Source organism: Agromyces protaetiae (genome assembly GCF_030866785.1).
Classification (GTDB): Bacteria; Actinomycetota; Actinomycetes; order Actinomycetales; family Microbacteriaceae; genus Agromyces; species Agromyces silvae.
On record NZ_CP133018.1, the window covers coordinates 964,969 to 1,076,777 of the forward strand.

General features: G+C 71.2%; 107 protein-coding genes and 3 tRNA genes (2 of these 110 only partly in view). 64 read left to right on the forward strand and 46 right to left on the reverse strand.

The genetic code is table 11. The features are described from left to right. Both QU602_RS04500 and QU602_RS04505 read right to left on the reverse strand, forming a co-directional pair. Window positions 1-910: the start of a hypothetical protein gene (locus QU602_RS04500; RefSeq protein ID WP_308799010.1), read on the reverse strand. It extends 1,139 nt beyond the left edge of the window; only the first 910 of its 2,049 coding nucleotides appear in the window; its start codon is at window positions 908-910; the stop codon falls past the left edge of the window. Continuing rightward, window positions 907-3,855, reverse strand: a complete 2,949-nt coding sequence (locus tag QU602_RS04505; protein ID WP_308799011.1) for an MMPL family transporter — start codon at window positions 3,853-3,855, stop codon at window positions 907-909. Before QU602_RS04505 ends, QU602_RS04500 begins: the two co-directional genes overlap by 4 nt. 152 nt (window positions 3,856-4,007) lie before the next feature. On the opposite strand from QU602_RS04505, the gene QU602_RS04510 reads away from it, so the two are divergent. Together QU602_RS04510 and QU602_RS04515 are read left to right on the forward strand one after the other, a co-directional pair. Then, entirely contained in the window at window positions 4,008-4,436 is a 429-nt protein-coding gene (locus tag QU602_RS04510) for a hypothetical protein (RefSeq protein WP_308799012.1), read from the forward strand. Window positions 4,437-4,514: 78 nt separating this feature from the next. Further along, window positions 4,515-5,306 carry a siderophore-interacting protein gene (locus QU602_RS04515; RefSeq protein ID WP_308799013.1) on the forward strand — a complete coding sequence of 264 codons (792 nt, stop codon included), beginning with the start codon at window positions 4,515-4,517 and terminating at the stop codon, window positions 5,304-5,306. A 120-nt stretch (window positions 5,307-5,426) separates the two neighbouring features. Here the strand turns inward: QU602_RS04515 and sigJ are convergent, their stop codons facing one another. Next, window positions 5,427-6,386: an RNA polymerase sigma factor SigJ gene (gene sigJ / locus QU602_RS04520; protein ID WP_308799014.1), complete on the reverse strand. Its 960-nt coding sequence runs from the start codon at window positions 6,384-6,386 to the stop codon at window positions 5,427-5,429. 87 nt (window positions 6,387-6,473) lie between these two features. Between sigJ and QU602_RS04525 the strand changes: the two genes are divergently transcribed. Together QU602_RS04525 and QU602_RS04530 are read left to right on the forward strand one after the other, a co-directional pair. Further along, window positions 6,474-6,929 carry a hypothetical protein gene (locus QU602_RS04525; RefSeq protein ID WP_308799015.1) on the forward strand — a complete coding sequence of 152 codons (456 nt, stop codon included), beginning with the start codon at window positions 6,474-6,476 and terminating at the stop codon, window positions 6,927-6,929. Further along, a complete protein-coding gene (locus tag QU602_RS04530) occupies window positions 6,926-7,684 on the forward strand; it encodes an SDR family oxidoreductase (RefSeq protein WP_308799016.1) in 759 nt (252 codons plus the stop codon). Before QU602_RS04525 ends, QU602_RS04530 begins: the two co-directional genes overlap by 4 nt. Here the strand turns inward: QU602_RS04530 and QU602_RS04535 are convergent. From QU602_RS04535 to QU602_RS04550, 4 genes are read right to left on the reverse strand one after another with little or no spacing between them, the layout of a single operon-like run. After that, entirely contained in the window at window positions 7,668-8,612 is a 945-nt protein-coding gene (locus QU602_RS04535) for a 3-methyladenine DNA glycosylase (RefSeq protein WP_373692968.1), read from the reverse strand. The two genes, QU602_RS04530 and QU602_RS04535, sit on opposite strands and share 17 nt — an antisense overlap. 38 nt (window positions 8,613-8,650) lie before the next feature. Continuing rightward, the gene (locus tag QU602_RS04540) at window positions 8,651-9,070 is read right to left on the reverse strand and encodes a GNAT family N-acetyltransferase (protein ID WP_308799017.1); all 420 of its coding nucleotides are present in this window, start codon (window positions 9,068-9,070) and stop codon (window positions 8,651-8,653) included. Between the two features lie 40 nt (window positions 9,071-9,110). Further along, window positions 9,111-9,401, reverse strand: a complete 291-nt coding sequence (locus QU602_RS04545; protein WP_308799018.1) for a DUF4287 domain-containing protein — start codon at window positions 9,399-9,401, stop codon at window positions 9,111-9,113. Between the two features lie 50 nt (window positions 9,402-9,451). After that, entirely contained in the window at window positions 9,452-9,835 is a 384-nt protein-coding gene (locus tag QU602_RS04550) for a cupin domain-containing protein (RefSeq protein WP_308799020.1), read from the reverse strand. Window positions 9,836-9,880: 45 nt separating this feature from the next. Here QU602_RS04550 and QU602_RS04555 point away from each other — a divergent pair, with 45 nt between their 5' ends. Continuing rightward, window positions 9,881-10,867, forward strand: coding sequence for an ArsR/SmtB family transcription factor (locus tag QU602_RS04555; RefSeq protein WP_308799021.1), 987 nt, complete (start codon window positions 9,881-9,883; stop codon window positions 10,865-10,867). 72 nt (window positions 10,868-10,939) lie between these two features. Here QU602_RS04555 and QU602_RS04560 read toward each other — a convergent pair whose 3' ends face one another. From QU602_RS04560 to QU602_RS04570, 3 genes are all read right to left on the reverse strand, one after another. Next, window positions 10,940-12,556, reverse strand: a complete 1,617-nt coding sequence (locus tag QU602_RS04560) for an HNH endonuclease signature motif containing protein (protein ID WP_308799022.1) — start codon at window positions 12,554-12,556, stop codon at window positions 10,940-10,942. Window positions 12,557-12,735: 179 nt separating this feature from the next. Further along, window positions 12,736-13,758 carry a 1-aminocyclopropane-1-carboxylate deaminase gene (locus tag QU602_RS04565; RefSeq protein WP_308799023.1) on the reverse strand — a complete coding sequence of 341 codons (1,023 nt, stop codon included), beginning with the start codon at window positions 13,756-13,758 and terminating at the stop codon, window positions 12,736-12,738. A 136-nt stretch (window positions 13,759-13,894) separates the two neighbouring features. Then, window positions 13,895-14,566, reverse strand: coding sequence for a GntR family transcriptional regulator (locus QU602_RS04570; RefSeq protein WP_308799024.1), 672 nt, complete (start codon window positions 14,564-14,566; stop codon window positions 13,895-13,897). 141 nt (window positions 14,567-14,707) lie between these two features. Here QU602_RS04570 and QU602_RS04575 point away from each other — a divergent pair, with 141 nt between their 5' ends. After that, window positions 14,708-16,231, forward strand: coding sequence for an ATP-dependent DNA ligase (locus tag QU602_RS04575; protein WP_308799025.1), 1,524 nt, complete (start codon window positions 14,708-14,710; stop codon window positions 16,229-16,231). A gap of 92 nt (window positions 16,232-16,323) precedes the next feature. Here the strand turns inward: QU602_RS04575 and QU602_RS04580 are convergent, their stop codons facing one another. The 5 genes from QU602_RS04580 to QU602_RS04600 form a co-directional block, all read right to left on the reverse strand. Then, on the reverse strand, window positions 16,324-16,755 hold the full coding sequence (locus QU602_RS04580) for a DUF805 domain-containing protein (RefSeq protein ID WP_308799026.1): 432 nt from the start codon (window positions 16,753-16,755) through the stop codon (window positions 16,324-16,326). A 175-nt stretch (window positions 16,756-16,930) separates the two neighbouring features. Beyond that, on the reverse strand, window positions 16,931-17,386 hold the full coding sequence (locus QU602_RS04585; protein ID WP_308799028.1) for a DUF805 domain-containing protein: 456 nt from the start codon (window positions 17,384-17,386) through the stop codon (window positions 16,931-16,933). Between the two features lie 137 nt (window positions 17,387-17,523). Beyond that, complete coding sequence (locus tag QU602_RS04590) at window positions 17,524-19,818, reverse strand: ATP-binding protein (RefSeq protein WP_308799029.1); 2,295 nt, start codon at window positions 19,816-19,818, stop codon at window positions 17,524-17,526. Window positions 19,819-19,880: 62 nt separating this feature from the next. Beyond that, window positions 19,881-20,090: a hypothetical protein gene (locus QU602_RS04595; protein WP_308799030.1), complete on the reverse strand. Its 210-nt coding sequence runs from the start codon at window positions 20,088-20,090 to the stop codon at window positions 19,881-19,883. 82 nt (window positions 20,091-20,172) lie between these two features. After that, window positions 20,173-21,018, reverse strand: coding sequence for a class I SAM-dependent methyltransferase (locus QU602_RS04600; RefSeq protein ID WP_308799032.1), 846 nt, complete (start codon window positions 21,016-21,018; stop codon window positions 20,173-20,175). A 188-nt stretch (window positions 21,019-21,206) separates the two neighbouring features. On the opposite strand from QU602_RS04600, the gene QU602_RS04605 reads away from it, so the two are divergent. Both QU602_RS04605 and QU602_RS04610 read left to right on the forward strand, forming a co-directional pair. Further along, window positions 21,207-21,767, forward strand: a complete 561-nt coding sequence (locus QU602_RS04605; protein WP_308799033.1) for a hypothetical protein — start codon at window positions 21,207-21,209, stop codon at window positions 21,765-21,767. 42 nt (window positions 21,768-21,809) lie between these two features. Beyond that, the gene (locus tag QU602_RS04610) at window positions 21,810-22,430 is read left to right on the forward strand and encodes a histidine phosphatase family protein (RefSeq protein ID WP_308799034.1); all 621 of its coding nucleotides are present in this window, start codon (window positions 21,810-21,812) and stop codon (window positions 22,428-22,430) included. Here the strand turns inward: QU602_RS04610 and QU602_RS04615 are convergent. Beyond that, window positions 22,408-23,166: an EI24 domain-containing protein gene (locus QU602_RS04615; protein WP_308799035.1), complete on the reverse strand. Its 759-nt coding sequence runs from the start codon at window positions 23,164-23,166 to the stop codon at window positions 22,408-22,410. The two genes, QU602_RS04610 and QU602_RS04615, sit on opposite strands and share 23 nt — an antisense overlap. A 78-nt stretch (window positions 23,167-23,244) precedes the next feature. On the opposite strand from QU602_RS04615, the gene QU602_RS04620 reads away from it, so the two are divergent. Continuing rightward, a complete protein-coding gene (locus QU602_RS04620; RefSeq protein ID WP_308799037.1) occupies window positions 23,245-23,838 on the forward strand; it encodes a class I SAM-dependent methyltransferase in 594 nt (197 codons plus the stop codon). Window positions 23,839-23,845: 7 nt separating this feature from the next. Here the strand turns inward: QU602_RS04620 and QU602_RS04625 are convergent, their stop codons facing one another. Continuing rightward, window positions 23,846-24,907 carry a trans-sulfuration enzyme family protein gene (locus QU602_RS04625; protein ID WP_308799038.1) on the reverse strand — a complete coding sequence of 354 codons (1,062 nt, stop codon included), beginning with the start codon at window positions 24,905-24,907 and terminating at the stop codon, window positions 23,846-23,848. Window positions 24,908-25,047: 140 nt separating this feature from the next. Here QU602_RS04625 and QU602_RS04630 point away from each other — a divergent pair, with 140 nt between their 5' ends. Both QU602_RS04630 and QU602_RS04635 read left to right on the forward strand, forming a co-directional pair. Further along, on the forward strand, window positions 25,048-25,737 hold the full coding sequence (locus QU602_RS04630; RefSeq protein ID WP_308799039.1) for an NAD-dependent deacylase: 690 nt from the start codon (window positions 25,048-25,050) through the stop codon (window positions 25,735-25,737). Window positions 25,738-25,772: 35 nt separating this feature from the next. Further along, on the forward strand, window positions 25,773-25,973 hold the full coding sequence (locus QU602_RS04635) for a hypothetical protein (protein ID WP_308799040.1): 201 nt from the start codon (window positions 25,773-25,775) through the stop codon (window positions 25,971-25,973). Window positions 25,974-26,021: 48 nt separating this feature from the next. Here QU602_RS04635 and QU602_RS04640 read toward each other — a convergent pair whose 3' ends face one another. Beyond that, a complete protein-coding gene (locus tag QU602_RS04640) occupies window positions 26,022-27,017 on the reverse strand; it encodes a hypothetical protein (protein WP_308799041.1) in 996 nt (331 codons plus the stop codon). Window positions 27,018-27,260: 243 nt separating this feature from the next. Here QU602_RS04640 and QU602_RS04645 point away from each other — a divergent pair, with 243 nt between their 5' ends. Next, complete coding sequence (locus tag QU602_RS04645) at window positions 27,261-27,617, forward strand: hypothetical protein (RefSeq protein ID WP_308799042.1); 357 nt, start codon at window positions 27,261-27,263, stop codon at window positions 27,615-27,617. Window positions 27,618-27,619: 2 nt separating this feature from the next. Beyond that, on the forward strand, window positions 27,620-28,435 hold the full coding sequence (locus QU602_RS04650; RefSeq protein ID WP_308799043.1) for a nitroreductase family protein: 816 nt from the start codon (window positions 27,620-27,622) through the stop codon (window positions 28,433-28,435). A 144-nt stretch (window positions 28,436-28,579) separates the two neighbouring features. Here QU602_RS04650 and QU602_RS04655 read toward each other — a convergent pair whose 3' ends face one another. Then, on the reverse strand, window positions 28,580-29,071 hold the full coding sequence (locus QU602_RS04655; protein ID WP_308799044.1) for an NUDIX domain-containing protein: 492 nt from the start codon (window positions 29,069-29,071) through the stop codon (window positions 28,580-28,582). Between the two features lie 229 nt (window positions 29,072-29,300). On the opposite strand from QU602_RS04655, the gene QU602_RS04660 reads away from it, so the two are divergent. The 3 genes from QU602_RS04660 (at window position 29,301) to QU602_RS04670 (ending at window position 31,300) form a co-directional block, all read left to right on the forward strand. Beyond that, complete coding sequence (locus QU602_RS04660) at window positions 29,301-29,945, forward strand: SDR family oxidoreductase (RefSeq protein WP_308799045.1); 645 nt, start codon at window positions 29,301-29,303, stop codon at window positions 29,943-29,945. Window positions 29,946-30,047: 102 nt separating this feature from the next. Then, on the forward strand, window positions 30,048-30,950 hold the full coding sequence (locus tag QU602_RS04665; RefSeq protein ID WP_308799047.1) for a TerC family protein: 903 nt from the start codon (window positions 30,048-30,050) through the stop codon (window positions 30,948-30,950). A 131-nt stretch (window positions 30,951-31,081) separates the two neighbouring features. After that, the gene (locus tag QU602_RS04670; RefSeq protein ID WP_308799048.1) at window positions 31,082-31,300 is read left to right on the forward strand and encodes a hypothetical protein; all 219 of its coding nucleotides are present in this window, start codon (window positions 31,082-31,084) and stop codon (window positions 31,298-31,300) included. 2 nt (window positions 31,301-31,302) lie between these two features. Here the strand turns inward: QU602_RS04670 and QU602_RS04675 are convergent, their stop codons facing one another. Further along, complete coding sequence (locus tag QU602_RS04675) at window positions 31,303-32,316, reverse strand: PHP domain-containing protein (protein WP_308799049.1); 1,014 nt, start codon at window positions 32,314-32,316, stop codon at window positions 31,303-31,305. A gap of 176 nt (window positions 32,317-32,492) precedes the next feature. Between QU602_RS04675 and QU602_RS04680 the strand changes: the two genes are divergently transcribed. After that, complete coding sequence (locus QU602_RS04680; protein ID WP_308799050.1) at window positions 32,493-32,801, forward strand: DUF1540 domain-containing protein; 309 nt, start codon at window positions 32,493-32,495, stop codon at window positions 32,799-32,801. Between the two features lie 16 nt (window positions 32,802-32,817). Here the strand turns inward: QU602_RS04680 and QU602_RS04685 are convergent, their stop codons facing one another. Beyond that, entirely contained in the window at window positions 32,818-33,336 is a 519-nt protein-coding gene (locus QU602_RS04685; protein WP_308799051.1) for a MarR family winged helix-turn-helix transcriptional regulator, read from the reverse strand. 103 nt (window positions 33,337-33,439) lie between these two features. On the opposite strand from QU602_RS04685, the gene QU602_RS04690 reads away from it, so the two are divergent. Further along, window positions 33,440-34,015 (forward strand): NADPH-dependent F420 reductase, encoded by a 576-nt coding sequence (locus QU602_RS04690; protein WP_308799052.1) that lies wholly within the window; start codon window positions 33,440-33,442, stop codon window positions 34,013-34,015. Between the two features lie 18 nt (window positions 34,016-34,033). Here QU602_RS04690 and QU602_RS04695 read toward each other — a convergent pair whose 3' ends face one another. Next, the gene (locus QU602_RS04695; RefSeq protein ID WP_308799053.1) at window positions 34,034-34,840 is read right to left on the reverse strand and encodes an MBL fold metallo-hydrolase; all 807 of its coding nucleotides are present in this window, start codon (window positions 34,838-34,840) and stop codon (window positions 34,034-34,036) included. Between the two features lie 99 nt (window positions 34,841-34,939). Here QU602_RS04695 and QU602_RS04700 point away from each other — a divergent pair, with 99 nt between their 5' ends. The 4 genes from QU602_RS04700 (at window position 34,940) to QU602_RS04715 (ending at window position 39,639) form a co-directional block, all read left to right on the forward strand. After that, a complete protein-coding gene (locus QU602_RS04700; RefSeq protein WP_308799054.1) occupies window positions 34,940-35,635 on the forward strand; it encodes an NUDIX hydrolase in 696 nt (231 codons plus the stop codon). Window positions 35,636-35,684: 49 nt separating this feature from the next. After that, a complete protein-coding gene (locus QU602_RS04705; RefSeq protein ID WP_308799055.1) occupies window positions 35,685-37,154 on the forward strand; it encodes a lipase maturation factor family protein in 1,470 nt (489 codons plus the stop codon). A gap of 346 nt (window positions 37,155-37,500) precedes the next feature. Continuing rightward, entirely contained in the window at window positions 37,501-38,499 is a 999-nt protein-coding gene (locus tag QU602_RS04710) for a serine/threonine-protein kinase (protein ID WP_308799057.1), read from the forward strand. A 9-nt stretch (window positions 38,500-38,508) separates the two neighbouring features. Continuing rightward, window positions 38,509-39,639 carry an AI-2E family transporter gene (locus QU602_RS04715; protein WP_308799059.1) on the forward strand — a complete coding sequence of 377 codons (1,131 nt, stop codon included), beginning with the start codon at window positions 38,509-38,511 and terminating at the stop codon, window positions 39,637-39,639. Between the two features lie 35 nt (window positions 39,640-39,674). Here the strand turns inward: QU602_RS04715 and QU602_RS04720 are convergent. Beyond that, a tRNA-Thr gene (locus tag QU602_RS04720) sits at window positions 39,675-39,747 on the reverse strand. 174 nt (window positions 39,748-39,921) lie between these two features. Here QU602_RS04720 and QU602_RS04725 point away from each other — a divergent pair. Further along, the gene (locus QU602_RS04725; RefSeq protein ID WP_308799061.1) at window positions 39,922-41,094 is read left to right on the forward strand and encodes a DMT family transporter; all 1,173 of its coding nucleotides are present in this window, start codon (window positions 39,922-39,924) and stop codon (window positions 41,092-41,094) included. A gap of 6 nt (window positions 41,095-41,100) precedes the next feature. Here the strand turns inward: QU602_RS04725 and QU602_RS04730 are convergent, their stop codons facing one another. Both QU602_RS04730 and msrB read right to left on the reverse strand, forming a co-directional pair. Beyond that, window positions 41,101-41,646, reverse strand: coding sequence for a nitroreductase family protein (locus QU602_RS04730; RefSeq protein ID WP_308799062.1), 546 nt, complete (start codon window positions 41,644-41,646; stop codon window positions 41,101-41,103). Between the two features lie 3 nt (window positions 41,647-41,649). After that, a complete protein-coding gene (gene msrB, locus QU602_RS04735; RefSeq protein ID WP_308799063.1) occupies window positions 41,650-42,111 on the reverse strand; it encodes a peptide-methionine (R)-S-oxide reductase MsrB in 462 nt (153 codons plus the stop codon). Between the two features lie 249 nt (window positions 42,112-42,360). On the opposite strand from msrB, the gene QU602_RS04740 reads away from it, so the two are divergent. The 6 genes from QU602_RS04740 (at window position 42,361) to QU602_RS04765 (ending at window position 48,208) form a co-directional block, all read left to right on the forward strand. After that, window positions 42,361-42,723: a DUF3263 domain-containing protein gene (locus QU602_RS04740; RefSeq protein ID WP_308799064.1), complete on the forward strand. Its 363-nt coding sequence runs from the start codon at window positions 42,361-42,363 to the stop codon at window positions 42,721-42,723. Window positions 42,724-42,752: 29 nt separating this feature from the next. Next, window positions 42,753-43,298: a LytR C-terminal domain-containing protein gene (locus QU602_RS04745; RefSeq protein ID WP_308799065.1), complete on the forward strand. Its 546-nt coding sequence runs from the start codon at window positions 42,753-42,755 to the stop codon at window positions 43,296-43,298. Window positions 43,299-43,534: 236 nt separating this feature from the next. Then, window positions 43,535-43,738 carry a cold-shock protein gene (locus tag QU602_RS04750; protein WP_244853075.1) on the forward strand — a complete coding sequence of 68 codons (204 nt, stop codon included), beginning with the start codon at window positions 43,535-43,537 and terminating at the stop codon, window positions 43,736-43,738. 156 nt (window positions 43,739-43,894) lie between these two features. After that, window positions 43,895-44,941, forward strand: a complete 1,047-nt coding sequence (locus tag QU602_RS04755) for a DUF3048 domain-containing protein (RefSeq protein WP_308799066.1) — start codon at window positions 43,895-43,897, stop codon at window positions 44,939-44,941. A gap of 180 nt (window positions 44,942-45,121) precedes the next feature. Beyond that, window positions 45,122-46,741 (forward strand): chaperonin GroEL, encoded by a 1,620-nt coding sequence (gene groL, locus QU602_RS04760; RefSeq protein ID WP_308799067.1) that lies wholly within the window; start codon window positions 45,122-45,124, stop codon window positions 46,739-46,741. Between the two features lie 249 nt (window positions 46,742-46,990). After that, complete coding sequence (locus QU602_RS04765) at window positions 46,991-48,208, forward strand: hypothetical protein (protein ID WP_308799068.1); 1,218 nt, start codon at window positions 46,991-46,993, stop codon at window positions 48,206-48,208. Between the two features lie 26 nt (window positions 48,209-48,234). Here QU602_RS04765 and QU602_RS04770 read toward each other — a convergent pair whose 3' ends face one another. From QU602_RS04770 to QU602_RS04780, 3 genes are all read right to left on the reverse strand, one after another. Continuing rightward, entirely contained in the window at window positions 48,235-48,525 is a 291-nt protein-coding gene (locus QU602_RS04770) for a WXG100 family type VII secretion target (protein ID WP_308799069.1), read from the reverse strand. A 221-nt stretch (window positions 48,526-48,746) separates the two neighbouring features. After that, window positions 48,747-50,525, reverse strand: a complete 1,779-nt coding sequence (locus QU602_RS04775; RefSeq protein WP_308799070.1) for a sensor histidine kinase — start codon at window positions 50,523-50,525, stop codon at window positions 48,747-48,749. A 58-nt stretch (window positions 50,526-50,583) separates the two neighbouring features. Then, window positions 50,584-51,276 (reverse strand): response regulator transcription factor, encoded by a 693-nt coding sequence (locus QU602_RS04780; RefSeq protein ID WP_308799071.1) that lies wholly within the window; start codon window positions 51,274-51,276, stop codon window positions 50,584-50,586. A gap of 111 nt (window positions 51,277-51,387) precedes the next feature. Between QU602_RS04780 and folP the strand changes: the two genes are divergently transcribed. Together folP and QU602_RS04790 are read left to right on the forward strand one after the other, a co-directional pair. Continuing rightward, a complete protein-coding gene (folP, locus tag QU602_RS04785; RefSeq protein WP_308799072.1) occupies window positions 51,388-52,272 on the forward strand; it encodes a dihydropteroate synthase in 885 nt (294 codons plus the stop codon). 14 nt (window positions 52,273-52,286) lie between these two features. Beyond that, window positions 52,287-53,003 (forward strand): pyrimidine reductase family protein, encoded by a 717-nt coding sequence (locus QU602_RS04790; RefSeq protein WP_308799073.1) that lies wholly within the window; start codon window positions 52,287-52,289, stop codon window positions 53,001-53,003. Between the two features lie 191 nt (window positions 53,004-53,194). Here QU602_RS04790 and QU602_RS04795 read toward each other — a convergent pair whose 3' ends face one another. The 3 genes from QU602_RS04795 to QU602_RS04805 form a co-directional block, all read right to left on the reverse strand. After that, window positions 53,195-54,841: a DNA repair helicase XPB gene (locus QU602_RS04795; protein WP_308799074.1), complete on the reverse strand. Its 1,647-nt coding sequence runs from the start codon at window positions 54,839-54,841 to the stop codon at window positions 53,195-53,197. Between the two features lie 92 nt (window positions 54,842-54,933). Further along, window positions 54,934-56,766, reverse strand: coding sequence for a helicase-associated domain-containing protein (locus tag QU602_RS04800; protein ID WP_308799076.1), 1,833 nt, complete (start codon window positions 56,764-56,766; stop codon window positions 54,934-54,936). Between the two features lie 39 nt (window positions 56,767-56,805). Then, entirely contained in the window at window positions 56,806-57,081 is a 276-nt protein-coding gene (locus QU602_RS04805; protein WP_308799077.1) for a hypothetical protein, read from the reverse strand. A gap of 105 nt (window positions 57,082-57,186) precedes the next feature. On the opposite strand from QU602_RS04805, the gene QU602_RS04810 reads away from it, so the two are divergent. From QU602_RS04810 to QU602_RS04825, 4 genes are all read left to right on the forward strand, one after another. Then, window positions 57,187-57,567 carry a cold-shock protein gene (locus QU602_RS04810; protein ID WP_308799078.1) on the forward strand — a complete coding sequence of 127 codons (381 nt, stop codon included), beginning with the start codon at window positions 57,187-57,189 and terminating at the stop codon, window positions 57,565-57,567. After that, a complete protein-coding gene (locus QU602_RS04815; RefSeq protein WP_308799080.1) occupies window positions 57,560-58,432 on the forward strand; it encodes a DUF3027 domain-containing protein in 873 nt (290 codons plus the stop codon). Before QU602_RS04810 ends, QU602_RS04815 begins: the two co-directional genes overlap by 8 nt. A 361-nt stretch (window positions 58,433-58,793) precedes the next feature. Beyond that, window positions 58,794-62,057 carry an RHS repeat domain-containing protein gene (locus tag QU602_RS04820; protein WP_308799081.1) on the forward strand — a complete coding sequence of 1,088 codons (3,264 nt, stop codon included), beginning with the start codon at window positions 58,794-58,796 and terminating at the stop codon, window positions 62,055-62,057. A 579-nt stretch (window positions 62,058-62,636) separates the two neighbouring features. Then, entirely contained in the window at window positions 62,637-67,430 is a 4,794-nt protein-coding gene (locus tag QU602_RS04825; RefSeq protein WP_308799083.1) for an RHS repeat-associated core domain-containing protein, read from the forward strand. Here QU602_RS04825 and QU602_RS04830 read toward each other — a convergent pair. After that, window positions 67,427-67,699 (reverse strand): DUF2530 domain-containing protein, encoded by a 273-nt coding sequence (locus QU602_RS04830; RefSeq protein WP_308799084.1) that lies wholly within the window; start codon window positions 67,697-67,699, stop codon window positions 67,427-67,429. The two genes, QU602_RS04825 and QU602_RS04830, sit on opposite strands and share 4 nt — an antisense overlap. Before the next feature lie 5 nt (window positions 67,700-67,704). Next, window positions 67,705-68,820, reverse strand: a complete 1,116-nt coding sequence (serC, locus tag QU602_RS04835) for a phosphoserine transaminase (protein ID WP_308799086.1) — start codon at window positions 68,818-68,820, stop codon at window positions 67,705-67,707. A gap of 91 nt (window positions 68,821-68,911) precedes the next feature. Between serC and QU602_RS04840 the strand changes: the two genes are divergently transcribed. The 4 genes from QU602_RS04840 to QU602_RS04855 all read left to right on the forward strand — a co-directional run bounded on the left by QU602_RS04840 (window position 68,912) and on the right by QU602_RS04855 (window position 72,630). Continuing rightward, on the forward strand, window positions 68,912-69,604 hold the full coding sequence (locus QU602_RS04840) for a metal-dependent transcriptional regulator (protein WP_308799087.1): 693 nt from the start codon (window positions 68,912-68,914) through the stop codon (window positions 69,602-69,604). A gap of 270 nt (window positions 69,605-69,874) precedes the next feature. Then, window positions 69,875-70,699, forward strand: coding sequence for a C40 family peptidase (locus QU602_RS04845; protein WP_308799088.1), 825 nt, complete (start codon window positions 69,875-69,877; stop codon window positions 70,697-70,699). A 362-nt stretch (window positions 70,700-71,061) separates the two neighbouring features. Further along, window positions 71,062-71,556, forward strand: a complete 495-nt coding sequence (locus QU602_RS04850) for an HNH endonuclease (RefSeq protein ID WP_308799089.1) — start codon at window positions 71,062-71,064, stop codon at window positions 71,554-71,556. Window positions 71,557-71,682: 126 nt separating this feature from the next. Further along, entirely contained in the window at window positions 71,683-72,630 is a 948-nt protein-coding gene (locus tag QU602_RS04855; protein WP_308799091.1) for a CHAP domain-containing protein, read from the forward strand. 16 nt (window positions 72,631-72,646) lie between these two features. Here the strand turns inward: QU602_RS04855 and QU602_RS04860 are convergent, their stop codons facing one another. Further along, complete coding sequence (locus QU602_RS04860; RefSeq protein WP_308799092.1) at window positions 72,647-73,666, reverse strand: lactonase family protein; 1,020 nt, start codon at window positions 73,664-73,666, stop codon at window positions 72,647-72,649. Window positions 73,667-73,759: 93 nt separating this feature from the next. Here QU602_RS04860 and QU602_RS04865 point away from each other — a divergent pair. The 6 genes from QU602_RS04865 to QU602_RS04890 all read left to right on the forward strand — a co-directional run bounded on the left by QU602_RS04865 (window position 73,760) and on the right by QU602_RS04890 (window position 79,809). After that, window positions 73,760-73,831: transfer RNA gene (locus QU602_RS04865), tRNA-Arg, on the forward strand. A gap of 264 nt (window positions 73,832-74,095) precedes the next feature. Then, complete coding sequence (locus QU602_RS04870; RefSeq protein ID WP_308799093.1) at window positions 74,096-75,355, forward strand: ABC transporter substrate-binding protein; 1,260 nt, start codon at window positions 74,096-74,098, stop codon at window positions 75,353-75,355. After that, a complete protein-coding gene (locus QU602_RS04875) occupies window positions 75,352-76,305 on the forward strand; it encodes a carbohydrate ABC transporter permease (protein WP_308799094.1) in 954 nt (317 codons plus the stop codon). Before QU602_RS04870 ends, QU602_RS04875 begins: the two co-directional genes overlap by 4 nt. After that, complete coding sequence (locus QU602_RS04880; protein WP_308799095.1) at window positions 76,302-77,129, forward strand: carbohydrate ABC transporter permease; 828 nt, start codon at window positions 76,302-76,304, stop codon at window positions 77,127-77,129. The genes QU602_RS04875 and QU602_RS04880 overlap by 4 nt, the downstream gene beginning before the upstream one ends. Window positions 77,130-77,179: 50 nt before the next feature. After that, window positions 77,180-78,409: an acyl-CoA dehydrogenase family protein gene (locus tag QU602_RS04885; protein WP_308799096.1), complete on the forward strand. Its 1,230-nt coding sequence runs from the start codon at window positions 77,180-77,182 to the stop codon at window positions 78,407-78,409. Continuing rightward, window positions 78,406-79,809 carry an LLM class flavin-dependent oxidoreductase gene (locus tag QU602_RS04890; RefSeq protein ID WP_308799098.1) on the forward strand — a complete coding sequence of 468 codons (1,404 nt, stop codon included), beginning with the start codon at window positions 78,406-78,408 and terminating at the stop codon, window positions 79,807-79,809. Before QU602_RS04885 ends, QU602_RS04890 begins: the two co-directional genes overlap by 4 nt. Window positions 79,810-80,704: 895 nt before the next feature. Here the strand turns inward: QU602_RS04890 and QU602_RS04895 are convergent. The 6 genes from QU602_RS04895 to QU602_RS04920 all read right to left on the reverse strand — a co-directional run bounded on the left by QU602_RS04895 (window position 80,705) and on the right by QU602_RS04920 (window position 84,532). After that, complete coding sequence (locus tag QU602_RS04895) at window positions 80,705-81,052, reverse strand: HepT-like ribonuclease domain-containing protein (protein WP_308799099.1); 348 nt, start codon at window positions 81,050-81,052, stop codon at window positions 80,705-80,707. Continuing rightward, window positions 81,049-81,534, reverse strand: a complete 486-nt coding sequence (locus QU602_RS04900) for a nucleotidyltransferase domain-containing protein (protein WP_308799100.1) — start codon at window positions 81,532-81,534, stop codon at window positions 81,049-81,051. The genes QU602_RS04895 and QU602_RS04900 overlap by 4 nt, the downstream gene beginning before the upstream one ends. A gap of 52 nt (window positions 81,535-81,586) precedes the next feature. Beyond that, the gene (locus QU602_RS04905) at window positions 81,587-83,194 is read right to left on the reverse strand and encodes a molybdopterin-dependent oxidoreductase (protein WP_308799101.1); all 1,608 of its coding nucleotides are present in this window, start codon (window positions 83,192-83,194) and stop codon (window positions 81,587-81,589) included. Between the two features lie 94 nt (window positions 83,195-83,288). Next, on the reverse strand, window positions 83,289-83,972 hold the full coding sequence (locus tag QU602_RS04910) for a TMEM175 family protein (protein ID WP_308799102.1): 684 nt from the start codon (window positions 83,970-83,972) through the stop codon (window positions 83,289-83,291). Window positions 83,973-84,104: 132 nt separating this feature from the next. Beyond that, the gene (locus QU602_RS04915; RefSeq protein WP_308799103.1) at window positions 84,105-84,371 is read right to left on the reverse strand and encodes a hypothetical protein; all 267 of its coding nucleotides are present in this window, start codon (window positions 84,369-84,371) and stop codon (window positions 84,105-84,107) included. Then, on the reverse strand, window positions 84,368-84,532 hold the full coding sequence (locus tag QU602_RS04920; protein ID WP_308799104.1) for a hypothetical protein: 165 nt from the start codon (window positions 84,530-84,532) through the stop codon (window positions 84,368-84,370). Before QU602_RS04920 ends, QU602_RS04915 begins: the two co-directional genes overlap by 4 nt. A gap of 122 nt (window positions 84,533-84,654) precedes the next feature. Between QU602_RS04920 and QU602_RS04925 the strand changes: the two genes are divergently transcribed. Next, the gene (locus QU602_RS04925; RefSeq protein ID WP_308799105.1) at window positions 84,655-85,725 is read left to right on the forward strand and encodes an ATP-dependent DNA ligase; all 1,071 of its coding nucleotides are present in this window, start codon (window positions 84,655-84,657) and stop codon (window positions 85,723-85,725) included. Between the two features lie 41 nt (window positions 85,726-85,766). Here QU602_RS04925 and QU602_RS04930 read toward each other — a convergent pair whose 3' ends face one another. Further along, entirely contained in the window at window positions 85,767-86,312 is a 546-nt protein-coding gene (locus QU602_RS04930) for an Lrp/AsnC family transcriptional regulator (RefSeq protein ID WP_308799106.1), read from the reverse strand. Window positions 86,313-86,442: 130 nt separating this feature from the next. Here QU602_RS04930 and ald point away from each other — a divergent pair, with 130 nt between their 5' ends. Continuing rightward, on the forward strand, window positions 86,443-87,540 hold the full coding sequence (ald, locus tag QU602_RS04935) for an alanine dehydrogenase (protein ID WP_308799107.1): 1,098 nt from the start codon (window positions 86,443-86,445) through the stop codon (window positions 87,538-87,540). A 60-nt stretch (window positions 87,541-87,600) separates the two neighbouring features. Here ald and QU602_RS04940 read toward each other — a convergent pair whose 3' ends face one another. After that, on the reverse strand, window positions 87,601-87,924 hold the full coding sequence (locus QU602_RS04940; RefSeq protein WP_308799108.1) for a rhodanese-like domain-containing protein: 324 nt from the start codon (window positions 87,922-87,924) through the stop codon (window positions 87,601-87,603). A gap of 96 nt (window positions 87,925-88,020) precedes the next feature. Here QU602_RS04940 and QU602_RS04945 point away from each other — a divergent pair, with 96 nt between their 5' ends. Together QU602_RS04945 and QU602_RS04950 are read left to right on the forward strand one after the other, a co-directional pair. Beyond that, complete coding sequence (locus tag QU602_RS04945) at window positions 88,021-91,767, forward strand: AAA family ATPase (protein ID WP_373692886.1); 3,747 nt, start codon at window positions 88,021-88,023, stop codon at window positions 91,765-91,767. Continuing rightward, window positions 91,764-92,054: a hypothetical protein gene (locus QU602_RS04950; RefSeq protein WP_308799109.1), complete on the forward strand. Its 291-nt coding sequence runs from the start codon at window positions 91,764-91,766 to the stop codon at window positions 92,052-92,054. The genes QU602_RS04945 and QU602_RS04950 overlap by 4 nt, the downstream gene beginning before the upstream one ends. Window positions 92,055-92,177: 123 nt before the next feature. On the opposite strand, the gene mscL is transcribed toward QU602_RS04950, so the two are convergent. From mscL to QU602_RS04965, 3 genes are read right to left on the reverse strand one after another with little or no spacing between them, the layout of a single operon-like run. Next, entirely contained in the window at window positions 92,178-92,684 is a 507-nt protein-coding gene (gene mscL / locus QU602_RS04955) for a large-conductance mechanosensitive channel protein MscL (protein ID WP_308799110.1), read from the reverse strand. Between the two features lie 49 nt (window positions 92,685-92,733). Then, complete coding sequence (locus tag QU602_RS04960) at window positions 92,734-93,072, reverse strand: FmdB family zinc ribbon protein (protein ID WP_308799111.1); 339 nt, start codon at window positions 93,070-93,072, stop codon at window positions 92,734-92,736. A 37-nt stretch (window positions 93,073-93,109) separates the two neighbouring features. Next, window positions 93,110-93,691 (reverse strand): 5-formyltetrahydrofolate cyclo-ligase, encoded by a 582-nt coding sequence (locus QU602_RS04965; RefSeq protein WP_308799112.1) that lies wholly within the window; start codon window positions 93,689-93,691, stop codon window positions 93,110-93,112. A 55-nt stretch (window positions 93,692-93,746) separates the two neighbouring features. Between QU602_RS04965 and galU the strand changes: the two genes are divergently transcribed. From galU to QU602_RS05030, 13 genes are all read left to right on the forward strand, one after another. After that, on the forward strand, window positions 93,747-94,649 hold the full coding sequence (gene galU / locus QU602_RS04970; RefSeq protein WP_308799113.1) for a UTP--glucose-1-phosphate uridylyltransferase GalU: 903 nt from the start codon (window positions 93,747-93,749) through the stop codon (window positions 94,647-94,649). A 2-nt stretch (window positions 94,650-94,651) separates the two neighbouring features. Beyond that, a complete protein-coding gene (locus tag QU602_RS04975; RefSeq protein WP_308799114.1) occupies window positions 94,652-95,317 on the forward strand; it encodes a GNAT family N-acetyltransferase in 666 nt (221 codons plus the stop codon). Window positions 95,318-95,429: 112 nt separating this feature from the next. Beyond that, window positions 95,430-96,437 carry a hypothetical protein gene (locus QU602_RS04980; RefSeq protein ID WP_308799115.1) on the forward strand — a complete coding sequence of 336 codons (1,008 nt, stop codon included), beginning with the start codon at window positions 95,430-95,432 and terminating at the stop codon, window positions 96,435-96,437. Between the two features lie 63 nt (window positions 96,438-96,500). Next, a tRNA-Ala gene (locus QU602_RS04985) sits at window positions 96,501-96,573 on the forward strand. A 404-nt stretch (window positions 96,574-96,977) separates the two neighbouring features. After that, complete coding sequence (locus tag QU602_RS04990; protein WP_308799116.1) at window positions 96,978-98,588, forward strand: ABC transporter substrate-binding protein; 1,611 nt, start codon at window positions 96,978-96,980, stop codon at window positions 98,586-98,588. 88 nt (window positions 98,589-98,676) lie between these two features. Continuing rightward, complete coding sequence (locus QU602_RS04995) at window positions 98,677-99,699, forward strand: ABC transporter permease (RefSeq protein ID WP_308799117.1); 1,023 nt, start codon at window positions 98,677-98,679, stop codon at window positions 99,697-99,699. Further along, complete coding sequence (locus QU602_RS05000; protein ID WP_308799118.1) at window positions 99,696-100,580, forward strand: ABC transporter permease; 885 nt, start codon at window positions 99,696-99,698, stop codon at window positions 100,578-100,580. The genes QU602_RS04995 and QU602_RS05000 overlap by 4 nt, the downstream gene beginning before the upstream one ends. Continuing rightward, complete coding sequence (locus QU602_RS05005) at window positions 100,577-101,362, forward strand: ABC transporter ATP-binding protein (RefSeq protein WP_308799119.1); 786 nt, start codon at window positions 100,577-100,579, stop codon at window positions 101,360-101,362. The genes QU602_RS05000 and QU602_RS05005 overlap by 4 nt, the downstream gene beginning before the upstream one ends. Further along, the gene (locus QU602_RS05010; protein WP_308799120.1) at window positions 101,349-102,230 is read left to right on the forward strand and encodes an ABC transporter ATP-binding protein; all 882 of its coding nucleotides are present in this window, start codon (window positions 101,349-101,351) and stop codon (window positions 102,228-102,230) included. The genes QU602_RS05005 and QU602_RS05010 overlap by 14 nt, the downstream gene beginning before the upstream one ends. 2 nt (window positions 102,231-102,232) lie before the next feature. Beyond that, complete coding sequence (locus QU602_RS05015; protein WP_308799121.1) at window positions 102,233-103,267, forward strand: TIGR03619 family F420-dependent LLM class oxidoreductase; 1,035 nt, start codon at window positions 102,233-102,235, stop codon at window positions 103,265-103,267. Continuing rightward, window positions 103,264-104,454, forward strand: a complete 1,191-nt coding sequence (locus tag QU602_RS05020; protein ID WP_308799122.1) for a Xaa-Pro peptidase family protein — start codon at window positions 103,264-103,266, stop codon at window positions 104,452-104,454. Before QU602_RS05015 ends, QU602_RS05020 begins: the two co-directional genes overlap by 4 nt. After that, window positions 104,451-105,710: a pyridoxal-phosphate dependent enzyme gene (locus QU602_RS05025; RefSeq protein WP_308799123.1), complete on the forward strand. Its 1,260-nt coding sequence runs from the start codon at window positions 104,451-104,453 to the stop codon at window positions 105,708-105,710. The genes QU602_RS05020 and QU602_RS05025 overlap by 4 nt, the downstream gene beginning before the upstream one ends. Further along, entirely contained in the window at window positions 105,707-106,666 is a 960-nt protein-coding gene (locus tag QU602_RS05030; RefSeq protein ID WP_308799125.1) for an LLM class flavin-dependent oxidoreductase, read from the forward strand. The genes QU602_RS05025 and QU602_RS05030 overlap by 4 nt, the downstream gene beginning before the upstream one ends. Before the next feature lie 23 nt (window positions 106,667-106,689). Here QU602_RS05030 and QU602_RS05035 read toward each other — a convergent pair whose 3' ends face one another. Beyond that, window positions 106,690-108,000 (reverse strand): PucR family transcriptional regulator, encoded by a 1,311-nt coding sequence (locus tag QU602_RS05035; RefSeq protein ID WP_308799126.1) that lies wholly within the window; start codon window positions 107,998-108,000, stop codon window positions 106,690-106,692. A gap of 67 nt (window positions 108,001-108,067) precedes the next feature. On the opposite strand from QU602_RS05035, the gene fgd reads away from it, so the two are divergent. Both fgd and QU602_RS05045 read left to right on the forward strand, forming a co-directional pair. Further along, the gene (gene fgd, locus QU602_RS05040) at window positions 108,068-109,099 is read left to right on the forward strand and encodes a glucose-6-phosphate dehydrogenase (coenzyme-F420) (protein ID WP_308799127.1); all 1,032 of its coding nucleotides are present in this window, start codon (window positions 108,068-108,070) and stop codon (window positions 109,097-109,099) included. Between the two features lie 183 nt (window positions 109,100-109,282). Beyond that, window positions 109,283-111,809, forward strand: partial view of an RHS repeat domain-containing protein gene (locus QU602_RS05045; RefSeq protein WP_308799128.1) — the 5' portion only. Its footprint extends 572 nt past the window's final position; the window shows 2,527 of its 3,099 coding nt (coding positions 1-2,527); it begins with the start codon at window positions 109,283-109,285; the stop codon falls past the right edge of the window.

Sequence of the window (111,809 nt, forward strand, 5' to 3'; positions counted from 1 at the left end):
CGGCGGCATCGAGTTGCGCGAGCCCTGTCGCGAGCTCGGCCGCGCCCGCGTCGAGCGACGCGAGCCCGGCGCTCAGCTGGTCGGCACCGCCGACGAGCTGCGCGGCGCCGGTCGACAGCTGGTCGGCTCCCGACGCGAGCGAGGATGCCCCGGCGCTCGCCTGCCCGATCTGCTCGTTGATCGTCGTGAACCCGTCGTAGACCTGCACGAGGTACTGCGCGATGAGCTGCCGGTTCAGCGCCGCCGTCGCAGCGGTCGTGACGGCCTGGGTGAGCGCCGGATCGAGGAACGCCGACGACGGCGTCGTCGCCACCTCGATCGTCGCGGGGCGCGCGTCGGCGGCGGGCCCGGCGATCGAGGTCGCGGCCGCGGAGAACGACGCCGGGATCGTCACGACCGCGGCGTACCGGCCCGAGGAGAGGCCGGCGTCGGCCTCGTCGGCGTTCGTGAGGATCCACGTGAAATCGGCGCTGTCGGTGGTGTCAGCGCTGTCGGCGCTGCCGTCGCTGCCGTCCGGCGACGGCACGGGGGTCGCGGTGGCGGGCGCGCTCGTCGCCGGCGCATCGCCCGCCGGCTGGCCGCCGACGCCCGCGGCTGCGGTGTCGCTGCCTGTACCGGCGCTCGCGCCCGACCCGGACGCCGGTGTCGCCGCGGATGTCTCGCCGCTCGCCCCTGCGATCAACGCGGCCGCGAACTGGCGCCCCAGCGGGATCGTCTGATCGTTCACGGTCACCGGCTCATCCTCGTTCACGATCGCCGCGGTGACCCGGTCCAGCTGCTGGGTCGGCGCCCCGAGCGACGCGATGAGCAGACCACCGATGAGCAGCGGCAGCGCCGCGAGCCCGACGACCGACGCCGGCCCGAACCGTTCCGCGCCGGCGCTCGCCGAGAACCCGCCCGCCCGCGTCATGTGCCCATCCCCGACGCCGATCCACCCGGCCGCTGCGCAGCACCCGACCGACGATCCGAGCCATCGGGTCGTGCGCGCTCCTCATCGGGCTCCCGCGTGCCGTGCAGGCCTGACGGCGTTCCGAGGTCGCCATCCGGCTCGGCCTCGGCCGCGAACACGCCATCCGACCGCGCCGCGAGGCCGGGCGTGCGCGCATCCTCCGCGTCAGCCGCTCCGAGCGCGACCCGGTGCACCCGCATGCCCTCCGGAGTGAGTCCCGCGGCCCCGCCGCCGCTCGCCACGACGACGGTGAGCGGCGCGCGTCCATCGTGGCGGCTCCGGCGCGAGGCATCCGTCAGCACCGCTCGCAGGTCGTCACGCGACGCGGCGTCGGCGAGGCGGTCGACGCCGTCGAGCATGACGAGCTCGGGCCGATGCGCGAGTGCGTCGCGCAGCCGGTCGACGGCCTCGCCGTCGCCGTCGGTGCCGAGGTCGACGTAGGCGGACCGCCGCCGCAGGGTCCCGCCGCGCGGCGGCACGGCGAGCCCGGCGAGCTTCGCGCGGCCCTCGCTCACCGGCGCGCGGCCGCCGAGGGCGAGCAGCACCGCGCTGCGTTCGGCGGCTGAACCGCCGGACACGACAAGGGCCTCGCCGGCGGCCACCATCGCGTCGATCGGGGCGATGCCAGGCGTCGCAGCCACGCGCACGCGCTCCACGGCGATCGCGCTCCCTGCCGCGCCCGCCGGCCACCCCTCGAGCGCGAGCTCGGCCGCGAGTCCCTCGCCCTCGACATCGAACCGCGGCAGCACCCGGTCGAGCGCGCGCGGCATCCACCACGCACGCTCGCCGAACATGACGAGCACCGCGGGGATCAGCGACATCCGAACCAGGAACGCGTCGATCGCGACGCCCACCGCGAGCCCGAACGCGATGGGCTGAATCGAGGCGTCGCCCTCGGGCACGAATGCGACGAACACGGCGAACATGATGATCGCGGCCGCGGTGACGACGCGCGCCGAGGCGACGAAGCCGTGCCGCACGGCGCCTGCGGCGCCCACCTCGTCGCCGTGGTGCACGAACTCCTCGCGCATGCGCGTGACGAGGAACACCTCGTAGTCCATCGCGAGCCCGAAGAGCACGCCCATGAGGATGATCGGCATGAAGCTGATCACGGTGCCGACGTCGGCGACGTTCAGCGCGTCCGCGAAGACGCCGTCGACGAACACGAGGCTCGTCAGCCCGAACGCCGCGGCGATCGACAGTGCGTAGCCGAGCGCGGCGGTCACGGGCACGACGATCGACCGGAACACCATGGCGAGCAGCACCAGCGAGAGCCCGACGACGAGGACGCCGAACGGCAGCAGCGCGCCGGCGAGCCGGTCGGAGATGTCGATGCCCGCGGCCGTGTACCCGGTCACCGAGAGATCCACAGCGTACTCGGCCTCGAGCGCGTCGTGCATCGACCGGATCTCGCCGACGAGATCCTTGGTCGCCTCCGAGTCGGGCCCGCCCTCGGGGATGACCTGGACGACGCCGGTGTCGCCGGTCTCGTTGGGCGTCGCGAGGGGCACGGATGCCACGCCGGGCACCGCAGCGAGCTCGGTGGCGAGGTCGTCCATGAGTCCGACGGGATCCGTGCTCTGGATGATCTGCCCGGTGACGAGCAGCGGCCCGTTGAACCCGGGCCCGAAGTGCTCGGAGACGAGGTCATAGGTCACGCGACCCGGCGCGTCCTCCTCGAGCGAGCCCGCATCTGGCAGCGCGAGCCGCAGACCCGCGGCCGGCACGGCCGCGAGCGCGAGCAGGCCGACGATGCCGATGACGGTCACGATCGGCCAGCGCGTCACGCCGCGCACCCACCCGGTGAAGAACCGGGACGGGGGAGGTGCGGCCGGTTCCGGCGCCTCGTCAGAGACATCCGCGCGCGCCGCCGGCCGGAACCGCTTCGCCACGACCCGCCACCTCGCGAACCCCAGCAGCGCGGGCGTGAGCGTGATCGACACCGCGACCGCGACGGCCACCGCGAACGCGGCCGCGACGCCCATGGTCGTGAGGAACGGGATGCCCGCGACGGTGAGCCCGACGAGCGCGATGATCACGGTCGTCGCGGCGAACACCACGGCCGACCCCGACGTGGCGACGGCGCGCGCGGCGGATTCCTCGGGCGGCACGCCGGCCTTCAGCTGATCCTGATGCCTCGAGATGATGAACAGGGCGTAGTCGATGCCGACCGCGAGGCCGAGCATGAGCGCGAGCAGCGGGGTCGTCGAGGTCACGGTCACGAAGCGCGTGGCGATCAGCACGACGCCGAGCGAGACACCCACGCCGAGGAGCGCCGTGATGAGCGGCATGCCCGCGGCGACCAGCGACCGGAAGGTGAGGAGGAGCACCACGAGCGCGACGGCGATGCCGATGAGCTCGGTCACGCTGATGCCGGTCGCGGTCTGCGAGAAGAGCTGCCCGCCGACCGCGACCTGCGAGCCCGCGGGCAGCGTGTCCGCGAGGTCGGCTCCGGCCTGCTGCAGGGCGTCGGCCGTCTCGGGTGTGACCGACGATGTGCCGACGGTGAGCTGGATGGGCACGAGCGCGGCGAGTCCGTCGGGGCTGAGGTTGGCGCTCCCGGGCTCGGCGTACGGCGACGAGACCTGCGCAACCTGGGGGAGGGTCGAGATGTCGTCGATCGCCTGTTCGATCGCGGCCTCGAAGGCCGGATCGGTCGCATCGCCGCCCGTCGGTGCGACCGCGACGAGCTGGGCGGATGCCCCGCTGAGCTGCGGGAACGTGCGCGCGAGTGCGTCGAGCGCGTCCTGCGATTCGGTGCCCGGGATGCGATACGTGTTGTCGGTGCCCGTACCGATCGCGGCGGCGCCGGCGACGAGCACGGCGAGCACAGCGACCCAGAGCCCCATCACGAGCCAGCGGGCCCGGAAGGCCCAACGGCCCAGCGAGTAGAGCACCGAGGACATGCTCGACCCCCTTCGGGTCGCCGTCGTCCCTCAGCCTCCGCACTCGAGCCCGGGACTGCCCCTCAGGCTAGGACCGCGGCGGAGCGGTACGCAAGTAATCCTCGGATTCATGGATCCTTCCCGCGCCGGTGGGATACTGATACTCTACCCGCATGCGAAAGATCATCATGGCAACTGCACTGTCATTCGCGCTCCTGACCGTGGGGGTGCCGACCGCCGCGAGTGCGAGCGATGCAGCGCCGTCACCGTCGGCCGGCTCGTACGACGCCTATTCCGAGGTGGTGTTCGACGACACCATCGAGTGGGCCGACGGTCAGGCGTGGTCGGGCACGTGCAAAGACGGGTACTGGCTCGACAAGCGGGCGGGGACTCCCGGCAAGTCGATGGGTCAGGGGTTCACGGCCACCGGCCAGCTCTATGCCCTGACGCTCGTCGAGTATCCATGGCGGCGAGTCAAAGATGGGTCGAGCGTCAAGGGGTCCGGGGGAGATGTGACGAACATCAGTCCCCTTTTCGACGAGCACTACCTCAAGATCACGATGTCGTGCACGAACGACCCCGCGTACGCCTGGGTGCCGTGATCCGGCGCGCCATTGCCGTGGCGCGGGTGGGTGGATAAGGTAAGGCTCACCTAATATCCTCTGCCCCAGGAGCTTGCCGTGGCCTCGAGCAACATCACCGTCACGCACGCCGAGACCGGCGTGATCACCGCCGAGGTGGTCGAGGCGCGGCGCATCTCACCGCATTTCGTCCGGCTCACGATCGAGGGCGCCGACCTCGCGAATTGGCGCGACCTCGGCTTCGACCAGTGGTTCCGCCTCGCGGTGCCGACGTCGGACGCCACGCGGTTCGACAACCTCGCCGACACGTTCGACACCGCCGGGTACCTCAGGTACCTGACCTTGCCGCGGTCGACGCGGCCGGTGATCCGCAACTACACCGTGCGCGCGTTCCGCGCCGAGTCGCGCGAACTCGACATCGACTTCGTCGTGCACGGCGACGAGGGCGTCGCGGGGCCGTGGGCGGGCGGGCTTCCGCTCGGGGCATCCGTCGGGCTCATCGACCAGGGGTGCGGCTACACGCACACCGACGCCGACCACACGCTGCTCGTGGGCGACGAGAGCGCGTTGCCCGCGGTCGTCGGCATCCTTCGCGACCTGCCACGCGATACGCGCGGCGACGCGATCGTCGAGATCGCGGACCTCGACGACCGCCAGACGGTCGAAGCTCCCGCCGGCGTCGAGGTGCACTGGGTCGTGCGCGAGCCGGGCCGGCGCGTCGGCGAGGCCGCGCTCCAGCACCTCACCGACCTGCCGCCCATCGACGGCACGGTCTCGGCGTTCGCCGCAGGGGAGTCGAAGCTCGCGACCGGCGCACGCCGTCACCTCGTGAACGAGCGCGGCGTGCCGAAGCCGAACATCACCTTCTGCGGGTACTGGCGCGCCCGCTGACAATCACGGCGATCTGCGCGACACGGTCTGGTGGTGTGGCGCGAATGGCCCGTTGGGCTGTGCCGTGGCAGCGTTTTGCGCGACAGGGTCTGGTGGTGTGGCGCGAATCGTCCGGTCGGCTCACGCGAACGCGCGGAGTTTGTCCGGGTTGAGCACGATCCAGATGCGGCCGATGCGGGCTGTGTCGGGTGCCGCGGCGCCGGTCGCGCCGGTCGCCCCGGTCGTCACCGCCCCGCTCACGCCGAACTGCATGACCGCTTCGACGCCGCCGTCGCGGTTCACCACCACGAACCCGAGGCGTCCGTTGACCGCACGCTCCTCGATCGAGACATCCGGTCGCTTGGCGAGGATGCCGAGCAGGAACCGAGCGACGCCCTCGGCGCCCTCGACCGGTCGCCGCGCGGCGCGCACCTTGCCGCCGCCGTCGCTCGTCGACACGACGGCCGGGTCGAGCACCGCGATGAGCGCGGCGAGATCGCCCGCCTCGCAGGCGAGCCGGAACGCGGTGACGAGCCGATCGTGATCGACGGCGGACGCCGGCCGGCTGCGCGCGTCGCGCAGATGCCGCCGCGCCGAGGTCGCCAGCTGCCGGGTCGCCGCGGGCGAACGTTCCACGATCTCCGCGATCTCGGGGAACGGCAGCGCGAACACCTCGTGCAGCACGAACACGACCCGCTCCGCGGGCGTGAGCGCCTCGAGCACGACGAGCAGCGCCATGCTCACCGAGTCGTCGAGCGCGACGCGGTCGAGCGGATCGACCGCGATCGTCGCGCCCGGCCCGACGTCCGTGGGCACGGGCTCGGGCAGCCACGGACCGACGTACCGCTCTTTGCGCACGCGCGCCGAGTCGAGCACATTGAGGCACAGCCGCGACGCGGTGGTCGTGAACCAGGCCGCGGGCCGTTCGACGGCGGCCCGCTGGTCGCCGCTGAGCTGATACCAGCGCACGAACGTCTGCTGCACGATGTCCTCGGCGTCGTTCCAGGAGCCCAGCATGCGGAACGCGAGGTTCATGAGACGCCGGCGCTCGCCGAGGAGCTCGGGCAGCGCCGCGTCGGGCGGCGCGGTGTCGGTCGGCATGGGGCCATCCTCACATCGCCGGCCGCGCGCCGCATCGATCTCGCGCCGCCGCATCACATTTCGGAGCGTTGCGCGGTCGTAGCTGGTGTGAACACACTGTGGAGACGACTGTTCCTCTGGCTGCTCGCCGCGCTGGGCGTGTTCGTGGGCGGCTGGGCGCTCGTCGCACCCCGCGAGTTCTACGACTCGTTCCCGTTCCCGCCGGTCTTCGGCCCGTGGGTGTCGGGCGACGGCCCGTTCAACGAGCACCTGATCCGCGACGTCGGATCGCTCTACCTCGCGCTGGCGGCCGCGAGCGCGGTCGCGGCGCTCATGCGCCGGGCGGATGCCTCGGTCGCGGTCGGCGTCGCCTGGCTGGTGTTCTCCGTGCCCCACCTGGTCTACCACCTCGGGCACCTCGATCATCTCGCGCCGATCGACGCGATCGGGCAGCCGATCTCGCTCGCGGCGTCGCTCGTGCTCGCGATCCCGCTGTGCATCCCGCCGCGGCGCGAGCGCGCGAACCCCGCCACGACCACCGAACGAGAGGAAGCCGCACGATGAAGATCGCCGTCGCAGGAGGGACGGGCGCCGTCGGGCGCCAGGTCGTCGCCAGGGTCGAGGAGCTCGGCCACGAATCCGCCGTGCTGACCCGCTCGTCGGGTGTCGACCTGGTCGCCGGCACCGGGATCGCCGGCGCGCTCGCGGGGGTCGACGTGGTCATCGACGTCGCCTCGGTGCAGACGCAGTCGGCCGAGAAGTCGCGCGAGTTCTTCGGTGCGGTCACCCGCAACCTGCTCGCCGCCGAGGCGACGGCGGGCGTGGGACACCACGTCGCACTCTCGATCGTGGGCACCGATCGTGCGCCCGAGGGCTACTACGCGGGCAAGCAGCTGCAGGAGCAGCTCGTCGGAGCGGGTGCGGTGCCGTGGACGCTGCTCCGCGCGACGCAGTTCTTCGAGTTCGCCCCGCAGATCCTCGGCCAGACGACGTTCGGGCCGCTCGCGCTCGTGCCCAAGATGCGCTCGCAGCCGGTTGCGGCCCGCGAGGTCGCGGTGCGGCTGGTCGAGCTCGCGACGGGGGCACCGGCCGGACGTGTGCGCGACCTGGCGGGTCCGCGCGAGGAGCGCATGGCCGACCTCGCACGCCGCTGGCTCAGGGCGAACGGGCGGAAGACGCGCGTGCTCGAGTTCCCGCTGCCAGGGGCGTTCGGGCGCGCGATGCGAGCGGGGATCCTGCTGCCTGCGCCCGGGAGCGCCGATCTCGGCACGCAGTCGTTCGACGAGTGGCTCGCAGCGGAGGTCACGCCGCAGACGTAGCCTGCGCACCTTCGGACGCCGCAGACGTAACCTGCGCACCGGTGGGCGTCCGCGCGCCGAACGCCGCCGCGAGCACCTGCCGTCGCAGCTCGTTCGCCCGCTCGGCGAACCCGCGCTGCCGCCTGACGTACTCGGCCTTGCCGTCGGCGGTCTCGATGCGCACCGGCTCGCCGCCCCACGGCTCCATGTCGTAGGGCGAGGCCTGCATGTCGAGGTACCGGATGTCGCGCGCGAGCTCGAACGCGTCGAGCAGGAGCTCGCCGGGCACGAGCGGGCCGAGCTTCACCGCCCATTTGTAGACGTCCATGTTCGCGTGCAGGCAGCCGGGTTGCTCGAGCTCGGGCTGTGACTCGCGCGTGGGCGCGAAGCGGTTGCGGGGTGTCGCCTCGGGCGTGAAGAACCGGAACGCGTCGATGTGAGTGCAGCGGAGGTCGTGCGCGTCGACGACCTCGTCGGTCGCGCCCTGGCCGAGCCGCAGCGGCACGGGGTGCCGGTGCGCACGCTGCCGGTACACCATCGCCCACTCGTGCAGTCCGAAGCATCCGAACGATCCGGGCCGCGACACCGTGGACCGCAGGATGCGCTCGACCGCCGTGAGCAGCGGCGCCTTCTCGCGCCGCATCGCGGCCGCGTCGACGGTGAGCGAGCCGGCGGTCGCCCCGGGCGCGTACCAGCGCCAGCCGGCGCGGGGTTCGGTGCCGCCTGGTCCGCCCGTGGCATCCGCCAGCTCGACGCCCGTGCCCGGGTGCCAGCGACGCAGCAGGCTCGGTGAGTACGCGTAGTAGGTGAACAGGAAGTCCTCGATCGGATGCGTCTCGCGGCGCGCGGTGCGCGCGCGATGCCCGGCGGTGAGCGCGTCGGCGCGTGCCGCGTGCGCACGTTCGCGTTCGCGCCATTCGGCGGCGGGCAGGATCGTCACGCGCTCGATCGTAGGCGACGTTCTGATGGCGCGCGCATGGATGGCGCTCAGGAGGCGCCGAGCATCATCCACCGCTCAGGGGCGTCGATGGCCGCGAACCCGAACCGCTCGTAGAGTCCATGCGCGTCGCCCGTCGCGAGCACGATGCGACCCACGCCGAGCGCCCGGATCTCGGTCACCACGTGCCCGACCAGCGCGACGCCCACGCCCTCGCCGCGCACCGACCGGTCGACGTACACGTCGCACAGCCACGCGAACGTGACGCCGTCGGTCACGACGCGCGCGTAGGCGACCTGGTCACCGGATGCCTCGTCGTACGCGCCGTAGTTCCGCGAGCCGTCGATCGCCGCGTCCTGGACCTCGCGGGGCCGGCCGATCGCCCAGTACGCGTCGGTGCTCAGCCAGCGGTGGACGCGTTCGCGATCCAGGTCGGCGGGGTCGGATGAGATGCGGAAGGCGAGGACCATGCGACTATCCTGCCAATCCGTGCGGGGTGTGGGCGCCGGGTCAGGCGGCCGGGTTGGTGGCCTGCCCGTCGAGCCAGAGCCGGTCGGACGCGTCGCTGTGGGTGCCGCCGGTGCCGACGTGCTTCGCCGAGATCCGGTCACCCTTGGTGATGACGTGGACCAGCGCCATCGCATGGCCGTGGCCGAGACCGTAGTCCTCCTTGAGCCAGGCGACGATCGGCGTGGCCTTGGTCGACGAATCGAATCCGCGCTCGCGAGCGAGCTCGATGAACTGGCGCGGGGTGAGGCCGGTCTTGGTCTCGATGTTGTCGAGGTAGGACTGGAAGGACATGACTGCGTGCTCCTGTCGGGGTCTGGGTCGGGGTCGGTGGGTGTCGTGGCTCAGAGCTCGTCGGCGAACTCTTGGATGATCATGTCGGATGCGTGGATGCACAGGATGCGAAGTCGCTGCGTGCCGCCGGCCGTGAAGGCGTGCCAGACGCCTGCGCCGACGGTCGCGGTGTCGCCGGCGACGGCCGTGACCTGCTCATCGCCGATCGTGATGACGGCTTCGCCGTCGAGCACGACCCAGGTCTCGGCGTACGGGTGCCGGTGCAGATCGGGCCCGTCGTCCGGTGCTGCGTCGACGTAGAAGTAGGAGATGCCGGCGCCGTGCTCACGGCCGACGAAGCGGCGGCTGCGGCCGGTTCCGATGCGGATGGATTCCGGCGAGACGATCGCGGTGGTGGCGCTGGTGGTGGTGGCGCTGGAGGTGGCGGTGGACATGCGTTCAGCCTCGGCCACGAGGCATCCGCTCGATAGCATTTCGATGTGGATCGAAACGTCGTCGACTTCCGGCTGGCGCCGGACGACATCTCGGCGATTCGATTCGGCGTCTCGCCGGGCCATGAGCTGTGCCATGCGGTGCGCGTGGTGCTGCGTCCGCCGGAGCATCCGTTGCAGTGGGGCTGGCTGCGTGCGGTACGCGACCGCGTGCCGCGTGACTCGTTCGACCTGCTCGCGCTCGTGATCGGGGCTGAGGGCTACTTCCCGGACTTCTTCACGACCACGCCGACCTGGGACGTGACGCCCGACGATGAGGCCGAGCGGCTGCGCCGCGTGCCACCCGAGCTCATGCGGGCGGACCTCGGCAAGATGATCGATCGCTCGACCGGCGCTCGCCGGGCCGCGATCGTGCGCATGCGCGAGCAGCCAGAGCTGACGCGCGAGCTCATCGCCGACGCCTGGCTCGAGGTGTGGGCGGCGCTGCTCGCGCCGGTCTGGGAGCAGCTGGAACGGATCCTCCGCGCCGACATCGCGGTGCGTTCACGACGGATCGCCGCGCACGGCGTCGCGCAGATGGTGGGCGCGCTGAACCAGGCGGTCGAGTGGCACGGCGACGCGGTGCGGGTCGCGATGCGCACGCACCGGGAGGTGCTCGACTGCCGGGGGAGCGGGCTCGTCCTCGTACCGTCGGTCATGGCCGCTCGCTGCGCGGTGCTGACCGAGCCGCCCGCGCAGCCCACGCTGTTCTACCCCGCCCAAGGCGTGACGGAGACGTGGGCACGCGACTCGGCCGAGGCGGCGCGCGCACTCGCCGCGCTGGTCGGTCCGGCACGGGCCGCGATCCTGCTCGCGGGGCACGAGCCACGCACGACCTCGGAGGTCGCGGCCGACGGCGGCCTCGCGGTGTCGACCGCATCGCACCACCTCACCGTGCTGCGCAACGCCGGGCTGATGCAGAGCACGCGAGACGGGGCCCGCGTGCGGCACGTGCGCACGCCGCTCGGCGAGGCGATGGTGGGCGGCGGGGTGTAGGCGGCGGGGTGTAGGCGGTGGGGTGTAGCTGTAGTGCACAGGGGGAGTGACGGAACGCATGGCGATCGGCGGTCAGAATGGGGGCGGCTCGTGCTCTGACGCTGATGCCGGTGGGGGCGGCGCGGTGCGGATGCCCTCGGGAAGGGTGCGGTACCGCGCACCGGTCAGGGAGGTCCACTCGAGCACGCCGTGCTCGAGGTGCCGAACCGACCAGGCGGTGTCGTGTTTCAGGTGGTGATGGGCCGCACAGAGGTGCGCGAGGTTGTCGTGCGCTGTGCGCCCCTGCTGGCCGGCCCAGTCCTCGGAGTGGTCGAGGTCGCAGCCGATCGCGGGGCGGCCGCACCCCGGGAACCGGCACGTCTGGTCGCGGACCTGGAGCCATTTCCGGAGATCGGCGGGGACGCGGTAGCTGGTGCGGTCTACGTCGAGCACTGCGGATGTGACGGGGTGGGTCAGCAAGCGAGTGAATGATGGGGCCTGGCTCGCGAGCTTCCGAGATGTGTCGGCGTCGATGGGACCGTACCCGTCGAGTGTGCCGGGGTCGTCGGTGCGGCCGATGAGCGTCATCACGGGTACCGTCACGTGCACCGTCGGCCGGATGCCCGTCAGCACTTCGCGAGCGCGCGAGTAGTTGGCTGGGGTGGTGCCGGGTTGTGCGGTGCCGGGTTGTGCGGTGCCGGCTGGCGCAGCGTTGGGTGGCGCAGCGTTGCGTGGCGCAGCGTTGGGTGGCGCGGAGGTGGGTATCGGGTCGTCGGGGTGCGCGGGGTCGGGGTGCGCGGGTTGAGGGAGCGCAGGGTCGGGCGGAAGCCCGTACAACAGGAGATCGCGCGCGAGGTCGGCTCGGAGCTGGTCGAGCCCTCTTTCGGACCCGGGGTCGCGCGGCGACCGATCGGCGCGGTCATGCAGGTGGTCGGAACGGCGCCGCCGGTCGGGAGCAGGCCGCCGGTCGGAATCGGGCCGGCCGTTGGGACCGGTTCGTTGGTCGGAATCGGGCAGGCGGTTGGCGGCCTGACACAGTCGATTCTTGATCAGCAGCGCATCGGCCGCCGGCAGCAAGAGGTGCAACCACGCCATGCCATCCCGTGCAGGGTGTACCTCGACCCGGCGCTCGGCGCGTGCCTTCGCGTGCCTCGCGGCGATCGAGTCGGCCTGCACACGTTCGACGAGCTGCCGAGTGGCCCGCCGCAGTTGGGCCGGGTTCACGGTACGCGCGAGTTCTGCGAGCTGCCCATCGAGTGCCGCGACGAGCTCGGGTTGGCCGGTGAGCGGCTCGATCGCGTCGATGGCCGCTTTCGCCTGCTCGTAGTCCACGTCGCCGCGGCGCATTGCGTCGAGGACAGCCGGCAACTGCCGGCAGAGCACCGCGGCATCCGACGCGAGGCGATCGACCCGTCGCTCGGTCATCTTCAACGCGACGGCGAGCTCGGCGATCGCCGCTCGTCGCGCGAGGTCCCGCGCCGGCGCGCCGTCGAATCGGGCGGACACGAAGGACTCCGTGTGCGCGGCGGCAAACTCGAGTACCCGGAACACATGGGACAGCCGCTGCGCGTCGTGCCTCGCGGCCGTGCGTCGCTGGGCGACCGCCGCCTCGACCAGCAGAGCCAATCCATCATGCGGGGCCGGCGACACCGTCGGGCGCCCGTCGTCGGCGCCAGAGGCGGGTGCGGCTGACGGCGGAGGTTCGGACATACGAAGAGCATAGCAATATGCTCGAACACATGTTCGAACTCGGCCAACCTGTGGAGAACTGCTGACGCGTCTTCGCGGTATCTCGCCCCTCAGGCAAGGCACCAGTCCGGTCACGCCGCAGCGCCGATCTCCGTCGAGCGCCGGATGTGCGAGGTGTCCCGACCGCTGGGCTCCAGCGGTCAGTGATACCGGCCGCTGTACGCGTTGATCGCGGGCTGCCCGCCGAGGTGGGCGTAGAGCACGTTCGAGTCCTTCCCGATCTCGCCGCTCGACACGAGATCGATGAGTCCCGCCATCGACTTGCCCTCGTACACCGGGTCGAGGATCACGCCCTCGAGACGCCCGGTCAGGCGCATCGCCTCGTCCGTCGACTCCACCGGGATGCCGTACTCGTCGCCGGCCCAGCCCTCGAGCACCGTCACCTCGTCGTCGCGGAGGGAGCGCCCGACGCCGATCAGCTCGGCCGTGTTGCGCGCGATGCGCCCGACCTGCTCGCGGGTCTCGTCGAGCTTGGCGGACGCGTCGATGCCGATCACGCGACGCGGGCGTCCGCCGAAGTTCGCCTCCAGGTCGGCGAACCCGGCGATCATGCCGCCGAGCGTCGAGCCGGTGACGGCGCACACCACGATCGTGTCGAAGAACACGCCGAGCTCGCGCTCCTGCGCGGCGACCTCGTGCGCCCAGTTCGCGAAGCCGAGCCCGCCGAGCCGGTGATCCGAGGCGCCCGCCGGGATCGCGTACGGCGTGCCGCCGGCCGCCTCGACGTCGGTGATCGCCTGCCGCCACGATTCCTTGAACCCGATGCCGAACCCGGCGGGCGAGAGGCGCACGTCGGCACCCATGAGCCGTGACAGCAGGATGTTGCCGACCCGGTCGTTGACCGCGTCGGGCCAGTTCACCCAGTGCTCCTGCACGAGCACGGCCTTCATGCCGAGGTGCGCGGCGACCGCGGCCACCTGCCGGGTGTGGTTGGACTGCACGCCGCCGATCGAGACGAGCGTGTCCGCGCCCTGCGCGAGGGCGTCCGGCACGAGGTATTCGAGCTTCCGGACCTTGTTGCCGCCGTAGGCGAGCCCGCTCGCGACATCCTCTCGCTTCATCCAGATGCGCGCCCCACCGAGGTGCGCGCTCAGACGGTCGACCGGATGCACCGGGCTCGGCCCGAACGTCAGTGGGTGGCGTGGGAAATCAGAGATGGGCATGGGCTGGCTCCTGATGCTGGTCGGCAGATTCGGCGGTACGGATGGCTGGGAGGGCGGATGGCTGGGGTCGCGGTGGTCAGGATGGCGGATGTCTCGACGCGGATGCCTCGGACTGCGGATGTCTCGACGCGGATGGTCACGGCGTGGCCGGCGTCTCCTCGAGCTCGAGCAGTCGGCCGAGCGTCGACCAGTTCTCACGCGCGGCGAGCGCGGCCTCGTCGGCGAGGCCGGCCGCGCACAGTTCGACGATGCGCTCATGGTCGGTGACCGACCCGCGGCCCGCGAGCGAGCCGAAGCGGGCGCGTTCGAGGCGGCGCAGTTGCGGGGTGACCTGTTCGAGGAGGGCTGGCAGCAACGGGTTGGCGCTGGCGCGGACGGCCACACCGTGGAAGTCGTCGTCCGCGGCGATCGCGGCGTCCACGTCGCCGGCGTGGAGCGCGGACGAGAACGCGTCGTTGGCCGTGCGCATGGCGTCGAGATCGGCCTGGGTGAGCTGCGGCACGGCCTCACGAACCGCGAGCTCGTGCAGGGAGGCGGCGATCCGCTGGGCCGCGAGCGCGGCTCGCGTGTCGAGCGGGGAGACGATGGTCTGCTTCGCGCGCTGGGTGCGGACGAGCCCGGCGAGCTCGAGGCGCGCGATCGCGTCCCGGATCGGCGTGCGGCTCACGCCGAGCCACTGCTCGAGCTCGGGGTCGCGGAGGCGTTCGCCCGGGGCGAGCTCGCCGCTGACGATCGCGTCCCGGAGCTCGGTGTACGCGTAGTCGCGCAGCGAGGCCGGACGCGCGACTCGGGGGCTGGTCAGCGGCATGTGAAATATTGCACGTTACTGGCGGGCAAAAGTCAAACCCGACGTCGGTGATCCTCGGCCGTGGAGCGGGCCGCATCGCCCGTGCGCACGCCTCGTTCGCAAGCCCTCGGCGGTGTCGGTGGCGGGTGCCAGACTGACCCCGTGCTACTCGATGAGCTCGTAGGGGTCGCAGAGGCCGTCGCGTCGACGAGATCGCGTCTCGCGAAGGTCGATGCGCTCGCCGGCGTGCTCCGGGCGCTCGCGCCCGACGAGCTGGCTCCGGCCATCGGCTTCCTCCTCGGCAAGCCGCGACAGGGTCGGGTGGGCGTCGGCTGGCGAGGGCTGTCGAAGGCATCGGCCGATCCTGCGGGCGAGCCGAGCCTCACGATCGCCGACGTCGACGAGTTCCTCGCGCGTCTCACGACGCTGTCCGGCGCGGGCTCGGCCGAGCGCCGCACGACGGCCGTCCGCGACCTGACCGCGCGAGCGACGCAGCGCGAGCAGGACTTCCTCGGCCGCATGCTGCTCGGCGAGATGCGCACCGGTGCGCTCGAGGGCGTCGTGATCGACGCGATCGCACGCGCGGCCGACCGGCCCGGCGAGGCCGTGCGGCGCGCGGCCATGCTCTCGGGCGACCTCGGCGAGACCGCGCGCGTCGCACTGACCGGCGAGCCCGGCGACCTCGAGGCGGTCGGTCTCGTCGTGGGCCGGCCGGTGCTGCCGATGCTCGCGGCGACGGCGGCCACCGCCGCCGAGGCGGTCGCGACCACCGGCGAGGCATCCGTGGAGTACAAGCTCGACGGAGCGCGCATCCAGGTGCACCGCGACGGTGACGACGTCCGGGTGTACACGCGCAACCTCGCCGACATCACCCGTCGCCTGCCCGAGGTGGTCGAGGTGGTCAGCGCGATGCCGGTACGCGAGGTCATCCTCGACGGTGAGACGCTCGCCCTCGACGAGAACGACGCCCCGAGACCGTTCCAAGACACCATGTCCCGGTTCGGGGCCGAGGCCGCGCGCGAAGCGGTGCTGCATCCGTGGTTCTTCGACGTGCTGCACGTCGACGGCCGCGACCTCATCGACGAGCCGCTCGCGGTGCGGCGCGCGGAACTCGAACGCATCGCGCCGGCGCACCGCATCCCCGGGGTCATCACCGCAGACCCCGGCGAGGCCGAGCGCGTCTCACGCGAGGCGCTCGACGCCGGGCACGAGGGCGTCGTGGTGAAGGCCGTCGATTCGAGCTACGCCGCGGGCCGGCGCGGGTCGAGCTGGGTGAAGGTGAAGCCCGTGCACACCTACGACCTCGTCGTGCTCGCCGCCGAGTGGGGGTACGGGCGGCGCACGGGCTGGCTGTCGAACCTGCATCTCGGAGCGTACGACCCCACGGGCGAGTTCGGCGACGCCGGCGGGTTCGTCATGGTCGGCAAGACGTTCAAGGGCCTCACCGACGCGCTGCTGACCTGGCAGACGACGTACTTCCAAGAGATCGAGACCGCGCGCACCGCCTCGACGGTGCAGGTTGCTCCGACCACGGTCGTCGAGATCGCGATCGACGGTGTGCAGCGCTCCAGTCGGTATCCCGGTGGCATCGCGCTGCGATTCGCTCGCGTCAAGCGCTATCGAGACGACAAGGAGCCGGCCGAGGCCGACACGATCCAATCGCTCAGATCACTGCTGCGCGGCTGAGCCCGGGCACGCAGATGGGGCCGACTCCGAGGAGCCGGCCCCATCTGACGATGCGCGATGTGCGATGTGCGATGTGCGATGTGCGATGTGCGTCAGCGGTCGAACCGCGCGCCCTCCGGGTTCGACTCGAGTGCGAGCAGGATGAGCACGATGATGCCGCCCACGATCGGGATGAACACCAGGAAGTAGAACGGCCCGCCCTTGTTCGTGTCGTGCAAGCGGCGCCACACGATCGCGAGCCACGGCACGATCGTGGCGAGGAACCACGCGATGCTGAGCACGAGGCCGATCGCGTAGGTCGGTCCGTAGACGCCGTTCTCGTCGGGGATGATCCCGGTCGACATGATGCCCGAGATGACCGCGTTCACGAGGAACACGACGAGCGCGGTCCACCAGAACTCGCTGCGGCTCGCGCGGCCGGAGAACGTGGCGTACTTCTTGAAGAACCGCGAGATGGCCTGGCCGAAGCTCGCGCCGTAGAGCGGCTGCGACAGCGGGGCGGACTGCGTGTAGGTGTCGGTCATTGAGGCTCCTTCGTAGGGTGGTGATTCGAGCCAGGCGGGCATGAGGGAGACCGCGCAGCGCGAGAGATCACGCCCACGACGTCCCCCCGGACGTCGACCAGCGATGCACAGCGTATCGGTAGCCGAGTATCCGCTTTGAGTTCCGCGATTGCCGGCGTGTCGGCTCGACGCCGGGTCAGCGGTCGAAGCGCGCGCCGGCGGGGTCCGAGGGCAGGAGGAAGAACACGAGCAGGATGATCGGACCGACGATGGGGATGAGTCCGAGGAACCAGAACGGCCCGGGCTTGTTGGAGTCGTGCAGCCGTCGCCAGGCGAGCGCGAGCCACGGCACGACGGTCGCGAGGAACCACAGACCGCTCAGGCTGGTGCTGATCCAGTTGTCCGAGTTGAACGCGAAGCTGCCGGTCGCGGGATTGATCGAGACGGCGCCGCCGCCGAACGCGGAGATGATCGAGATCGCGACGCTCACGATCACGTTCATCAGGAACCACCACCAGAACTCGCTGCGGCTCGCTCGGCCGGAGAACGTCGCGTACTTCTTGAAGAATCGGCCGATCGCCTGCCCGAACGTCGCGCCGTACAGGGGCTGCGACAGGTCGTCGGACTGGGCGTAGGTGTTCTGCGCGGTCATGGGACTCCTTCAGTGGGATGTGTACTCGCAGCGCCGGCCCCCCGGACCCCGCTGCACTGCGGTGCAGGGCGCTGCACAGCGTAGCGGTCAGGGGTGTCCGCTTTCACCCTTTGTGACGGAAACCACTCTCGATGACGTCACCGCCCTGCCCCGTCGCGAATCGCGAGATCGACCGGGGCGCCGGCCGCCGTCGCGGCCGTCGATGCGGTTTCCGGTCCGGCGAGCAGCTCGAGCCGTCCGAGGGCGGTCCGTACCCGCATCCGGTCGCCTGCGGTCCAGTAGGCCCCGACGAGGCGCTCGAGCGCGGCGATCTGGTAGTGTTCGTCGCCCGTCGTGTCGGCCAGATGCAGGGCCTCTTCCAGGGGAGGGAGCGCATCAGCAGGTGCCGCGCGGTCCGCGGCCATGAGGAGGCAGCGTGTGAGGCACCGGGCGTCGCCGAGGCGACGGAACGTCTCCGTCAGCTCGCCGAGCTTCGCCGCGGCATCCGGAACCCGCAGCATCTGCTGCACGAGGGTCGCGTGCGCGAGCTCGTGCGTATTGCCGACGCGGCTCGCGTAGTCGACGCATTCGGCGGCCCAGCCGGCGGCCTCACCGACATGCAGGCCGTGCTCGGCGGCCGTGATGGCCATCATGTACCGCGCATTGTTGACGTGCATCGCGTCGCCCGCGAGCGCGTAGCCGTGCATCGCTGAGGCGAACTCCGCGATCGCGGCGGCCGGTTCGCCGATCGATCCGTCGCGCAGCGCGATCCCGCGCATCTGCCGCACCGCCGCGAGCTCCCACTGGTCGTCGAGCGCGATCGCGAGCCGCTCGGCCTCGTCGAGGTGGGCGATGGCGGCGGCTCCGCGGTCCCGGTATGCGTCGGACATGCCGGCGAGGTGATGCGCCGAGAGCCGTGAGCGATCGTCGGCGTCGCGCGCGGCATCCAGCGCGCGCCCGGCGAGTTCGTCGACGAGGGGGAGATCCAGGTAGCAGAGCCCGATGCCGAACGCGAGCAGGTCCTCGGTCGTCGCGTCGCGCAGCACGCGCGCATCGCGCGCGGCGATCGCGATCGAGTGCACGCTGTCGGCGTCGGACCCGTACTGCTCGATGCCCACCGCGAGCGAGGCGGCGAGCGACAGGGCCGTCGGATGCTCCGCCGCAAGCGCCCAGCGCAGTGCCGCGTTCACCTCGGGACAGAGCAGGGCCGAACGCCCCATCGCGGCGGGGCTGTCGTCGATGCGGGCGAGTGTGACGAAATGCCGTGCGATCTCGGCGTAGTACTCGGCGTGCCGCGCGAGCACGTCTCGGATGACCACAGGGTCGGTGCGTGCCTGCACGAACTCGCGCATGACGGCGAGCATGCGGAACCGCGAGCCGGTCGCCGGCACGAGCATGGAGTGGTCGAGGAGCCGGAGTACGACGCCCTCGGCGCCGGGGTGGGTCACGGCGGTCGCGAGGTCCACGTCGAAGGTGCGGGGGAGCGCGGCGAGGCGGCACAGCACGTCGCGCTCGTCGCCGGTGAGCAGATCCCACGTCCATGCGAACGCCGTCTCCAGCGTGCGATGGCGCCCGGCGGGCGCCGCGCGATCGAGCGTCGCGAAGTCGCGATCGAGGCGCGCGGCGAGCTCCGCGAGGGAGAGGTGTCTGGCGACGCCCGCGGCCAGTTCGATGGCGAGCGGGAGGCCGTCGACGCGGCGGCAGACCTCTTCGGCGAGCTCGCGGTCGCCCGGCGCGGGCGGCCGCCCCGACCGGTCGAGCCGGTCGAGGAACATCCGGACGCCCGGCGCGGCCGGGCCGTCGGTGGCGAGCGGGTCGACGTGCAGCACCGACTCCGAGCCGAGCGGGGTGCGCGAGGTCGTGATGACGCGCAGTCCGGGCGCGCTCGCCGACAGCGCATCGACGACACGGTGCACCTCGACGCCCACACGGTCGACGTTGTCGAGCACGAGGAGGTAGGGGTGCGCCGCGAGCGCGAGGCCGACCGCGGCGAGCAGGTCGGTGTTGCGCGCGGACTCCAGCTCGACGGCCCGCGCGATCCGGGCGACGACGTCGTCAGGTCCCGCGTGCTCGAGTTCGACGACGAGCGGCACCAGGTCGCCGTCGTGGGCCCGCGCGTACTCCAGCGCGAGCCGGGTCTTGCCGACGCCGCCGGGGCCGGCGATGGTCGCCCATCGGTGCCGCGTCAGTCGGTCGTGCAGGTCGGCGAGCTCTGTGTCGCGGCCGAGGAACGCCGTCGCGGGAACTCGCACCGGTGCGCCGCGTCGCATGCCGGCTGCGGCGACCAGGTCGGCGCGGGTGTCGACGCCGAGCTTCCGTCGCAGCGCCGCGATGTGGCTCTCGACCGTGCGCACCGAGATGAACAGCTCCGCGGCGATCTCGGAGTTGTTCAGGCGCCGCCCGACGGCGGCGAGCACCGCCCGTTCACGCGGGGTCAGCGACTGCCCCGACACGCCGCCCATTGTAGGACGGGCGGGCCGGGGCGTCACGGGGTGGGTGCTGGATGGTGCGCCGGTCACATCGCGGGTCGCGCGTGGTGGTGCAGCAGGCGGGTCGGCAGGAGCTGGCGGATGCCTCGTCGGCCTGCCGTTTCCGTCCAGCCTGCGGCGGCCTCGCGGTCCTCGGCGAGTCGCTCGGCGATCACCCTGCGCTGCTCGAGCTGCTGCTCCATGCGCGCGTCCCCCGCGCGCTGCAGCCACGGGAAGTGGGATTCGGAGACGTACATGGTGGGGTGTTCCTCTCAAATGCTGAACTGTGCTCACGATGTCGCCATCTCACAATGAGACGCCGACACTGTGAGCACTGGTTCATCGGCGTCGGGCGGTGACGAGCAGGTACTCCCACCGCATGGTGCCGCCATGGCCGTCGAGGCCCGCCTCGCGCGCGTGCTCGACGAGCGCCCGGTCGAGTGCCTCGACCTGGTCGGGCTCGCCGGCGATGCGCGCGTAGACGGCGATCGTCGGGCCGTAGTTGGTCTTGAAGTAGTCCCGGAACTCTTCCGGGTCGGTGAACCGGTCGACCTCGACGGTCTCCCGGCGCACGACGACGTCGTCGACGGCGTCGTCGAGCAGTTCGCGGACGTGGGACTCGTCGCCCCAGCGCGGGGCGGGCGTGGCGCCGGGCGGGAGCGGGGCCGCATACGGCTTCATGACGCCGAACATGCGGCCGATGAAGCCCTCGGGCGTCCAGCTCAGGAGTCCGATCCGTCCGCCTGGCCGCACCACGCGCAGCAGCTCGGCGGCCGCCCGCTCGTGGTGCGGGGCGAACATGATGCCGACGCTCGACACCGCCACGTCGAACGCGCCGTCGTCGAACGGCAGCGCCTCGGCGTCGGCCGCCCGCCACTCGAGCTCGGCGCCGGCCTCGGTCGCGAGCCGTCGGCCCTCGTCGAACAGCTCGGGTGCGAGATCGGTCGCGACGACCGTCGCCCCGCGCAGTGCGGCGCGGATCGCGACATTGCCGGATCCAGCGGCGATGTCGAGCACTCGGTCTCCTGGTCGCACGTCGACCGCGTCGACGACGCGGGATCCGAGCTCCCAGATCAGGTCGGAGGCGAGCCTCGGGTAGTCGCCCGACGCCCACATGGCGCGATGCTTGGCTTTGAGGGCGGCGTCTTCGGCGTCGGGGGTGGTGGTGGTCGTGGTTTCGGACATCATGCGGCTCCTTCACAGCTGCCGGGGAACGGGATGCTGTCAGCGTGCTCGCGTCGCACGCGCGCGTCATCCGTGCTGAGCACGGAGATTTCCTCAGTATGCGTCCGGAGATCCGCCCGAGCGCGCGGATGGTCTCGGTCGCGCGTCGGTCCACCGGGTCCCGTCCCCGGCGGGCGTACACTTCGGAAATGGAGGCCTCGACGAGCACCACCCTCGTCGTCGTCGGCGACGAGGCACCCGCCGCGATCCGATCGCTCACGCGGCTCGCCAACGTGCGGGCCACGACCTTCCACGACCTGCCGGATGCCTCGGACGCCGACGTCGCGCGCTGGTCCGCCCACTCGACCGAGCCCTACATCGTGCACGATCACGACCCCCTCGGCCATGTCGCGAGCGCCTGGGTGGAGTTCTTCGAGGAGCAGGTCACGCTCGGCGTGCTCGAGCTCGAGATCGACCGTGCCGTCGAGGCGGCCGGACGCCACCTCATCGCCGTGCCCGACTACTACGTGGTCATCCACCCCGAGTCGTTGCCCGCGACCTGGCGGCACTGGTGGCTCGGCGTCATCGCGGCCGCGTCGCCCAGCCGGGTGATCCCGTGGCCCGCGCCCGACCCCGATCGTGCCGACGACTCACTCGTGCCCCTGCTGCGGAAGCTGCCGACCGGGCGTGCCTGGCCCGAGGTGGAATCGTGGCTCCCGAGCGTCGTGCGCCAGGTGCCGGATCGCGTCGGGCTCGACGGCGTGGCATAGCGGTCACCCGAGCCGTCCAGGTCCGACCGGTACGCTGGCCCGATGGTCATCGCCCTCATCCGTCACGGTCAGACCGACTGGAACCACGCCGCGCTCATGCAGGGGCGCACCGACATTCCGCTCAACGAGACCGGCCGCGCGCAGGCGCGAGCGGTCGTCGAGCAGCTCGCCGAGTCGGATTGGGACCTGATCGTGAGCTCGCCGCTCGGGCGTGCGCGAGAGACGGCCGCGATCATCGCCGATGGCCTCGGCCTCGAGCTCGGCCCTCCGGTCGAGGGGCTCACCGAACAGGACTTCGGCGACGCCGAGGGTGTGCGTGTCGTCGACGTGCACGAGCGCTGGCCCGACCGGAACATTCCGGGCGCCGAGCCTGATGCCGCCGTGGGCGAGCGCGGGCTCGCGGCGCTCGTGCAGCTCGCCGCCGACCATCCCGGCCGCAACGTCCTCGCCGTCGCGCACGGCACGCTCATCCGCCGGACGCTCGCGGTCATCTCGGGCCATGATGCGCACGACTACCCGCGGCTCGACAACCTCGCGACCTCGCACGTGCAGCTCGACGGCGACACCTGGGCGGTGCTGACGGTCGGCGGCGCGCCGTTCGACGAGGTCCGCATCGACCTCGACGCGCGCGCCGCGCAGCTCACCGCCGAGCTCGCGAGCTGACCTGCGCGCCATCGTCGAGCAGCTGACGCGCGAGGATCGTCGCACCCGCGACCGCGGCCGGCATGGTGGCGATCGCGCCCAGCGGCACGAGGAAGCACAGCTGCGTCGCGACCCCGAACCCGAGCGTGCGCCAACGGTGCTCGCGGCGCAGCGCGCGGCGCTGCACGAGGGTGAGCCCCCGCGCCTCGAACGCGCGACCCGTGAGCTCGCGCACGAGCAGCCGCCCCGTCAGCACGACGCCGAGCACCGCGCCCAGCACGGTGCCGACGACGGGGATCAGCCCGGCGAGACCCGCCACGACGGCGACGACGAGCCCGAGCCCGACGAGCTGCAGTGCGTCGACCACCGCTCGCCAGAATCCACCGCCCGCATCGGGGACCGGCCCGCCGAGCTCCTGCTCCACCGCGCGCCAGATGCGCTCATAGAACGGATCGCCGATCACTAGCGTGAGCGCGGTGAACGTCACCACCGCGAGCACCGCGGCCCCCGCGAACACGATGAGGGCGAGCGTGAGTCGAAGCGCCCCCTGCCAGAACCCGTGCCACGTGTCGGCGAACGGCGTCGCCCAGTCCACGAGCGCCGGAAGCTGCACGCCGAGCGTGATCAGCGCCGCCGCGAGCAGCACGAACGCGATCGCGGCCGGCACCAGCCCGAGCAGCATGAGCCGCGGCCGGCGGCGCCAGAACCCGAAGCCACGGCCGAGCAGCGCGAATCCCGCGGCGAACTCTCTGAACACCGCCTCAGCCTATGGGGGCCGTGAGCTGAATCGGGACCCGGCCTCGACCCGGGCGGCGCCAGCGACTTGAATGGGGGCATGGCCGCCCCCGCCACGCCGCTCATCGACGACGACGCGCTCGACGACCTCGAACGCGAGCTGCTCGGCCGCGTGCGGGGCCGGGTCCTCGAGATCGGCGCGGGCGAGGGCGAGAACTTCGGCGCGTGGCATCCGGATGTCTCATGGACCGGCCTCGAACCCGACGCGACCCGGCGCGCCGAACTCGCCACGCGGGCGCGCGAGTGGCGGCACGAGACGGCACCGCTCGCCGCGGTCGCCGAGGACATCCCGCTGCCCGAGGCATCCGTCGACGCCGTGGTGGGCACCTACGTGCTGTGCTCGGTCACCGATCTCACCGAGGCGCTCGCCGAGGTGCGGCGCGTGCTCGTGCCCGGCGGGCGCGTCGTGTTCGTCGACCACGTCATCGCTCCGCCTCGCACCCTCAAGCGCGCGGTGCAGCGCCTCGCCTCGCCGATCTCCAGACGCGTGTGCCACGGCTGCCACTGGGACCGCGACCCGGAGACAGCCCTCGCGGAGGCCGGGTTCGTGGCCGACGACGTGCGGCGGCTGCGCGTGCGGTCGGCGCCGTTCGGCCCGGTGCCCATGCTGCTGTTCGACGGGCACGCGCCGTAGGCGGGGGTTACGCGACCGCGTCGAGGGCCCGGACGAGGTCGGCGGCGAGATCGTCGGGGTGCTCGAGCCCCACCGACAGGCGCACGAGTCCGTCGGGGATGGTGTCGGCCTCGGCCGGCCACCGGCGACGGCGCTCGAACGTCGACTCGACACCGCCGAGGCTGGTTGCGTGGATCCAGAGGTGCGTGCGGCCCACGAGCGCATCGGCGGGCGCCGCACCGCCCGCGAGCACGATCGAGACGATCGATCCGTAGCCGGGGTACCGCACCTCGCTGAGCGCGGCGTGCCCCGTCAGACGCGCCACGAGCGCGCGTGCGGACGCCTCGGCGCGGTCGAGGCGCACGGGCAGCGTGCGCAGACCCCGAAGTGCGAGGAACGCCTCGAACGCCGACGGGATCGCGCCGCCGAGCGAGCGGCGCGCGACGAGCGCGTCGGCCCGAGCGTCGTCCGCCGTGACGACCGCGCCCATGATGAGGTCGCTGTGCCCCGAGATGCCCTTGGTCGCCGAGTGCACGACCAGGTCGACCCCGTGTTCGAGCGGACGCTGCCTGAGCGGCGTCGCGAACGTGTTGTCCACCGCGACCAGGGCGCCGTGCGCGTGCGCCCCGGCCGTGACCGCCGCGATGTCGGCGACCTCCAGCGCCGGGTTCGTGGGGGACTCGAACCAGAGCATCGCGGCGCCCTCGCAGGCGGCGACGACCGCGTCGGTGTCGGTGACGTCGACCCAGCGCACGGCGATGCGACCGGATGCCTCGCGGTCGGCGAGCTGGCCGACGGTGCCCGTGTACGAATGGCGGGGTGCGACCACGACGGCGCCGTGCTCGAGCAGGTCGAGCACCGCGGCGATCGCGGCGATGCCCGAGGCGAACGACACGCACCGGCCGCCTTCGAGGGCGCCGAGGGTCTCCTCGAACGCCGTCCACGACGGGTTGCCGTAGCGGCCGTACTCGAGGTCGCCGCCCGCGACGTACGTCGAGGCGAGGTGCACCGGGATGTTCAAGGGCTGGTCGGAGTCGTGCGCGGGACGCCCTGAGGTGACGGCGAGGGTCTCGGGGTGGAGCTGAGGCATCCCGTCAGCGTAACCCGAGCGGGCGCCTGCCCCCGACCCGGACGATCCGGTCGTGCGGTGCGAGGCGGGCGCGAGCGAGGCCGGCGGCGAGGCCGGCGCAGGCGGCGCGGCCGGCGCGGCCGGCGAGGGAGAATGTCCGCATGCGGATCGTGGTGCTCACCGGGGCCGGCATCTCCGCCGAGAGCGGTGTGCCGACCTTCCGCGACGCCGGCGGCCTCTGGGAGGGGCACCGTGTCGAAGACGTCGCGACACCCGAGGCGTTCGCGCGGGACCCGCGCACCGTCCAGCGCTTCTACGATGCGCGCCGTCACGCCGCTTCTCTCGCCGAGCCCAACCCCGCCCACGACGCGCTCGCCCGCCTCGAGGACGCGCTCGGCGACGACCTGCTCATCGTCACCCAGAACGTCGACGAGCTGCACGAGCGCGCGGGATCCTCGCGGGTCGTGCACATGCACGGGCGGCTCGCCTCGGCGCTGTGCCAAGCCTGCGGCGCACGGGTGCCGGTGCCCGCCGACCTCGCCGGCGACCCCGCGTGCCCGGTCTGCGGGGAGCGCGCACTGCGGCCCGACATCGTGTGGTTCGGCGAGATGCCGTACGAGCTCGACCGCATCGACCTCGCGCTCGCCTCGTGCGACCTGTTCGTCGCGATCGGCACGTCGGGCGCGGTGTACCCCGCCGCCGGGTTCGTGCGCACCGCGACCGAGTTCGGCGCCTCGACGCTCGAGCTGAATCTCGCGGGCAGCGAGGTGTCGCCGCTGTTCGACGAGGTGCGGGTGGGTCCGGCGAGCGTCGTCGTGCCCGCGTGGGTCGACGAGGTGCTCGGGCGGTAGCCGCGCGCGGCTGGCCGCCCGCGTAGGCTCGAGTCATGAGCCGCACCGTCTGGACCGTCCTCGGCGTGATCGCCGCCGTCGTCATCGCCTGGATCCTGGTGGACGTGCTGTTCAGCCTGCTCTGGTTCATCGGCAAGTTGGCGATCGTGGCCGTGGTCGCCGTGATCGTGTTCTTCGTCCTGCGGGGAGTGTTCGGCGGCTCGCGCCGCGAACGCGGGAGCGAGCTGGACCGGTAACCGGCGGGCCCGGCCCGTCCGGCCTCGCCCCGGCCCAGCCGGCCGCGCTCAGTCCAGTTCCGTGCGGAGCTCGTCGGCCGCGGCGCGGGCCTCCTCGGCGGCGCGGGCGGCGCGGTCGTGCTCGCGTTCGAGTGGGCGCACGGCGCGTTCGGCCTCCGCGAGGTCGCGCTCGGCGGCGGTCAGCCGCGATTCGAGCTCGCGCAGCTGCGCCTCGAGATCGTCGCGGGTCGCGGCGGCGCGGTCGGCGGCCTCATGCGCCGCGTCGAGCCGGTCGGATGCCTCGGCGGCGGCCTGCTCGGCGGTGACCGCGCGGGCCTCGGCCTCGTCGGCACGGCGTTCGGCGCGCGCTCGCTCGGCGCGCTCGCGTTCGGCCGCCTCACGTTCACTCCGTTCGCGCGCCTCGCGTTCGCGCTCGGACTCGTGCTCCTCCTGGCGCTTCCTGGCTCGGCGCTCGCCCACCTCGTCGGGCGGTGCGGGCTCCGTGCGCCGCGATGTCGCACGGCTCGCGCCACCGCGCGGTGCGATGCCGCCGGCCACGGCGCCGTCGAGGTCGACCTCGGTGCCGATCGCTTCGAGTCCCCGGACCAGACGTCCGCTGCGGACGGCGGTCGCGGCCGAGGCATCCGTCATGCCGGCCTGCAGCGTCTCGGCGACCTCGTCGAGCACCGGGCCGCGCACCGCGTTGCCGAGCTCGTCGGCGAGGCGCCCCGCGTCGCGCGCGAGCGCGCCGACCACCTTGCGCCGCTCGCGCGCGAGCGCGGTGAGCGAGGCGGCGTCGAGGTCGGCCTGCGCGGCCTGGAGCTGCTCGCCGAGCCGCAGCAGTTCGTCGAGCTGATCGGCGCGGTGGCGCACGAGCTGGTTCACGAGCCAGGCCGCGGGCGAGGGCCGGCGCAGCTCGGCGACGGCGTTCGCCAGCGCGCGATCATCGAGCCGCACCTGCTTCGCGCGCGCATTGCGGGCCGCCGTGAACTCGTCGGGCAGCAGCCCGTAGAGCTCGTCCGCGAGGTCGGTGAGCGCGCCGGAACTCCTGGTGGCGTCCGCCATGCCAGCCATCCTGCCCGATCGGCGCCGGTCGTGGTGTCGCGCGAATACAGGTCTGGGACCCGCCGCGACCTCGATTCGGGCCATGTCCGGTCGTGGTGTCGCGCGAATGCAGGTCTGGCACCCGCCGCGACGTCGTGTCGTGTGCGACCTCAGCGCACGGGGTCCGGTGCGGGGGAATAGCGTATGGCCGGCGCGGTCCGCCAGGCCTTGTGCGGCGGGGGCGCGGGCGACAGGCTGAGCCCTGTGCGAACGACGCCCATCTTCGCCGCTGCAGCGGCGGCCTACGCCGCGAACTGCGCGCTCGGAGCATCCGTCGCTCTGCGGCTCGTCGACACACGCGACGTCCGCTGGGTGCATCACGCGATGTACATCGCGACCGCGACGCTGACCGCGGTGGCCGTGAGCTCCGCGCTCTGGGGCAGGCCCCGGCACGCGAGCCGTCGCGCGGCGGCGGCGCTCCTGCCCGCCGCCCTACCGCTCGCGGCGATCCCGTACGCGGGCACGCACACCAGACGACATCCGGCGGTCGCGCTGAGCGCTGCCCCCTTCTTCGTCGCGGGCGTCGTCGCCTCGCGCGCCCGACGCCATCAGGAGGCCTGACCGTGGAGCTGCTCGACGCCATCCGCCGCCGTAAGACGACCAACGGACCGTTCCTGCCCGACCCCGTCTCCGAGGAACACCAGCGCCTGCTGATCGAGGCCGCGGGGCGCGCACCCAGTCAGCTGAACAGCCAGCCGTGGCGGTTCGTCGTGATCGAGTCGCGCGACACGATCGAGCGGATCGCGAAGATCAGCGGCGAGAGCATGACCGAGGCCATGGGCAACGGCACCTTCTTCGAGCGGTACAAGCCGTACTTCCGGTTCAGCCAGGCCGAGATGGAGGAGAAGCGCTCGGGCATGCTCTTCGACAAGATGCCCGCCGCGCTCCGCCCGTTCACCAGTCAGGTGTTCACGCCGCGCGGGCAGAAGCTCATGAACACGTTCGGTGTGCCCAAGACGCTCGGCGAGGAGAACCGCAAGCTCGTCTCGGGGTCGCCGCTGCTGCTCGGGGTCATGCTCGACCGGTCCGAGTACCGGCCGGGGCAGCTGAGCTCGTTCTACTCGGTGTTCAGCATGGGCGCCGCCATGGAGAACATCTGGTTGACGACCGTCGAACTCGGGATGGGCATCCAGTTCATCTCGTTCCCCATGGAGGTTCCGGGGCGCTGGCAGGAGATCGTGCAGCTGCTCCAGGTGCCCGACGAGCTCGAGCTCATGGCGGTGTACCGGCTCGGGTATGTGCCGGAGGAGCAGCGGCGGCCCGCCATCGACTGGACGAGTCACCAGCGCAAGCTGCCGTCGCAGGTGGTCTTCCGCGAGACCTGCGCGACGCCCGAGACCCGGTGGGATGCTCCGCCGGAGCCCGGCCCGGAGCGCTGACGCCGTACGCGATCAGGAGGGGGTCATGGGGTCTGCGCCATTTCGGTGCGCTCCGCGCCACGTCAGGTGGCGCGGAGGTGCACGCAGTGGCGCGGAGCGGCGACCCGAGCGGTGGCGGAGGTCAGGGGAAGGCGCGGAGCGCGCTCAGGTGACGGCGCGAAGCGCCGCGTCGAGCACGGGGCGCTGGCCGGCGACGAGCAGCGGTCGGGCCTCCTCGAGGCCGGCCCAACGGGCGTCGTCGATCTCGGGGAACGACTGACGTCGGCCCGAGCGCGGCGGCCACTCGAGCTCGAAGGTGTTGCTGACGACCTCGGCCAGCTCGAACGTGGGCGTCTCGAGCACGAACACGCGCAGCCGCTTGCCCGAGCTGTAGCGGAACTCGCCGAGATCGATCGGCTCGCCCTCGGGGGCGGGCACGCCGAGCTCTTCGGCGAACTCCCGGCGAGCCGCGGCGAGCGGATCCTCGGTCGCGGGGTCGAACTCGCCCTTGGGGATCGACCAGGCGCCCTCGCGCTTGCGCGCCCAGAACGGCCCGCCCATGTGCGCGATGAACACCTCGAGCGCGGTCGCGGTCGTGCGCGAGGCATCCGTCCGCGCCCACCGGACCAGCAGCAGGCCCGCGCTCACGACCGGCATGACGCGCCCCCCCGGGGCACCTACTCCTTGGGTGCCTTCACGAGCGACCACACCGCGGCGACGCCGGTCAGTCCGCCCACGGCGGCGATCAGTGCGACCACGCCCCACAGCACCAGTTCGATCGACATGAAGCTCCTCCCGAGCGAGTTCCCAGCTTCCTATTCTGCCCGGTCGGCGGGCCGCGCGAAACCGCCCGCGGCGATGGCGGCCACCGGGCTAGCGTGGACGGATGGCAGACATCGTGATCATCGGCGGCCACGGCAAGGTCGCACTCAAGCTCGAACGACTGCTCGCCGAACGGGGTGATCGGGTCGACGCGATCATCCGCAACCCCGAGCACGCGGGCGACATCGAGGCGGCCGGCGCGAACCCCGTCGTCGCTGACATCGAGCTGCTCGACGTCGACGGGCTCGCCGAACTCTTCGCGGGGCACGACGCCGTCGTGTGGTCGGCCGGGGCCGGCGGGGGGAACCCGGCGCGCACGATCGCCGTCGACCGCGACGCCGCGATCCGCACCATGGCCGCGGCCGAGCGCGCGGGCGTGCCACGGTACGTGATGGTCTCGTACTTCGACTCACCCGACCGCTCGGTGCCCGACGACAACCCGTTCCGCCACTACGCCGAGGCGAAAGCCGACGCCGACGAGCATCTCGCGACGTCGAGCCTCGATTGGACGATCCTGGGGCCCGGTCGGCTGACCGACGATCCGGGCACGGGCACGATCGACGCCGAGGCTGCCGAGAGCGGCGCGGTCTCGCGCGACGACGTCGCGGCCGTGGCTGCCGCCGTGCTCGGCGACGACCGCAGCATCGGCCGGACCATTCGCTTCACCGCGGGCGACACGCCCATCGCCGAGGCCGTCGCGGGCGCCTGACCGTCCGCGCGGGCAGGAGGCGCCTCCCACTCGCCCACGACACGCCGCGGCGTGCCCGCGCAACCCGCGCTGCGGGCCACCGCGATGGGCTAGAACCATTCCATGGACTTCTCCCTGGAATTCACACCCGACCTCATCGCGGTGTTCCTCACGCTGTTCGTGCTGGAGGTCGTGCTCGGCGTCGACAACGTCATCTTCATCTCGATCCTCGCGGCCAAGCTCCCGGTCGAACAGCAGGCGAAGGCCCGGAACCTCGGTCTCACGCTCGCGATGCTCATGCGCGTCGTCCTCGTGATCTTCGCGGGCTGGATCATCACGCTCAAGACCGACCTGTTCGAGATCTTCGGGCTCGGGTTCTCGGGGAGAGATCTGATCCTCATCGCCGGTGGGTTGTTCCTCGTCTACAAGGCCGTGCACGAGATCCATCAGAAGCTGGAGGGCGTCGAAGAACACGGCGCCGGCAAGGCCGCGGTCGCGAGCTTCGGCTCGGTCATCGCGCAGATCCTCGTCCTCGACCTCGTCTTCTCGCTGGACTCGGTGATCACGGCGGTCGGCATGACCGAGAACCTGGTCGTGATCATCACGGTCGTGGTGCTCTCGTTCGGCATCATGCTCTTCGCGGCGCGGTACATCTTCGCGTTCGTGAACGCGCACCCGACGGTCAAGATGCTCGCGCTCGCGTTCCTCCTGCTCATCGGCGTGTTCCTCATCGCCGACGGGTTCGGGGTGAAGATCGACAAGGCCCTCATCTACGGGCCGATGGCGTTCGCGATCTTCGTCGAGGCGCTGAACCTGATCGCGGCGAAGCGCAAGGCGAAGCGGCTGCAGCAGGAACGCGAACCGGTACGCCTGCACACCGCGTATCCGGTCGACGCCGAAGTCGAGGCCGTGCACGCCGCGACCTCGCGCGACCCCGAGTCGGGCGCAGTCGGCCTGTCGCGGAGGCCCGTCACGGGTGTGACCCGCGACGGTGACGGCCACCAGGAGCCGCGCGGGCTCGGCTGAGCGAGCCGGCTCTCGAGGTGCGGGCGGCTTCCGCGGGCGCGCGGATGACACGTGCGGGCGCCGTCCGTCAAGGCGGTGCGCGAACGTGCCGAACGCGGGAGGCTGGAGGCATCCGAAGACTGGAGGACCCCATGAGCGACCCGCTCAACCCGTGGGAGGAGAAGGACCGGCTGCAGCCGACCGGCGACCTGTCGGTTCACCCTGAGACCGGCGCGATGACCGTGCAGGACGGCGGCGACGCCGCCCTCGACGACACGAACCCCGGCCCCGACGCGAACGACCTCGAGGCCGACAACGCCGTCGAGGCCGACACGATCGAGACGCTCGACCCGGAGAACCCGCCGGCCTGACTTCAGCGCTTGCGGTGGCTCCACTCGAGCAGGCGATCCACGTCCCAGGTCGTCACGATGCGGTCGGCCGGGATGCCTGCGCGCTCCGCGCGGGCGGCGCCGAGCTCGAGGAAGGCGAAGTGCCCGGGCGCATGCGCGTCCGAGTCGATGCTGAACCGGCAGCCCGCCGCGAACGCCTGAGCGATCAGCTCGTCCGGCGGGTCCTCGCGCTCGGGTCGCGAGTTGATCTCGACGGCGACGTCGTGCTCGGCGCACGCCGCGAACACGGCGGCCGCGTCGAACGACGACTGCGGCCGCGTGCCTCGTGAGCCCTTCACGAGCCGGCCCGTGCAGTGCCCGAGCACGTTCGTGTGCGGGTCGGCGATCGCCCGGAGCATCCGTCGGGTCATGTCCCGCTCGGGTGCGCGGAGCTTGGAGTGCACGCTCGCGACGACCACGTCGAGGCGTTCGAGCATCTCGGGCGTCTGGTCGAGGGAACCGTCTTCGAGGATGTCGACCTCGATGCCGGGCAGGATCCGGATGCCGAGGTCGGCGTCGGCGTTCAGCGCCTCGACGATCTCGAGCTGTTCGGCGAGCCGCTCGGCCGAGAGCCCGTTCGCGACCCTGAGGCTGGGGGAGTGGTCGGAGAGCACGACCCACTCGAGCCCGACCGCGGCTGCGCCGCGCGCCATGGCCTGGATGCTCGTCGTGCCGTCGGACCATTCCGAGTGCGAATGCAGGTCGCCCCTCAGCGTGGCCGCGAGTCCGGTGCGATGGCCGCCGCCGGCCTCCTCGCGGAGGGTCGCGAGCTTGTCGGGCACGCGCCCCGCGGCGGCGTCGACGATGACCGTGTAGGTGGAGTCGCCGATGCCCGGCGTGCGTCGCAGCCGTCCGTCGGCGATGCGGGCGGCGAGCTCGTCCGAGGGGATGCCGCGCACGATCTCGGCGGCGCGCCGGTAGGCCTTCGATTTGTAGGAGGACGCGAGCTCGCGCTCCAGCAGGCTCGCGATCTCGTCGAGGGCTTCGGCGGCGTCCATGGCACCATCTTGGCACGACGGAAGCTGTCAACGTGAGGCTTGCCTAACCTAAAAACAGCCTCTGACCGGGAAAAACGCGGGCGTGTTGGGGTTTCATTGCGCGCTCGGCGCGCGTAGCATCGACGCCAACGCACGTCAGAGATCGACGCCAACGCACGTCAGGGACGGAGTCCATCATGACCATGACGCTCGACGAACTGCCCGCCGTTGCCGAGTGTTCGGTGAGTGGCTGCTCCTACAACGACCACTCGCACTGCCACGCTGCCGCGGTCACGATCGCCGGCGTGCCCGGCGACGCGGAGTGTGCGACGTTCATCCCGCTCGGCGCCAAAGGCGGGCTCGACAAGGTCGTCGCGCACGTCGGTGCCTGCCAGCGCGCCGAATGCGTGCACAACGCGAGCCTCGAGTGCACGGCGCCGGCCGTGCGGATCGGCCCCGGAGCCGAAGAGGCCGACTGTCTCACCTACGAGCAGCGCGCGAGCTGACCCCTTCGTCGAGCGGCTAGGGTGTGTCCCGTGCCGGGCGCTGGCTGAACCGGCAGCTCGTCGCATCGAGGCGAGCCTCGGGGTCGAGTCGACCGAGCACGGCGCCGGCGATGTCGTAGAGCTGTCGCTGCTGCTCGGGCGTGAGGGCGTCGAGCACGTTCCGCCGGACGGTCTCGACATGCCCCGGCGCGGCCTGCTCGATGAGGTCGATGCCGGCCTCGGTGATCGTGGCGTTCGTCGCGCGCCGGTCCTCGGGGCACGGGAATCGGTGCACGAGGCCGCGGTCTTCGAGGCGCCGCACCACGTGCGAGAGGCGGGGCAGCGTCGCGTTGGTGCCGGCCGCGAGTGTCGTCATGCGCATGGTCCGCGCGGGCGCCTCGCCGAGCGCCATCAGGACCTGGTACTCGAAGTGCGTGAGTCCCGCATCGGTGCCGAGCTGTGCGTCGAGCGCGGTCGGCAGGAGCTCGGCGACGGCGACGAGCCGGACCCAGGCCGCTGACTCCTCCTGGGTCAGCCAGTCGGTCGTGTCGCTCATGCGCACGAGTCTACTGCAATAGTTGACACGACAACTGAATGCATCTAGCGTCTTAGTTGTTCCAACAACTAACGCGTCGGTTCGGCGCACGGAAGGACTCGGCATGACCACCATCAGCATCGTCGGCAACGGCAACATGGGGCGCGCGATCGGCGCCATCGTCACGGCGGGCGGCAACGACGTCGAGTTCATCGGCCGCGACAGCGCCACGCCCGTCACCGGCGACATCGTCGTGCTCGCCGTGCCGCACCCCTCGGTCGCCGAGATCGTCGCCGAGCGGGGAGCTCAGCTCGCCGGCCGCATCGTCGTCGACATCACGAACCCGGTCGACTTCTCGACCTTCGATTCGCTCGTCGTGCCCGCGGGCTCCTCGTTCGCCGCCGAGCTGGCAGCTCAGCTGCCGGACTCGCGGGTGCTGAAAGCCTTCAACACCAACTTCGCCGGCACGATCGCGTCCAAGCAGATCGGCGACGTGACGACCACCGTGCTCATCGCCGGAGACGACGAGGACGCCAAGCAGGCCCTCGCCGCGGTGGTGCGCGCCGGCGGCCTCGAGGCGGTCGACGCCGGCTCGCTCGCGCGTGCGCACGAGCTCGAGGCGCTCGGGTTCCTGCAGCTCGGCCTCGCCGTGCAGGAGAAGGTCGGTTGGGGCGCGGGCTTCGCGCTCGTCGCCGCCTGAGCTCGCGCCCGCGGGGGATCAGGCCCGGTCGCGCAGGTAGGTGAGCTGAGCGCGAACGGATGCCTCGGCGGCGCCCCGGAGCGCCGGATCCACGTCGGAGTACACGGCCGAGGTGACCGCTTCCGCCGAGGCGTCCGGCCCGAGCTGCGCGAGCGCGGCGCGTACCTGGTCGAGCCGGTCGGCGCGATGCGCGAGATACTCGCCGCAGATCGCGGCGAGATCCGGCAGCACGGGGCCGTGGCCTGGGAGCACCGTGACCGGGCCGTGTGAACCCAGCGCGCGCAGCCGCTCGAGCGAGTCGAGGTACGGGCCGAGCGCACCGTCGGGATCGACGATGATGGTCGACCCGCGACCGAGCACCGTGTCCCCGGTGAGCACAGAGCCGTGCTCGCCGTCGGATGGCAGCCGGACGCACATGGAGTCCGCCGTGTGGCCGGGCGTCGCGAGGATCTCCAGCTCGAGTCCGGCGGCCTCGATGCGCTCGCCATCGATCAGCGGCGTGCCGCCGCCACGGCACAGCGCCGCGTCGATCGCGCGAACCGGGGCATCCGTCATCGCCGCGAACTCGGCCGCACCAGCCGTGTGATCGAGGTGGTGATGCGTGAGCAGGATGAGCTCGACCGGGCCGGCGTCGGCGAGACGCGTGAGATGCTCGTCGATCGCCGGACCCGGATCCACGACGATCGCGCCGCGCGCGTCCGGCGCGCGAAGCACGTAGGCATTCGTGCCGTCGAGCGTCATCGGCCCCGGATTCGGGGCGAGCAGGAGGCTCGCGAACTCCGAGACGGGCGTGAGCGGGCGCGGGTCGGAGGCGTTGGCGTCCATGCGCGGCAGCCTAGCCGCCATCGGCGTCGACGCTCGCTCGCCGGCCACGCCGCTGGCCGGCACTCGCGGCGTGAGCGGGTCGGTCGTTAGGGTGAGGAGATGGATCGTGATGGGGCGGTCGCGCCTCCGGCACTCGAGCCGGCCTATGCTGCGACGGTCGTCATGCTGCGGGACGGCGAGCGCGGGGTCGAGGTGCTGCTCGCGCAGCGGCCGGAGAGCTCACGATCGTTCGCAGGCGCGTGGGTCTTCCCGGGTGGGGTGGTCGAGACCGACGATCTCGTGGACGGGGCGTCGGGCGAGCTCACCGCGCGGCGCACCGCGGTCCGCGAGACCCGTGAGGAGATCGGGCTCGTCGTCGACCCTGAAGAGCTCGTGCCGTTCTCGCGGTGGACGCCGCCCACGGGGTCGCCGAAGACGCTCATCACCACGTTCTTCGCGGTGCGCGTCCCAGACGGCGACCTGCGTCCCGAGCCCGACGAGGTGGCCGACCTCGCCTGGATGCGCCCGAGCGACGCCCTCGCACGACATGCCCGGGGCGGCATGACGCTCTGGCCGCCGACGTGGGTGACCCTGCACGGCCTCGACGCGGCCGTGTCGGTCGAAGCGGTGCTGGCCGCGTTCCGCACGGGGGTCGTCCGCGCGTACGTCTCACGGTTCTCGGACGACCGGCGCACCGTGGTCTGGCAGGAGGACGGGGAGTACGCGCCCGCCGACGCCGTGATGGACGCCGCGACCGCGGCACGCCACCGGCTCGTCATGGAGCGGCTGCCCTGGGTGTACCTCAGCGACTTCTGACCGCGCAACGCCCTTCTGTGGCTGGACCGCTCGTGGGTACCGTTGGCCCGTGGAGCTCGACTGGCTTGGCCGGCTGGACGACTGGGTGGACTGGTTGGATGCCTGGGACTACGAGATCGCCCGCGAGATCCTGCAGCGCGGCGTCGCCCTGCTCGCCGTGGTGGCGTTCTGGTCGACGCTGAACCAGTTCCGGCCGTTGCTCGGCGAGCGCGGCCTGCTGCCGGTTCCCGAGCTCCTGCGCGCCGTGCGGCGGCTGCGCGGGCCGAGCGTGTTCCGGTGGGGATACACCGATCGCGGGCTCGTCGGGGTCGCGACGGCCGGACTCGTGCTCGGGGCATCCGTCGTCGTCGGCCTGCCGCAGCTCGGCCCGCCCTGGGTGCCCATGCTGGTGTTCCTGGGGATGTGGATCCTGTACCTGTCCATCGTCGTGGTCGGGCAGACGTTCTACGGGTTCGGCTGGGAGATGCTGCTCTGCGAGGCGCTGTTCGTCGTCGCGTTCCTCGGATCGGCGGACCAGCCGCCGCCCCTGGTGATCCTCGTCGCGGTGTGGTGGCTGGTGTTCCGGCTCGAGTTCGGCGCCGGCATGATCAAGATCCGCGGCGGCCGTGAGTGGCGGGATCTGACCGCGCTCATGTACCACCACGAGACGCAGCCGATGCCCGGTCCGCTCAGCCGCCAGGCGCATCTGCTGCCGCCGTGGTTCCACCGGCTCGAGGTCGTCGGCAACCACATCGCGCAGCTCGGCGTGCCGTTCCTGCTCTTCATACCCGGGCCGGTCGGGTCCGCCGCGGCGGGTGTGATCATCGCCACGCAGCTCTGGCTCATCCTCACCGGGAACTTCGCCTGGCTGAACTGGATCACGGTGGTGCTCGCGGCCGGCGCGATCACGGACTCGGCATGGCACTGGCTGATTCCGGCGATCCCCACCGAGCTCCGGGCGGACGCGTCATCGATCCCGCTCTGGTGGGCCGTCGTCGTGCTCGCGGTCGCGGCGCTGCTGCTCGTGCTGAGCCGGCAGCCGCTGCTGAACCTGCTCAACCGGCGTCAGCTCATGAACGCGAGCTTCAACCGGTTCATGCTCGTGAACGCGTACGGCGCATTCGGCACGGTTACGAAGCGACGGGTCGAATATGTCATCGAGGGAACGCTCGACGCGGACCCCGACGGCCCGGCGACCGAGTGGCGCGAGTACGAGTTCGCAGGCAAACCCGGCGACGTCCGCCGCATTCCGCGCCAGTGGGCGCCGTACCACCTCAGGCTCGACTGGCTCATGTGGTTCCTGCCGCTGGGCCGCATGTGGGAGCCCTGGTTCGAGCGCCTGCTGGTGCGCCTCCTCGAAGCGGATGCCCCGACGCTGCGGCTGCTCGCGACCGATCCGTTCGCGGGCGAGCCGCCGCGTTGGGTGCGCGTGCGCGCGTACCACTACCGGTTCGCGACGCACGGCGAGTACCGGGCCCAGCGGGTGCGGTGGGTGCGCACGCTCGAGGGCGAGGTCGTGCGGCCTGCGTCGCTGCGCTGAGCGGCACCGGCGGGGCCGGATCGCCTCGCGAGGCGGACAGTGTGAGGCTTTCGGGCCGTGAACGCAAGCCCGCGTGCCGGCGGACGCCCTTCAATAGGCTGTCAAGCACGCATGGGCCACCCTTGCGGGCCGCCGGGGGGCACCCGGAGATCCAGGAGGCACCGTGTCACACATCGCGACGGAGGGGCAGCAGCCCGAGCCCCCACCCTATCGATCCGGGACCGGCCCGCAGCATCTCCGTTCCGAGCCGCGGCATTCGGGCCCGCAGCACCTCGCCGGGGAGCGGGCATCGGGCGATCTCAGGCGCATGCCCCTGGGCGCCGTACCCGCCAGTCGGATCAGCGGCATGCCCACCGGGAGTGGCAGCGAGCCGTACGCCACGCCCGTGACCGGGCTGCCGGCACCGACCCCTGCGTTCGTCGGCCGGTACGCCGTGCGCGAGCTCATCGGCTCGGGCGGCATGGCCGACGTCTACCTCGCCACCGACACCCAGCTCGGGCGCGACGTCGCCGTGAAGGTGTTCCGCGCCGAACACGACACGCCTGCCGACCGCCTGCGCCGAGAGCGCGAGATCCAACTGCTCGGCGAGCTCAACCACCTCGGCCTCGTCGCCATCTACGACGCGGGATTCCTGCCGCCCGAACAGGCGAGCCGGCGGTTCATCGTGATGGAGCTCGTGCGCGGGCGCGCCATGTCGCACCGGCTCGGCGCCGGCGCAATGCCCGAGCGGCAGGTCGCCGACATCGGCGCGCAGGTGGCCGATGCGCTCGCCTATGTGCACGGCCGTCAGGTGGTGCACCGCGACATCAAGCCCGAGAACATCCTGCTGAGCGACGACCCTGCCTACGGCTACTCGCTCACCGTCAAGCTCGCCGACTTCGGCGTGGCCCAGTTCATGGACGGCACCCGGCTCACGGGCGACGGTTCGATCATGGGCACCGCGGCTTACATCGCGCCCGAGCAGGCGCGCGGTGCCGAGGCCGAGCCGGCCAGCGACGTGTACGCGCTCGGCCTGGTCCTGCTCGAGGCGCTGCGCGGGGAGCGCGAGTACACGGGGACGCCCATCGAGGCCGCGCTCGCCAGGCTGCACCGCGCACCGACGATCCCCGATGAGCTGTCCGACGAGTGGCGGGAGCTGCTCGAGGCGATGACCTCGGACGAGCCGTCGGCACGTCCGACGGCGCACGATGTGGCCGCGACGCTGCGCGACCTCATCCGGTCGCGGATCACCGAGGGCCGGGGCAAGCGCTCGCGCGGAGAACGTGCCGCGCGCCGCAGGTCCGCGCGCGAGGCATCCGGCCGTCGCGGCGGGTCGTTCTGGACCTTCCGCGGACGACGGGACTAGCTTCGACCCATGTGGACTCGTGCCAAGCGGCGACGCCGCACTGACTCGCCGGAGCGCGCAGCCGCCGAACTGACCGCCGCCGTCGATGCGCGCGCGCCCGAGGTGAAGATCCGCGCGTTCCGTATCGGCTTCGTGGGCGCGATCGGTGTGCTCTTCGCCCTGCTGCTCGGCGGGATCGTCGGCCAGCTCGGCACCGTGATCCTCTACGTGGCGCTCGCGCTGTTCCTCGCGCTCGGCCTCGACCCGCTGGTCAGCTGGCTGCAGAAGCGCATGCCGCGCTGGCTCGCGATCCTGCTCGTCGTGATCGCGGTCGTCGGCCTCTTCGTGGGCCTGATCGCGACCATCGTGCCGATCGTGATCGAGCAGACGCGGATCATCGTCGAAGACTGGCCGACGATCGTGGACAATGTCGAGCACTCCGACTTCGTGGTCTGGCTCAACGGCATCATCGGTGGCGACGCGATCGCGCAGGGCGTGACCGCGATCGGCGACTGGCTCGGCGACCCGAACAACTTCGGCTCGCTGACCGGCGGCATCCTCGCGGTGGGGGCGGGCATCGCCGGCGGGTTCACGGGCGCCACGATCGTGCTGATCCTCACGCTGTACTTCCTCGCATCGCTGCACTCGATGAAGCGCTACGCGACCCGGTTCGTGCCGCAGAGCTCGCGCGGCAAGTTCAGCGAGGTGTCCGAGGAGATCACGGGCTCGGTCGGGCGGTACGTCATCGGTCAGGGCTCGCTCGGGCTCATCAACGGCGTGCTCAGCTTCATCTACCTGTCGATCATCGGCGCGCCCGCGCCGATCCTGCTCGCCTTCGTCGCGTTCCTCTGCTCGCTCGTGCCGCTCATCGGTACGCTCACGGGCGCGATCATCATCTCGCTCGTCTCGTTCGCGGCGTCGCCCGAGACCGCGCTCGCCGCGGCGATCTACTACCTCATCTACATGCAGATCGAGGCGTACGTGCTGAGCCCGCGCATCATGAACCGCGCCGTCGCGGTGCCCGGCGCGCTCGTGGTCATCGCGGCCGTCGCGGGCGGCACGCTCGGCGGCGTGCTCGGTGCGCTCGTCGCGATCCCGGTCGCCGCGTCGCTGATCACCATCGTCGAGAAGGTCGTGTTCCCGAGGCAGGACTCGATCTAGCGCGGATGGGATCCGGCCAGGACCCGTTCGAAGAGAGCCGGCTGCGGGACTCGAACCCGCAACCACCGCTTTACAAGAGCGGTGCGCTACCAATTGCGCCAAGCCGGCGGAGTGTCGCGACCAGTCTAGCGGCGTCGGTGGCCGGGTGATGGGAGCCGACGGATGGGGCGCTCCGCACGCCGGGCCGACGCGTGCCGCCCGGCCGCACCGACGCGCGTATGCTGTTCGAGGCTCGGCGCGGATCCCGTCTCCCGACGGGCACCGAGTCTCGAACGGGGTGCGATGCGAAAGCCGGAGAGCGCGACGGCGACCGGGGCGGACGCAGCGGCGAACGCGACGTCGGATTCAGCAGCAGACGCAGCGGCGGGCGCGACGTCGGGCGCGACGCCGGGCGCGGGACGCACGGAACATCGCCATGCCGACCGCCTGCACCTGCCCGTGTGGCTCGCCGTCGCGATCGCGGTGCTGTGCGGCGCCGGAACCGCCGTGCAATCGCGCATCAACGGCGAGCTCGCACGCGAGCTCGGAGACCCGTACACGACCGCGGCGATCTCGTTCGGCTCGGGCCTCGTCATCCTGCTCATCACGCTCGCGGTGTGGCGGCCGGGTCGTGTGGGCTTCGGCAAGCTCAGGGTTCAGTTGCGTGAGCGCAGAATTCTGTGGTGGATGCTCTTCGGCGGGCTCGCGGGCGCCTACTTCGTCACGACACAGGGCCTCTCTGCGGGCGTGCTGGGCGTCGCGGTGTTCACGGTCGCGATCGTGGCCGGACAGACGATCGGCGGGCTCGTGTTCGACCTCATCGGGCTCGGCCCCGGCGGCAGACGCCCGGTCACCGCGACCCGCCTCACCGGCGCGCTGCTCGCACTCGCGGCGATCGGGTGGGCGGTGTCGGGCCAGCTCGCGCACGAGGTGCCGCTGCTGCTCATGCTGCTGCCCTTCGCCGCGGGTGTCGGCGCCGCGTGGCAGCAAGCGGTCAACGGCCGGGTGCGCGCCGCCGCCGACAGCGCGCTCACCTCGACCGCGTTGAACTTCATCGTCGGTACGACGGCGCTCGTGATCGTGATGTTCGTGCACGCGGGCATCGAGGGCTTCCCGGCCGAGTTCCCCACCGAGCCCTGGCTCTACCTCGGCGGCCTCATGGGCTGCCTGTTCATCGCCGGTCAGGCGATCGTCGTGCGCATCATCGGTGTCCTGGTGCTCGCGCTCGCGGGCGTCGCCGGTCAGCTCACCGCGGCGCTCGCGCTCGACCTGCTGGCGCCGACGCACGGCCGGGTCGTCGACGCCGCGACCATCGGCGGCACCGCGCTCGCGCTCATCGCGGTCGGCGTCGCGAGCATCTCGCGGCGCAGGCACCGCCACCGCGCAGCTTCGGTCGGGGAAGGTGGATCGCCCGGCGCATCCACGCAGCCCGACGCATCCGCGCAGCTCGAGACGCCGGCGCGTCCCGGCTCCTGACCGCGTTCAGTCGAGCGTGGTGAGACGGTCCGCGACGGCGCGCTCGCGCGGCGGCTTCGCCTCGGGCGGGCGGCCGCCGACGTACAGCCAGCCGAGCAGGCGCTCATTCGGGGCCAGGCCGTGCATGGCGGCGACCGCCGGACGCCTCGTGTGCGGGCCTGTGCGCCACATGACGCCCCACCCCGCGTCGTCCAGGAGCAGACTCAGCAGGTGCGCGACGCCCGCGGCGACCGCCTCCTGCTCCCACTCGGGCACCTTCGGGTGCGGTGCGACCGTCGCGACGATCGCGAGCAGCAGCGGGGCGCGCAGCGGCTTGGCGGCGAGCTTCTCCGCGTGCTCGCCCTCGAGACCGGATGCCTCGGCGAGCGCCCGGCCGAGACGCGCCCGCGCATCGCCGCGCAGCGCGATCACGCGCCACGGCGTGAGCGACGCGTGATCGGCGACGCGGCCGGCGGCGTCGAGCAGCTCGCGCAGTTCGGCGTCGGCCGGCGAGGCATCCGTCACCTTGGGCGATGAGCGCCTCGCGAGCGCCGCCTCGCGGAGCGACGCCACCGATCAGGCCTGCGCGTCGGACGTGGCCGGCTCGGCCGGCGAGTCGTCGGTGGCGGGCGCGCTCTGATCCGCGGCGGCGAAGTTCAGGGCGATGGAGTTCATGCAGTACCGGTCGCCCGTGGGGGTGCCGAAGCCGTCGGGGAAGACATGGCCCAGGTGCGAGCCGCAGCTCGCGCACCGCACCTCGGTGCGGACCATGCCGAGCGACGTGTCCTCGATGAGCTCGACCGCCTCGGGGCGGACCGACTCGTAGAAGCTCGGCCAGCCGCAGCCCGAGTCGAACTTCGTGCCGCTCTTGAACAGCTCGGCGTTGCAGGCCGCGCACGTGTAGATGCCCGCGCGTTCCTCATCGAGGAGCTCGCCGGTCCACGGGCGCTCGGTCGCGGCTTCGCGGAGCACGGAGTACTGTTCGGCGCCGAGCTCGGCACGCCACTGGTCGTCGCTCTTCTGGACGCGGTATTCCATGGTTCTCCTTCCGATCCGACCGGGAGGGCCGGAGCTCGCGGGCGCCGTTCAGCCTAATCCCCGCACGAGGTGCAACGCCGGTGTGTGTCATCCTGTTCCGCGCCCGGCGCGCGCGGATGCGGATGCCGGGTGGAACCGGACGCGGGCACGCGGACGCGGGCACGCCGCGCGGCTCGGCGGGTTCCCAGGCCGGCACTGCCTAGGATGTGGGCAAGCGCGGCACCGGGCCGGGCACGACGGGAGGCGAGTATGACGGGTGCGCCCGCCCCCAGGCGTCCCGGCGTAGCCGGCGTCGACCGCGGTGCCGGCACGGGCGCCGTCCAGGGCGACCCCGGTGACGCAGACGGTGAGGCAGTGCTCGACGACCGGGCCCGTCGGATCCTCGCCTTCGAGACCCGCTCGTTCGGTCACCCCGGTGCGAAGGCCGAGGCCGTCCGTGCCGAGTTCGGACTGTCCGCCGCGCGGTACTACCGGCTGCTCGCCGAGCTCATCGACGCCCCGGCGGCACTGCGATACGACCCCATGCTCGTGAAGCGCCTGCAGCGCATGCGTGACGCGCGCGCCGTCGCCCGAGACCGCCGTACCCTCAGCCTCGGCCGGGCGCTCGACTGAGCTCCGGCCCCGACCCACGACTGGACCCCATGGCGCAGAAGTTCCCCCGCGACCGGTTCGACCGCATTCCCGACGGCATCGAGCGGATCGGCGCGCATCGCGCGCCGCGTCGCCGCGGCCAGGGCTGGATCGCGTTTGCCTGGGCCGCGCTCGCGACCGTCGTGCTGGCGACCGCGGGCATCATCGGGATCATGGTGTTCAACGACCGCCTCAACTTCGGTGACGAGCCGCAGCCGGCGGCGACCGAGGCGCCGGTCGAGACCGCACCGCCGACCGTCGCTCCTGACCTGCCGGTGACCGTGCTCAACGGCACGCAGACGAGCGGGCTCGCGGCGCGTGCCGCCGAAGCGCTCACCGCGGCAGGGGTGCCGGTGGGTACGACCGCGAACGCGAGTGAGAACGACCTCACCGTCACCTACGTCTATTACGCCACGGCCGACCTCGAGGGCGCCGCGCGGGGCGTGGCGCAGGCGCTGCCCGAGGCGGAGGTCCGGCTCGACGCGAAGTTCGGCGAGATCGGCACGCCGTTGGTGGTCGTGCTCGGATCCGACTACGCCGCGGCGACCGGAGGCTGACACCGGCCACGGTCTCGGCCCCCGCGGTTCCGGAAGGCGCTGTCCGAATCGTTGTCATTCTGCGACCTTTCGTAACGAAACGAGTCTTGTGCGCACACATCTCTCCCACCAATGTGGAGATTGGCTGTCCGAACCCGTGTAGTACGCCTCGCATCACCCGGTGCACGTCAGCACGTGGACGGCCCGGTACCTGCCTCGGGCACGTGCTGACGACACACGGCAATTGGGAGCAACGCATGGCGAACGGGACCGTGAAGTGGTTCAACGCTGAAAAGGGATACGGGTTCATCACCGTCGATGACGGCGGCCAGGACGTGTTCGTCCATTACTCCGCCATCGACATGGCGGGCTACAAGGTGCTCGAGGAGGGCCAGCAGGTCGTCTTCGAGGTCGGCACCGGTTCGAAGGGCCCGCAGGCCGAGGCGGTTCGCCCCGCCTGATCCCCGGCTTACGACACGCGCCGCCCGCCTCGACGGGCGGCGCGTTCGTACCCGCGGCGCCGCGGACCGCGTGGAGTCGCCGCGGGTCGCAGCGCCTCGCGACGCGCCGCAGCGCGTCGCCGCGGGCGGCGGCATCACGATCGTTACGATGGCGGAATGTCTGAGGATCCCGCGCGGAGTCGGAGGCCACTCGCACGCGCGGTCGTGAGCGCGGCGCTGCTCCTCGCGCTGGCCGGATGCGCGGCGGGCGAACCCGAGGCGACGGAGCCGCCGGTCATCACCCGCGCCGCTCCCGCGGCCATGGGGGTGGCGTCGTCGATCGTGTTCGCGCCGCTCCGCGGGACCCTCGCGGATGCGGCAGCACTCGCACACCCCGCGCTCGCCGTGAAGGTCGACAACCACGTCGAGGCCAGGCCGCACATCGCGCTCAACCGGGCCGACATCGTCTTCGAGGAGCTCGTCGAGGGCGGCATCACAAGGTATGCGGCCGTCTGGCATTCGGATGTCCCGGACGAGCTCGGCCCGGTTCGGTCCATCCGACCGATGGACCCCGACATCATCGCGCCGTTCGGCGGCCTCGTCGCGTACTCGGGCGGCCAGGAGCAGTTCGTGGCCATGATGCAGGACACGCCCGTCGTGAACCTCGTCTTCGACTACGACGACACCGGCCTGTTCTGGCGCGCCGACGACCGGCCGGGACCGCACGACGTCATCCTCGCCGCCGGAGAGGCGGTGCGCCGCCACGCCGACCTCCCGGCGCCGGCCGTGCAGTTCGCCTACGGCACCCAGGATCCACTCGCCCACGTGCCCGGCGCGACGCCGACGAGCCGGATCGACGCGGTGTTCTCGGATGCCAGATATCCGAGTTGGGAGTGGGACGCGGCGAGCTCGACCTGGCTCCGCTCGCAGGAGGGGGCTCCCGACGTCGAAGCGTCCGGCGACCGGGTGCGCGCCACGAACGTGGTGACCATGCGCGTCGACATCGACTGGAGTCTCGGGGAGGTGCCGCGCACCGTCCTCGTCGGCGAGGGCGAGGTCTGGGTCTCCGCAGCCGGGCGAACCGCGCACGGCCGGTGGGCGAAGCCCGCTCGCGAGTCGCCGATCGCACTCACCGCCGACGATGGCGCGCCGCTCCGGCTCGCGCCGGGAACCACCTGGGTCGAGCTCGTCCCGCTCGACGGATCGGTCACCTTCACCCCCTGAGCGGTACGCCCCCGGCAGGTCCTTCGATCGGTGGCCCGCGCCGACGTCGAGCAGCGTCCCCGCGAGGCGTCCGCTCGCTTGCACTCTCGATTCGAGAGTGCCAGAATCGGTGTTAGCACTCGCACGATTCGAGTGCTAACCACCATTCTTCGGACGTCCGGGAAGGGACGAGAGAAACACATGGCAAAGATCATCGCTTTCGACGAGGAGGCCCGTCGCGGTCTCGAGCGTGGACTCAACACGCTCGCCGACGCGGTCAAGGTGACCCTCGGCCCGCGCGGCCGCAACGTCGTGCTCGAGAAGAAGTGGGGCGCCCCCACCATCACGAACGACGGCGTTTCGATCGCCAAGGAGATCGAGCTCGACGACCCGTACGAGAAGATCGGTGCCGAGCTCGTCAAGGAGGTCGCCAAGAAGACCGACGACGTCGCGGGTGACGGCACCACCACGTCCGTCGTGCTCGCTCAGGCGCTTGTGCGCGAGGGCCTCCGCAACGTCGCCGCCGGCGCCGACCCGATCAGCCTCAAGAAGGGCATCGAGAAGGCCGTCGAGGCCGTCTCGGCGCAGCTGCTCGAGAGCGCCAAGGAGATCGAGACCAAGGCCGAGATCGCGGCCACCGCGTCCATCTCGGCCGCCGACCCGCAGATCGGCGAGATCATCGCCGAGGCGATCGACAAGGTCGGCAAGGAAGGCGTCGTCACGGTCGAGGAGTCGAACACGTTCGGCACCGAGCTCGAGCTGACCGAGGGCATGCGCTTCGACAAGGGCTACCTGTCGGCGTACTTCGTGACCGACCCCGAGCGCCAGGAGGTCGTGTTCGAGGACGCGTACATTCTCATCGCGAACTCGAAGGTCTCGAACATCAAGGACCTGCTCCCCATCGTCGACAAGGTGATCCAGACGGGCAAGCAGCTCGTCATCATCGCCGAAGACGTCGACGGCGAGGCGCTCGCGACCCTGATCGTCAACAAGGTCCGCGGCATCTTCAAGTCGGTGGCCGTCAAGGCCCCGGGCTTCGGCGACCGCCGCAAGGCTCAGCTCCAGGACATCGCGATCCTCACGGGCGGCCAGGTCATTTCGGAAGAGCTCGGCCTCAAGCTCGAGAACGTCACGCTCGACCTGCTCGGCCAGGCACGCAAGGTCGTCATCACCAAGGACGAGACGACCATCGTCGAGGGTGCGGGCGACAGCGAGCAGATCGCCGGCCGTGTCGCGCAGATCCGCCAGGAGATCGAGAACACCGACTCCGACTACGACCGCGAGAAGCTGCAGGAGCGCCTCGCCAAGCTCGCCGGCGGCGTCGCCGTCATCAAGGCGGGTGCGGCCACCGAGGTCGAGCTCAAGGAGCGCAAGCACCGCATCGAAGACGCCGTGCGCAACGCGAAGGCCGCCGTCGAGGAGGGCATCGTCGCCGGTGGTGGCGTCGCCCTCATCCAGGCCGGTGCCGCGGTGCTCGGCTCGCTCGAGCTGAGCGGTGACGAGGCGACCGGTGCGAACATCGTCCGCGTCGCCATCGAGGCCCCGCTCAAGCAGATCGCGCTGAACGCCGGTCTCGAGCCGGGCGTGGTCGCGAACAAGGTGGCCGAGCTGCCCGCGGGTCACGGCCTCAACGCCGCGACCGGCGAGTACGGCGACCTGCTCGCGCAGGGCATCATCGACCCCGCCAAGGTGACGCGTTCGGCGCTGCAGAACGCTGCGTCGATCGCCGGCCTCTTCCTCACGACCGAGGCCGTCGTCGCCGACAAGCCCGAGAAGACCCCGGCTCCGGTCGGCGACCCCACGGGTGGCATGGACTTCTGAGTCCACACGCGTCGCACTGCGCCGCACACGAACACGAACGAAGGGCGTCCCCGCGAGGGGGCGCCCTTCGGCGTGTCGCCGGGCTCCGCAGCGAGCGAGTGGCGTGCTCGGCCACGGGTGCGGCCCGGCGGCGACGCGGCGGTCCGGCGGGCGGCGGTCCGGCGGGCGGCGGTAGATCGCGCGCCCGCGTGATGCGATCGTTGCGAGCCGTGCGTCGGGCTGGCTGCCGGCGGCGCGTATTCTGACCGCATGACGCGCTCACGCCCCCGCGCAACCACCCTCACCGTGAGTGCGATTGCGATTGCGGTCGCGTTCGGCGTCACGCTCACAGGATGCACGCCGACCGATGCGCCTCCCTCGGCCAGCCCGGCGGTGCCGTCGGCGTCGCCCACACCGGAGCCCGTGCTGGATCCGGGCCCGGTGCCCCGCATCGACGCCGACTGTGAACAGCTCGTCGCACTGCCGGCACTCCAGTCCTTCGTCGGCGATGCGGGAGCGCCGCTCGTGATGCTGCATGAGCCGGAACGACTGACGCCGGATGAGGCCGCAGTGCTCCAGCTCGGCGGACTCGTCTGCGACTGGGCCAGTCACACCGACCCGGTCTCGTCCGTGCCATCGGAGGGTGCGCAGCGGGTCCGGCTTCGGGTGATGCCGGAAGGGCTCGAGCACGCCGCGGAGTACGTGGCGACCTATCAGATCGCCGATCCGACGTATGGCGAGCACGTGCAAGGTCCTCGGTGCATCGCGCCGGACGCAGGCCGGTCGAGCGGCTATTGCGAACTGATCGGCGCGATCGGGCCGACCTGGGTGGAGCTGCAGGTCTCTGGTATCGCTGCGGCCTCGGGATCGACTGATGCGTCGCTCCGCGACGCGTTTCGAGCGAGCATCGCGGACCGTCTCGTCGCCGAGTTGCAGGCGATGACGGCCCCACGTCCGCGATGGTCGCCCACCGCGGTCGGCCGGGCGGACTCGTGCGAGAACGCGCTGTCGACAGAGCAGGTCGCGGCACTCACGGGCTTTCCGGACGTATGGTTCGGAGTGTCGTGGGACGGCCCGCGTCTCGGGCAGTACAGCTACGCGACGGACGAGACCGGCGCCAAACGGTGTTCTATCCATCCGATCGCTCAGGCAGATGCGACCTTCGGCGCCGTGTTTCTGCTGCCGGGCGGCAGCTGGGCGTTCGATCGGTACCGCGACACCTGGCTCGCATCGGGCGGGATGCCTCAGCCGGTGACCGGCTTGACGCCGGACGAAGCGGTACTGCGATGCGCTGACGAGGCCGCCGAGTGCCGCCTCGACCTCAGCCTCGAGGGCGACTGGGTGGCCATCGTCTTCCCGCCCGTCCCCGACGAGTCCGTGTCAGACGAGTCCGTGTCGTCGGTGTCGGAGCTCGACCTCGCCGCCGCGCGAGCCTCGATCGTGCCGCTCGCGGAGGCGCTGGTCGCGAATCTCGGAGCGCCTGCGTAGCGCACCAGCTCACGCTCGCCCGGTCGCTAGTGGGCGAAGAGCCGAGCATTGGCGTGCTCGACCTCGAGATACTGCGCCGCCGAGACGCTGAGCGCCTGGTTCAGACTCTCGAGTGACTGTTCGACCTGGAGCTGGGTCGCCCGCCACTGCGCAGCGGCCGTTTGGAATGCGGTCGAGGCCTGGCCCGACCACGACGATTGCAGCCCGGTGAGCTGGGCCATGAGACCGCCGACGTCGGCGCGGATACGCTCCATCGTGGCGCGGGCGCCCTGCGTGGCGGACTGCAGCTGCTCGCTGTCGACCTGATAGCTCGTCATCACGGATCCTTTCGATTGGTGCCTCGACCGTAGGCCGCGACGCGGCCCTGCGCGGCGGCTCACCGCCGGATCTGGAAAGGTGTGACCGACCAGCACCTGTGCAGGACCCGTCGCGTCGCACCGCGCCACCGCTTCTCTCCGAGGCCGCGAGAGCGCGACAACGGCTGCGAGCCAGGCCGAGCCGGCACTCGCCGGCGGTCGCCGACGCCGATCAGGCCGGCTCAGGCCTCGGTGACGCGTTGCGGTGCGGCCGCCGACCCGGCAAGGGGAAGCGACACGCGGAAGGTCGCGCCGCCCCCGGGCGTCTCGACGACGTCGACCGAGCCGTTGTGCGCGGCGACGATCGAGGAGACGATCGCCAGCCCGAGGCCGGAACCGCCCGTCTCGCGCGTGCGCGACGTGTCCGCGCGCCAGAAACGTTGGAAGATCTTCTCGCGGATCTGCGGGGGGATGCCCTCGCCATGGTCGACGACCTCGATCCGCGCCCGCTCGGCCTCGTCGTCGACCGACACCCGGATCTCGATCGGGCTGTCGACCGCGGTGAACCGCACGGCGTTGCCCATGAGGTTGGTGATGATCTGCCGGATCTTGTTCTCTTCGGCGAGCACGATCGCGCGGCGCACCGGTTTGGGCGCCGTGATCGGTCCCGTCTCCGTCTCGGGCCCGCGCGCCGAATCCGCGGACGCCGCGACGCCGGCCGCGGTCGCGGAGCCTGCGGCGGGCCCCGCCGCCGCGGTCTCATCGGCGACCTTCTGCGCCCGCACGCGGCGGCCGCGCAGCCGGGCCAGCGTCGCGCCGGCGAACGACGATTTCGGCACGGCGCTGCGAGCGCCCTTCGCCGGGCCCGGCTCGAGCTCGACCTGAAGGATCGGCGCCGTGCCCGTGGCATCCGCCGCGCGCTCCTCGGGCGCGATGACCGTGACGACCCGGCCCGGGTTCGCCGCCATCGTGTCGAGTGCGGCATCGCGGGCGAGCGGGACGAGGTCGACCTCGGCGAGCACGAGCGGCTTCGCTTCGTCGAGGCGGGCGAGCGCCAGCAGATCCTCGACCAGGCCGCCCATGCGGATGGCCTCTTTCTCGATGCGATCCATCGCCTGCCCGACCTCTTCGGGGCTCTGCAGCGCGCCCATGCGGTACAGCTCGGCGTACCCGCGCACGGACACGAGCGGCGTGCGCAGCTCGTGCGACGCATCGCCGACGAAGCGGCGCATCTGCTCGATGGTGCGCGCCCGGTCGCGGAACGCGCGGTCGATGCGGTTCAGCATCGTGTTGAGCGAACGGTTCAGGCGGCCGACCTCGGTGTTCGGCGTCGCGCCGCCGAGGCGCTGGCTGAAGTCGCCGTCGGCGATGGCGGCGGCGGTTCGCTCGACCTCGCGCAACGGTGCGAACGTCGTCGTGACCAGCATGCGGGTGAGCAGCGCCCCGACGACGATCACGCCGAACCCGAAGCCGAGGAAGATCGTGAGGTAGGCGGCGAGCAGCTGCTCGGTGTCCTTGGTCGAGATGGCGACGAGGATCGGCACGAACGTACCGTGCACGTCGGCGGTCTCCAGCACCGCGATGCCGCGGTACGTCTTCTGGCCGTGCGTGTCCTCGAGCTCGAGGATCGCGTAATGGCCGTCATTGATCGCGGCGACGTAGGTCGGTGGCAGCGTCGACGGGATCTTCGGCAGCTCGTCCTTGGACCGATCCTCCCAGTTGTTCCGCTGGTACTCGCCGTCGGCGTCGTACTGCGCGACGAACACCTCGGTCTGTTCCGAGAAGTCGAGCCGGTCCAGGTTCATGGCACCGCGGCTGGGCGAGTCGAAGTACTGGCTGACCCCGCTCGCCGCGATCGACTGCAGCTTGTCCTTCATCTGCTGGTCGACGTAGCCGCGCAGCATGGCGGCGGTGCCGATGCCCGACACCAGCAGCCCGAGCGTGAGCATGAGCACCGTGACCCCGGTGATCTTGGTGCGCAGGGAGACCCGGCTCCACCGCTCGAAGACTGTCTGATGCATGGCGCGGCGAGTCTACGGAGCGAGCCTGGGGCGCCGCTGTGCCAGACACCCCATGCGTTCAGGCCTTGGACGACTTCAGCATGTACCCGAAGCCGCGCTTGGTCTGGATGAGCGGCTCGGCTGAGTGCTGGTCGAGCTTCCGGCGCAGGTACGAGATGTAGCTCTCGACGATGCCGGCGTCGCCGTTGAAGTCGTACTCCCACACGTGGTCGAGGATCTGCGCCTTCGACAGCACCCGGTTCGGGTTCAGCATCAGGTAGCGCAGCAGCTTGAACTCGGTGGGGGAGAGCTCGACGGGGATGTCGCCGACGAGCACCTCGTGCGTGTCCTGGTCCATCGTCAGCTCGCCGGTGCGGATCACGGCATCCTCTTCGGCGTGCATCGTCCGGCGCAGGATCGCCTTGATGCGGGCGACGATCTCGTCGAGGCTGAACGGCTTGGTCACGTAGTCGTCGCCGCCGACGGTGAGGCCGGTGATCTTGTCCTCGGTGTCGTCTTTCGCGGTGAGGAAGAGGATCGGCGCGGTGTACCCGGCCGAGCGCAGGCGCTTGGTGACGCTGAACCCGTTCATGTCGGGCAGCATGACGTCGAGGATGATGAGGTCGGGCTCCTCCTCGAGCACGGCCGAGATCGTCTGCGCGCCGTTGCCGACCGCGCGGACGGCGAAGCCGGCGAATCGCAGGCTCGTCGTGAGCAGGTCGCGGATGTTGGGTTCGTCGTCGACGATGAGAATGCGAGGTCCGTCGCTCATGTTGCCATTCTCCTGCGGGTGAGCTGAATCTTTCCTGAACGTTCTTCGAGTGCGGTCCATGCGGCGCGCCGCGAGGTGGGCGTTGCGGATGCCTCGTGCAAGACTCGGCACATGCGCGCACACGATCCGACGGGCCGGAACGGCGTGCGCATCGGTCCACGCGAGTTCGACTTCGCCCGGCAGATCGCCGTGATGGCGATCGTCAATCGCACGCCCGACTCGTTCTACGATCAGGGCCGCACCGACGCGCTCGACCTTGCGGTCGCGGCCGCCGAGGAGGCGATCGTCGAGGGCGCCGACTGGATCGACATCGGCGGTGCGAAGTTCGCGCCGGGGCCGGCCGTGCCGGTCCAGGACGAGATCGACCGGGTCGTGCCGGTCGTCGAAGCGCTCAGGGGTGCCGGCGTCGTGCTCTCGGTCGACACCTTCCAGCCCGGGGTCGCCCGGGCCGCGCTCGCTGCGGGCGCGCACGTGATCAACGACACGACCGGCATCCACGACCCGGCGATGGCCGACGTCGTCGCCGAAGCCGGCGCGGCGATCGTCATCACGCACAGCAAAGCCGCGCCACGGACCGCCTATCCGTCGCCGACGTATGACGACGTGGTCGACGAGGTCGTCGCATTCCTCCGCGATCGGATCGCGCTCGCCGAGGCGAGGGGCGTGGCATCCGACCGCATCATCGTCGATCCGGGACACGACCTGAACAAGCACACCCTCGACTCGCTCGAGCTCACGCGTCGCCTCGACGAGGTCGTCGCCCTCGGACACCCCACGCTCGTGGCGCTCTCGAACAAGGACTTCGTGGGGGAGAGTCTGGGTCGCCGTGACCGGCACCAGCGCGTCGAAGGGTCGATCGCGGCCGCGGTGTACGCGGTCACGCGAGGTGCGCGCATCGTGCGCGTGCACAATGTCCGCGAGACGGTCGACGCCATGCGCATGATCGAGGCGATCGAGGGTTGGCGCGAGCCGGCGTACCTCGAGCACAACCGATGATGGAAGGGCGCAGCATGACCGTAATCCCGGACCGTGAGACGCTGCTCGACGCGTACGCACTCCCCGATCGGGGCACGCCCCGCGTGCGCATGAACTTCATCATGAGCCTGGACGGGGCCGTCACGGTCGATGGGACGAGCGGCGGGCTCGGCGATGCGAGCGACCGCGCCGCCATGCAGGCGATCCGCACGCTCGCCGACGTCATCGTCGTCGGCGCGGGCACGATTCGCGTCGAGGGGTACGGCGGCGTGCGAGTGAGCGAGACGGATGCCTCGTGGCGCGAGTCGCGCGGATGGCCGGCGCAGCCCCGACTGGCGATCGTGTCGAACCGGCTCGAGCTCGACCCGGGGCATCCGGTGTTCGCGGAGGCCGTGACGCGCCCGATCGTGGTGACCCATGCCGGCGCCCCTGAGCGGGAGCGCACCGCGCTCGCCGACGTCGCCGACGTGCTCGTCAGCGGCGAGACGGCCGTCGATGTCGACGCCATGCTCGACCGGCTCGCGCGCGAGGGCCTGCGGCAGGTGCTCTGTGAGGGCGGTCCGTCGCTCTTCGGCGCGCTGCTCGAGGCGGGGCTGGTCGACGAGCTCTGCCTGAGTCTCAGTCCGACGCTCGTCGGCGGCGACGCCGGTCGCATCGTGCGTGGCGCGAGTGAGGCGGCGCGCCGGATGCGGCTTGTGCACGCGATGCCCACAGGTGATCTCGTGCTGCTGCGCTATGCGCGCGCGAGCTGAACGCCCGACGTTGTGTACCCCCCCGGAACCCGATCGGTGCGGCGGCTTCCGCCGCGTCCGCAGCCGCCGGTTCCGAGGGCGGTGGGTCGTTGCCCACCCGCCCGTACGACCCCGATAGCGGCGGGAGCTTTCCGGACTGCGGCACTATGCCTATCCCGGAGTACGGGCCGTGGTGCTGATGCGGTGAGACGTCAGGCGGCGGCGGCGAGCGTGTGGGCGTCGAGGATCGTGTACGAGTAGCCCTGCTCGGCGAGGAAGCGCTGCCGGTTCTGCGCGAAGTCCTGGTCGACGGTGTCGCGGGCGACGAGGGTGTAGAAGTTCGCCGACAGGCCCGACTCCTTCGGGCGGAGCAGCCGCCCCAGGCGCTGCGCCTCCTCCTGGCGTGAGCCGAACGAACCAGAGACCTGGATCGCGACCGTCGCCTCCGGCAGGTCGACCGAGAAGTTCGCGACCTTCGACACCACGAGCACGGGCGTCGTGCCGTCGCGGAACTCCTGATACAGCCGCTCGCGCTCGTCGACCGGGGTCGACCCGGTGAGCTGCGGTGCACCGAGGGCCTCGGCCAGCTCGTCGATCTGGTCGAGGTACTGGCCGATGACGAGGATGCGCTCGCCGGCGTGGCGGGCCACGAGTTGGCGCACGACGTCGAGCTTCGCGGGCGCCGTCGCAGCAAGGCGGTAGCGCTCGTCGTCGGCCGCAGCCGCGTACTGGAGCCGCTCGCCCTGCGGCAGGTCGACCCGGACCTCGAAGCATGCGGCGGGCGAGATGAAGCCCTGGGCTTCGATCTCCTTCCAGGGCGCGTCGAAGCGCTTCGGGCCGATCAGGCTGAACACGTCGCCTTCGCGCCCGTCTTCGCGCACGAGCGTCGCGGTGAGGCCGAGGCGACGGCGTGCTTGCAGCTCCGCGGTGAGCTTGAACACCGGAGCCGGAAGCAGATGCACCTCGTCGTAGACGATGAGGCCCCAGTCGAGCGCGTCGAGGAGGGACAGATGGGCGTACTCGCCCTTCCGCTTCGCGGTGAGGATCTGGTACGTCGCGATCGTGACGGGCTTGACCTCTTTGACCTGCCCCGAGTACTCGCCGATCTCTTCGGCGGTGAGGCTCGTGCGGCGCAGCAGCTCGTCGCGCCACTGCCGTGCCGAGACGGTGTTGGTCACGAGGATGAGCGTCGTGGTCTTCGCGGTCGCCATTGCGCCGGCGCCGACGAGCGTCTTGCCGGCGCCGCAGGGCAGCACGACGACGCCCGAGCCGCCCTCGAAGAAGTTGTCGACGGCCTGCTGCTGGTAGCCGCGTAGGTGCCAGCCGTTCTGCTGCAGTCCGATGTCGTGCGGTGTGCCTGGCGTGTAGCCCGCGAGGTCTTCGGCCGGCCAGCCCAGTTTCACGAGTTCCTGCTTCAAGGCACCCCGAGCCCAGGGGGCGACGAGGAAGCTCGCGTCGTCGATGCGTTCGGTCAGGAGCGGCGCGATGCGCTTGCCGTTGGCGACCTCGGTGAGCACAGGGGCATCGGAGCTGCGCAACCGCAGGGCGCCGTCGTCGGTGCGGTCGATGACGAGTCGCCCGTAGCGGGCGACCGTCTCGCGCATGTCGACCGAGACGGTCTGCGGCACTGGAAACTTCGCGTACCGCTCGAGCGTGCCCAGCATGTCCTCAGCGGTGTGGCCGGCCGCGCGCGCATTCCATAGCCCGAGGCGAGTGATGCGGTAGGTGTGCACATGCTCGGGGGCGCGTTCGAGTTCGGCGAACACGGCGAGGTCGTGGCGTGCATCCTCAGCGAGCGGGTTCGCGACCTCGAGCAGCACGGTGCGGTCGCTCTGGACGATCAGGGGGCCGTCTGACATAGCGCGCAAGTCTACGCCGTCTCGCCGGGAATGAGGTTGTGATGCGGGGACGGCCCGCCCGAGCGGCGCATCCGGCCCGAACCGGGACCGCCCTACTCCGCGGGCGCCGGCCCGACCGCGGCGATCGCCGACAGCGGCAGGGTGCGCTCGATGTCGGCCTTGCGGTCGCGTGCACGGAGTCGACCGTTTGCGACGCTCGCGGGCGCAAGCAGGTAGTCGGCGGTCTGCCCGCCGGGCATGTGCACGGTCACGGTCAGCGTCTCTTTCGCGCGCGCCGCCGCCTCGAGCTGACGGGCGAGCCAGGCCTGCTCGGTCGCCGGCCCGTCGCCATGTTCGAGGACGCGATCGAGCAGTTCGTCGACCGGGTCGGACTTCTCGACGGGCGCGGGAGTCGCCGCGAGGTGATGGCGTTGCAGTCGAACGATGCGGCCGTCGGCGTCTTCGGCGGCGACCGGATAGCGTGCATCCGACAGGGCCCAGAAGACCACATCGGGCGCGAACCGCGACAGCAGACGGTGCTCGCCCACCCGACGCAGCGCCACCGGGGTGAGCGCTTGGTCGACTTCGAGCGTGGTGATCAGCTGGGCGTCGTCGCTGCGGATCGAGGCTCTGGCCGGAGCATCCGTCTCGGAAGCGGCCGTGACCCGCACGCTGCCGAACCGGCGCGCCGCCTCGTGTACGAGATAGTCGAGCGGCTGCGGCACGCCCGTCAGCGAGATCGACTCGAGGAAGGCGAGGAGCGACTCCGCCGACTCGCCCGCGGCGAGGGCGCGGTTGACGGATGCCGCGCTCACGCGATAGGTCGCGGCGAGGTCGCGGGCCTCCAGATCGGCGAAGCCACGAAGTCGGGCATCGATCGCGGGGGCGAGCGGGCCGGGGGCGACCACGGTGAGGTCGTGCTGCAGGTACACGCGTTCCACCTGCGGCGGGAAGCGGGCCGCGAGCTGCGCGGCCGCTCCGTCGAGCTCACCCGCGACCACCAGCCGGGCCGCGTCGACGGGTTCGCCACCGACAGCCAGCCCGAGGGCCTCCGCGTCGTCCGCGAGCCGCTCGAGCCCCTCGTCGAGCCAGCGGCCACCCGCCGGGTAGAGCCAGCGCACGTCGTCGCGGAACGCGGTCGCCGACAGGGTGTCGCTGCGGCGGGCCACGAGTTCGCGGAGCGTCGGCGGGATGCGGTCGAGCCAGCATTCGGCGAGACGCCGCCAGCGCCCGGCCGCGGACTCCATGACCCAGCTGCCGCCGCGGTCGGATTCGAGCCAGTAGGCGCCGTCGCGTGCGACGAGCCCGGCCTCGACGGCGCGCTGGAACACGCGCGGGAGCCGCTCCAGCTCGACCCCGGTCGCCTCGGCGAGTCGTTTCGCATCGGGCAACGAGAGCCCGCCTTTGGCGAGCTCTCGTGCGGGCTGAAGGCCGAGCGCCGAGATGAGCTCGGCGGTGGCCGCGACGGTCGAGTAGGCCGCCTCGGCGCCGAGCCGGTCGAGGAGGCGCCGGTCGACGGGGTCGACGGGTTCGAGGACGCGCGGGGCGGGGGCGGCGAGGTCCGCGGGGTCGGGCAGGTCGGCGCCGAGCCGCGGGATCAGCCGGCCCGCGATGGGCGCGGGCACGTGCCGGCGGTGCTCGCCGGCGACGATCAGCAGTCGCCCCTCGAGATCGGCGACGAGCTCGTCGAGCGTCCGCCTGATCGAGTCGTCGGCGTCGAGTCGCTCGAGCTCGGCGAGGAGCGCGGCGTCCTCGAAGCCGCCGTCGGCGGAGGCGATGGTGGCCGCGGCCGCGAGTACGGCGAGGTGCGGCCGGTCGAGACGGCTGATCGCGGTGTCGAGGCTGTCGGCCGCGAGCAGCGCTTCGGCGAGATCGAACAGGTCACGGCTGCCGTTCGCATCGAACTCGCGCCCACGGAGCGCGACCGCGAGCTCATCTCGCGACATTGCGCGGAGCCGTGCGGCGAGCTCAAGCATGGGCGGCCGTCAGTCCGAGCCCTGCCGGGCGGCGCGAGAACGTCGCACGCCGTTGACGATGAGCAACGCCACCAGGAGGATGAAGCCGACGGGAAGCCCGATCAGCGGGAACACGAGCACGAAGGGCCAGATGCCCTGGTCGGCCCACTCGGCCTGGCCCTGGTTGGCGAACGACCCGATCATTACGGCGAAGAACGCGATGATGGAGGCCCCGACGGTGCCCGCCACCATGTAGGCGAGGACGCGCTCGGCTCGGTGGTCGATCACGGGGCGCTGGCTGGTCACCGTCCAAGCTTAGGACTCGCTCCGCCCGCTCGCGACTCTAGACTGGGAGATGGAAGGCCCGCCGCGAATCCGGCGCGGCTGCACGATACGAGCGAGGTTTCAGCGATGCCCACCGGCAGGGTCAAGTTCTACGACGAGGAAAAGGGCTTCGGCTTCATCAGCAGCGATGACGGCCAGGAGGTCTTCCTCCACGCGTCCGCGCTGCCCGCGGGGGCCACCGTCCGTGCCGGAACCAAGCTGGAGTTCGGCATCGCCGACGGCAAGCGCGGTGCGCAGGCGCTGTCGGTGCGGGTCATCGACGCACCTCCGAGCATGGTGAAGATGCATCGCAAGCCCGCCGATGACATGGCGGTCATCGTCGAGGATCTCGTGAAGGTGCTCGACGCGGTCGGCGCCGACCTGCGACGTGGCCGCTACCCCGACAAGAGCAAGGCCCGCACGGTCGCGGCCGTGCTCCGTCGAGTCGCGGACGACCTGGATGCCTGACGAGCGGCCCGCCGTCGATGGCGGGCGGGAATCGGCTGAGCCGGCGCAGGCTGAGCACGCGTCGCCGGTCGAGCAGGTCGAGCCGGACTCGGTGACGGATGCCTCGCGCGAGTCAGGTGTCGTGACGGATGCCTCGGGCGAGTCGGGTGTCGTGACGGATGCGCAGCCCGAGGTCGAGGCCGTCGCCGACGAGGTGCTGCTCGGCTCCACATCGCTCGCCCAGCGCGCGCTGCTTGAGATGACCGCGCCCGAGACGGTCGGCTCGGTCATCGGGCATGTCGTCGAGGGCGAGCACGTGCTCACCCTGCTCTTCGCGGCCGACGTGCCCGGCTACCGCGGCTGGCACTGGGCGGTCACCATCGCCCGTGTCGAGGGGGCTGAACCGACGGTGCTCGAGACCGAGCTCATGCCGGGCGACGGTGCCCTCCTCGCGCCCGAGTGGCTGCCCTGGTCTGACCGGCTGGCGGAATACCGGGCCGCGCAGGCGGCCGCGGCCGCCGAGGCGGCGGTGAATGGTGCGGATGCCTCGGGCGAGTCCGGCGACGACGAGACGGATGCCCCGGACGGCGAGCTCGACGACGACGAGTTCGACGACAACGTGGACGAACTCGACGACGACGTCGAGGTCGATGACGACGAACTCGGCGATGACCTCGACGACGACGAACTCGGCGATGACGATGACCTCGACGACGACGACGACGACGACGATGACGACGACGACGATGATGACGACGACGACTCGGACGAGGACCAGGACGATGACGACGAGTTCGACGACGACATCGACGTAGAAGGTTCGGACGAGGACGGCGACACGGGCGGCGACCAGGGCGCTGGCGAGCGCGCCGACGAGGCGCGATAGCGGTCTCGGTTCGTCGTTCCCGGCTGCCGCGATGCGCTTCACGGGGAAGCCTGGCTCCGCGTGTGGAGTGCGCTGAGCTGCACACCATGGCGCGCGTTCTCGATGAACACCCGCAGCGCTGCGCCTGCGTCGGCGTTGATTACTTCGGTGGCGACGCCGTCGGCGCGGCGCCGTCGTATCCCGGTATTTGCCGGGCACATCCGCCGCGTGTGGTCATGGACTGGCTGAAGCGAGCGCACTGACCCGACCGGCTGTCACTGGATATTGATACGCTCACGTCCAATCCGTCGATCGCTTGGAGCGTCTGGTGCGAGTTCTTGGTCTTGGGCGTGCGGGTCTGGCCTGCGCGGTGGTGTGTGGGGTGCTGGTCACGGGTACGGTGTCGCCGGTCTGGGCCGGCGAGGCGGCGGAGCCTGGGGCGCCGCCCGTCGTGGAGCTGGGGTCGTTCGCGGTCGGCGATGGCGTCGAGGCACTGGTGAACGAGGCAGACGGGTCGTTCGGCGTACAGATCCCGGTGGCCGGGCTGTCCGTGTCGTGGGATTCTCGGGTGCCGGTCGACCGGTACGCGTTCGGCGTCGGCTGGGGGTACGGGTTCGCGGTGGTCGAGGTGGCGGGCGGCGTCCGGGTGTCGCCGTCGTCGGGCGGCACATTCGCCGCTGACACGACGGTACCGTCGGGTCTCGCGGGGTACCAGGGCACGGATGTCGTCTTCCGGCAGGTCCCGGGCGGGGTGCTCGAGGCTCGCGGAGACGGCGTGGCCGGCGCGCGGGAGTATGCGTTCGAGCTGCACGAGCTCGGGGGTATGGTGACCTACTTCAACGCCGCCGGCGATCCGGTCGCGAGTGTGACCGCGACGGGCGGTCGCACGGACTGGCGCTGGGCGACCGGGGCCGGCCACCACTTGGCGTCGGTGGTGAGCGTCGACGGCGTGGTCACCGAGCTGGACTGGTCGGACCCGGGTGAGGTGCTCGTGCGGCCGGGCGTGAACGTGCCCGCCGACGGCGGTGGGGCCGGCACGTGGCGACTCGGATTGGACGGCGGTCGGCTGACCGAGGTGACGGATCCGGTCGGCGGCTGGAGCCGGGTCGGGTACGACGACGCGGGTCGGATCGACCGCCTGGTGTCGGGCTCGGGGGCGGCCACGCGCGTGCAGTGGCGTTCGGATGCAGATGGGGTGTCCCGCGTGGACCGCGTCGGTGTGACCGACGTGGAGGGCACCGAGCTGAGCGCACGGCAATGGCGGCAGCTCGACGGGGCGCTGCCGACGGGGTGGCCGGCGGTCGACGCCGCCGGCGTCACCGGACCCCGTCGCGCGAGCGAGGGCCGTTCGGTCGAGCTGTCGGATGGCAGCACCCGCGTGGTGTCCGAGTTCGACGCGTGGGGCCGCTTGACGGGCAAGCAGCTGCTGGCGTCGACCGCGGCAGGCGAGCAGGTCGTCCAGGAACAGGAGTTGACCTACCCCGACGGCGATCCGATCGGGGTGGGCGGCCTGACCGGCAAGCCGGCCGGCATGGAGGTCCGGTTCCTGGACGCGGCCGGCGGGGTGCGGGCCGGCACCGAGTCGTATGCGTATGACGAGTCGGGGCGGATGCTCCGTCGACAGTCCGCCGACGGCACCGTCCTCGAGTTCGGGTACGACTCCGAGATGCCGGCAGGCCGTGTGCTGCCGGTCGGGGCGACGGTGCTGCAACGCTCGACCGCGGAAGACGGTTCGGTGACCACGACAGAGTCCGAGTTGGACGCGACCCGCACGGTCCCCGTGCTGGTGGAGCAGTGGATGCAGGCGCCCGGCGCCGAACCGGTGGTCACGGGTCGCACCGAGTACACCGCGCGGGACGGTGTCGTCGTCGAGCAGCGCGAGTACCCCGGTGGTGATGGAAACGCTCGGCCGGTGCTGACCCGGTGGGACGAGCACGTGGATCTGGGGCGCGGGGTCCGAGAGGTGACAGAGACGGTCGCGGCCGACACAGACCTGGAGTCGACCACGTCATCGGTGTCGTCTGTGCTGCACGGCGGCGCCCTCAGTTCGACGGACGTGCTCGGGCGCACCTCAACGGCGTCCTACGACGAGGTCGGGCGACCGGTCCGCGGCGCTGACGGTTCACGCTTCGAGTGGGACGCCGCCAACCGCCAGAACGCGCAGACCACGCCGGAGGGCGTGCGGATCGAATCGAGTCACTGGGCCGACGGCACCCGGAAGGCGCGGACCACGGAAGTCGGGTCCACGACGTACTACTGGGACGACTCCGTCCTCGTCAACGAGCGCTACTCCACGGAACCGACTGAGTCCGACGCGGGGGCCGGGGGAATCGCGTCGTACCTGATCGGCACGTCACGGCATGCCAGGATCACCAGCGCGGGAGCCGAATCGCCCGCGCCGGCCGAGACGACGTACTACGCCACTGACCGGCACGGCAACGTGACAGCGCTCACCGACGAGTCCGGAGCGATCGCGGGCACCTATTCGTACTCCGACTACGGCGTCGCGACCAGCGGGCCCGGGGTCACCCGCCCCGCGGCCGGACTCCCGGGCGCGGTCGGGCAGCTGAGCTACAACCCGTTCCAGTACTCGCTCGAGTACACGCACGCCGACGGGACCCAGTTCCTCAGCGAACGCACGTACGACCCGACGCAGATGTCGTTCACGCGGAAGGACGTGGCGTCCCTGCACGATCTCTACGGCTACGTCAACGCGAACCCGATCATGCTCGTCGACCCGACCGGCCGGTTCTCGTTCTGGGACTTCGCCACGATCGGGGTGACCACGGTCGGCGCTGCCGCGGGGCTGTACGGCGTCTTCGGCGCGCTCGCCGCCGTGTTCACCACCGCTGCGAGCGGCGGTACGCTCCTCGCGATCGGGCTCATCGCCGGGTCGATCAGTGTCGCGAACGCCGCGTTCGCAGGCATGGAGCTCTACAGCGCGGTCTCCGGCATCAGGTTCATGAGTGAGCGTGACGCGTTCTTCACGGGGCTCGCCCTCGGAGCGGCGGGCGGCTTCGCCGCGGTCGGCGGTCGAGGGGCCCTCAAGCTCGGACGCCCCGGGGCCAGGAGCGCGGTGGCAGAAGAGGGAACGCCCCTCAGAGACTTCAAGGACGTGACGTCCGCCACCCTCGCCGAACGGGACCCGTACCCGTCCGCCCCGTTGTCGGAGTGGAAGGCGCTTCGCGCGACTGAGAATCTACAGGATGCGGATCCCCGCGCGACGAAGCGAGGCATCGACGCCATGCGCACACACGTGAGGGAACTTGACGAGCTGTTCATGAAGGTCGACCACGAAGATGGGAACCTCATGGACTCACTCACCGGCCAGCTGCACACCCTCGAGCGCACCGTCAAGAGCGCGGATCTCGACGATGCATACCAGGCGCTCGTGAAGTGGGAGGCGTCGATCCAGGCTCTCGTGAAGGGCACAGGTTCGAGGGTGCTCCCCGACGCTGATCTGCGCACGATTTGGCGGGCAGACGACCAGATCTTGGCCGTCCGTAGCGCGATGAGCGAACTGGATGCGACCGCCAAGGGACTGACCACCGACGGGGGGAAGGCCTTCAGCCAGGCGGTTTCCCGCGTGCGGGCATACGCGGACCAGGACTTCGTGACCTTCGATGTAGCGAGAGACAAGTTCTAGGCCGCGTGCGCGTGCGCGTGCGACGTGCCGGGCAGTGCCGTTGCTGTCGCCGGGGAAGGCCCCGCACACGCCCGTGCTGGCCGCCGCACCCGCCGTATCCGTGTCATGGAGCGAGTGCCCGACTGGCTGCACGCGCGGTGATCCACGCCACGTTCGCGTCGCGTCAGGTCGATCAGTTGACCTGACGATGCACGCACGAGCGAACGAACTCGGTCTGGGGCCACAACGTCATTCTCCACAGTGGTGCACCGCACACTGTCCATGTATTGATATATTGAAGTGATTTGTCGGTTGTGGTTGGAGCGCGTCGTGCGGGTTCGTGGTGTGGGTCGGGTGGATCGGGTCGGGCGTGTGGGTCTGGGTGTGGTGGGTGCTGCGGTGTGTGGGGTGTTGCTGGTGGGGGTGGTGTCGCCGGTGTGGGCGGGTGAGGCCGGGGAGCCGGGGGTGCCGCCGGTGGTGGAGCTGGGGTCGTTCGGGGTGGGGGATGGGCTTGAGGGTGTGGTGAATGAGGTCGATGGGTCGTTCGGGGTGGTGGTGCCGGTTGCGGGGGTGTCGTTGGGGTGGGATTCGCGGGTTGGGGTGGATCGGTATGGGTTCGGGGTCGGGTGGGGGCTCGGGTTCGCGGTGGTGGAGGTCGAGGGTGGGGTGCGGGTGTCGCCGGCGTCGGGCGGGGTGTTCGAGGCCGCCGACTCGGTGCCGTCAGGGCTGCTGGGGTATGCGGGCTCGGATGTGGTGTTCCGGCAGGTTCCGGGTGGGGTGTTGCCGGGGCGTGCGGATGGGGTGGTGGGGGCGCAGTCGTATGCGTTCGAGTTGCATGAGTTGGGTGGGGTGATCACGTACTTCAACGCGGCCGGGGATCCGGTGGCGAAGGTGGCCGCGGGTGGGGACCGGTCGGACTGGGGGTGGGTGGCCGGCAACCCGCACCGGTTGGGGTCGGTGGTGAGTGTGGACGGGGTGGTGACCGAGCTGGACTGGTCCGACCCCGGCGAAGTGCTGGTGCGGCCGGGCGTGAATGTGCCGGCCGAGGGCGGTGGCGCCGGGGTGTGGCGGGTGCAGCTGGTCGACGGTCGGGTGGGTGAGGTGGCCGACCCGGTCGGTGGTCGCAGTCTGGTCGGGTATGACCGTGCGGGTCGGGTGGAGCGGGTGGTGTCCGGGTCTGGTGCGGTGACGACGGTGTCGTGGCGGTCGGATACGGACGCGGTGTCGCGGGTGGACCGGGTCGCGGTCACCGATTCGGATGGTACGGAGTTGAGTGCGAGGCGGTGGCGGCAGGTCGACGGGGTGCTGCCATCGGGCTGGCCGGCCGTGGATCCGGCGAGCGTGTCCGGCGCGGTGGCCGGTGCGGTGGGTGGTGCGCGTTCGGTCGAGGTGTCGGATGGGAAGACGCGGGTGGTGTCCTCGTTCGACGAGTGGGGCCGGCTGGCGGGTAAGCGGGTCGTGGTGTCGTCTTCGGCGGGTGAGCAGACCGTTCAGGAGCAGGAGCTGACCTATCCCGACGGTGACCCGGTGGGTGTGGGCGATCTGGCCCGGAAGCCGGTCGCGGCCGAGGTCAGGTCGCTGGACGTGTCCGGTGGGGTGCGGGCCGGCACCGAGTCGTATGAGTACGACGATCTGGGCCGGATGGTCCGCCGGGAGTCCGCGGATGGAACGGTGTTGGAGCGGGGGTATGACCGGGAGATTTCCAAGGGCCGGCTGCTGCCGGTCGGGTCGCCGGTGTCGGAGCGGTCGACCGCTCCGGATGGGTCGGTGACCACGACCGAGACGACGCTGGATGACACCCGGACCGTCCCGGTGCTTGTGGAGCAGACCATGCAGGCGCCCGGTGGCGCCGCTGTGGTGACCGGACGGACCGAGTACACGGTCGAGGACGGTGTGGTCGTGGAGCAGCGGGAGTATCCGGGCGGCGATGCCGGTGCTGCTGGTGCGGCGCCGGTGGCGACCCGGTGGGACGAGACCATCGACCTGGAGCGTGGGGTGCGTGAGGTGGTCGAGACGGTCGCGGCCGGCACCGAGCTGGCAGCGTCCACGTCATCGACGACCTCACTGCTGCACGGCGGCGCGTTGGAGTCGACCGACGTGCTCGGCCACATGTCGTCGGCGGACTATGACGAGCTGGGCCGGCCGGTGTCTGCGCGTGATGCCGCGGATCGGGTCACGACCACCGCGTATGCGCCGGCGGATGGTGGGTTCGGCGGGTTCGGCGGGGATCAGGTCACGGTCACCGGCCCGGACGGGGTCGCGGTGACGGAGGTGCGGGATGTGCTGGGCCGGGTGGTGCAGAAGCACGACAACCTGAACCCCGACGGCGACCCGGTGGCCGGTGAGGTGCGGGTGTTTGAGCGGCACGGGTTCCCGGCGCCCGGGGTCGAGGAGATCACTGATGCGTGGGGTGCGACGACCCGGGTCGAGCAGGATGTGCACGGCCGGGCGGCCCGGGCGACGCTCGCGAACGGGCTGGTCCAGGTCACCGAGCACGACGACGTGCACGGGACGGTGACTTCCGGGTCGACGCCGACGGGCCGGTTGGCGGATGCGGCGCAGATCACGACGTCGCGGATGGACGTGTCAGGCCGGGAGACCGGCACGGACGGGACCAGGGCGGACGGCGTGCCGGTGCCGGAGACCTCGACGGTGTACGACGGGTTCGGTCGCGAGCTTCAGACGAGCAACGGTGCGACCCGCACGAGTGTCGAGTTCGACGCCCACGGGAATCCGGCGACCACGACCATCAGCCCGGAGGATCCTGCTGCTGCGGCTGACGCGCTGGTCGCGGAGCGACGCTTCGACGGGTTCGGCACCAGCCTGGAGAAGACCATGTCCGCGGGCGGGCAGGAACGTTCAGGCGGGTCACGTGAGCTCGATGTGCTAGGCCGGACGGTGACCGAGACCGACCAGGTCGGTGCCATCACCGGGTATGAGTACACGGTCGACGGGTTGCCCGAACGGGTGACTACCAGTGCCGGCCAGGTGACGACGTATGCGTACGACGACACCTCCCGTGCGGTGATCGAGGTCCGGGTGGAGGCGCCGGGGCAGCAGGCGGTGGTGACCGGGTACGCCTATGACGAGGTCACCGGGCGGGTGACGGCGGTGTTCGATCCGGCTGAACGGGTCGGCACGGAGATCACCTACAGCTATGACGGGTTCGGCAATATCCGCACTGTGCAGTACCCGGCCGAACAGGCCGGCGCGGCCCGACCTGCGATCGCGCACGAGTACGACCGGCACGGCCGCAAGACCGCGACCACCGATGTGGCCGGCAACCGCACCGCGTTCTCATACGCCGATGACGGGTTCCTGACCGGTGTGGTGCAGACCGACGCGGACGGTGACGAGCTGGCCCGCGTCGGCTACAGCCCGGACGAGTATGGCCGGATTCAGCAGGTCGCGCGCGGCAACGGTGTGGTGACGGAGTATGCGTTCACGAGTGCGGGTGAGATCGAATCTGAGACCACGACCGGGCCCGATGGTGCGGTGCAGGCGGAGCGGGAGTACGAGTACGACCCGGCGACCGGTAACCTCCTCGTCCGTATCGATCGGGTGCGTGACGAGGCATCCGGTGACCTGGATGTGGAGCGCCGCGAGTACGCCTACGACCATCTCGGCCGGCTCACCGCGTCCACCATCCGCGACGGTGACGCCGCCGACGCGCCCGCGACCCAGAGCGTCGCGTATGAGATCGGTGTGTCCGGGCAGGTCGCCGCCGAGACCATTACCGACGAGACATCCGGAACCATCACGACCCGTGACTTCGCGTACTCGCCGGTCGGTGCGCTCGTGGCCATCGCCACGACCGGTCCGGAAGGCGTGCCGCAGACCGCGCCGCAGGAACACGACGCGGCCGGGAACCTCATGTCGGCCGCTGACGGGTCGCGGTACGAGTGGGATGCGGCGAACCGGCAGATCGCGCAGATCCTCGCCGACGGTACCCGCATCGAGCAGACCTATTGGGCCGACGGCACGCGGAAGGGCCGCGCCACGGATGCCGGATCCACGACGTACTACTGGGATGACACGGCGCTCATCAATGACGCCCACGCCGCCGACGACGAGACAGAGGCCGACGGGGTCGCGTCGTACCTGATCGGGGCGTTCCGGCACGCCCGCACCACACACGCGGACGCGGCGGAGACGCAGTACTACAGCACCGACCGGCACGGGAACGTGACCGGACTCACCGATGATTCCGGCGCCGCGGCCGGAACGTATGCATATTCGGACTACGGGGTCGCGACCGCCGGCACCGGGGTCATCGCTCAGGCAGCGGGCCTGCCCGGCGCGGTCGGGCAGCTGGGCTACAACCCGTTCCAGTACGCCCTGGAGTACACCCACACGGACGGCACGCAGTTCCTCCGCGAGCGCACCTACGATCCGGGGCAGCTGTCGTTCACCAGCAAGGACCGTGAGGCGTTGCACGACCTGTACGGCTACGCGAACGCGAATCCGATCATGATGGTCGATCCCAGTGGGCGGGCGTCGATGTGGGATGTGATCACGGTCACATTGAACAACTTCGGGTCACTCGCGGGCGCGGTCGGCGCATTCTGGGCGCTCAGCCCCGCGAACGGCGGGCTCGGACTGGTCGTGCTCGGCTTCGCCGCGATCGCGTTCGCCGTGGCCGACATGGCGTTCACCGCGGTCGAGACGCACGCCATCCTCACCGACACCAAGTTCATGTCCGACGACGAAGCCCTCGCGACCGGCATCGGGCTCGCCGGCGCCGGCGCCGTATTCGGCATCGCCGGCGGGCTCGGAAAGCTCACGAGCCGGACCACGACCAAGGTCGTCGATCCGAAGGCGGGCCCGAAGCCCGGCTCGACGACCCCGGATCAGACGGTTGCCGCCAAGACGAAGGTCGAGCCGGTCATTCCCGAGACCAAGGTCGAGTCGGTCACCCCTGAGTCCAGAATCGAAGCGGCACACCGCAATGCACAGCGCTTGGGGATGGGCTGGACGATCGGGAAAAGGGCCGCTGACTTCCTCGGGAGCCCTGACCATCACGCCACGTCATATCCGCTCGACGTGCTCGCCCAGGTACTGAAGAAAACCACAGGTCACTGGGACGAGGCGGCCAAGGCCGGAAATTTCTCACCGGAGATCGGCACGGCGGTCCGGGGATCGATCGGCGCGGTGACCGCTCAGCTCGAGCAAGGCGGGATCGTCGCGGCCCAACGCGCCCTCATGATGAGGTCGACGGGTCAGGATGAGCTGCTCCAATTCATCGACGACGCGAACCGCGAGGTCGACGTGATCCATACGGAGCTGACGAAGATTTCCGAGCTCACGAAGGACCTGAGCTCGATACCGGCCGAGTTCACGGAGGGCCTGGCACTGGCGCACATCATGGCGAAGTCCTTCCTCAAGAAGTTCTAATCGCGACCGCCGCGCGCCTCAGGTTCGCGGCGGTGCCGCGCGCGGTGCACCTGCACGACGATGACGCCCGCGACGCCGAACACCACACCGACGATCGCCGTCGGCAGGAGCCACGCGAACCCGGCGTCGTCGAGCGGCTCCAAGAACCACCAGCAGACGATCAGCGCGACGAGCCAGACCGCGGTGCCCGCGACGAGCGCCTTCCTGGCGTCGGCGCGGGCGGGCGCCGGCTCGGGCCGGCGCTCGTCCTCGCTCACCCAGAGGCGCATGCGGCTCAGTCCAGGTGCTCGAGCACGTAGTCGATCGACGCGGTGAGGGCGCGCACGTCGTCGGGTTCGATCGCGGTGAACGTCGCGACGCGGAGCTGGTTGCGGCCGAGCTTGCGGTACGGCTCGGTGTCGACCACGCCGTTCTCGCGCAGCACCTTCGCGATGCGGGCCGCGTCGGTCTGCTCGTCGAAGTCGATCGTGACGACGACCTGCGACCGGTGCGTCGGGTCGGCGACGAACGGCGTCGCGACGGCGGACGCCTCGGCCCAGTTGTAGAGCACGCCCGACGACTCGCGCGTGCGCGCGTCGGCCCACGCGAGGCCACCCGACGCGTTCATCCACTCGATCTGGTTCTCCATGAGCAGCAGCGTCGCGAGCGCGGGCGTGTTCAGGGTCTGGTCGAGGCGCGAGTTGTCGACGGCCTGCTTGAGCGACAGGAAGTCGGGGATGTACCGGTCGCTCGCCGCAATGCGCTCGATGCGCTCGATCGCGGCGGGGGAGAGCAGCGCGAACCAGAGCCCGCCGTCGGACGCGAAGTTCTTCTGCGGCGCGAAGTAGTAGGCGTCGAACTCGGCCGGGTCGACCATGATGCCGCCGGCGGCGCTCGTCGCGTCGATCACGGTGAGCGCGCCCGCGTCGCCCTGGACCCGGCGCACCGGCGCTGCCACACCGGTCGAGGTCTCGTTCTGCGGCGACCCGTAGACGTCGATGCCCGCGACGGCCGCAGGCTCGCTCCGGGTGCCGGGCTCGGCCTTGCGCACGTCGGGCGCGTCGAGCCACGGTGCGCCGGCGGCCTTGGCGAACTTCGCCCCGAACTCACCGAACGAGCACAGCTGCGCTCGGCGGTCGATGAGGCCGAAGGCCGCCATGTCCCAGAACGCGGTCGACCCGCCGTTGCCGAGCACGACCTCGTAGCCGTCGGGCAGTGAGAACAGGTCGGCGAGCCCGGCGCGTACACGGCCCACGAGCTGCTTCACGGGCGCCTGACGGTGGGAGGTGCCGAGCAGCCGCGGCCCCTCGGCCGCGAGGTGCGCCAGCTGCTCGGACCGGACCTTCGACGGTCCGCAGCCGAAGCGTCCGTCGGCGGGCAGGAGGTCGCTGGGGATCACGAGGCTGGGCATGCCGACGAGTCTAGCGACGAGCGGCCTCACGCTAGGCTGGGAGGCGGCCGCGCACAGCTCTGGCGCGCCGTGCCGACAGGGAGGGACGCTGGTGACGGATCTCATCGACACGACGGAGATGTACCTGCGCACGATCCTCGATCTCGAGGAGGAGCACATCGTGCCGCTGCGCGCGCGCATCTCCGAGCGGCTCGGCCACTCCGGCCCCACCGTGTCGCAGACCGTCGCCCGCATGGAGCGCGACGGTCTCGTCGTGGTCTCGGGTGACCGTCACCTCGAGCTCACCCCGGAGGGCCGCAGCAAGGCCGTGCACGTCATGCGCAAGCACCGGCTCGCCGAGCGACTGCTCGCCGACGTGATCGGGCTCGACTGGGAGTTCGTGCACGACGAGGCCTGCCGCTGGGAGCACGTCATGAGCGAGCAGGTCGAGCGACGGCTCATCGAGATCCTCGGCGGCCCGACCGAGTCCCCGTACGGCAACCCCATCCCCGGCCTCGAAGAGCTCGGGCTCCCGCCCGCGCAGCCCTTCATGAGCGGCGTCCGCAACCTGCTCGTCGCGCTCGACGAGAGCGGCGGGGCCGTCCAGGGCGTCGTCCGCCGGCTCGCCGAGCCGGTGCAGTTCGACCCCGAGCTGCTCGGCCAGTTCAAGCAGGCCGGCATCGTGCCGGGCGCGGCGGCGAGCTTCACCGCCGACGGCGGATATGTGCTCGTGCGGGTCGACGGCGTCGACGGCGGGCTCGAGCTGCCGACCGAGGTCGCCGGGCACCTGTTCATCAGCGCGTAGTGCCCGTCCAGCGTGGGGTCCACACCCGCGCAGAACGCAAATGCACGCGCATACATGGCAGTTTCCTGAGGAAACCGTTATCAGAGTGTGACAATCGCGTGATCCTCGCGTAGGGTCGGTCGAGTCCCGCGGCAGCAGCCAGCCGTTGGGAACCTCAGATCGAGTCGCCTCCCTTTCGGCTCACCGCTCGATCGAGGTATCCGTAAGCGCCCCCCGCGCGCGTAACCCAGGTGAGACGGCCTCGTGTCGTGGGCGACGGAGGTACCCGATTTGGCTCGATCCATCCGGCGTCGCTCGAACGCCGCTCAGCCCCCCGCTGCCCAGCCCCACGCACCCCAGACCACCGAGACCCCCGAGCGTCCGCTCGCGTCGACCCGCCGCCTTCGCCGCGGCGGCCTCGCGAACCTCACCGTGATGGCGGTCTCCGCCGGCATCGTCGGCACGCTCGCCATCCCCGCGTACGCGATGGCTCCCGGCTCCGTCGGCCCGCAGTTCGGCGCGACCGACCAGGCGAAGCTCACCGAGGCCGGCGCCCAGTCGGTCGAGGTCGCCGACGATGTCATCGCGGCGCCCAAGTCCTCCGACGCCTACGCGGCGGTCACCGGCGAAGAGATCCGCGCGCAGCAGGAGGCCGAGGCGGCCGCCGCTGCTGCGGAAGCCGCGCGTCAGGCTGCACAGGCGCAGCTCGCGTCCTACGCCGCATCGTCGAGCGGGCCGTCCGTGTCCTCGCTGCTCGCCAACCCGCCGTACCCCAGCTACGACCTGGCCTCGGTCTACAACGTGGCGACGCAGTACATCGGCACGCCCTACGTCTACGGCGGCGCGACGCCCGCCGGCTTCGACTGCTCGGGCTTCGTCATGTACGTCTTCGCGCAGTTCGGCATCTCGATGCCGCACTCGTCGGCCGGTCAGGGCGCGATGGGCACGCCCATCGCCGAGTCCGCCGCGGTGCCGGGCGACCTCGTCATCATGTCCGGGCACGACGGGTTCTACGCGGGCAACGGCATGATCCTGCACGCGCCCTACGAAGGGGCATCCGTTCGCATCCAGCCCATCTGGACCAGCGACTACCGAATCGTGCGCATCGGCATCTGAGGCGCGTCCGACGCGTGAACACCGCGTGACGAGGGACGAGAACGGCGCGGCGGGGGGTCCCGGCGCGCCGTTCGTCGCGTACCCTGGTCTCCTGACGATCCGCGAGCCGGAACGGAGAGTGGCGATGGCCGAGGCGCGAGGCATCCTTCCCAGGGGTGCGCGCGCGCAATTCGACCAGCGCCGCAGCAGTCAACCGCGCGGGCACCGTGAGCTCCGCGCGCCGCATGCCGACGGGCACTGTCTTCTCGACAGTGCCCGTTCTTCGTTTCCGGAACCTTTCCGCGTCACCCCGGCGCAGGCCGGCGGGCCGTCGATCCGTGCACGCGGCTGGAAGCCATCCAGCCCCGATCGAAAGGCGCCCTATGCGCACGCTCGTGCTCAATGCCGGCTATGAGCCACTCGCCGTCGTCTCGTTCAAACGCGCCCTGCTGCTCGTGATGCATCAGAAGGCCACCGTGATCCTGTGCGATGAGGCGCATCCGGTCATCGGCACGAGCGGGGCGTGGGACCGGCCGAGCGTCATCATCCTGACCAGATACGTGCGGCCACCGCGCCTGCAGCACGTTCCGGTGAGTCGCCGCGGCGTGCTGCGCCGCGACGAACACCGCTGCGCGTACTGCGCCGCCTCGGCGGCCACCGTCGACCATGTGCTGCCGCGCTCGCGCGGCGGCCGCGACACGTGGGAGAACCTGGTCGCCTGCTGCCTGCGCTGCAACAACGTCAAGGGCGACCACACTCCGGCCGAGATGGGCTGGCAGTTGCGGTTCACGCCCGGGATGCCGCGTGGTCGCGACTGGGTCATGCGCGGCGTCGAGCGCCCGCTGCCGCAGTGGAGCGAGTTCCTGCAGGCCGCGTGATCTGATCGTGACATCCGGCGGCGCCTGCCCTATTGTGGTGGAAGCTCGCCGCCACCCCCGCGCCGAGCGAGACGACTCGTACCGGCGGTTCACCCCAGAGCACGACGGTCCCGGAGGTTTCGATACGTGAGTGGTGACGTGACGCGCGGCGAGCTGCCGCCCACCCGAGCAGCCCGCCGAGCCGCCGACAAGGCCGCGTCCAGGCGCCCGCGCCGCTCCGTGAAGCTCCCGTCCGTGCTGCGGCGCCTTCGCCCCGCCGCCGCACCCGCCACACCCGCCGTCCCCGCCGCGGTCGGCCCGGTGACGGCCCCGGTCGCCGCCGCCACGACGCCGATCGTCGGTTCGTCCCGACGACACGCGCGGGTCGTCGCCACCGTGCTCGTCGTGCCCGCCATCGTCGGCACCGTCGCGCTGCCGGCCTACGCGTCGGTGCACGGCGCCGCCGGATTCGGCACCTCCCACGAGTTCAGCCTGACGCAGGCCGAGGCGCAGAACGTGGACGTGTCGGCGCTCGCCGGCGGCGCACTGCGTTCGAACGACGCCTACGCCGTGCAGACCAAGGCCGAGATCGACGCCGAGGCGGCGCGCGTCGCCGCCGCCGAGCGCTCGGCCGCGCTCGGCAGTGTCGGCAACCGTGCCGGAGCGTACTCGACACCCACGCAGCAGGCCGAGGGCGACGACTACCCCTGGTGGGATCAGGCCTCAGACAATCAGGGCGGTGGCCTGTCGCCGCTCCGCTACTACTACCGCGAGTGCGTCGACTTCGTCGCCTGGCGCCTGAACCGCGACGCCGGCGTGACCAGCGGTCCCTGGAAGTGGGACTGGTCGAACCTCGCGTCGGGGAGTGCGCACCGGTGGGCCGCCGAGTGGGCCGACCGCGGCCGTCAGACGAGCGACGTCCCGATCGTCGGCGCCGTCGCCTGGTTTACGGGTAACCACGTCGCGTACGTGCAGGCCGTGCACGACGACGGCACGGTCACGCTCGAGGAGTACAACTGGGGCAACGATCACGCGTATCACACGCGCACGATCCCGGCGAGCAGCGTCAATCTGTTCCTGTACCCGCCGGCCTGAGCCGCACCGACCCGCGTCAGCCGCGCGCGACGCACGCCGGAGCCGGTGTGGCGACCGTCGTGACGACGTGCGTCGGCACGCCCAGCTCATCGAGCGCGACCACCGCGATCGAATCCGATGCCTGATCGGCCACCACGAGGTGCCGCTCGTCGTCCGTCAGCTCGAGATCGCGGGGATGCGCCCCGCCCGTCACGAGCGACGCGACGTGGGAGAGCGTCCGCGCCGAGGCATCCAGTCGCAGCGCCTGCACGCCGTCGAGATCACGGTCGCCGATCAGGACCGTGCCCGCCCGCGTGAGCGCGATCGCGGAAGCGCCCAACCCGCGGGGCGTGACGTCAGGCCCGATCGGCACCACCTGAAGCTCGGCGCCCGAGATCAGGTCGACGAGGCTCGCCGTGCGATCGAGCTCGTTCGCGACGACCGCGAGATCGCCTGAGACGACGAGGTGGCGCGGGCCGGCGCCGCCGTGCAGCACGAGATCGTCGGCTGGGTCGTAGGTGGGCTCGCCGGTCGGCGCGAACCGGATGACCCGGATGCGGTCCGCTCCGAGGTCGCAGACGAGCAGCCGCGACCGCGCGCGGTCGAGCACCGCCTGGTGCGCATGCGGCGATGCCTGCCGGTCGGACCTCGGGCCGTCGCCCTCGAAGTCGAACGCCGCGAGCAATGCGCCGGTCGAGGCGTCGTGCACCGCGAGCCGGCCGCCGAGGTAGTCCGCGGCGAAGACGCGGCTGCCGTCGGCGTCGAACGCGACGTGGCAGGTCAGCGCCGATCCCGTCGCCGACCGCGGGGCGACGGCGTGCAGCGCATCGCCGTCGACCTGCCAGGTCGAGACCTGCCCATCGTCGAGCTCGTGCGCGACGGCGAGCCGGTCGCGCGCGTCGCGCGCGAGGAACATGGGGTTCGGGCCGACATCCACGGGCTCCCCGAGGACGGCCGCGCCGGACGCGTCCACATCGAGGGGGCGGATGCCTCGGGCTGCCGAGCCCAGCTCGCCGAGCGTCGATGCGCCGATCCAGAACCTCGTCGTCTCCGTCATGCCCTCGCTCCTCATCGATGGTGCACCGGTTCTCCACACGGAGTCCGGGCCGACGGCCAGGCTATCGCGAGCCGGTAGACTCGTCCCCGGCCAGCCTCTGTAGCTCAATGGAAGAGCAGCTCCGTCCTAAGGAGAGGGTTGGGGGTTCGAGTCCCTCCAGGGGCACCTTGGGAGTCGTGCGCGAGACGCGGCACCGATCGTGGGCACGTGCGTGCGGTCCGGCGATCGCCGGGACCGGGGCAGGTCATGTGCGGCCGTGCGTGTCACGGATCGTCACGAAACGGCCCCTCAGGTGGGATGCCGGCACCCCATGTTGCGTCGTGTGACCGATGTGTCGGGGTGTTGCGGCGGCGCGAACGACGGCCCCACGACCTCTCGTAGTCTCCTCGGACGAACCGACCCCAGGCTCGTCATCGAGAGGACTCCCACATGCCCGCGTCCCGCACGATCCGCACCCTGGCCGCAGGCGCGGCCGCCACGCTCCTGCTCAGCGGCTGCGCGATCAGCTCGCAGGGCGGCGACGACGGCGAGGGCACGCGACTGACCTTCTGGAGCTATTACAACGGGACCCAGGCCGACTGGCTGGCCGCGCAGGTCGATCAGTTCGAGGCGGACAACCCGGGCGTGACGATCGACATCGTCCAGACGGTCGGCGACCAGCAGGACCAGAAGCTGCTCGCCTCGGTCGCGACGGGGTCGACCCCCGACCTGTTCATCAACAACATCGTCGTCGACTACCCGACGCTCGTGGCCGGCGAGGTCACCGCGGACCTCACCGAGTACTGGGACGCGTACGCCGACTCGGCGCAGTACCCCGAGGCGGCGGCGTGGCGCACCGACGACAAGGTCTACAACCTGCTGCCGTTCACCAACCTGATCGGGCTGTACTACAACGCCGACATCCTGGCCGAGGTCGGCATCGACGCCCCGCCCGCGACGCTCGACGAGCTGACCGAGGACCTCGCGACGATTGCGGCCGACGGCCGGTACAAGGGACTCGCGCTTTCAGGCGCCCCGTCGGTCGAGGGGGCCTGGCTCTTCGCCCCGCAGCTGCTCGGGCTCGGCGTCGACTACTGCACCTTCGAGGGCCCGGAGGTCGAGGCGGCGTTCGCGCGTGCCGAGTCCTGGGCCAAGGCGGGCTCGACGCCGCAGGCGACGGCCACGTGGGATCAGACCGATGCGTGGCAGCAGTTCGCGACCGGCGAGTTCGCGTTCGGCATCAACGGCAACTGGAACCTCGGCAACGCCGCGGACGTCGACTTCGCCTGGGGCACCGCGCAGTACCCGGCGCCGGCGGGCGGCGAGAGCATCGTCTACCCGGGTGGCGAGGGCTTCGCCATCGGCTCGAAGTCGGAGCACAAGGATCTCGCGTGGAAGTTCCTGGAGCAGGCGGTGCTCAGCTCAGATGCGGGCGAGGCGATCTTCGAGGCGGCCGGCTCGATCCCGGTGCGAGCGGATGTCTCGGAGCTGCCGATCATCGAGGAGAACACCGAGGTGCAGCCCTTCGTCGCCGCCGCCCAGACCGCGGCGTCGTGGCCCAACAATGAGAACACGGCGAGCATCCAGACCGCGCTCGGCAAGGCGATCAGCAGCGTCTGGTCAGGGCAGACGTCCGCGGCCGAGGCGAGCGCCACGGCCACCGCGGACATCGCGGCCGCGATCGAGGACGGCGGCGGGACCTGCTCGTGACCCTCGCACTCACGAAGGACGACACGGCGGGGGGCGCTACCGCGCCCCCGCCGGTGCGTCCGAGGCCCGGTGCGGTGCGCCGGCTGGTCACGAGGACGCCGATCTGGTTCCTCGTCCCGGCCGCCGGCCTGCTCGCCGGGCTCGCGATCTATCCGCTCATCGTGCTGGTGCGGATGTCGCTGAGCGATGTCGGACCGTCGAACATCATCGGCGACTGGCCGGCGGTCGGTCCCCAGAACTTCGCCGCCGCGCTGGCCGACGCGGAACTCTGGGCGGCGGTGTGGCGCACGCTCGTGGTCGCCGTCGTGCTGCTCGCCTCGAACTTCGTCATCGGGTTCTTCGCGGCCTCCGTGCTCTCGGCGGGCGGCCGGATCACCGAGGCGGTGCTCGCGCTCCTCGTCTTCGTCTGGGCGCTGCCGCCCATCGTGTCGGGCAGCACCTGGAAGTTCCTGCTCGACGACTCGGGCCCGATCAACACCGCGATCGCCGCGCTCGGCCTGCCCACGGTCTCCTGGCTCAGCTCGCCCGACCTCGCCCTGTTCTCGGTCGCGGCGATCATCGCGTGGGCGGCGCTGCCCTTCTCGATCCTCGTCATCCGCGGCGGTCTGCTCGCCGTCTCGCCCGAGCTGCTCGAGGCCGCCGCGCTCGACGGTGCCGGCTTCTGGCGCACGCAGGTCAAGATCGTGCTGCCGCTGCTGCGGCCGACGCTCGGCATCCTCGCCATCCTGACGGTGCTGTACGCGTTCAAGAGCTTCGACTTCTTCTACGTCACGACGCAGGGCGGCCCCGGCACGACGACGACGACGCTGCCCGTGCTGTCGTACCAGCTCGCGTTCAACGACTTCCAGATGAGCGAGGGCGCCACGGTCGCGCTCATCGCGATGCTCGCGGTCGCGCTGTTCGCCGTGCCGTACGTCCGCGCGGTCCGCCGAGAGGAGGCGGCGTCGTGATCTCGCGCCGCACGCGCCGCTGGTTCCGGGTCATCGCGATCGCCCTCGGTCTGATCTACCTGGTGCCGCTGCTCTGGGTCGTCCTCACCTCGCTGAAGACGCAGCAGCAGGTGCTCAAGGACCCGAACGGCATCGTCTTCGCGCCGACCCTCGACACGTATGCCGACGTCGTCGGCGACGGCGTCGGGGCGATCCTGACCTCACTGCAGATCGCGGTCGTCGTGACGGCGGTCGTGCTGCTGCTCGCCGTGCCCGCCGCGTTCGCGCTCGCGCGTCGCATCAACCGGCGGTGGAGCATCGTGATCGCCGTCGTGCTCGCGGCGCTGCTGGTGCTGCAGATGGTGCCGCAGCCCATGACCGTCATCCCGCTCTACAGCGTGCTCGCGTCGTGGGGACTGCTCGGATCGCTCGGCGGGCTGATCCTCGCCGACATCGCGCTGCTGCTGCCGTTCGCGATCATGCTGCTGCGCCCGTTCGTGCTCGCCATCCCGCCCGAGGTCTACGAGGCTGCGGAGCTCGACGGTGCGGGGCGCTGGCAGACCTTCCGCAGCGTCGCCGTCCCGATGCTCGGGAACGGCATCGTGACGGTGCTCGCGATCGTGTTCATCTCGGTCTGGGGTGAGTTCGTGTACGCCATCAACTTCCTGCCGCAGGGCGTCGTGCTGCCGGTCAGCGGACTGCTCGCGCAGCAGAGCTCGGTCTACTCGACCGAGTGGAACAGCCTCATGGCGCTCGCGGTCATCACCTCCCTGCCGCTCCTCCTCGTCTTCCTCATCTCCCAGAAACGCCTCATCAGCGGGCTGGCGCTCGGCGCCGTCAAATGACCGCTCACGGTGGCCGGAGGCCGCCGGTGCCCATCGAACCAGGAGTCCTCATGTCACTCTCGCCCGAGCTGCTCGAACGGATCCGTGCCGGCGCCGCGGAACGCGACCGGTCGCGTGAGCTGCCGCGCGAACTCGTCGCCGAAGTGCTCGCGTCTGGGCTTCCGGCCGCCCGGGTGCCGGCTTCGGCCGGCGGCGCCGGCGCGTCGCTCGCCGACCTCACCGATCAGCTGATCACGCTCGCGGCGGCCGACTCGAACATCGCGCACGTCTTCCGGGGGCACCTCGCGGTGATCGAGCAGCAGTTCTTCGAGCCGGACGAGGAGCGGCGCGCGATCTGGTACCGCCGGGTGCTCTCGGGGTCGCTCGTGGGCAACGCCCAATCTGAGCTGACCGCCACCTCGGACCTCGCGACCACGCTCTCCGACGACGGCGACGGCCTGCGCCTGAACGGCCGCAAGTACTACACGACGGGCAGCATCTACGCGGACTGGATCGACCTCTCCGCACGGCACGGCGACGAGGACGTGCAGGTGCTCGTCGCGACCCGCGACCGCGGCGTCGAGTCCATCGACGACTGGCGGGGGTTCGGCCAGCGGCTCACCGGCAGCGGCACGACGACGTTCTCCGAGGTCGCCGTGGACCCGTCGGACGTACGGCCCTACTCGGCGGACCACGACGGCTTCCGGCATCCGTATCTCATGGGGTTCTTCCAACTGGTGCTCCTCGCCGTCGTCGCGGGCATCGGCCGTGCCGTCGTCGACGACGCGGTCGCTTATGTGCAGCCGCGTCGCCGCATCTTCGGCTATGCGGGCGAGGCGCTGCCGCGGGAGCATCCGCTCGTCCAGTCCATCGTCGGGGAGCTCTCGGCCGATGCCTTCGCAGTCCGCGCCGTCACGCTCGAGGCAGCCCGGTCGCTCGACCGGGCCCTCGACGCGTACCTCGACGGGCGCGGCGACCCGGACGCCTTCACGCGGGCCCAGCTCGACGTGTACCGCGCGCAGCAGACCGTGCTCCCGACCGTGGTGAACGCGGCGTCCCGGCTCTTCGAGGTGGGCGGCGCCTCAGCGGTCGACTCCGAGCTCGCACTCGACCGGCACTGGCGGAACGCGCGCACCGTCGCGACGCACAATCCTGCCGTCCACCGGCAGCGTGCGGTCGGCGACTGGGAACTGAATGGTACGCCGCCCGGCTGGGCGGTGACCGCCGGCACCGCCGCCGGGAAGACGGCGAACGCCGAGACCCCGAACGCCGAGACCCCGAAGGCCGAGGCCCGCGCATGACCAAGCGACTCATCGTCAACGTGTTCGAGATGAACACGCCCGGTCACATCACACACGGCCTGTGGCGCCTTCCCGGGAACCAGCGCGACCGGTACTCGAGCATCGAGTACTGGACCGAACTGGCGAGGATCGCGGAGGCCGGCGGCTTCGACGCGGTGTTCCTCGCCGATGTCGTCGGTGCGTACGACGTGTACGACGACGACTTCGCGCCCGCGGTGCAGCGCGGCCTGCAGATCCCGAACAACGATCCGATGCTCGTCATCCCGGCGATGGCGGCCGTGACCGAGCACCTCGGGTTCGGCGTGACGTTCTCGACGACCTACGAGCCGCCGTTCGCGTTCGCGCGCCGCATGTCGACGCTCGACCACCTCACCGACGGCCGGGTCGGCTGGAACATCGTCACGAGCTACCTGCCGAACGCGGCCCGGAACTTCGGGCTCGCGGAGCAGATCCCGCACGACGAGCGCTACCGGATCGCGGAGGAGTACCTCGACGTGCTCTACAAGCTCTGGGAAGGCTCGTGGGACGATGACGCGATCGAGGTCGACCGCGAGGGCGATCGCTACGCCGACCCCGCCAAGGTGCGCCGCATCGATCACGAAGGTGAGTTCTTCCGGGTGGCCGGCCCGCATCTGTCGGAGCCGTCGCGGCAACGTACTCCCGTGCTGTTCCAGGCGTCCGCGTCGAAGGCCGGCACCGCGTTCGCGGCCAAGCACGCCGAGGTGCTGTTCACGGCCGACCGGCCCGCCGGCGCGCTCGAACGGAACATCGCGGCGATCCGCGAGGCCGCTGTCGAGGCCGGCCGGCGTGCGGACGACACCCGCTATCTCGTCATGGCGACCGTGATCGTCGGCCGCACCGAGGCCGAGGCGCGCGAGAAGTACGAGCACTATCGCGCGTTCCGCGACGCCGAGGGGTCGTTCGTGCACATGAGCGTGCCGTTCCACCCGCTCGAGCACGACCCGTCGATCACCATCCGCGAGGCGCTCGTCGCGGAAGGGCGTCACGACGTGATCGCGGAGGGCGGGCTGCCGCTCGAGCTCACGGTCGGCGCGTTCCGCGCGGGAGTCGACGAAGCCTGGGATGCTCGCTTCCTCGCGGTCGGCACGCCCGAGCAGGTGGCCGACACGATCGAGCGCTGGCTCGATGAGGACGGCATCGACGGCATCAACCTGCGGCAGTACCACTCGTACGACACGATCCGCGACTTCGGCGAGCTCGTCACGCCCGAGCTGCGGCGACGCGGGCGCATGCGCGAGGCGTACGTGCCGGGCGAGACCCTCCGTGAACGCATCTTCGGCGAAGGCGCGCGGCTTCCCGAGCGGCATCCGGCAGCCCGCTACCGCGGCGGCGCCAACCTGCGCGAACCGGCGGCCGCGGCCGCCGGGCGCGGGGAATAGGGTACCCGCCGGATACGCAGATCTGAATGAGTTCCTCGCGGCGCTCGAGCACGAACGTCAACGACCGTTCCCGGCGCCAACAAGAAACCAGGTGATTATGAAAGCGATTGCCACCCCGTTGATGGCAAGAAGGATGACTGCAGCCACACTCAGTCCGTGACGTGCTATTCCGTCGACTTGGCGGAGCACATTGAAGACACAAAAAGCAAGCGCCACGAAAAGCCAAGCGGGAGCCAGTAGCCCAGCAAGCACGATGGCCACGACCAGACCCGCGAGACTCGCGAGAAGAGCAGTGCCCCACGGGTTAGATCGTCTTGACGAGGTTTCCATGTACGCGCCGACTTCTCAACTAACTACATGCCACATACACCATCACCATACGTCGTCGCACTCGTATGGATGGTCCGCGCGCAGTACGTAGGCCTCTGAACTTCCACGCCACCGATGACCAGCTTGAAGGTATATGCCCCATATAGTTCCGCCTGGCTCGATGATCTCGACATCGTTCCCCTTCGGAGGAGCAAAGCCGATTACTGACAATGCCTCAATATATATAGCAATGTTTGGCTGCGAGGGATTGTCCCAGTATACTGAAAGGTTGGCCTGATCGGCGATCTCGTCACGCCCGAGCTGCGGCGACGCGGGCGCATCCGTGAGGCGTACGTGCCGGGGGAGACCCTCCGTGAACGCATCTTCGGCGAAGGTGCGCGGCTTCCCGAGCGGCATCCGGCAGCCCGCTGCCGCAGCGGCGCCAACCTGCGCGAACCGGCGGCCGCGGCCGTCGGGTGACTCGGGGAGATCAGCCCTCGTATCGCTCGGACGCGTCGTATCCGATGCTCAGGCGTGTGACGACCGCCGGTAGCCGACGCGTGTTCAAGCGTGGCCCAACCGCAGGTCAGCTGCGCGGTCGATCCGGCAGCGCTTGCTGGACCTCTCGCCGAAGCGCGGCCTCGAGCGCCGGAAGGTCGCGCTCGACGGTGGCCCGGATGATTGCGTGGTCGATGCCGGCGTAGCCGTGCGCGATGCGGTTTCGAGTCGCCCAGATGACGTGCCACCGGCCGCCGCTGACACGTGCTCGTACCTCATCAGAGGTCGCAGCGAGCGCCTCGATCGCGGAGGCCAGCCGAAGGCTCACGGCATCCGCGACGGTTGCGTCGTCGAGGTCGGCGCGTTCGAGGTGGCGGTGCAGGGTGGCGAGGTGCTCGAGCGCATCGCTGAGCAGCTCGGCGTCGCTGCGGCTCACAGCGGAACCGCTTCGGCGAGCACGCGTGGCGCGAGGTTGGCTCGGAGATCGTGTGCGGCGACGACGTCGACCTTTGCGCCGATGAGGTCGCTCAGGTCGGCCTCGAGCTCGGCGAGCTCGAACAGGCTCGGCGGGGTGCTGAAATCGACGAGCAGGTCGATGTCGGACGTGGGTCCGTCCTCACCCCTGCTGACGCTGCCGAAGACGCGCACATGGTGCGCACCCGAACGTGCGAGGCGGCTGAGCACGGCAGAGCGATATCGTTCGAGCGATCGAGCCAGAGGCGAACGGCCATGGAAGCGGAGCAGTCGCGAGACCTCGGGCTGGCTGCGCCCCATCGCAGCGGCGATCTGACGTTGCGAGAGCCCGGCGCTCGCACCGGCGCGAGCGGACTCGACCAGGATTCGGCGGGATTCCGCGTGCAGCGCGTCGGCGCGCTGCGTGGCTTCCCGCAGCACCTGTTCGAGCGGGCTTTCGTGCATATAGCACATGCTATCAGGCCTGCACGCCGGCGTTGCGGGGCCGAGGCGGCCGTCAGGTGACGGTGATGAGCGTGCGCTGCCAGCCGGATGAGCCGTCGGGGGCGATCGGCGCCCGCTCCTGGATCTGCGTCTCGCCGGCCCGGTTCACCGCGCGCACCGCGACGTAGTGGGTGCCGGGCTCGGCATCCCACTCGAGCACCCACTGCACCCAGGTGTCGTCGTTGATCGGCGTCGACAGCGTCGCCGGTTGCCACTCGCCGTCGTCGATGCTCACCTCGACGCGGTCGATGCCGACCGTCTGCGCCCACGCGACCCCGGCGATCGGCACGGTTCCGGCCTGAACGGGTCGGCCGCTCTTCGGGGTGTCGACGCGCGAGGAGAACTTGATGGGCGCCTTCGCGCTGTAGCCGCGCGGCGTCCAGTACGCCTCGTCGGCGTCGAAGGTGGTCACCTTCAACTCGGTCAGCCACTTCGTCGCCGAGACGTACCCGTAGAGACCCGGGACGACCATCCGCACGGGGAAGCCGTGCTCGAACGGCAGCGGCTCGCCGTTCATCGCGACCGCGAGGATGGCGTCGGTGCCCTCGTCGGTCAGCGATTCGAGCGGCGTGCTCGCCGTGAATCCGTCGACGCTGCGCGACAGCACCATGTCGGCGCCCGGCTGCGGCCGGGCGAGGCTCAGCACGTCCCTGACCGGCACGCCGAGCCACGTCGCGTTGCCCACGAGGCCGCCGCCGACCTCGTTCGAGACGCAGGTCAGGGTGATGACGAACTCGTCGAGTCCCATGCCGACGAGCTCGTCGAAGTCGAGTTCGACCCGCTCGTCGACCATGCCGTCGATCACGAGCCGCCACGTGCCGGGATCGACCGACGGGACGGTCAGCGCGGTGTCGACGCGGTAGAAGTCCGCGTTGGGCGTGAACAGTGGCGAGATGCCGGGCACCTGCAGCTCGGCTCCGGTGGGGATCGGCACGGTCGTGCGGGCCGCCGGCAGCCGCAGGGCGTTGCGTACCGCCTCGATCGACGAGGTCGCCACATTGACGGCGCGGGCGCCGATCCCGACGACGAGCGCGGATGCCCCGGCGATCGCGGCGACGAGGAAGAAGCCGCGGCGGTCCAGGCCGGCGGATTCGACGGGGCCGGCGGATTCGACGGGTTCGGCCGGGCGGCCCGGGTCGGCCATGCGGGCCGGGTCGGCCGCGGCCCAGCGGCGGAGCCGCGTGACGAGGAGCGTGAGCACGAGGCATCCGGCGATCGTCCCGACGACGGGCGGCGCCCACGCCAGGCCCGTCGCACCCGCCCGCGTCACGATCGCGGCCGTCGAGGCGACGCCCGCGACCCCGAGGAGCACGAGCCCCGACGGCGGCTTCATGAACTGCAGCACGCCCGTGATCGCGGCGGCGATGAACGCCCCGAGTCCCAACCCGGCGAGGAGCGCGATCTTGTCGTACTCGCCGAACGTCGCGATCGCGAACTCCTTGAACGGCTGCGGCACGATGTCGATCACGAACGCACCGACCGCGAGGATCGGGCTGCCCTCACGCGCGACGACGAGGGCGACGAGTTCCGCCATCGCGAGGAACACGGCCGCGCCGATCACCCCGGCCAGAGCGGCCCACCCCAGGAATCTCCGCCTCCGGCGGACCTCCGGTCGCGCCATGCTCCTCCTCCGCACCCGCGACCCGCGCCGCGCTCATCCGGTATTCGGTGCGGAGACGGTGACGGATTGGTCGTGTGCCGGCGGGGCGCCGGGTCTACCGGTTCCGGGCGGCCGCGTCCTCGGCGACGATGCGCGCGATCGCGCGATCGGCGATGCGTCCGCTGATCGGGCCGACGACGAGCAGCAGCCCCCAGGTGATCCGTGCCCAGTCCGCGCCCAAGGTGTACGCGACGACGATGGACAGCAGGAAGATGAGCGGTGTGGTGGCGGTGTCGAGCAGGCGGATGGTGTCGGCGCGGCGGGGGAGCGGATCGGCGATCACCCGGTCGCGGCGTGCGACGAGGAAGATCGCGGACTGCGCGCAGACCGCCGCGGCGATGTTCACGGCGTAGACCGCGACGGCGAGCGGCTGGTCGCCCGTCTCGGGGTCACTGATGCCCTGGGTCGAGAACGGGATGAAGACGATGAAGGCGAGCGCGACGACGTTGGCGGTGATCGTCCCGGGGGTCATCGCGATGAACCCCGAGCTCAGCCGGTGATTGGTCCGCCAGAACACCGCGATCACGACGAAGCTCACGAGGAAGCCGAACAGTTGCCAGCCCAGTCCGCTGGCGAGCCACGTCCACGGGTCGCTCCAGTCGGATGCCTCGGGCGGATCGATGTTCACGATCAGCAGCGTGAGCGCGAACGCGTAGACCGCATCGAAGAACGTGAACGCGCGCGCGAACTCGACGCTGTCGCGGTCGTAGGGCGAACGGGGCGTCTTCGTATCGCTCACGATCCCGAGTGTGCCCGGGTCCGCCGCTCGAGCACCGGTGACGCGCCGAAGCGCCGGTGTCCCGGACGATTCCGGGGTGCCGGCGCTTCGAGGCGGGGGTCGCTGCCGACCCGCGGACGGTCTGGTCGACCGTCAGTCCCAATCGACGGAATGGGTCCAGCCGGCGAGGTACGCGCGCTCGTTCTCGGTGAGCCGGAACGTGCCGCGCGGCATCGGACGGTCGTCCAGCTCGCACAGCTCCATGATGCGACGCACGACGAACGCGCGCAGCGGGGCGTTCGGGTTCTCGAGCACCTCGCGCTGCAGCGGGCGTTCGAGCATCGGCCACCACACGCCGATGGGCGGGAGGGCCCGCAGGGTGTGGCGTTCGGGGGCCGGGGGCTCCAGGATCGTGGTCATTGCGCCCGCTCCTCGTGCAGTGCGCCCGACTCGGGGTCGCGCACCACGACGTCTTCGTCCGGGTCGGCGTCCTCTTCAGCGAGTCGATGCTGTTCGGATGCGCGGACCGCCTCGTCGAGTTCGTCGGCCGCCGCCGGATCCTGGGGGTCAGGTGAGGTCATCGTCGCTCCTTCTGTTCATGGGCTCGCACAGCGTCTGACGTGCCCAACATCGACAGTACGCATGGCCCCCGCAAGGGGGCATGGGATTGACCCAACCGTCCCGCGCTGCTACCGATGGACGCATGGACCTGCCGGTGATGCCCCCCGTCGCGCCGATGCTCTCGAAGTCGGTCAAGACGATCCCCGACGTGGGCCACATCGAGCCGAAATGGGACGGCTTCCGGACCATCGTGTTCAAGGACGGCGACGAGGTCGAGCTCGGCAGCCGCAACGAGCGTCCGATGACGAGGTACTTCCCCGAGCTCGTCGAGTCGTTGCGGGCGAACCTGCCGGATCGGTGCGTCGTCGACGGCGAGATCATCCTCGTCCGCGAGGGGCGTCTCGACTTCGACGCGCTGCAGCAGCGCATCCACCCGGCGGCGAGCCGGGTGAAGCTCCTCGCCGGCGAGACCCCCGCCTCCTTCGTCGCCTTCGACCTGCTCGCGCTCGGCGACGACGATCTGACAGGGCATCCCTTCTCCGAACGGCGGCGCCTCCTCGAGCAGGCGCTCGCCGAAGCATCCGACCCGGTGTTCGTGACGCCCGCGACCAGCGACCTCGACGAAGCGGCCGACTGGTTCACGCGGTTCGAGGGCGCAGGACTCGACGGGGTCGTGGCCAAGCCGCTCGACGGCACGTATCAGCCCGACAAGCGGACCATGTTCAAGATCAAGCACGAGCGCACCGCGGATTGCGTGCTCGCCGGGTTCCGCTGGCACAAGTCGGGCGACGTCGTCGGCTCGCTGCTGCTCGGGCTCTACGGCGACGACGGTCGACTGCACCACGTGGGCGTCGCCGCGTCGTTCCCGATGGCGAAGCGGAAGGCGCTCGTCGACGAACTCGAGCCGCTGATCGCGACCGACCTGTCGTCGCACCCGTGGGGCGAATGGGCCGACCAGGAGGCGCACGCGTCGACGCGCATGCCCGGTGCGGTCAGCCGGTGGAGCGCCGGCAAGAACCTCTCCTTCGTGCCGCTCCGGCCCGAGCGCGTGCTCGAGGTCGCGTACGACCACATGGAGGGCGACCGATTCCGGCATACGGCGCAGTTCCGCCGGTGGCGGACCGACCGCGACCCCGAGACCTGCACCTACGAGCAGCTCGAGCAGCCCACCGACGTCGACCTCGGCGCGATCCTGCCGCTCGGCGGGCGTTAGGCGTTCGGGCGTTAGGCGTTCGGGCGTCGGGCGTTCGGGCGTCAGAGCACGGCGCGGAGCCCGGCCGACCCGGCCGAGTGATGCTCGAACACCAGGTTGGTCTCGGTGAGCGCGACCGCCGGGTTCGCCGACAGGTTCTTGAGCACGAACTGCCGCACGTGCTCGCTGTCGCGCACGCGCACATGGATCAGGAAGTCCTCGGTGCCGCCGAGGAAGAACAGCTGCGCGACCTCGGGCTCACGGCGCAGCTCGTCGGAGATCTGCTCCATCAGGTGCCGTGCGCCCGGCCTGATGCGCACGCTCACCAGCGCCTGCAGCGTGAAGCCGAGGGCGACCGGATTGATCTCGGCGGTGTAGCGCACGATCACGCCGCGCTCGCGCAGCGAACGCACGCGGGCGAGACACGTCGACGGCGAGATGCCCACCGAGCGTGCGAGCTCGACGTTGGGGAGGCGGGCGTTCTCGTGGAGCAGGGCGATGATGCGCCGGTCAACCTCGTCGAGGAGCGCGGGCGCCGCGCTGGGCTCGGGCGGGCTGGGCTCGGGTGCGCTGAGCTGGGGTGCGCTGATCTTCGGTCCGTCGGTCACGAGCGCCTCCCATGGCGAACATTCGGCTGAGCGAAACCTACTCTACCGAACGATGTGCGGTAGCCCTTCCCTCCGATCGAACAAGCAGTCACCATAGAGGCATCCGCACCACAGAGCATTCGGAGTAACCATGCGCATCGGCGTGCCAGCTGAGATCAAGAACAACGAGTTCCGCGTCGCGATGACGCCCGCGGGCGCGCACGCGCTGGCCCAGCGCGGTCACGCCGTCGAGATCCAGGCGGGTGCGGGCACCGGCGCCGGGTACACCGACGCCGAGTACCGCGAGGCGGGCGCGACCATCGTCGCGACCGCGGACGAGGCCTGGGCGAACGAGCTCGTCCTGAAGGTCAAGGAGCCGATCGAGGCCGAGTACGGCTTCCTCCGCGAAGACCTCACCCTCTTCACCTACCTCCACCTCGCGGCCGACCTGCCGCTCACGCGTGCGATCCTCGAGTCGGGTGTCACCGCGATCGCCTACGAGACCGTGCAGCTCGCCGACCGGTCGCTGCCCCTGCTCACCCCCATGAGCGAGGTCGCAGGCCGGCTCGCACCGCAGGTCGGCGCCGCGTCGTTGCTCGCCTCCAAGGGTGGCCGCGGCGTGCTGCTCGCGGGCGTGCCCGGCACCTCACCCGCGAAGGTCGTCGTCATCGGCGGCGGCGTCGCGGGCGAGCAGGCCGCCGCGACCGCCCTCGGCCTCGGCGCCGACGTCACGGTCTTCGACATCTCGCTGCCCAAGCTCCGCGAGCTCGACGCCCGCTACGACCACCGCATCAAGACGCTCGCATCGAGCCCGTACGAGATCGCGCGCCAGGTCAAGGACGCCGACCTCGTCGTCGGCGCGGTGCTCGTGCCGGGCGCCGCCGCGCCCAAGGTCGTCACCGACGAGATGGTCGCCTCCATGAAGCCGGGCGCGGTGCTCGTCGACATCGCGATCGACCAGGGCGGATGCTTCGAGGGCTCACGTCCGACCACGCATGCCGAGCCGACCTACCCGGTGCACGATGCCATCTTCTACTGCGTGGCCAACATGCCCGGTGCGGTGCCCGCCACCTCGACACCGGCGCTCACCAACGCCACGCTGCCGTATGCGACGAAGATCGCCGACCTCGGCTGGCAGGCCGCGCTCGCCGAAGACGCCGCGCTCGCGAAGGGCCTGAACGCGACGGGCGGACGCCTCACGAACGAGGGCGTGGCCAAGGCACACGGCCTCGAGCTCGCGAGCGCGTAGTCACGCCACCCGTCGGTCGAGTGGCGAGCGCCGGCGCGCGCATCGACACCGACCGACGGGCTACTCGCCCGTGGTGACGGGCAGCCCGGCCCGGTACCACGCGACGATGCCGCCGTCGATGTTGCGGGCGTCGACACCCTGCTGCGTGAGGAAGCGCGTGGCCTGCGCGCTGCGTCCGCCGACGTGGCAGAGCACATAGACCGCACGGTCGCGCGGCACCTCGGCCACCCGGTCGGCGAGCTCGCCGAGCGGGATGTGGTGTGCGTCGTCGAGGCGGGCCTGCTCGAGTTCTGAGGCCTCGCGCACGTCGAGCACATACGCGTCATCGAGCGCATTCACCTCTCCAGGCGTCGCGGTCGGCAGCTCCGGCTCGGTTGCTTGCATGTCCCGAGGCTACGCCGCCGGCAGCCTCGAGGCGAAACCCACGCATCGCCGCCGCAATTGCGCGGATCCGGCCGACTTCCCACATATCCTCTCCGTGTGCCGTGGCTCAATCGGAATCCAGATGGGGAGGAACTCCTCCCGCGCGAAGCCGACGTCGCCGCCGACCGCCTCACCCCGGGACCTCGCGCTGCGCATCACACCAGCCCCGAAGGCCTCAGCCTCGGGGACCCGGCTCTGGTCGCCGGCAACGTCGCCGATCCCGCGCGCCGTCGCTGGCTCGCCGAGCTCGGCGCCCTCGGCGGGCGCTCGCCGCTCGTGCGGTTCGTCGACACCCCGCGCACCCGCATCGAGCTGTCCACGACACACCCGGGCGGGCTGCCCCAGTTCATCACCGGCAAGTCGACGCTGCTGTCGAGCCTGATCCGCGACGAGCTCGCGCTCCGCAACGCGAAGACGGCCGCGGCCGAGATCACGCAGAAGGGCATCGAGCTGCGCTCGGTCCGCGGCATCGAATCGGTGCACCTCGCGATCGGGCTCGCGTCGTGGCGCAACGAGGGGCAGGAGTTCCTCGCACCCGTGCTGCTGCGCCCGCTGGCGATCCGCCGCTACGGTCGTGACTTCGAGCTCAAGCTCAAGGGCCAACCGTTCCTCAACCCCGCGCTCGCGCGCGAGCTGCAACGCCAGTTCCAGATCACGCTCGACGCCGAGGCCTTCGTCGCGCTCGCGATCACGAACGGCGTGTTCAAGCCGCAGCCGGTCATCGATCGCCTGCGCGGGCTCACCACGCACCTGCCGTGGTTCCGGGTCGCGCCGCGCCTCGTCGTCTCGAGCTTCGCCGAGGTCGGCCCGGCGATGGCGCTCGACGCGGCCGACCTCAGCCACCCGCTCATCGACGCGGTCGCCGGGCATCCCGCGGCGAAGGCCGCGCTCGCCAATCGCGGCGAACCCGCGACGATCGTGCCGCAGGACCAGCGTCCGCCGCAGGGTGATCGCCTGCTGCTCGACGCCGACCCCGAGCAGGAGCGCGTCATCGCCGAGGTCGAGGCCGGGGCATCCGTCGTCGTGAAGACGCTGCCGGGCACCGGCGGCACCCAGACCATCGTGAACGCCGTGGGCGCGCTCGTCGCGCGCGACCGGCGGGTCCTCGTCGTCGGTTCGCGACGCGCGAGCCTCGACGGCATCGCGCACCGCCTCGGCCAGGTCGGTCTCCCGGGCGCCGCGGTCACCACCGCCGGCATCCGACGGGAGCTCATCCAGTCCATCTCGCGCAACGAGAAAGCCGAGCGGCCGCGCGTCGCCGACGTCGACGACGCGCTCGTGCGCCTGCGCAAGGTGCTCCTCGACTACCGGGGCGGGCTCACCCGCCCCGATCCCGAACTCGGCGTCTCGGTGCTCGACGCGCTCGGCGAGCTCTCGCGGCTCGCACTGAAGCGCCCGGCGCCGCAGACGACCGCCCGGCTGGATCACAGCTGCCTCGTGGCGATCGCCGGTCGGCGGCCCGAGGTCGCCCATGACCTCGTGCGCGCCGCCGCGCTCGGCGAGTTCAAGTACGGGCCGGGCGACTCGCCCTGGTACGGCGCGACGTTCGAGTCGGCCGGCGAATCCGAAGCGGCGCACGCGCTCGCGAAGCGGCTGCATCAGACCGGCGTGCCCCGGCTGCTCGAGCGCGGCCGCTCGCTCATCGCGCAGACGCGTCTGCGCCAGTTCGAGTCGATCGCCGAGCTCGGCGTCTTCCTGCGGCTGCTGCTCGACGTGCGCGACACGCTCGACCGATTCCGCCCGACGGTCTTCGATCGCCCGCTCGGCGAGCTCATCGCGGCGACCAGCTCGCGCCGCGACGAGCCCGGCATGACCGGCGCGAATCGGCGACGGCTTCGCCGGCTCGCGCTCGAATACGTCCGGCCGGGCGTGCACGTGTCCGATCTCAACGCCGCGCTCCGGGGCATCCAGCAGCAGCGCACGCTGTGGCAGCGCTACTCCGACGCCGGCGCGACCCCCGGTGTGCCGGTGGGCATCGACGACGTGCACGTCGCCTACCAGACCGTCGCGACCGATCTGCAGTCTCTCGACGCGCCGCTCGGCCTGCTCGGCACCGCCCGCCAGCTCGGCGCGCGCCCGATCCGCGAGCTCACGAGCATGCTCGCCGGGCTCGCCGCCGACTCCGAGGTGCTGCAGAACCTGCAGGAGCGCACCGCGCTGCTCGGCAAGCTCCGCGACCTCGGCCTCGACCCGCTGCTCGTCGATCTCACGGTGCGGCACGTCCCCGAGCATCAGGTCGCCGACGAGCTCGAGCTCGCGTGGTGGCAGTCGATGCTCGAGAGCGTGCTCGCGCACGACAAGGCGCTGCTCGGCGCCAACACGCAGGTGCTCGACCGGCTCGAGGCGGACTTCCGGCTCGTCGACGAGGCGCACGCCTCCGCCGGAGGCCCGATGCTCGCGTGGAAGCTCGCGGAGAACTGGAAGGTCGCGCTCGTCGACCACCCCGATGAGGCCGACCGGCTGAAGCGCATGCTGCGTGCTGACCGCGTGCCGCCCGCCGCCCTCCAAGCGGGGGCGCCGCACCTGTTCCGGCTGCTCGCGCCCGTGTGGCTCGCATCGCCCTACGAGGTGTCCGCGATCGACGACGCCATCACGTTCGACGCGGTGATCCTCGTCGACGCCGGCGCGACGACCATCGCCGAGAACCTGGGCGCCATCCGCCGGGCCAAGCAGGTCGTCGCCTTCGGCGACCCCGTGACGCAGACGCCGACCGACTTCGAGACCGGCATCGACGACGGCGACGCCGGCTCGGCCCACGACGCCGAGCACGGGGTCGACGCGATGCACGCCGACTCGGCGCTCGCGCGGCTCAGCGAGCTGCTGCCGACGATGACGCTCACGCGCAGCTACCGCGCGGGCGGCGAAGACCTCGCCGAGCTCGTCAACCGTCGCTTCTACGGCGGCCGCATCTCGTCGCTGCCGTGGGCGGGCAGCTTCCTCGGCCACGGCAGCCTGCGGCTGCACTATGTGAACGACAATGGCCTGCCCGACCCCATCACGGGCACCGTCGAGAGCCTCGACGCCGAGGTCGCGAAGGTCGTGGAGCTCGTCATGGACCACGCGGTCAAGCGGCCGCGCGAGTCGCTCATGGTGATCACCGCGAGTCCGCGCCATGCGGGCCGCGTGCACCAGGCGGTGCTCGCGGCGTTCGCGAAGCGGCGCGACCTGTCGGACTTCATCCTGAAAGACCGGGCTGAGCCGTTCACGGTGCTGACGCTCGAGCAGTCCGTCGCGCAGAGCCGCGACCGGGTCGTGTTCTCGGTCGGGTTCGGGCGCACCCCGCACGGCCGCCTGCTGTCGAACTTCGGCGCGCTGGGCGAGCCCGGCGGCGACCGGTTGCTCGCCGTCGGCATGACCCGTGCCCGGCGTTCGATGGACCTCGTGTCGGCGTTCCGGCCCGAGCACATCGACGCCGAGCGGCAGTCGAACGGCGTGCTCGCGCTCGCGCAGGTGCTGAGCCAGACCGAGGAGCGGCAGGCGCAGGACCCCGCGGGCAGTGCGCCCGACGTCATGCTCGCCGATCTCGCGGCCCGGCTCGAGCGACGAGGCATCCGCGTGAAGCTCGATTACCGCGGGCGGCTCGCGCTCGCGGCCGCGCATGCCGGCAAGGCGGTCGTGATCGAGACGGATGCCTCCCTGGCGGGTCAGAGCCTGCGCGAATCGCTGCGGCTGCGACCGGACGTGCTGCGCCGGCTGGGCTGGCACTACCTGCGCGTGCACAGCTTCGAGCTGTTCGGCGACCCCGAGGCCGTGGCGAGCCGCGTCGCGAGCGTGCTCGGCAAGGTCGAGCGCTCGGCGGCGTGATCGCTGCGGCGGGCGGGCCGGGCGCGGGCGCGCCGGATGGGTCGGCCGGCCCGGGTGGGTCGGATGCCTCGGGTGGGTCGGACGGTGCGGATGCCTCGGGCGAACGCCGTCCCGCACAGCGGCAGCCGGCGCGTCAGCGCGTGGAGCGCACGGGCCGCCGCCGCGCACGGCTGACGCCCGCTCCGGACACCGACACCTCGCCGGAGAAGGCCGAGCGCGACGAGCCCGCCCCGGGCGGCACCCCCGACGACGAGCGCATCACGCGCGAGCGCCCCCCACACTGGTGACGACTCCCGCGCGAACGGTCGCGGATGGTGGGTGTGTCACTGCGCGACCCGCCATCTGCGACCGTTCGGTGAGTCTGTGTGGCGGTGGGCCGGCCGGCTCGACCGGTGGAGGATGCTTCGGGGCTACTGGGCGTGCTTGCCGTGGCTGCCGTCGGGGCTCGGCGCGTCAGGGGCGGGTACCGAGCCGCCGACCGTTCCGCTCGCGGGGGTGTGCGTCGTGCCACGTTCGGCCGCGAGCAGGTCGCGGATCTCGGTGAGCAGGGTGAGCTCGGTCTCGGGGTCGTCGGCGTCCGGCTCGCCGACCTTGCGGCGGGCCTCGGCGCGCTCCTTCACGGTGTTCATGGGCATCACGAACACGAAGTAGACGACGGCGGCGACCACCAGGAAGGTGATGATGGCCCCGAGGACGGCGCCGAACCTGATCACGGCGTCCTCACCGCTGAGCGTGGGGATCGTCACCGCCAATGCGCTGTCGAGGCTGTCGGCCTGGAAGATCACGCCGATGAGCGGGTTGATCAGGTTGTTCACGATCGAGTTCACGACGGCCGTGAACGCGGCGCCGATGACGACCGCGACCGCGAGCTCGATCACATTGCCGCGGAGGATGAACTCTTTGAAACCCTTGAGCACGCTGCGCTCCTGTCGTCGGTAGGGGACGGATGGGGATGGTCTGCGAATGTTACGAGGAACTGGATGAACCGGACGAACCGGATGAGCCCGACGAGCCGGACGAGCTCGACGAGCCGGCGGTGCTCGACGACGCGGCCGGCTTCGACTCCGAGGAGCCGCCGCTCTTCGAACCGCTGCCCGACGAGGCATCCGACCCGCCCGTGCCGGCGCCCGCGCGCGAGTCGGTGCGGTAGAAGCCCGACCCGTTGAACGTGACGCCGATGGTGTTGAAGAGCTTTCGCAGGCCGCCGCCGCAGACCTCGCAGGTGGTCAGCGAGTCGTCGGTGAACGCCTGGTGGATGTCGAAGGCGTTGCCGCACTCGGTGCAGCGGTAGGAATAGGTGGGCATGGTGCTCTTTCGGCTGGGTGCGGGCCGGAGGCCCGGCTCAGAAGGCGATGATGCGCGTCGGCGTCACGACGCCGTTCACGGGCTGGTCGTGCAGCTCGCGGGGCACGGACTCGACGAACTCGCGTTCGAAGACGACGGCGTACACCGGGGGACATTTTCCCATCGAACCGAGGGTCTTGTCGAAATACCCGCGACCCCAGCCCAGCCGCATGCCCGTGCGATCGATCGCGGCGGCCGGCACGATGATGAGGTCGACGTCGTTGATGGCCATCGGCCCGAGCAGCTCGCCCTCGGCCTCGGGCACGCCCGCGAGTCCCAAGCGCTCCGTCTCGTCCTCGCCGACGGTCCAGTCGAGCAGGCCGTCCTCACGGGTCACGGGGAACAGCACCCGGATGCCCGATGCCTCGGCCCAGTTCACGAACGGGCGCGTATCAGGCTCGGCGGGCATCGAGAGGTAGCACGAGAGCGACGTGGCGCCGGTCTCGGCGACGAGCTCCCTCAAGCGCGCGGTGAGTCCCTCGCTCGCGAGCTCGCGCTCGTGGGCGGGCATGTTCTGGCGACGCTCGCGGAGCTCGGCGCGGAGGATGCGCTTGACCACGTCCGGGTCCTCAGGGGGCATGCCACGATCCTAGGCGTCCCTCGTGTGCACACCGGTGTTCGCTACGCTGAACCGCATGACGACGAAGCGCATCACGAAGGCAGTCATCCCTGCGGCAGGACTCGGCACGCGATTCCTCCCAGCCACGAAAGCGATGCCGAAAGAGATGCTCCCCGTCGTGGACAAGCCCGCGATCCAGTACGTCGTGGAAGAGGCGGTCGCCGCGGGGCTCGACGACGTGCTCATGATCATCGGGCGGAACAAGAACGCGCTCGCCAACCACTTCGACCGCGTGACCGAGCTCGAGCAGACCCTCGAGAACAAGGGCGACGAGTCCAAGCTCAAGCGGGTCACCGAGTCGAGCGACCTCGCCGACGTGCACTTCGTGCGGCAGGGCGACCCCAAGGGGCTCGGCCACGCGGTGCTGCGCGCCCGCAAGCACGTGAACCACGAGTCGTTCGCGGTGCTGCTCGGCGATGACCTCATCGACGCCCGGGACGTGCTGCTCACGCGCATGCTCGAGGAGCACGACAAGCGCGGGGCGACCGTCATCGCGCTGCTCGAGGTCGACCCCGACCAGATCCACATGTACGGCGCGGCCGAGGTCGAGGCCACCGACGACCCCGACGTCGTGCGCGTGACGGGCCTCGTCGAGAAGCCCGCGAAAGAGGTCGCGCCCTCCAACTACGCCGTCATCGGCCGGTACGTGCTGAAGCCCGACGTGTTCGACGTGCTCGAGCACACCAAGCCCGGCAAGGGCGGCGAGATCCAGCTCACCGACGCGCTCATGGAGATGGCCGCCGACGTCGAGGGCACCGGTGGCGTGTACGGCGTCGTGTTCCGCGGCCGGCGGTACGACACCGGCGACAAGCTCGACTACATCAAGGCCGTCGTGCAGCTCGCGGTCGACCGCGACGACATCGGCCCCGACCTTCGTGCGTGGCTCGCCGGCTTCGTCGCCGGCGACGGCGTCGCCTGACCATGCCCGCCGCCGTCCTGCCGACGCTCCGCGACGGTGAGGTCACGCTCCGGCCCATTCGCGCGAAGGACGCGAGGCCGCTCGAGCGGGTGCTGCTCGACAATCGCACCTGGCTCAGGCGGTGGGAGGCGACCTATCCGGGCGGCGGCACGATCATCGACACCAGGGCGAGCATCCGGAGCCTGACCGCGCATGCGCGCGCCGGCAACGGACTGCCCTTCGTGATCGAGGTCGGCGGCGCGCTCGTCGGCCAGCTCAACGTCTCCTCGATCGCGTACGGCTCGCTGTCGTCCGCATCGATCGGGTACTGGGTGGCGCAGGGGTTCGCGGGTCGTGGTGTGACCCCGGCCGCGGTCGCGCTCGCGACCGACTACTGCTTCTCGACGCTCCGGTTGCATCGCATGGAGATCTGCATCCGCCCCGAGAACGCGCCCTCGCTGCGGGTCGTCGAGAAGCTGGGGTTCCGGTACGAGGGGCTCAGGCGCCGGTTCATCCATATCGACGGCGACTGGCGCGATCACTTCGCGTTCGCGCTCGTCGCCGAAGAGGTGCCGGGCGGCGTGCTCGCCCGCTGGCGCGACGGCCGGGTGCCCGCCGACGCGGCGCGCGTGCCGCAGGCCGACCTCGACGCCGCGGCGCTGCCGCTGCAGCTGCCGCATCGGCGCTGAGCGCCGCTCGCCGGCCGGGATCCGGCCACGGAGCTGGGAACTCGCCGCCGGATCGCTGACACGCCCGCGGTGCGGGCGCCACCGGATGCCTCGCGTCCCCTAGCGTTGACGCATGGACGCGATCGGCGGGGGAGTGCTCGTGGCCGTGGCCGCTGCGCTCTGGGTGGCCTACCTGCTGCCGACGTGGTTCCGTCGCGGCCAGTACCTCGCGACCGAGCGCAACGCCGTGCGGCTGCAGCAGACGCTCCGAATCCTCGCCGAGACCGCCGAGACTCCCGAAGAGGTGAGGGTCGAGGCGACCGCTCGCGACGTGGCCGCGCAGCAGCGCATCCTCGCCCAGCGCAGCGAGCAGGCGAGACTCGAGGCCGAGGCCGCCGAGCAGCTCGCGATCGCCGAGCGCGCCGCCGCCGAGCAGCGTGCTGCCGCAGCCCGCGAGAAGGCGGAGCGGGCACTGGCCGCGAAGCGGCGGGCCGAGGCCGAGGCATCCGTCGCCGCGAGGAGCTCGGACCCGGTCGTGTCGCGCCGCGCCCTGCGTCGTCGCCGCGCCGCATGCTCGCTCGGCATGCTCGTCTCGGTCATCGTCGTCGTCGTGGGTGCCGTCGGGCTGCCGTTTGGCCTCTCTCCATTCGTCGCCGCGGCCGGACTCGCGGGAGCCGTCGCCGGGTTCGCGGGCGTGGCCGTGCTCGCACGCCGTCGCGTGCCGGTCGCCGCCGCGCCCATCGTCGCCCCCGCCGCGCCCGCCGCGCGGTTCGAGCCGATCGACCTGCCCGAACCCGTCACGGCACCCGCGACCAGCTGGACGCCCCAGCCGCTGCCGAAGCCGCTGCATCTCTCCCGCGGTACGATCGCGGCCGCTGCGATGGCGTCGGTCGAGGCGGCCGAGGGGCTGCGGCGGGCCGCGGTCGACCAGGCCATCGCCGAGCGGGCCGCGAAGCTCGAGCCCGAACTGCCGAAGCTCGCGCCGCGGGCCGTGCCGGCCGCGCCCGCCGCGTCGGCCTCGGCGTCGGCCGAGACATCCGTGCCGGCCAATCCCTACGCGCGCATGGGCCTCGTGGGCGACGCCGAGCCCGGCTTCGAGGGCCTCGACGCCGTACTGCGCCGTCGCCGCGAGGCGGTCTGAGCCTTCCGCGGGCCAGCGTGGTCAAGATCACGCGGTACGGGATGATAGAGTCATTCACGGCTTGGGCCCATGGCGCAGTTGGTAGCGCGTCTCGTTCGCAATGAGAAGGTCGGGGGTTCGAATCCCCCTGGGTCCACAAATCGATACATAGGAATACAAGAACGGCTGATGCTCGCCCGCTGCGAGGTCAGCCGTTTGTCGTTTCCGGCGCGCGAGCGGCAGGGGAATCCCGGCTCAGGCGTGTCTCGGCAAGAACGGCCCGGGCGGGCGCTGCCGACGTAAACTCCGTGTTTCGCCGTGGTGGCAGCGCCGTGTCGCGCGCGCCCGCCGTTGCACGCGAGCCGAACGTATCTGTGCTCGAGCACAACGCCGCCGCGAACGGACTTGGTTCCAGGCCCGAGGCCGGGGTGACGCGGTTCGGGCAAGGTGTCCATACTGCGACGCCTCGGCACACGCGCGGCTGCTCCTCACCCGCGCAAGCTGCACGCCACGGCGTCCTGTGTCCGGCACCACTGTCTTGACACCCTGGAGGATCCGCCCGTGAAATCGCACCGTCTTCGGCGACGCCCTGCCGCCGCCGCCCTCGCCCTGACCGGCATCGTCGCGCTCGCCGGCTGCACCGCGGCCGGCCCCGCGGACGGCGGCACCGCCGACTCCGAGAAGCAGCCGCTCGTCATCAGCCTCGACAGCGCGGTCGACATCCTCGACCCGCAGCAGTGGCGTACGCCGGGCTCCATGGTCACCACGGGCGGACTGGTCGAACAGCTCATCGAGCAGACCTATGACGAGGACGGGATCGTGCAGGTCGGCACGACCGAGTTCTCCAACGCGCTGGCGGACAGCTACGAGTACGACGAGACCGGCACCGTCCTCACCGCCACGCTCAAGGACGGCCTCACCTTCGCCGACGGCACCCCGCTGACCGCGGACGACGTCGTCTGGTCCTACCAGCGCGGGCTCGAGATGACCTCGGCGTACACGAAGACCCTGTACGCCATGGTCGGGCTCACCGCCGACAGCTTCGTCGCCGTCGACGACACGACGGTCCAGGTCACGGCCGCCTTCGCGAGCCCTCTGCTCGACAAGATGCTCGCCATGCAGCCCTTCGGCATCTTCTCCAAGACGACCGGCGAGGCGAACGCCACCGCGGACGACGCCTGGGCGGGCGCCTGGTTCAAGGCGAACGCGAACTCGTCGGGTCCGTACAGCGTCGGACAGTTCGACCCCACGACGAGCATCACGCTCACGCCGAACGAGGCGTACTACGACCAGGACAAGATCGCGAACGCCGGGGTCACCATCCAGTTCGTCGCCGACGCGTCGCAGCGCGCACTGCTGCTGCAGAACGGCGAGATCGACCTCGCGGGCGGGCTGCAGCTCGACCAGGTCGCGGAGCTCGAGGACGTCGACGGCCTCAATGTCGTCTCGCTCGACTCGAACCGTCTCGAATACCTGGGCATCAACACCACCATGGCGCCCTTCGACGACCCACGCGTGCGTCAGGCCATCGCCCTCGCCCTGCCCTACGACACCTTCGTGGACGAGGTGATGTACGGCTACGCGAACGCGTCGACCGGCATCGTCCCCGCCGGGATGGAGACCCACTCCGACGTCATCGCCTTCGAGGAGGACCTCGCCGCGGCGCAGGCGCTGCTGGACGAGGCCGGGGTCGGACCGTTCACCACGTCGCTGTCGTTCAAGCAGTCGTCGGCGGTCGAGAGCCGTGCAGCGGTCTACATCCAGTCCGCGCTCGCCGAGATCGGGATCGACGTTCAGATCAATGCGCTGCCCGACGCGGAGTTCACGCAGCGCACGACGGCCCGCGACCTCGAGCTCTACCTGAACAACTTCCTGGGCTGGGGAGCCGACCCGTTCTACCAGATGCGTTCGCTCGTCGGCACCGGTGCGGGCACCAACTTCAACAACTACTCCAACCCGGCGCTCGACGAGCTGATCCTCTCGGGCTTCGCGACGCAGGACGCCGACGAGCGTGCGGCGATCTCGGCCGAGGCACAGCAGATCATCTTCGACGAGATGCCGCTCGTGCCGATCTGGAACCCCGACTGGACGTACGTCGTGCGTGACGGCGTCTCGGGTGTGACCAAGGACAACACCGAGCAGCTGCGCCTGCAGTACCTCACCAAGGAGTGAGCGGAGCGGGGTGGGGACGCCGAGGCATCCCCACCCCGCCATCGCCTCCCGCCCCGTCTCACGCCCACGCATCGAAGGAGTCGCCCGCGTGATCGGTTACATCCTGCGCCGGCTCGCCATCTCGGCGGTCACCGTCTTCGGACTCGTCCTGACGGTCTTCTTCGTCGTCCGCATCCTGCCCGGCGATGCCGCCGCGGCACGCCTCGGCCCCGAGGCATCCGCCGAAGACGTCCAGGCCCTGCGCGAGCAGATGGGCCTCGACCAGCCGCTCTGGCGTCAGCTGTTCGACTACCTCGGCGGCCTCGTGCAGGGTGACATGGGCATGGCGATCTCCACCGGCCGGCCCGTGGCCGACGAGCTCTTCGCCCGGCTGCCCGCCACGATCGAGCTCGCCATCGCGGGGCTTGTCGTCGCCCTGGTCATCGGGTTCCCCCTGGGCATGCTGGCGGCCGCCAAGCGCGGCAAGGTGCCCGACGTGCTCGCCCGGATCTTCGCCGTGCTCGGCTCGAGCATGGCGCCGGTCTGGCTGGGCCTGCTGCTGATCTTCGCGCTCTACTCCACCGCGGGCCTCTTCCCCGGCCCGGTCGGGCGGCTCCCCATCGGGCAGACCCCGCCGCAGACCGTCACCGGCCTGTTCGTGCTCGACGGGCTCTTCACGGGCGATCCGGCCGCGAGCTGGGACGCGCTCAGGGCGCTCGCGCTGCCCGCCCTCACGCTCGGCATCGGCGCCTCCGCCGCGGTGCTGAAGATGGTGCGCTCGGCCATGATCGCGACCGACGACTCGGGCTTCGTCCGCACCGCGCGGGCCTACGGCGTCCCCGGACGTGAGGTGCTGTGGCGCGACCAGCTGCGCAACGCCATGCTGCAAGTCCTCACCGCGATCGGTCTCGTGTTCGGGTTCCTGCTCGGCGGCAACGTCATCGTCGAACGGCTCTTCAGCTGGCCCGGCATGGGACGCGTCGCATACGACGCCCTCGGCAGCAACGACCTCGGACTGCTGCAGGGCTACGCGCTCATCATCGGCGTCATCTACATCGCCTTGAACTTCGCCGTCGACCTCGTCTACGGACTGGTCGATCCGCGGATCCGAATCGGAAGGAGGGCCGCATGACCACCGCATCGACGGCGACCGGCGGCGCACTGCCGACGCCGACCTCGCCGGGAACGCCCGGCACGGCCGCCGGCCTGCGTGCGCGGACTCGCCGGCGTCGTCCGTTCCTCATCGCCGGGCTCATCATCATCGGTGCGCTCCTCGTCCTCGGCATCCTCGGCCCGCTCTTCGTGGCCGACCCCGCCGCACGGGTCGCCGCGCCGTTCCTGCCGCCGTCGGCCGAGTACTGGTTCGGTACCGACAGCTTCGGGCGCGACATCTTCGCGCGCTGCGTGCACGCCATCCGGCTCGACCTGGTGCTGGGCGTCAGCGTGGCGCTCATCGCCATGGTGGTCGGCTCAGGCATCGGCGTCATCTCCGGATACCTCGGCGGCCGGGTGGACGACGTCATCATGCGGGCCGTCGACATCCTGATGGCGTTCCCCGGCTTCATCCTCGCCATGATCCTGCTGGTCTCACTCGGCGACTCGCTGCCGAACCTGATCATCGCGCTCGCCGTCGCGCAGGTCGCCCCGTTCGTGCGGCTGGTGCGTGCGAAGGCGCTGAGCGAGCGCGAGCTCGACTACGTCGCCGCGGCGCGCGTCTCCGGCGGGCGCTGGCCGCGCATCGCATTCCGGCACGTGCTGCCGAACTCGATCCGCCCGGGTGCCGTGCAGCTGACCCTCGTGTGCGGCTACTCCATCCTCAACGTCGCGGGCCTCGCCTACCTCGGCATCGGCATCCACCCGCCGACCGCCGAATGGGGCGTCATGGTGGCCGAGGGAGCGCAGAACATGCTCACCGGTCAGTGGTGGACCGCGTTCTTCCCGGGCCTGATGATCGCGATCACCGTGATGGCGCTGCACTTCATCGGCGACGACCTGGCGGGAGACCACGCATGAGCCGGCTGACCATCGAGCGACTCGACGTCGAGGTGAAAGCGACCGGTGCCCCGTTGCTCCGCGGTGTGAGCCTCGACGTGCAGCCCGGCGAGATCGTCGGCCTCGTCGGCGAGTCCGGCTCAGGCAAGTCGATGACGGCGCTCGCGGCCATGGGCATCCTGCCGCGCGGCGTGGTGCAGACCGGCGGCCGCTTCCTCGTCGACGGCGTCGACGTCACCGCAGCACCGCACCGCTCGGTCTCCTCGCGCTTCGCGATGATCTTCCAGAACCCGCGCGACTCGCTCAACCCGCTGATGCGGGTGGGCGATCAGATCGCGCGCATGGTCTTGCTGCACCAGCGCACCGACCGCCGCGAGGCGCGCCGCCGCGCGATCGACCTGCTCGGCCGCGTGCACATCGCGAACCCCGAGGGCACCGCTCGTGCCTACCCGCACCAGCTCTCGGGCGGCATGTGCCAGCGCGTGATGATCGCGATGGCGCTCGCGTGCCGGCCCGCGCTGCTGCTCGCCGACGAGCCGACGACCGCGCTCGACGTCACCGTGCAGGCGCAGATCCTCGACCTGATCGTCGAGCTCGCCGAGGAGACCGGGTGCGGGGTACTGCTCGTCACGCACGACCTCGGCGTCGTCGCCGAGACCTGCGACCGGGTGAATGTGCTCTATCGCGGCGACCTCGTCGAGACGGCCGCCACCGCCGACCTGCTCGCCCGTCCGCAGCACGAGTACACCCGCTACCTGCTGGAGGCGGCCGACGAGCTGGAGGTGCGCGATGGCGCTGCTTGAGATCGACGGGCTCAGCAAGCAGTTCCGCAGCCGCGGGCACGTCGTCGACGCGCTCACCGGCGTCTCCGCCTCGCTGGACGCGGGTCGCACCCTCGCGATCGTCGGTGAGTCGGGCTCGGGCAAGTCGACGCTCGGCACGATCGTGGCCGGGCTGCAGCCCGCGACGGCCGGCTCGATCCGCTTCGACGGCGCGCCGCTCGACGAGCGGGCCTTCCGGGGCGCGCAGCGCCGCCGCATCCAGATGGTCTTCCAGTCTCCGCTGCAGTCCCTGAACGCCAAGTTCCGGGTCGAGACGACGCTGGCGGAGCCGCTCCGGCTGCTGGGCGGGCTCGGTCGCGAGGCCGCGTCGAGACGCGTCGACGAACTGCTCGACGCCGTGCACCTCCCGCGCGAGGTGCGGCGGCGCCGGCCATCCGAGCTCTCGGGCGGTCAGCAGCAGCGCGTCGCGATCGCGCGGGCCCTCGGGCCCGGTCCCGACCTCGTGGTGCTCGACGAGCCGACCAGCGGCCTCGACCAGTCCGTGCGCGGCAAGATCGTCGCGCTGCTCCGTGAGCTGCAGGCCGAGCGGAACCTGACCTACATCTTCATCACCCACGACATCGACGTCGCGCAGGCGATCGCGCACGACGTGATCGTGATGCAGCGCGGCGCGATCGTCGAGCGCGGCGACCGGAGCGTGCTGACCGATCCGCGCCACGCGTACACGCGCACGCTGCTGGCGGCGGTGCCGACCGCCGAGCCCGGGCGCCGTCGGCGACTGCTGCGTGAACGCGGCGAGGCCGCCGTCGCCCCCGCAGCCGCCGAGCTCGTCACCCCCGACGTGATCGAACCCGACCCTTCCACGTTCACCACGAGCCAGGAGATCTGACCATGCGATTCGGACTGGGGGTCCCGACCGGGACCGAAGGCCTCATGTACCCCGTGCCCTACGCGGACCCCGAGCAGGCCGTGCGCCTCGCCGTCGAGGCCGAGCGCCTGGGCTTCGACGGCGTATGGGGCAACGACCATGTGACGACCCAGCGCTACGTGCGCGAAGAGTTCGCCGAGCCGCCCCGGTACTACGACCCCTACCTCTATCTCGCGTACGTCGCCGCCGAGACGTCGACCCTGCACCTCGCCACCGCGATCACGGTGCTCGCGTTCCGCAATCCCGTGGTGCTCGCGAAGCAGGTCGCGACGCTCGACCAGCTCTCGGGCGGGCGCTTCAAGCTCGGCGTCGGCATCGGCGCGTACCGCGAGGAGGCGGAGGCCATGTGGCCCGGCGCGAAGATCCACCGGGGCCGTCAGGCCGACGAGTACATGCAGGCGCTGCAGCTGCTCTTCACCGAGCGCAGCGCGACCTTCTCGGGCGAGTTCGTGAACTTCGTCGACGTCGAGAGCTTCCCGAAGCCGCGCCAGGAGGTGCTGCCGATCCTCTCGGGCGGCAACTCCGAGGGCTCGCGCGACCGCGCGGCGAAGTACGGTCAGGGCTGGATCCCTGCGGTGCTCGCACCCGAGGAGCTCGCGGCCGGGCTCGCCGACATCCGCGCGCGCGCCGAAGCGTTCGGCCGCGAGCTGCCCGCCGACTTCGACGTCGCGCCGCAGTTCTCGGTCTCGATCGGGCGAGACCAGGCCGACGCGATCGCGAACTTCGAGCAGTCGCAGCTCTACCAGCACATGCGTTCGCTGTCGAAGTCGACGCTGAAGGACCAGGACCCGGCCGACTTCGCGCGCCGCAACCTGATCGGCGGAGCCCAGCAGATGCTCGATCAGGTGCACGCCTACGCCGAGGCCGGCGTCACGACCATGTCGGCGCTGCTGTTCGCCCGCAACACCGTCGACGAGACGCTGGACGCGATGGCGTGGTTCGCCGAGCACGTGATCGCCCCGTACCGCAAGTCCGCGGGGATCGAGGCGGGCAAGTGAGCGCGCGACGCATTCCGGCCGCGCTCGTCGAGGCGCGCCGCGCGAATCTGCGTGCGGCACTCGATCGCGCCGGCTTCGACGGCGTGCTCACCCTGAGCGCCGCCAACGTCGACTACGCCTCGGGCTACCGTTCGGTCGCCGCGGTCGTGCACGGCACGTCGCCGCTGGCGGCGCTCGTGACGGGGGACCGGCTCATCGTGGCCGGCCCGGTCTCGGACAGCGCGCCCGCGTTCGACTTCGGCCTCGAGCCGGACGACTACCTCGCCTACGGGCGGTTCTTCTTCGAGTCGGAGGGCGGTCTGGCCGCACCGACCCGTCTCGTCGACCAGCATGCCGACTACGCCAGCGCGATCGCCGCGGCCGTCGCACGCGTCCCGGCCGGCTCACGCCTCGCGATCGACGACGCGGCCTGCCCCGAGCCGCTTCGTCGCCGACTCGGCGAACTGCTGCCGGCCACCGAGTTCGTCGACGCGAGCGGATGGCTCGCCGAGGTGCGTGCGGTCAAGCTCGAGGGCGAGGTCGAGCTGCTCGAACGCTCGGCGCGCATCGTCGAGCACGCGATGCTCACCGCGATCGATGAGGCCGCGATCGGCATGACCGAGGCCGACATCGCGCGCATCGTCACGCGTGAGCTGGTCGCGGCGGACTTCGACCCGCGGTTCACGGTGGTCACGGCTGGTGAGCGGTCGGCGCTCGCCGACGCGTTCGCGACCGACCGCGTCGTGCGCGAGGGCGACCTCGTGCGGTTCGACATCGGCGGGATGTACCAGGGCTACTGGGCGGACCTCGGCCGTACCGCGGTCGCCGGCGAGCCGACGGCGCGTCAGGCGTCGTTCTACCGGGCGATCCTGGCGGGCGAGGAGGCGCAGTTCGAGCTCGCCAAGCCGGGCGTGCCCGCCGAGGAGATCTTCCGCCGCGCGATCGAGGTGACCGAGGCGGAGGGGCTGCCGGCGCCGTATCGCCGCCAGCACTGCGGGCACGGCATCGGGCTCGAGGTGTACGAGGCTCCCATCATCCGCCCGGACGCCCCGACGCCGCTGGTCCCCGGCATGACGTTCTGCTTCGAGACGCCGTACTACGAGCTCGGCTGGGGCGGGATGATGGTCGAGGACGCGCTGGTCGTGACCGAGACCGGCATCCGTCTGCTCAGCGACCGCCGCCGCGAGCTGCAGGTGATCTCGGCATGAGCGCCTACCTCGGCCATCTGATCCACCCGATCACGGGCGCGCGCGTCGACGAGACCGACGCGTACCTGCCGTCGGCCGTCGACGGCGGGCACGTCTACGCGCAGCCGGCCTACGACCTCGAACGGCTGCGCGGGCTCGAGACGACGGACGATCCCGGACTGTTCCGGTACCGCAAGCTGCTGCCGGTCTCCGACGCTCCCGTCGTCAGCCTGCACGAGGGCGGCACGCCCCTCGTGCCGATCGTGCGGACGGGCGACCGGCTCGGCGTGCCGCAGCTGTACGTCAAGGACGAGTCGCGCAATCCCACCTGGTCGTACAAGGACCGGCTCGCCGCCGTGGCCGTGACGCAGGCCGTGCAGGCCGGGCGCGACACGGTCGTCGTCTCGAGCACGGGGAACCACGGCGCGGCGGTCGCGGCGTACGCGGCGCGTGCCGGCATCCGCTGCGTGGTGCTCACGCTGGCGTCGGTGCCGCTCGCCATGACGACGCTGATGCAGTCGTACGGCGCGATCACGATCGCGGTCGAGCGGCCGACCGATCGCTGGGTGCTCATGCGGCGCATGGTCGACGAACGCGGATGGGTGCCGATGTCGGGCTTCGTCGGACCGCCCTCGGGGTCCAACCCGTTCGGCACCGACGGGTACAAGACGATCGCGTACGAGCTGCACGCCCAGCTGGGCGAGGTGCCCGACGCCGTCGTCACCCCGGTCGCTTACGGCGACGCGCTCGCGGGCCTCGCACGCGGGTTCGAGGACCTGGTCGCGCTCGGCATCGCCTCGCACGTGCCGCGGCTGGTGGCGGCCGAGCCGTTCGGTCCGTATGAGCATGCGCTCCGCGAGGGCTTCCGGGCGGATGCCTCGGTCGAGGCCGGGTCGACGGTGGCGTTCTCCATCGGCACGCCCTACGCGACCTGGCAGGGCTGGGACGCGCTGCGTCGCACGGGAGGCGCGGCTGCGGCCGCGGGCGGCGACGACGCGATCATGGCCGCCCAGCAGCTGCTCGCCGCACAGGAGGGCCTCTTCCTCGAGGCCTCGTCGGCCACGACGGTCGCGGTGCTGCCGACCCTGCTCGACCGAGGTGACCTCTTCGCGGACGATCGTGTCGTGCTCATCGGCACCTCGACCGGGCTCAAGGACGTGCCGACGACGGCGTCCCGGCTGCCGGCCACGCCGGTCATCGAGCCAACGGTCGCCGCGCTCGACCGCGCGCTCGACGCCGCGGCCGATCGCCTTCCGACGGCGGAGGGGGTCGCGTGAGGCTGGGCGTCGCGCCGTCGGGCCGGCGGAGCGCCGCCGACGCGGTCGAGGTCGCCCGGCTCGCGGAGCAGGCCGGTCTCGACGAGGTCTGGGTGAGCGAGGACTACCTTGAGCGCGGCGCGTTCGCGGTCGCCGGCGCGATGGCCGCCGTGACCGAGCGCATCCGGGTCGGGCTCGGCGTGATCAATCCGTGGACGCGGCACGTGGCGCTCACCGCGATGGAGGCGCACGCTCTCGACGAGATCGCGGGCGGTCGTGCGGTCGTCGGGCTCGGCGCCAGCAACGCCGGGTGGATGACCGGTCGCCTCGGCATCCCGTTCGAGCGGCCGATCTCGGTACTCGCCGAGTACACGGGCGCGCTGCGCCGGCTGCTGGCCGGGGAGCGCGTCGCGGAGCGTGTGCAGGGCCTGGACCTGGATGCCGCGCTCGACGCGCAGCCGCCGCGCGACATCCCGATCATCTGGGGCGTCAAGGGGCCGCGCGCATTCGAGCTCTCGCGCGAGCACGCGGACGGCGTGATGCTCTCGGTGCTGTCATCGCCCGAGTACGTCGCGTGGGTCAAGCGCACCTACGCGCCCGCGGAGGTCACGGCGTACGCGTCGTTCGCCGTCGGGGAGTCCCGAGCGGGCGCCCGCGAGCAGCTCCGCGCGCACACCGCCAGGTTCCTCGGCATGCACGGCGCATCGCCGATCACCGCGCACGCCGGCATCGATCAGGCGCTCGCCGCCGAGTTGCGCACCCGGCTCCTCGCGGGTGCGCCGGGGACGGAGCTCGTGGACGACGACACCGTGGGCGCGGTGACGGTCTCGGGCACGCGCGACGATGCGGCCGCCGCACTGCTCGCGCACCGCGATGCCGGCGTCGACGCCCTCGTCGTCATCGACGACGGCACGGCCGAGCCGGCCGGGCTGGTCGATGCCCTCGTCGAGGTGGCGATCCGAGCCGGGCTCCGCTGACGCCGGTGGCACGGCACCCGGGCTCACTCCTGCACGCGCGCGCCGTCGAGTGCGACGACCAGACGTGCGACATCGCGCGGCCGGCGCAGGTCGAGCCCGGTCAGTTCCGCGATCCGGTGCAGCCGGTACAGCACGGTGTTCTTGTGCACGCCCAGCGCCTCCGCGGTCGCCGAGGGCGACAGGTGCTGGTCGACGTGCGTGCGCAGCGTCGTGAGCAGTTCCGGGTGGCCCGCGAGCGGGTCGAGGTACCGGTCGGCGAGCTGGCGCGCGATGAGCGGGTCGCGGTGGACGAGCACCTCGAGCAGCGCGTCGGCGTAGATCATCGTCTCGGCCGCGCCGCCGCGCCCGGCCACGCCCGCCGCCGCGGTGGCCTCGAGCGCGGCCATGGCCTGATCGCTCGACGTGCGCAGCGCGGCGAGTCCCTGACTGGCGTCGCCGACCGCAGCGCGCAGGGCGCCCGCACCGACGCGGTCGAGCACCCGATCGATGTCGCGCACGATCGCCTCGGGCGCGTCGCTCCAGGGCAGCGCGAGCAGGACGATCGGCCCGCCCGGGCGGTCGACGGTGCCCGACAGCACCGTCGTGCCCGCCACATCCGACAGCGCGGCCGCGAGCCGCAGCCGGTGCTGCTCGATCGAGGTGCGGTCGATCGACTCGGTCGTGCGGGGTTCGCCCACGCGTGGGCCGACCGCGACGGCGAGGAATCCCGTGCGGTCGGGGTCGGCGATGCCGACCGCGATCGCGAGCCGTTCGATGTCGGCGGGTTCGATGCGCTCGCCCGCCGCCAGCCGCCGGAACAGCGTGAGCTCGCTGAGTCGGTCGTCGGCCTCGACCTGCGCCTGGATCTCGCTGTACGCGTCGAGCGTGGCCCGTTCGAGCCGATCGAGGTGCGAGATGAGTGCGGCCCGCCCCGCCCGGGCACTCGCGGGGCGCACCTGCATGCGGGCGCACCAGCCCTGGAACTCCTCGCCGAGGATGCGCTCGGCCGTTCGATAGGACTGGATGAGGGCCATTGGCGCCACACCCTGCAGTGCACGGCGCTCGCCGTTGCGCGCGGACCGGGCGAGCTCGGCAGGCGAGGGTTCGCGCCCCTCGAGCAGGCACGTGATGATGTTGCGGACGCTGTCGCCGATGCGGTCCCGCAGGTCGCTCTGCTCGAGCACGTACTGCGAGTACGCGGGCACCGTCCGCCAGACCTGCTCGGCGATGGCGTCGAGCAGCTCGTCGTACTCGCCGAGCATCGCCCGGGCCACGCGCGCGAGGTCCGCACGCGCGCCGGCACTCGCCGAGGCATCCCTCTGAGTCCGCGAGGCGCTTCGCGAGCCGGCTTCCATGACGTCAACGCTACGTCGTCGCGGACCCGCGACCTGACCACCCCACGACCATGAATCGGAGCCCCGCATGACCCTCACCCTCGGATACAAGGCCTCGGCCGAGCAGTTCGGCCCCCGCGAGCTCGTCGAGCTCGCGGTGCTCGCCGAACGGCATGGCATGGAGTCGGTCGCGGTGTCCGACCACTTCCAGCCGTGGCGGCACGCCGGCGGCCACGCGCCGTTCTCGTTGGCGTGGATGGCGGCGGTCGGCGAGCGCACCTCGACGATCCGCATGGGCACATCGGTGATGACCCCGACCTTCCGCTACAACCCGGCCGTGATCGCGCAGGCGTTCGCGACCCTCGGCATGCTGGCGCCGGACCGGGTGTTCCTCGGCGTCGGGTCGGGCGAGGCGCTCAATGAGATCGCGACCGGTTTCCGCGGCGCCGGCGATCAGCAGTGGCCCGAGTTCAAGGAACGCTTCGCGCGGCTGCGCGAAGCGGTCGCGCTCATGCGCGCCCTGTGGTCGGGCGACCGGGTGTCGTTCGACGGCGAGTACTACTCCACCCACGACGCGTCGATCTACGACGTGCCCGAGGGTGGCGTGCCGGTGTACATCGCGGCCGGTGGTCCGCTCGTCGCACGCTACGCGGGCCGCGCGGGCGACGGGTTCATCTGCACGTCCGGCAAGGGCGCCGAGCTGTACGTCGACCAGCTGCTGCCGGCGGTCGCCACGGGTGCCGAGCAGGCCGGACGCGACGCGACGTCCATCGACCGGATGATCGAGATCAAGCTCTCGTACGACACCGACGCCGAGCTCGCCCTCGAGAACACCCGCTTCTGGTCGCCGCTCTCGCTCAGTAAGGAGCAGAAGCACGACATCACCGACCCTGTCGAGATGGAGCGCGCGGCTGACGCCCTGCCGATCGAGCAGATCGCGAAGCGCTGGATCGTCGGCTCCGACCCCGACGCGGTGGTGCGCGCGGTCGCGCAGTACGTCGACTGGGGCTTCACGCACCTCGTGTTCCACGCCCCCGGACACGATCAGCGCCGCTTCCTCGAGCTCTTCGAGCGCGACCTCGCGCCGCGCCTGCGTGCATTGCCCGGCGCGGCCGGCTGAGACGCGCGAGCACGATTCGAAGGACGGTCGTCCCCGCTCAGGGTGCGAGTCACTGGACACGAATACTGATATAATTCTGACGTTCGTGTCATCGCGTGACCAGCGGAGGGTGCCCAGGTGGACTCATCCGGTGCTCGCCTCCATTCACGATCTCGGCGTTGGCGTGTGGTGCTGGGCGGTGTGGTGTGCGCAGTCCTCGTGGCGGGCGTCGCCGCTCCGTCGTGGGCGGCGACTGACGAAGGTGGTCGGGCCGGGTCGGCGGTCGTCGGCCCCTTCATGCTCGGTGCCGGGGTGCAGGGCGTGGTGGATGAGCGTTCGGGGGCCTTCTCGTTCGAGGTGCCGCTGGGTGGGGTGAGCCTGAAGTGGGATTCGCGTGGCCCCGGCGAGGGCCGGTTCGGGTTGGGGCCGCGGTGGGCGGTCGCCGGCATCGGGTTCGTGGATGTCGCGGGCGGGGTGCGGGTGGTGCCGTCCGGTGGCGTGCAGGCGGTGTTCGAGGCCGATGACTCGGTGCCGTCGGGCCTGGCCGGGTACCCGGGCGACGACGTGCGGTTCACGCAGACGCCAGGGCGGTTGCCGGCACGGGCCGATGGGGTGGTGGGTGAGCGCGAGTATACGTTCGTGTTGCGTGAGCTGGGCGGTCTGGTGTCGTACTTCGACGCCGCGGGCGACCCGGTCGCGAAGCTGGATGCGCACGGTGGTCGGGTGGATTGGGCGTGGCAGCCGGGACACCGGCTGACCCGGGTGGTGACCGAGACGGGTGTGGTGACCGAGCTGGACTGGTCGGACCCTGCGCGGGTCGAGATCCAGGCCCGGGCGGGTATGGCTGGTTCCGTTCGACCGGTGGGCGTGATCGAGCTGGATGCGGGTCTGGTGGACGCGATCGTGGATGCCACGGGTGCGCGCACGACCGTGAGCTACGCGCCGACGGGGTTGGTGTCCCGCATCGCGGCGCCGAGTGGGGCGGTCACTGCGGTGGTCTGGCAGCCGTTGTCCGATGGCACGGCCGCAATCGAGCGGGTCGCGGTGACCGACTCGGCCACCGGTGAGCTGGTCACCGCGCGACGCTGGGAAGCCGCCCACGGGCTCGCCTCGGGATGGCCGGTGACCACCGATCCCTCGAGGGTCTCCCGCACCGCGGTGACCGACGGGCTGACCCGCGTGGAGTCGGAGTACAACGGCCGGCAGTCGATGACCGCCCGCGAGACGTCGGTGACGTCCGCATCGGGTGAGCGGGTGCTGCAGCGGCAGGCCTTCACCTATCCCGATCAGGATGGCGGGGCGCCGGGCCGGGTGGACCGGCCGAACGGCATGGACCTGACGCAGACGAATGCGGCGGGGGAGACGAAGACGGTGTCCGAGGCGTACCTCGTCGATGTGTACGGGCGGGTGATCGAGCGGACTGCGGTGGACGGCACGGTCACCACGACCGAGTACGACCCCGAGTCGCCCGTTGACCCGGAGTTCCCCGAGGACATGGGAGTGCCGGTGGGGTTGCCGATCTCACAGCGCACCGAGGCGCCGGACGGTGCCGTGACGGAGACCCGGTACACGTTGAACGAGGCCCGCACCGCGGTCACCGTCGAGGAGACGTTCGCGGGCACTCGCGGCAGCACGTTGACGCGCACAGGTCGGTCGGAGTTCGTCGTCGAACCTGACGGGTTCGTCAGCGTGGAGCGGGTGTACCCGCAGGGTGGGGCCGGCGAGCCGCTGGTGACCGAGCACGCCAAGACGATCGACCTGGCCGCCGGCACGGTGACGACGACGGAGACGATCGCGGCCGGCACTGAGCTTGCGACGACGACGAGCACCGAGGCGGATCTGGTGCACGGGCAGCCGACGACGGTCGCGGACGTGCTCGGCAACACCACCACGCTGAGCTATGACGCGGTGGGCCGGCCGGCCCTGGCCGCGGACGGCACCCGATACGTGTACAACGCGCTGAACCAGCCCGTGCGCGAAACCAGCCTGGGAGGGGCGGTCACCCGCACCGACTATTGGGCCACCGGCGACCGCGCCACCCTCACTTCCGCCGACCAGACGACCGGGTTCTACTGGGACGACGGCACTCTCCTGAACGACACCCACACCCACACCGACGCCGGCGCCACGAAGACTGCGAGCTATCTGACCGGGATCGCCCGCGAGTCCCGCAGCCTCACGGGCGACACCACGCACTACGCCGTCCGTGACCGGCACGGCAACACCACCGAACTCACCGACCCCGCCGGCAGCCGGACCGCCCGGTACGCCTATACCGACTACGGCACCACCACGACGCACGTCACCCGTGAACCCGGTGTCGACGAGGCATCCCGATACCCGTTCCTCTACTCGGGTGAGTACACCGATCCCAACGGAACCCAGCACCTCGCCGTGCGCACCTATGCCCCCGAGCGCATGTCCTTCACGACGCAAGACACCCTTCCCCTGCAGAACCGCTACGGCTACGCCAACGCCAACCCGATCACCAACATCGATCCGTCAGGCCACTTCGCCGTTCAAGACGTCGTCCACGGGCTGTCCACCGGCCTGAGCGTCGTGTTCGCGGTGCTCCTGGGGGTCTCGATCTACGCGACCGGTGGCCTCGCAGCCATGTCGGTGCCGAGCATCGTCGCGGCAACCGGCTTCTTCCTCGCCGACGCGGCGGCCGCCGTGATCGGAACGATCGGACTCGTCCACACCTACGGGCCGAAGTTCCTTCAGCCCGAAG

What these genes read in the sequence shown, in the direction of transcription:
- msrB (WP_308799063.1), bottom strand. Translation starts at nt 42,111, where the DNA reads ATGGAATACCGCGTCCAGAAGAGCGACGACCAGTGGCGTGCCGAGCTC.
- serC (WP_308799086.1), bottom strand. Translation starts at nt 68,820, where the DNA reads ATGCCCAGCCTCGTGATCCCCAGCGACCTCCTGCCCGCCGACGGACGC.
- QU602_RS04745 (WP_308799065.1), top strand. Translation starts at nt 42,753, where the DNA reads ATGGCGCAGAAGTTCCCCCGCGACCGGTTCGACCGCATTCCCGACGGC.
- QU602_RS04870 (WP_308799093.1), top strand. Translation starts at nt 74,096, where the DNA reads ATGCCCGCGTCCCGCACGATCCGCACCCTGGCCGCAGGCGCGGCCGCC.
- QU602_RS04600 (WP_308799032.1), bottom strand. Translation starts at nt 21,018, where the DNA reads ATGTCCGAAACCACGACCACCACCACCCCCGACGCCGAAGACGCCGCC.
- QU602_RS04570 (WP_308799024.1), bottom strand. Translation starts at nt 14,566, where the DNA reads ATGCCGCTGACCAGCCCCCGAGTCGCGCGTCCGGCCTCGCTGCGCGAC.
- QU602_RS04510 (WP_308799012.1), top strand. Translation starts at nt 4,008, where the DNA reads ATGCGAAAGATCATCATGGCAACTGCACTGTCATTCGCGCTCCTGACC.
- QU602_RS04655 (WP_308799044.1), bottom strand. Translation starts at nt 29,071, where the DNA reads ATGCCGGTCGTGAGCGCGGGCCTGCTGCTGGTCCGGTGGGCGCGGACG.
- QU602_RS04700 (WP_308799054.1), top strand. Translation starts at nt 34,940, where the DNA reads ATGGATCGTGATGGGGCGGTCGCGCCTCCGGCACTCGAGCCGGCCTAT.
- QU602_RS04585 (WP_308799028.1), bottom strand. Translation starts at nt 17,386, where the DNA reads ATGACCGCGCAGAACACCTACGCCCAGTCCGACGACCTGTCGCAGCCC.
- QU602_RS04795 (WP_308799074.1), bottom strand. Translation starts at nt 54,841, where the DNA reads ATGTCAGACGGCCCCCTGATCGTCCAGAGCGACCGCACCGTGCTGCTC.
- QU602_RS05010 (WP_308799120.1), top strand. Translation starts at nt 101,349, where the DNA reads ATGGCGCTGCTTGAGATCGACGGGCTCAGCAAGCAGTTCCGCAGCCGC.
- QU602_RS04710 (WP_308799057.1), top strand. Translation starts at nt 37,501, where the DNA reads ATGCCCACCGGGAGTGGCAGCGAGCCGTACGCCACGCCCGTGACCGGG.
- QU602_RS04890 (WP_308799098.1), top strand. Translation starts at nt 78,406, where the DNA reads ATGACCAAGCGACTCATCGTCAACGTGTTCGAGATGAACACGCCCGGT.
- QU602_RS04850 (WP_308799089.1), top strand. Translation starts at nt 71,062, where the DNA reads ATGCGCACGCTCGTGCTCAATGCCGGCTATGAGCCACTCGCCGTCGTC.
- QU602_RS04550 (WP_308799020.1), bottom strand. Translation starts at nt 9,835, where the DNA reads ATGTCCACCGCCACCTCCAGCGCCACCACCACCAGCGCCACCACCGCG.
- QU602_RS04605 (WP_308799033.1), top strand. Translation starts at nt 21,207, where the DNA reads ATGGAGGCCTCGACGAGCACCACCCTCGTCGTCGTCGGCGACGAGGCA.
- QU602_RS04565 (WP_308799023.1), bottom strand. Translation starts at nt 13,758, where the DNA reads ATGCCCATCTCTGATTTCCCACGCCACCCACTGACGTTCGGGCCGAGC.
- QU602_RS04960 (WP_308799111.1), bottom strand. Translation starts at nt 93,072, where the DNA reads ATGCCCACCTATTCCTACCGCTGCACCGAGTGCGGCAACGCCTTCGAC.
- QU602_RS04690 (WP_308799052.1), top strand. Translation starts at nt 33,440, where the DNA reads ATGACCACCATCAGCATCGTCGGCAACGGCAACATGGGGCGCGCGATC.
- QU602_RS04915 (WP_308799103.1), bottom strand. Translation starts at nt 84,371, where the DNA reads ATGACCACGATCCTGGAGCCCCCGGCCCCCGAACGCCACACCCTGCGG.
- sigJ (WP_308799014.1), bottom strand. Translation starts at nt 6,386, where the DNA reads ATGCCGACCGACACCGCGCCGCCCGACGCGGCGCTGCCCGAGCTCCTC.
- QU602_RS04750 (WP_244853075.1), top strand. Translation starts at nt 43,535, where the DNA reads ATGGCGAACGGGACCGTGAAGTGGTTCAACGCTGAAAAGGGATACGGG.
- QU602_RS04595 (WP_308799030.1), bottom strand. Translation starts at nt 20,090, where the DNA reads ATGTACGTCTCCGAATCCCACTTCCCGTGGCTGCAGCGCGCGGGGGAC.
- QU602_RS04540 (WP_308799017.1), bottom strand. Translation starts at nt 9,070, where the DNA reads ATGGTCCTCGCCTTCCGCATCTCATCCGACCCCGCCGACCTGGATCGC.
- QU602_RS04900 (WP_308799100.1), bottom strand. Translation starts at nt 81,534, where the DNA reads ATGCACGAAAGCCCGCTCGAACAGGTGCTGCGGGAAGCCACGCAGCGC.
- QU602_RS04660 (WP_308799045.1), top strand. Translation starts at nt 29,301, where the DNA reads ATGGCAGACATCGTGATCATCGGCGGCCACGGCAAGGTCGCACTCAAG.
- QU602_RS04815 (WP_308799080.1), top strand. Translation starts at nt 57,560, where the DNA reads ATGCCTGACGAGCGGCCCGCCGTCGATGGCGGGCGGGAATCGGCTGAG.
- QU602_RS05000 (WP_308799118.1), top strand. Translation starts at nt 99,696, where the DNA reads ATGACCACCGCATCGACGGCGACCGGCGGCGCACTGCCGACGCCGACC.
- QU602_RS04680 (WP_308799050.1), top strand. Translation starts at nt 32,493, where the DNA reads ATGACCATGACGCTCGACGAACTGCCCGCCGTTGCCGAGTGTTCGGTG.
- QU602_RS04975 (WP_308799114.1), top strand. Translation starts at nt 94,652, where the DNA reads ATGCCCGCCGCCGTCCTGCCGACGCTCCGCGACGGTGAGGTCACGCTC.
- QU602_RS04505 (WP_308799011.1), bottom strand. Translation starts at nt 3,855, where the DNA reads ATGTCCTCGGTGCTCTACTCGCTGGGCCGTTGGGCCTTCCGGGCCCGC.
- QU602_RS04610 (WP_308799034.1), top strand. Translation starts at nt 21,810, where the DNA reads ATGGTCATCGCCCTCATCCGTCACGGTCAGACCGACTGGAACCACGCC.
- QU602_RS05025 (WP_308799123.1), top strand. Translation starts at nt 104,451, where the DNA reads ATGAGCGCCTACCTCGGCCATCTGATCCACCCGATCACGGGCGCGCGC.
- QU602_RS04620 (WP_308799037.1), top strand. Translation starts at nt 23,245, where the DNA reads ATGGCCGCCCCCGCCACGCCGCTCATCGACGACGACGCGCTCGACGAC.
- QU602_RS04665 (WP_308799047.1), top strand. Translation starts at nt 30,048, where the DNA reads ATGGACTTCTCCCTGGAATTCACACCCGACCTCATCGCGGTGTTCCTC.
- groL (WP_308799067.1), top strand. Translation starts at nt 45,122, where the DNA reads ATGGCAAAGATCATCGCTTTCGACGAGGAGGCCCGTCGCGGTCTCGAG.
- QU602_RS04775 (WP_308799070.1), bottom strand. Translation starts at nt 50,525, where the DNA reads ATGCATCAGACAGTCTTCGAGCGGTGGAGCCGGGTCTCCCTGCGCACC.
- QU602_RS04545 (WP_308799018.1), bottom strand. Translation starts at nt 9,401, where the DNA reads ATGTCCTTCCAGTCCTACCTCGACAACATCGAGACCAAGACCGGCCTC.
- QU602_RS04770 (WP_308799069.1), bottom strand. Translation starts at nt 48,525, where the DNA reads ATGACGAGCTATCAGGTCGACAGCGAGCAGCTGCAGTCCGCCACGCAG.
- QU602_RS04780 (WP_308799071.1), bottom strand. Translation starts at nt 51,276, where the DNA reads ATGAGCGACGGACCTCGCATTCTCATCGTCGACGACGAACCCAACATC.
- QU602_RS04560 (WP_308799022.1), bottom strand. Translation starts at nt 12,556, where the DNA reads ATGTCCGAACCTCCGCCGTCAGCCGCACCCGCCTCTGGCGCCGACGAC.
- QU602_RS04940 (WP_308799108.1), bottom strand. Translation starts at nt 87,924, where the DNA reads ATGCAAGCAACCGAGCCGGAGCTGCCGACCGCGACGCCTGGAGAGGTG.
- QU602_RS04625 (WP_308799038.1), bottom strand. Translation starts at nt 24,907, where the DNA reads ATGCCTCAGCTCCACCCCGAGACCCTCGCCGTCACCTCAGGGCGTCCC.
- QU602_RS04810 (WP_308799078.1), top strand. Translation starts at nt 57,187, where the DNA reads ATGCCCACCGGCAGGGTCAAGTTCTACGACGAGGAAAAGGGCTTCGGC.
- QU602_RS04860 (WP_308799092.1), bottom strand. Translation starts at nt 73,666, where the DNA reads ATGACGGAGACGACGAGGTTCTGGATCGGCGCATCGACGCTCGGCGAG.
- QU602_RS04830 (WP_308799084.1), bottom strand. Translation starts at nt 67,699, where the DNA reads ATGCGCCTCTGGGTGAGCGAGGACGAGCGCCGGCCCGAGCCGGCGCCC.
- QU602_RS04790 (WP_308799073.1), top strand. Translation starts at nt 52,287, where the DNA reads ATGACCGTAATCCCGGACCGTGAGACGCTGCTCGACGCGTACGCACTC.
- QU602_RS04965 (WP_308799112.1), bottom strand. Translation starts at nt 93,691, where the DNA reads ATGCCCCCTGAGGACCCGGACGTGGTCAAGCGCATCCTCCGCGCCGAG.
- ald (WP_308799107.1), top strand. Translation starts at nt 86,443, where the DNA reads ATGCGCATCGGCGTGCCAGCTGAGATCAAGAACAACGAGTTCCGCGTC.
- QU602_RS04635 (WP_308799040.1), top strand. Translation starts at nt 25,773, where the DNA reads ATGAGCCGCACCGTCTGGACCGTCCTCGGCGTGATCGCCGCCGTCGTC.
- fgd (WP_308799127.1), top strand. Translation starts at nt 108,068, where the DNA reads ATGACCCTCACCCTCGGATACAAGGCCTCGGCCGAGCAGTTCGGCCCC.
- QU602_RS04885 (WP_308799096.1), top strand. Translation starts at nt 77,180, where the DNA reads ATGTCACTCTCGCCCGAGCTGCTCGAACGGATCCGTGCCGGCGCCGCG.
- QU602_RS04765 (WP_308799068.1), top strand. Translation starts at nt 46,991, where the DNA reads ATGACGCGCTCACGCCCCCGCGCAACCACCCTCACCGTGAGTGCGATT.
- QU602_RS04675 (WP_308799049.1), bottom strand. Translation starts at nt 32,316, where the DNA reads ATGGACGCCGCCGAAGCCCTCGACGAGATCGCGAGCCTGCTGGAGCGC.
- QU602_RS04715 (WP_308799059.1), top strand. Translation starts at nt 38,509, where the DNA reads ATGTGGACTCGTGCCAAGCGGCGACGCCGCACTGACTCGCCGGAGCGC.
- QU602_RS04695 (WP_308799053.1), bottom strand. Translation starts at nt 34,840, where the DNA reads ATGGACGCCAACGCCTCCGACCCGCGCCCGCTCACGCCCGTCTCGGAG.
- QU602_RS04530 (WP_308799016.1), top strand. Translation starts at nt 6,926, where the DNA reads ATGAAGATCGCCGTCGCAGGAGGGACGGGCGCCGTCGGGCGCCAGGTC.
- QU602_RS04685 (WP_308799051.1), bottom strand. Translation starts at nt 33,336, where the DNA reads ATGAGCGACACGACCGACTGGCTGACCCAGGAGGAGTCAGCGGCCTGG.
- QU602_RS04725 (WP_308799061.1), top strand. Translation starts at nt 39,922, where the DNA reads ATGCGAAAGCCGGAGAGCGCGACGGCGACCGGGGCGGACGCAGCGGCG.
- QU602_RS04580 (WP_308799026.1), bottom strand. Translation starts at nt 16,755, where the DNA reads ATGACCGACACCTACACGCAGTCCGCCCCGCTGTCGCAGCCGCTCTAC.
- QU602_RS05015 (WP_308799121.1), top strand. Translation starts at nt 102,233, where the DNA reads ATGCGATTCGGACTGGGGGTCCCGACCGGGACCGAAGGCCTCATGTAC.
- QU602_RS04920 (WP_308799104.1), bottom strand. Translation starts at nt 84,532, where the DNA reads ATGACCTCACCTGACCCCCAGGATCCGGCGGCGGCCGACGAACTCGAC.
- galU (WP_308799113.1), top strand. Translation starts at nt 93,747, where the DNA reads ATGACGACGAAGCGCATCACGAAGGCAGTCATCCCTGCGGCAGGACTC.
- QU602_RS04640 (WP_308799041.1), bottom strand. Translation starts at nt 27,017, where the DNA reads ATGGCGGACGCCACCAGGAGTTCCGGCGCGCTCACCGACCTCGCGGAC.
- QU602_RS04905 (WP_308799101.1), bottom strand. Translation starts at nt 83,194, where the DNA reads ATGGCGCGACCGGAGGTCCGCCGGAGGCGGAGATTCCTGGGGTGGGCC.
- folP (WP_308799072.1), top strand. Translation starts at nt 51,388, where the DNA reads ATGCGCGCACACGATCCGACGGGCCGGAACGGCGTGCGCATCGGTCCA.
- QU602_RS04925 (WP_308799105.1), top strand. Translation starts at nt 84,655, where the DNA reads ATGGACCTGCCGGTGATGCCCCCCGTCGCGCCGATGCTCTCGAAGTCG.
- QU602_RS04800 (WP_308799076.1), bottom strand. Translation starts at nt 56,766, where the DNA reads ATGTCGCGAGATGAGCTCGCGGTCGCGCTCCGTGGGCGCGAGTTCGAT.
- QU602_RS04630 (WP_308799039.1), top strand. Translation starts at nt 25,048, where the DNA reads ATGCGGATCGTGGTGCTCACCGGGGCCGGCATCTCCGCCGAGAGCGGT.
- QU602_RS05035 (WP_308799126.1), bottom strand. Translation starts at nt 108,000, where the DNA reads ATGGAAGCCGGCTCGCGAAGCGCCTCGCGGACTCAGAGGGATGCCTCG.
- QU602_RS04670 (WP_308799048.1), top strand. Translation starts at nt 31,082, where the DNA reads ATGAGCGACCCGCTCAACCCGTGGGAGGAGAAGGACCGGCTGCAGCCG.
- QU602_RS04980 (WP_308799115.1), top strand. Translation starts at nt 95,430, where the DNA reads ATGGACGCGATCGGCGGGGGAGTGCTCGTGGCCGTGGCCGCTGCGCTC.
- QU602_RS04740 (WP_308799064.1), top strand. Translation starts at nt 42,361, where the DNA reads ATGACGGGTGCGCCCGCCCCCAGGCGTCCCGGCGTAGCCGGCGTCGAC.
- QU602_RS05005 (WP_308799119.1), top strand. Translation starts at nt 100,577, where the DNA reads ATGAGCCGGCTGACCATCGAGCGACTCGACGTCGAGGTGAAAGCGACC.
- QU602_RS04755 (WP_308799066.1), top strand. Translation starts at nt 43,895, where the DNA reads ATGTCTGAGGATCCCGCGCGGAGTCGGAGGCCACTCGCACGCGCGGTC.